The sequence below is a fragment of the uncultured Roseobacter sp. genome (assembly GCF_947496515.1).
In the GTDB taxonomy this organism is placed as follows: Bacteria; Pseudomonadota; Alphaproteobacteria; order Rhodobacterales; family Rhodobacteraceae; genus Roseobacter.
Genome location: NZ_CANMDB010000005.1, coordinates 147,943 through 260,113 on the forward strand (window position 1 = coordinate 147,943; position 112,171 = coordinate 260,113).

The following is a 112,171-nucleotide window of genomic DNA, read 5'->3' on the forward strand; positions in this document are numbered from 1 at the left end:
ATACCGGCGAGGGTGCCGCCCAGAGCCGCCATGGCAAATTTTTTCATTGTTCTATCCATTCTTGTCGGTTCGGAACCAGAGGCTCGGATCCTCGGGCGCATTCTTATGTCTGACCTCTATATAAAGCGTTTCCGACCGCCCGCTGCCAGTGCCATCACCAGCACGTGACAATTGGACCGCCTCCTGCGCTCCTCTCTCCCCCATAAGACCCAATGGAGCCCCTGCGTCAATGATCTCGCCTGCGGAGCCGTAAACAACGTCCAAACCTGCCAGAATGAAGAGAACATCCGCCTGCGGCTCCATGATCACCACCTGACCAAGGTCAAGCAGGGGTCCGGTATAGCGGATCGTGGCCGCCACGGGGCTGGTGACGATGGCCTGCGGGCGGGTCGCGAGCAACAGCCCGGGCCGGGTGATTCCGGCGGCATCGGGCTGGCCCGCGCGGCGCAGCACCACGCCTTGGGCAGGCAGCGGCAGCGTCCCTTTCCGGACGGTCACATCAGGCAGCGCGGCATCCGTGATGTCGGTAGGAACCCGGTCGAGCCCGCGGGCAAAGCTTTCCAGCGTGTCAGCGGAGGCCAGCAGGATCGCCTCGCGTACCGGATCCTGGGTAAAGCGCATGGGCAGGGGCGCCCGCTCCGCAATGGCGGTGTTGAGGGCCGAGCGCGCGGCCCGCAGATCGGTGAGCGCACCCTGCAGTTGCCCGCTCGCGTCATCCTGCACCGCGCGCAATGCGACCAGATCCTCCATATCGCGCCTCAACCCGACCGCGCGGGCACTCAGCGCCGGCGTGATCTCCGCCAGCAACATATTCGCCCGCGCCGCCCCCAGCAGCCCGCCGGGATGCAAGAGCGGCAGAGGCGCATCCCCCGCGCCGGTCCGCTGCAACACCGCCAGCAGGGCGGCAACCTCCGCATCGCGCGCCTGCAGCGCGGCGCTCAACTGCGCTTCGCGGATGGCCGCCTGCCGCAGTCCACCGCGCATGGCGGCCAATCCCTCTTCAAAGGCCTGGATCGTGCGGGTCAGCGCGCGCACCCGGTCCCGGGCGCTCTGCGCTGCGTCCAGCTGCATTCTCGCCTCATCCAGCATCCCGATCGCAGCACGGGCCTGCGCGGCGGCGGGATGCTGGGCGGTCGCGGGCAGCGGCAGCGCCAGCAGCAAACTCAGCAGCAGCGCCCTCATGTCAGTGAACTCTCATGTCAGCAGCGACCTGCCGGTCATCTCGGGCGGTGGGTCGAGCGCGATCAGCTGCAATACCGTGGGTGCCAGATCGGCCAGCCGTCCGTTCCGAACAGACGCGCCCGCCTCGGCGCCCACGACGATCACCGGCACGAGGTTGAGCGTATGGGCGGTATGGGCGCCCCCTGTCTCGGGGTCGATCATCATGTCGCAGTTGCCGTGATCCGCCGTGACGATCATCGCACCACCCGCCGCCTTGAGCGCACCGACCGCCCGGCCAAGCCCCGCATCCACCGCCTCGCAGGCGGCAATGGCCGCCTCCAGGTCGCCCGTGTGACCAACCATATCGGGGTTGGCATAGTTGACCACGATCAGGTCGTAGCCGTCCTCGATGGCACCCACCAGCGCGTCCGTCACCTCAGCGGCGGACATCTCGGGCTGCAGATCATAGGTGGCCACGTCCGGAGACTTCGGCATCTTGCGGTCTTCCCCAGCAAAGGACACCTCTTCGCCACCATTGAGAAAAAACGTCACATGCGGGTACTTCTCCGTCTCCGACAGCCGGAACTGCCGCAACCCGTGCTGCGCCACCCAGGCCCCCAGCGTGTTGTCGATCTGCGGTTTGGGATACATGACCGAAAGGTAGGCGTTATGCGCCTCCGAATAGGGCGCCATACCCATCAGCGCCGCCCAGTCGGGCCTGCCACTGGCATCGAAGGCATCGAAGTCCGGCGCCCCAATCGCCGCCATGATCTCGCGCGCGCGGTCGGCCCGGAAGTTGAGGCAAAAGAGCCCGTCGCCATCCGCCGCACCCGCGTAGTCACCGATGACTGTCGGCTCGATAAACTCGTCGGTCTTGTCCTGCGCCCGGCCCTTCTCGATGGCCTCTGCCGCCGTGTTAGCGGCAACGCCCTTCGCGAGGATGATGGTCGCAAAGGCTTTCTCCACGCGGTTCCAGCGATTGTCGCGGTCCATGGCAAAGTAGCGCCCCGTGACGGTCGCCACCCGCGCGCTATCGGGCAGCGCGGCCTCCAATGTCTCCATAAACCCTTCGGCCGAGGTCGGCGCCACGTCGCGACCGTCTGTCAGCGCGTGGATCAGCACCTCCAGCCCTGCGTCCACAAGCGCCCGTACCGCGGCGATCATATGCGAGATATGTCCATGCACCCCGCCATCGGACACCACACCCATCACATGCGCCCGCCCGCCGCTTTCCTTCAGCTTGGCGATGAAGTCCTGCAATTGGTCATTCCGGGCAAAGCTGCCCTCCTCGATGGCCAGATCGATCTGACCCAAATCCATCGCGACCACCCGGCCTGCTCCGATATTGGTGTGACCCACTTCGGAATTGCCCATCTGGCCTTGGGGCAGTCCCACGTCGGGGCCAAAGGTGGTCAGCGTCGCGTTGGGGCACTCGGCCATCAGCTGGTCCATCACAGGGGTGCGGGCCAGCAGCGGTGCATTGCCCTCGCGCAGGTCGCTCAGCCCCCAGCCGTCCAGAATACATAGTACGACCGGTTTCTTGGCGCTCATCACTTGGGCTCCTTGGTTGGGGTTCCGGGCTGGTCTAGCGCGATGTGCTGCCGAATTGAAGCATCCTCTGCGACGCCTTTGCAGCGCGGCAACAGGCGGGCCGCAAAGGCGCGCGCAATCTCTTGCTCCCCGGGGTTGCTTTGGCCATAAGGTGATGTCACAGCCAAAGGACCGCCGCCATGCAACAGCCCCCCGAGACCAAGATCGTCACAAGCTTTCGGATTGCCTGCGACGGGGGAGAGGGCGCCCTGGGGCATCCGCGTGTCTGGCTGCAGATCCCCAAAGACACAGGCTGGGTCGAATGCGGCTATTGCGACTGCAAATACATTCATCAGGACTACGCTGACAAGGCCGCCGGCTAACTAGCTGACCGGTATGACCTGATCGCCGCAGGTCAGCTTGCCGTCCACCGATCCTTCGCGGTCCATCAGGAACTGCCGGATGTTATGGCCTGACCAGATCTCCAGCAGCTTGCCATCCGCGGTATAGCCCCGGCCCGTGGCCGTCCCTGTCTGCATGTCCTGATACTGCATCGTCGCCACGCCGGCGGTCCCGTCATCGCATTCGAAGGCCGCGTGCCCCTCACCGGTCAGCGCGCTGATCTCCCAGCCGCCCACGCAGATTACCCCCGCCCGGGTCTGACCGTCGAGCGTGCCCTCGTTCCAGCCGAGCGCGCGCCCGGTGAAGTAATCGCCATCGTTCCCGATGCACCCCACCATCGGCACACAGCTGCTGGGCGACCCGGGCTCTGCTGCGCAGTCCATGTCCACCTTCGGCGTCGCCCATCCAGGACCTGCGCAAAGGGCGATTGCAGCCACGCTCACGATACGGGATAACATCGGCGAACTCCGTTCCAGCGACATCGAGGGGCAGCCTACCATGAGCACATCTTTCGGCAAAGGCCACCACCTGCATCTGATCGACGGATCGGCGTTTATTTTCCGAGCCTACCACGCGCTGCCACCGCTCACGCGCAAATCAGACGGTCTGCCGATCGGGGCGGTCTCGGGCTTTTGCAACATGCTGCAACGCTATGTGGAAACCAACACCGGCGACGATGCGCCTACCCATGTGGCAGTGATCTTCGACAAGGGCAGCCACACCTTTCGCAATGACATCTATGATCAGTACAAGGCCAACCGCGACGCGATGCCCGAGGATCTGCGCCCGCAGATCCCGCTCACACGCCGCGCGACGGAAGCCTTCAACATCGCGTGCAAGGAAAAGGAAGGCTTCGAGGCCGACGACATCATCGCAACCCTGGCCGTTCAGGCGCGCGCCGCCGGAGGCCGCTGCACGATTATCTCATCGGACAAGGACCTGATGCAGCTTGTGGGGGACGGTGTCGAGATGCTGGACGCCATGAAGAATAAGCGCATCGACCGCGACGGCGTCTTCGAGAAATTCGGCGTCTACCCGGACCGCGTTGTCGATGTGCAGGCGCTGGCGGGGGATTCCGTCGATAACGTCCCCGGCGCGCCCGGCATCGGGATCAAGACGGCGGCGCTGCTCATCAACGAATACGGCGATCTCGACGCGCTGCTGGAACGCGCCGAAGAGATCAAGCAACCCAAACGCCGCGAAACGCTGGTCACACACGCCGAGCAGATCCGCCTCAGCCGCCGCCTCGTGCTGCTCGATGAGAACACACCGCTCGACTTTACTCTCGACGATCTGGAGGTGCGCACGCCCGACCCCGATGCGCTCATGCCCTTCCTGGCGGAAATGGAATTCCGCACGCTGACCAAACGCATTGCCGACAAGCTCGACGTCGAGGCCCCCGAGATCGACGACACCCCCGCCGATGCGCCTGAGGCACCGGATATCGAGGACATCCCCTTTGACCGCGCAGGCTATACCGCGGTGGGCACGGCAGAGGATCTGCAAATCTGGATCGACCGGATCTATGAGCGCGGCTATGTGGCCGTCGATACGGAGACCACTGGCCTCAATGAGATGACCGCGGATCTCGTGGGCATCTCCCTCTGTGTGGAACCCGGACAGGCCTGCTACATCCCGCTCATTCACAAGAAAAGCGGCAGCGACGATCTCTTCGGCTCCGACGATCTGGCCGAAGGGCAGATGGCGCTGGATGAGGCGCTTGAGATGCTGAAACCGGTGCTTGAGGATGCCTCAATCCTCAAGATCGGGCAGAACATGAAATACGACCTGAAGATCTTTGCCCAGATCGGGATTGCCGTCGCGCCGCTAGATGACACCATGCTGATGTCCTACGCAATGCACGGCGGGCTGCACGGTCACGGGATGGATCAGCTTTCCGAGCGCTACCTCACTCACACCCCGATCCCCATCAAACCGCTGCTGGGCACCGGCAAATCCGCGATCACCTTCGACAAGGTACCGCTGGAAGACGCGGTGCCTTACGCCGCCGAGGATGCGGACATCACGCTGCGGCTATGGCAGCGGTTCAAACCGTCGCTGCACCGCACCCAGGTCACGCGCGTCTACGAGACGCTCGAACGCCCGCTGGTCCCCGTTCTGGCGCAGATGGAACGCACGGGGATCAAAGTGGACCGCGACACGCTCAGCCGCATGTCCAACGCCTTCAGCCAAAGCATGGCGGGGCTGGAGGCGGAGATCCACGAGCTTGCCGGGCGCAGCTTCAACGTCGGTAGCCCCAAGCAGCTTGGCGAAATCCTCTTTGACGAGATGTCCCTGCCCGGCGGCAAGAAGGGCAAGACCGGGGCCTATGCCACCGGTGCCGACGTGCTCGAAGACCTCGCGACGGAACACGAACTGCCTGCCCGCGTGCTCGACTGGCGACAACTCAGCAAGCTGAAATCCACCTACACTGACGCGCTGCAAGACCATATCAACGCCGACACAGGTCGTGTGCATACCTCCTACTCCATCGCGGGGGCGTCCACGGGGCGGCTCGCCTCGACCGACCCCAACCTGCAGAACATCCCCATCCGCACCGAGGAAGGCCGCCGCATCCGCGAGGCTTTCGTGGCCGAGGAAGGCAAGACGCTGGTCGCCCTCGACTACAGCCAGATCGAACTGCGGATCCTTGCGCATATCGCTGATATCCCGGCGCTGAAAGAAGCCTTCAAGCGCGGCGATGACATCCACGCCATGACCGCATCCGAGATGTTCGACGTACCGATGGAGGAGATGACACCCGAAATCCGCCGCCGGGCCAAGGCGATCAACTTCGGCGTGATCTACGGCATCTCGGGCTTCGGTCTCGCGCGCAACCTGCGCATCCCGCGGTCCGAGGCGCAGGGCTTCATCGACCGCTACTTCGAGCGCTTTCCCGGCATCAAGGACTACATGACCGAGACCAAGGCCTTCGCCAAGGAAAACGGCTATGTGCAGACGCTCTTTGGCAGACGGATCCACACACCAAACATCGGCGCCAAGGGCCCACAGGCGGGCTTCGCCGCGCGCGCGGCGATCAACGCCCCCATTCAGGGCACGGCGGCGGATGTGATCCGGCGGGCCATGGTGCGCATGCCCGCGGCGATCGAGGCTCTGCCCGCCAGGATGCTGCTGCAAGTTCATGACGAGCTGCTTTTCGAGGTGGAGACCGACGCGGAGCAGGATCTCATCGACGCCGCACGCCAGGTGATGGAAGCGGCCTGCGATCCGGTCGTGCACCTCGACGTGCAGCTCAGCGTCGACGCCGGTCAGGGTGCAAACTGGGCGGTGGCGCATTAGGCGACACATGGCCGGTCTCGCACAATCTGCGGACGGGCGGTTTTCCGAGTGCACGTCGCCCGGGCTCAAGAAGTCTGCCAGGACGACAGAGCACCCAAGGATCCCCTCGCGCGGCGGGTGCCACGGGCGAAAGGCCTTCGAAGGCCTTTGCGGCGCGGTTTCGCTCCGCTCGCCCTGTCGGAGATGCGTGGCAAACCTCTGCGCTAAAAGCCCGTTGAGCTCGTCCGCTGCACCGGGATACCGTCAATATCAGCGGAAAAGCCCCGAAAGACGCAAAGGGCCGCTGCAGGTGGCCAGGCGGATCAGCTGCGGTCGCTCGCACGGCGTTCCGGCCGCACCAGACGCCCAACGATCCGCCGTGTGACAGGCGCCACGACCAGCACCGCCGGAAAGGCCACGGCCCAGCTCGACAGCCAGTTGCTCAGCCAGAGGGCCGCAAACCCATCGATCCAGCCAACGGTACGCAGGGTCGTGATCCCCGATACGAGCAGTGACATCAGCCCCGACAGCACCAGGCCAAAGACAATCTGTTGGTAGCGGGCGGGAATCACCACGGTTCTCCTTGCGAGACCGGTGCAGATATACCGGAATGCCGGCTCAATGACAGCCTGCTCAGCCGCGCAGACGGTCCAGCAAAGCGCGGTGGTGATCCGGCGTTTCTGCCGGATCTGCCCCGATCCCGACCCAACCGTCATACCCCAAGCCCCGCAGCACGGCGATGATCTCCCCTGACCCGGAAGGGCGACCGAGATGTACATGCCGGACAAGCGACCCATGGCGGCTCAGAACCGCGTCCGCGGCGCCTGTCATCCCACCCGTCTCCACCAGCAGCCCCAGGTTCGGCGCCCCGATCTCCTGCAAGATCTCCGCAGCCATATCGTAGCTGTCCAGAAACGCATCGGGCCGCCGCACCCCATCGCCCGGGCAGAGCGTCAGCAACGTACGGGCGGGCGTCGTGGCCACCGCTACCCGCAGGTTCGCCACCAGCGTCGCGCGCGCCTCCGGCCCGTTTGCCGCGCCGGTCAGCAAATGAAGCACCGGCGTCCGCAACGCCTCACAATACCGCAACGACCGGCGCAGATCATAGCGAAAGCGGTCTTCCGCCCCCGGCACCGCCGCAAACCCCCGCGCGCCACCGGCGTAGTTGGGGGGCGGCGCCGCCATCCGCACCATACCGAGCCCGGTGCTCAGAAGCGCCCGCTGCGTGTCCTTCGCCGGTATCTCGTAGGGAAACAGCACCTCGACGCCCTCGAACCCCGCCTCCGCAGCAGCATCGAAGCGGTCAAGATAGGGAAGGTCCGGCCACAGCACGCTCAGATTGGCCGCAAATCGCATCGTCTCATCCGGTCATTCTCCCAAACGACCCCAAAAGGCGCCATCTCACCGCGAAAGCTCTTTCACTTTGCCAAGAAAACTCCCGCCGGAGGCTCCCTCAACTCTATCACACGCACCGTCCCCACCCCTTTCAGCGCCCTGAAACGTCACGGCAACTCGTCGCTGGCAATGATGCGAAAGAACACCCCCGCTGACCACACACCGAACCAGCCATCGTGATGCGCCCCAAGATCCACCAGCCGGTAAAAACTCTTGCGGTCGATCAGCGCCTCGAGATTGGCGCGCACCCGCACGTAGGGCGACGGCTCGCCCGTGCCCGCGTCGCGCGCCACCCGCAGAGGCAGATCGGCGCTGGCCACGGCGCGGTCGCCCACCTGCGTCTCAAAGGTCAAAACCTGATCCTCCCCCCTGCCCGACACCTCGAAATCCACCGCAACAAAAGGCGCGTCGTCCACGGTGATTCCCACTTTCTCCACTGGCGTGACAAGGAAATACCTGCCCTCCTCCTTCTTCAGGATCGACGAGAACAGCTTCACTAGTCCGGGCCGCCCGATGGGCGTGCCTTCGTAGAACCAGGTGCCATCCCGCCCGATCCGCATGTCGAGATCGCCGCAGAACGGTGGGTTCCACAGATGAACGGGCGGCAAACCGCGCGTTTTTGCGGCAGTGATCGAGGCCGCAAGGTTTTCCGCCGACGGTGTCACGGTTTTTTGTCCACTCATTGCTTTTGCCATTTCCCCCGAGCGCGATACACTTACATTCAACATATAATCCAACGGAGCAGGTTGTCATGAGTGATGCAGAAGACATGGTCGCCGAAATCGAAGCCCTCGGCGCCAGGCTCGATCAGGCGCGCGGCTCGATCACGCGGCGCTTTATCGGCCAGCCCCGGGTGGTGGAGCTGACGCTGACCGCACTGCTCTGTGGGGGACATGGCCTGCTCATAGGTCTGCCGGGTCTCGGCAAGACGCGGCTGGTGGAAACGCTGTCGACCGTGATGGGATTGCACGGCAACCGCGTGCAGTTCACGCCCGACCTGATGCCCGCCGACATCCTCGGCTCCGAGGTGCTCGATACCGCCGCCGATGGCTCGCGCGCCTTTCGGTTCATTCAGGGGCCGATCTTCTGCCAGCTGATGATGGCCGATGAGATCAACCGCGCCTCCCCGCGCACCCAATCCGCGCTGCTGCAGGCGATGCAGGAAAAGACCGTGACCGTTGCGGGCGAGGACCGCAGCCTCGGCGTGCCCTTCCACGTGCTGGCGACACAAAACCCCATCGAGCAGGAAGGCACCTACCCCCTGCCCGAAGCGCAGCTGGACCGTTTCCTCGTTCAGATCGATGTGAATTACCCCGACCGCGACACCGAACGCGACATCCTGCTGGCCACCACCGGCGATGAAGAAGCAGAAGCGACCGAAGTCTTCACCGCCGCGGATCTTCTGGCTGCCCAGCAACTTTTGCGCCGGATGCCCGTGGGTGACAGCGTGGTCGAGATGATCCTCGATCTGGTGCGCGCCTTCCGCCCCGAAGAGCCCGACGTGTCCGAACGGGTGCGCGAAACAGTGGCCTGGGGCCCCGGTCCTCGGGCGGCACAGGCGCTGATGCTGACCGTGCGGGCGCGGGCCCTGCTGCACGGGCGGCTTGCCCCTTCGGCGGAGGACGTGATCGACATGGCCCGCCCCGTGCTCAGCCACCGCATGGCGCTCAACTTCGCGGCACGCGCCCGCGGCGACAGCCTGGCTGATCTCATTGACACCACCGCCGCCGATCTGGCCGGGACGAAGGCCGCCGCGTGAACGCACCCGCAGCCTCCCAGCTTTCCGACCGGCCCGACGCCCTGCGCGCCGAGGCCGAGACGGAGGCGGCACGGCTTCCTGCCCTGCTGGCGCGTGCCGACCATCTGGCCGGTGCCGTATTGCTCGGGGATCACGGTCGCAGGCGAGCGGGTCTGGGCGATGACTTCTGGCAGTACCGCCCCGCCCAGATGGGCGATAGCCGCCGGTTGATTGATCACCGCCGCTCCGCCCGGGGCGATCAGGAATTCGTGCGCGAACGCGAGTGGCAGATCGCGCAATCGGTGATGCTCTGGGTCGATCAGGGGGCCTCCATGCGGTTTGCCAGCACGCCGGACCTGCCCACGAAGGCAGACCGCGCGCGCCTGCTGGGGCTGGCCTGCGCCATTCTTCTGGTGCGGGGCGGCGAGCGTGTGGGCCTCACCGGCACCAGCCTGCCGCCCCGGCGCGGCACGGCACAGATCCTGCGGCTGGCGGAGATGTTCACCACCGATACGCATACCGACTACGCCCCGCCCGAACACCGCGCGATGATCCCCTCGGCCCGCGCGGTCTTCATCTCTGATTTCATGGGCGATGTGGAGGAGGTCAAGCTGGCCCTCACCAAGGCGGCCGACCGCGGGGTGCGCGGCGTGCTCCTGCACCTGCTCGACCCGTCCGAGGAATCCTTTCCCTTCCGTGGCCGCACGATTTTCCAGAGCATGGGCGGCAGCCTGACCCACGAGACGCTCAAGGCCGGCGAGTTGAAGGGTCGCTACCTGTCGCGCCTCGCCGACCGCAAGGCGGAGCTTTCCGCGCTGTGTGCCCTGACGGGCTGGCAATACGGGATGCACCGCACCGATGCCTCTGCTCAGTCTGCCCTGCTCTGGCTCTACCGGGCGCTTGATACGGGATCGTTGAAATGACCGTGCTGGGCGGCATCGGCTTCACCGCGCCCTGGCTGTTGCTGGCCCTGCTGGCACTGCCGATCCTGTGGCTGATCCTGCGCGCCGTGCCGCCCGCACCCATCCGGCGGCGCTTCCCCGGCGTGGCGCTTCTGCTTGGCCTGCGCGATGATGAGGCGGTCTCGGACCGCACGCCGTGGTGGCTGCTGTTGCTGCGGGTGCTGGCGGTGGGGCTGATCATCCTAGGCCTGGCCGGTCCCGTGCTGAACCCCGATGCGGATCAGGCGCGTGGCGATGGCCCGCTGCTGATCGTGCTCGATGGCAGCTGGGCGGGTGCCACCCGCTGGCCCGAGCAGACCGATGCCATCGACGCCCAACTGAGCCGTGCCAGCCGCGCGGGCCGTACCGTGGCCTTCCTGTCGCTCACCCGGCCACAGGCGCCCGTGTTTCAGACCGCCGACAGCTGGCGCTCCCGCCTGCCCGGCCTGCAACCCGCCCCCTGGCAACCCGATGCGGCACGCATCGCGCAGATGCGCTCCTTCATTGCCGAGATAGACGGCTTTGACACCCTGTGGTTCAGCGACGGGCTAGACTATCCCGGTCGCGAAGCGCTCCTCGCCGGTTTTGAGGCGCGCGGCACGGTGGAGGTGTACCAGACCGCCGCCAACGTCCTGGCCATGCGCCCCGCCGGTTTCGAGGATGGCGAGGTCACGCTCACGGCCGTGCGCGCCACCGGTGGTCCCGAACGGGAGGTGACCGTGCAGGCGCTCGGTCTGGACCCCGCGGGCAACGCCGGTGTCCTTGGCAGCACCACGACCATTTTCGAACCGGGAGAGACGACCGCGGAGACATCGCTCGACCTACCCGCCGAATTGCGCGCGCGTGTCACCCGGTTTGAGCTTCAGGGCCAGCGTTCCGCCGGCGCGACAACGCTTGCCGACGATGCACTGCGGCGGCGCGAGGTTGCGCTGATCGCGGGCAGTGCCAACCGTGAGGGCTTGCCGCTGCTCTCGCCGATGCACTACGTCGAAAAGGCGCTGGTGCCGACCGCCGATCTCATCCGCGGCGATCTCGGGGATGTGCTGCCCGCCAATCCGGATGTGATCATCCTGGCCGATGTGGCGACGCTGTCGGACGCGGAGGCGGAGGGGCTCAGTACGTGGATCGACGCAGGTGGCCTGCTGGTACGCTTTGCCGGGCCCCGGGTCGCCGCCAGTGACGTCAGCCGCACCGACGAAGACCCGCTGATGCCCGTGCGCCTGCGCGCAGGCGGACGCACCGTCGGCGGGGCGATGAGCTGGGGCGAGCCGAAAGCGCTGGCTCCGTTCCGCGACGGCTCTCCTTTCTTCGGGCTCAGCATCCCGGAGGACGTGCAAGTGACAAGCCAGGTGATGGCACAGCCCGATCCCACGCTGGCCGACCGGGTCATCGCGGAGCTGACCGACGGCACACCGCTTGTCACCCGCAAGGCGCAGGAACAGGGTCAGATCATTCTCTTTCACGTGACAGCCACGGCGGAGTGGTCGACGCTACCGCTCTCGGGGCTTTTCGTACAGATGCTGGAACGGCTCGCCATTTCCAGCGCCACCACCCGGCCCGATGTGACCGCGCTGGAGGGTACCACCTGGACACCGCAGCAGGTCATGGATGGGTTCGGGCGGCTCCGCGATGCGGGCAATCTACCGGGGGTTCCGGGAGCCGATCTGCTGAGCGCTCCGCCCGGCCCTGACATGCAGCCCGGCATCTATGTCTCCGGCGACCGGCAACTGGCGCGCAACGTCATTACCGCCGAGGACGCGCTGACCCCGGTCAGCTGGCCGGAGCGCATCCCGGTGCGCGGCTTTGCCGTGCCGCCCGAACAACCCATCGCGGGGTGGCTTCTGAGCCTCTCCATCGCGCTTCTGCTGGTCGATGTGATCGCCTCTCTGGCGCTGTCGGGCAGGCTGGGCGGTGGCAAGGCGGCGCGCGCCGCCTTGGTCCTAGCTCTGATGGTGCCTTTGAATGTCCCATCGCCCGCTCAGGCTCAGGCCGATGATGCGGATCTTTTCGCGCTGGAAGCCACGGCGGAGCTGACCCTTGCCTATGTGATGACCGGCAACCGCGACATCGACGAGATGTCCCGCGCCGGGCTGCGGGGCCTGTCCAACACACTTATCTTTCGCACCTCTGTCGAACCTGCCGAGCCTATGGGCGTCGACCTTGAAATCGATGAACTGGCCTTCTTCCCGATTATCTACTGGCCCATCACGCCGGATCAGCCGCGCCCGTCATCGGAGGCCTACGCCAAGCTCAACGCCTACCTGCGCTCCGGCGGGCTGATCCTGTTTGACACCCGCGACGCGGATGTGGCCCGCTTCGGACAGGGCAGCCCCAACGGGCGCAAGCTGCAGGATCTGGCCGCCCCGCTGGATGTGCCACCGCTGGAACCGCTGCCAGCCGATCACGTGCTCACCCGCACCTTTTACCTGCTGCAGGACTTCCCCGGCAGGCACACCGGGCGCGACGTCTGGGTCGAGGCAGCCCCACCCGACGCCGAACAGATTGATGGCATGCCTTTCCGCAACCTCAACGACGGCGTCACCCCGGTGGTCATCGGCGGCAATGACTGGGCATCCGCCTGGGCAGTCAGCAACACCGGCGCCCCTATGGTGCCCGTGGGCCGCGGTTTCGCCGGTGAACGCCAGCGCGAGCTGGCTTTCCGTTTCGGCGTCAACCTGATCATGCACGTGCTCACCGGCAACTATAAATCCGACCAGGTCCATGTCCCCGCTCTGCTCGACAGGCTCGGCCAATGACCGGCACGGTGATCTTCGACCCGCTGATCCCGTGGCCCTTGCTGGCCGGTGTCGCGGGCATCGCCCTCGCCGCTCTGGTGCTCGCGGTCTGGCGCGGGCTCAAGGGCTGGCCGCTGCGGGGGCTGGCGGCTGCCGTCGTGCTCGCGGCGCTCACCGGCCCCTCCTACCAGCAGGAGGACCGCGCGCCGCTCACCGATATCGTGATCCTGGCGGAAGATGACAGCGCCAGCCAGCGCCTCTCCGACAGGCCCGATCAGACTGCCACCGCGGCAGAAGCGCTGGCACAACAGATCGCCGCACGCCCCAACACCGAGGTGCGCCGCATCACCGTGACCGACGGCGAAGGCGACGCAGGCACGCAGCTGATGACAGCACTCTCCACCACCCTCGCGGAAGAGCCCCGCGCGCGCATCGCGGGGATCCTCGCGCTGAGTGACGGCCGCGTCCACGACAGCACACTGCCGCTGGATCTGCCCGCGCCCATGCATCTGTTGATGACCGGCAAAGAAACCGACTGGGACCGCCGGTTGCAGATCCGAAACGCGCCCGCCTTCGCCATCATCGGCGAGCCGGTGACGCTGACCCTGCGGGTTGAGGATATGGGGGCCGCGCCTGCCGGGACCGGTCTCGCACCGCTGGAGATCTCCGTCGATGGCGCGCCGCCCCAGCAGTTCCAGGTGCCCTTGGGCGAGGATATCGAGCTGCCCGTGACCCTGCCCCACGGTGGGCGCAACGTGATCCAGTTCACCGTGCCCGGCGCACCGGGGGAGCTGACGGAACGCAACAACACCGTGCTGATACAGATGAACGGCGTGCGCGACCGGCTGCGCGTGCTGTTGATATCGGGTGAGCCGCATCCCGGCGGGCGCACCTGGCGCAACCTGCTGAAATCCGACAGCTCCGTCGATCTGGTGCATTTCACGATCCTCAGACCCCCCGAGAAACAGGACGGCGTCCCGGTGGGCGAGCTCAGCCTGATCGCCTTTCCCACCCGCGAGCTCTTTCTGGAAAAGATCAACGACTTCGATCTGATCATCTTTGATCGCTACAAGAAACGCGGCCTGCTGCCCTCGCTCTATCTGGAGAATGTGGCGAATTACATCCGCCAGGGTGGCGCGGTGCTGGTGGCGGCCGGGGCTGATTTCGCCGGCGCCGAAAGCATCTATCGCTCGCCACTGGGCAGCGTTCTGCCCGCCGCCCCCACCGCCCGTGTGCTCGATGAGGCCTACCGCCCCAAGGTGACCGATCTCGGGGCACGCCATCCCGTGACCACGGATCTGCCCGACAGCGGTGACTGGGGGCGCTGGCTGCGGCACGTGGATATCACCGGGACCGAAGGCGACACCGTGATGTCCGGCGTCGATGACCGCCCGCTTCTGGTGCTGAACCGCGTGGGCGAAGGGCGCGTGGCGCTGCTGGCCTCCGACCATGCCTGGCTCTGGAACCGCGGCTACGAGGGAGGCGGCCCGCAACTTGAACTTCTGCGCCGTCTCGCCCACTGGATGATGAAAGAGCCTGAGCTGGAGGAAGAGGCGCTGACCGCCGAGGCCACCGGCCAGAGCATGCGCATCGAACGCCGCACCCTTGGCGAAACCGTGCCGCCCGTGACCATCACCGATCCCGCGGGCGTCGTCACCACGCTCGATCTGACGGAGACCTCGCCGGGCGTGTTCTCGACCACCTTTGAAGGGCCTGAGATCGGGCTCTACCGGCTGGAGAACGGCGACCAATCCGCCGTGATCGGGCTGGGCCCCGCCGCCCCGCGCGAGTTCGAGCAGACCATCGCCACCGGTGATGTGCTCGGACCTGTCATCAGCCCGCTGCGCGGCGGCATCCTGCGGCTGGAGGATGGCATCCCCCGTCTGCGCGACGTGCGCGCGGGACGTCCCGCCGCTGGTCGTGGCTGGGTCGGGCTGACACCGCGGGATGCGTTTGAAACCCGGGACGTGCGCCAGACCAACCTCTTGCCGGGCTGGCTGGTGCTGCTGCTCTCGGCCGGTCTGATCACCGCCGCCTGGCTGCGGGAAGGCCGCCGCTGACCGCGGGCGGATTAAACAGATCTTCACCTTGAACGGCCAGAGTGATCGGGACGGGTACGAAGGATTCCGGTGATCCGATGACACTTGCCAGCAGACTGGCGGAGGAACGCCGTGGCCGCTTGGCCGCCGAACGCCTGCTTGAGCTCAAGCAGGCGGAGCTTTTTGCCGCAAACCGCAAATTGGGTGAACACGCCAAGGCGCTCTCCCACCAGATCGTGGAAACCCGGGCCGAGGTTGCCACCGTCCGGGACGAAAACCAGCGTGTCAAATCAGACCTGTCCGCCGCGCACGAAAAGATCGATCTGGTCGAACGCCGCCTGCTCTATGCGGTGGAGGCGATCAAGGACGGCTTTGCCCTCTTCAGCCCGGAGCTGGAGATGATCATGGCCAACAACGCCTATCTGGCCGCCTTCGACGGGCTGGAAGAGGTGCGCCCCGGGATCAACTACGTCACCATCCTGCAGTTGCTGACGGACGAAGGCATCGTCGACATCGGCGAGGATACCCCCGCCCACTGGCGCGAGCGGATGATCCAACGCATGCAAAGCCCGCAGCCTGAGCCGGTCGTGGTCCGGCTCTGGAACGGTGAATACGTGCGCATGATCGACCGCCGGGGGCCCGATGGCGACATCCTCTCGCTCGGGCTCAACATCACCGAAAGCGTCGTCTACGAGCAAAAGCTCAAAGAGGCGCGGCGCCGGGCCGAGGCCGCCAACCACGCCAAATCCGCCTTCCTTGCCAATATGAGCCACGAGATCCGCACACCCATGAACGGGGTCGTCGGCATGGCCGATGTGCTGGCCGATACCGAGCTCAGCGATGATCAGCGACTGTATGTGGAGACCATCAAGAACTCCGGCGAGGCATTGCTCGTTATCATCAACGACGTGCTCGACTACTCCAAGATCGAGGCAAAGCGCCTGCGGTTGCAGGCGCAACCCTTCGATCTGGAACAATCCATTCTGGAAGTGATGATGCTGCTGCAGTCCTCGGCGCAGGACAAGAGGCTCAGCCTCGTGCTGGACTATGACTTCTTCACAGCCCCAAGCTACATGGGCGATCCCGGGCGGATCCGCCAGATCCTCACCAATCTGCTGGGCAATGCGGTCAAATTCACGTCCCAGGGCCATGTGATGGTCCGGGTGCGCAGCAGCGTCGAGGTCGAAGGCGGCCCGGTCACCCTGCAGATCACGGTGGAGGACACCGGGATCGGCATCGCCGAGGATATGATCGACCATGTCTTTGGCGAATTCACGCAGGTGGAAAACGAACGCAACCGCCAGTTTGATGGCACGGGCCTTGGCCTCGCGATCACCCGGCAGCTCGTTCAGATGATGGACGGGCGCATCTGGCTGACCTCGCAGGAGGGGGAGGGGTCGTGCTTCGGGTTCGAGATCAAGCTGCCCACGGCCACGGCAGGCGGTCCTGACCCGGCCGAACTGCCGGAAGGTCTGCGCCACGTGATGGTGGTTGAACCGGTTCCCGCCGTCCGCGCAGTGCTGGCACGCCATCTTGAACGGCTGGGTCTGAAAGTCACCGGCTGCGCAGACGTGGGCGCCGCAAAAACGGCACTTGTCGAGACGGTGGATCTGGTCCTGCTCGCGCCTTCACTGGCCGATGCGGGCGAGCAGATCGCCAAGGCCGGGCAAATCAGCCACATGGGCGCGGGCACCCCCGGAACAGGCAGCGGCAGTCCGAAACCCTTTGCCCGGCAGGAGCTTCTGTCCTGGCTCTGTCGCTGGCACGCTCCCCAGCACGCCGGAAACACCGCTGCGCCCGATGCGCCGGACGCATCGGTGCCGGAGGCCGCAACCGATCAGCGGCTCATGCGGGTTCTGGCGGCGGAGGACAACAAGACCAACCAGCTGGTTTTTCGCAAGATGCTCAAAACGGCGCAGATCGACCTTCAATTCGCCGCTGACGGGGTCGAGGCCGTCGCCGCCTACGAAAGCTTTGCGCCCGATCTGATCTTTATGGACATCTCCATGCCGCGCATGGACGGTCGCGAAGCCACCCGCACGATCCGCGCGCTGGAGGCGGACAGCGGCACCCATGTTCCCATCATCGCCCTGACGGCCCACGCGATGGAGGGTGATGATGCAGAGATTCTGGCAGATGGGCTTGACCTCTACATGACCAAACCGGTGCGCAAAGGGGATCTGCACGCCCGCATCACCGAGCATTGCCCGGCGGGGGTGACAGCCCCCTTTCCCGTCGAAGATGATCAGGAGGCCGGGTAGTCCCGCACGAAAACGGGCGCATCAGGCTCCGACAGATCGGGCTGATACTGGTAGCCGCCTGTCTCGAACCCCTGCAGATCCGCCGGATCCGACAGCCGCTTCTGGATGATGAACCGCGCCATGGCGCCGCGCGCCTTCTTGGCAAAGAAGCTCACGATCCTGGGGCCCTTGCCGTCCCCCTTGTCTTCCATGAAGGCCGGGGTGATCACCCGCAGGCTGAGCGCCTTGAGGTCCACCGCGCCAAAGTATTCCTGGCTCGCACAGTTCACCAGAACGTCGCTGCCCGTGGCCTCCGCCTGCGCGTTCAGCGCTTTGGACAGGTCATCGCGCCAGTATTGGTAGAGCGTCTTGCCCCGCCGCGTCTTGAGCTTGCTGCCCATCTCCAACCGGTAGGGCTGGATCGCGTCGAGCGGGCGCAGCACACCGTAGAGGCCCGAGAGGATGCGCAGATGATCCTGCGCCCACCGCATCTCGTCATCGCTGAGGCTTTCGGCCTCCAGCCCCTGATATGTGTCGCCCGCAAAGGCCAGCGCCGCCGGGCGTGTCGCCTCACCATCAGGCGTGGCCTCAAAGGCCGCAAACCGGTGGCGGTTCAGCCGCGCCAGATCGTCCGACAGCCCCATCAGATCCTTGAGCGCACCCAGCGTGAGGTTGCGCGCGGTCTTGACCAACCGCACCGCGTCTTCCTGAAAGTCAGGCTCGGTCGTGGTGACCGCCCGCTCTGCCCAGTCCAGCCGCTTGGCTGGGGATACCACCACCAACATATATCTACCCCTTGTGGCCTGTACGCTCTACACCACTCGATGTAGAGCATCGCGCGGCCGATTCCCATCGTCGATTTCTCAAGCATCGCACGCGCAGCAGCACGCTGCTCCGCCGCAATCCCGTACCAGGCGATCTAGCCCGCCTCGCGCAGCACGTCCAGAAACGCAGGCCCGAATCGTTCTGCTCGGCGCGCACCCAGAATCCGCTCCAGGCTGGACGCATCGGCGCTTCGCAGCTGCGCTACCTTCGCCAGAAGCGAGGCAGAACAGCTCAGCGGTTTGCAGGTCCCGTCACCCCCCCGCGACAGATCCGCCTGCACTTCCAGCAGCCTGTCATAGACCGATCCCGACACGCGCCCCGCCAGCTTGCGCCGCGTCGGGTGCATCTGCTCGGCCTCGCCAACGATCACCTCCAGAAAGGCCGCGCCATAGCGTTCGAGCTTTTTGGCGCCCACACCGCTGATCTGTGCCATCTGGTCGAGGTTCCCAGGCCGGGTCTGCGCCATCTCGATCAGCGTCCGGTCGTTGAAAATCACGTAGGCGGGCACGCGCGCGGCCTCCGCAAATCCGCGCCGCCGGGCCTTGAGCGCGGACAGCAGCGGCGCGTCTTCCTCCGACACCATCTCGCGCACAGCGGGGCGGCGCGTGGCCGCCGCCTGTCGCAGCGTATCGCGGCGCAGATCAATCGTGGCCTCTGCCCGCAGGATCGGCAGGGCGGCATCGGTCATGCGCAACGCCCCGTGCCGCTCGGGATCCGGGCGCACCAGATCGTGCCCCATCATCTGCCGGAAAATCGCCTGCCAGACCCGCTTGTCGTGCTCCTTGCCCACGCCGTAGGTCGGCAGGGATTGATGGCCGCGGGCGCGGATCTTGTCGGTTTCGGTGCCGGTCAGAATGTCGATCAGATGCCCCGCCCCGAACCACTCATCGGTGCGCAGCATCGCCGACAGCGCCTTGCGCACCGATGTCGTCCCGTCGAATACCTCCGGCGGGCTGTCGCACAGATCACACGATCCGCACGCTTCCTTTGTCTCGCCGAAATACCCCAGCAACGTCGCGCGCCGGCACGTCAGGGCCTCCGCCAGCCCCAGCAGCGCGTTGAGCCGGGCGTGATCGGCCCCGCGCCGTTCGGGCGGCGCCAGCCCTTCGTCGATCTGCGTGCGGCGCAGGCGGATGTCATCGGGTCCAAACAGGGTGAGCGTCTCAGCGGGCGCCCCGTCGCGGCCCGCGCGCCCGATCTCCTGATAATAGGCTTCGATGGATTTGGGCAGATCCGCATGGGCGACCCAGCGGATGTCGGGCTTGTCGATGCCCATGCCAAACGCCACCGTCGCCACCACGATCAACCCGTCTTCGCGCTGGAACCGCGCCTCGGCGTCGCGGCGCGCATCGGCCTCCATCCCGCCGTGGTAGTGCAACGCCGTATGCCCGGCCTCGCGCAGCGCACGCGCCAGCCCTTCGGTCTTGGCCCGCGTGCCGCAGTAGACGATGCCCGACTGCCCCTTGCGCGCGGCGGCAAAGCTCAGGATCTGCTGGCGCGGGCTGTTCTTAGCGGCAAAGGCAAGGTGGATGTTGGGCCGGTCGAACCCGCCCAGAAACCGCCGCGGCGCCTCGCCGTCAAAGAGCTTCTGCTCGATCTCCGCGCGCGTTTCCGCATCTGCCGTGGCGGTAAAGGCGGCCAGCGGCACCCCCAGATCCCGGCGCAGCGCCCCGATCCGCAAATAGTCAGGCCGAAAGTCATGACCCCACTGGCTGACGCAATGCGCCTCATCCACGGCGATCAGCGACACGCCCGCGCGGCGCAACAGCCCCGCCGCCCCGGCGGAGGCCAGCCGTTCCGGCGCCATGTAGAGCAGTTTGAGCGAGCCCTCGCGCAGCGCGTCCATCACAGCGTCGGTTTCTTCGGGGGTGTTGCCCGATGTCAGCGCACCGGCGGCCACGCCCGCCTCCTGCAGGCCGCGCACCTGATCGCGCATCAGCGCAATCAGCGGTGAAATCACCACCGTCACCCCGTCCCGCATCAGCGCAGGCAGCTGGAAACACAGGGATTTGCCGCCGCCCGTGGGCATGATCGCCAGCACGTTTTCGCCAGCGGCCACAGCCTCCACAATCTCGCCCTGCCCGGGGCGAAACGCCTCAAACCCGAAAACCTGCTGCAACAGCCCGACCGCGCCCGTCATGGCCACCCTCATGTGATGATCCTGCTCGTTTCAGGCAGAATCCCACATGGCGCCAAACGGCACAAGAGCGCAGCCCGTCATTGTCCCGAAAATATGGGGGGTCGGTCGGGTCAGCCGATCGTTAGACGAACAGCGCGTAGTTGTTCACCAGCACGATGCGCAGGACCGCCACCCCCAGCAGCACGGCGAGGGGGGCCAGATCGATCCCGCCCATCTGGGGCAGCACCCGGCGGACAGGCCCGTAGATCGGCTCCAGGATGCGGTTGAGCATGTACCAGATCTGCGCGACCAGCTGCTGGCTCGTGTTCAGCACCTGGAAATTGATCAGCCAGCTCATGATCACATGCGCGATGATAAAGAACCACAGCACGTTGAGCAGCAGCATCAGGATTTCAAACAGCGATTGCATGGGCCGACCTTTCCTTGCGTCTGCCTGAATTAAGCCGCACGCGCGCCCTGCGCAAGCCCGCAGCGCGCTCTTGGTTGACCGCCCGCAGGCCGCGCTTGCCAGCACCGCGTGTGGCTGATCTACCGGCAGAGGGCGCAGCAAAAGGGGCAGCAGCATGGACAGCGCGCGAAAACGCATCTGGGGGTGGTACGCCTTTGACTGGGCGAGCCAGCCCTACAACACGCTCCTGATCACCTTTATCTTTGCGCCCTACATCGGCGAGCTTTTGGGCGACGGCGCGCGCGCGCAGGCCGCCTGGGGCTTTGGCATCGGGGCGGCGGGCGTCGTCATCGCCGTGCTCGCCCCGGTTCTGGGGGCCATCGCCGATACCAAGGGCCGACCGATGCCCTTCATCTGGGCCTTCTCGGCGCTCTACGTGCTGGGCAGTGCGGGTCTGTGGTTTGCCGATCCTGCGGGCTTTCACCTGCCGCTGATCCTGGGGTTCTTCGCACTCGGCCTCATCGGGATGGAGTTCGCGACGATCTTCACCAACGCCATGCTGCCGGGTCTCGGCCCGGCGCGCGACATCGGGCGCATTTCCGGCACCGGCTGGGCCATCGGCTATCTTGGTGGCTTCGTGGCACTCGTGATCATGCTGCTCTTCTTCGCGGAGAGTGCGGCGACCGGGCGGACGTTCATTGGCCTGGAACCGGCACTGGGGCTCAATGCCGAAGCCCGCGAAGGTACGCGTTTTGTCGGCCCGCTCACGGCGCTCTGGTACGCGCTTTTCATGATCCCCTTCTTTGTCTGGGTGCGTCCAGCACCACCACCCGCGGAGCCCGGCAGCGTCGGGCAGGCCCTGCGCGATCTGGGCCAGACGCTGCGCCGCCTGCCGCGTCGCCCGTCGCTGTTTTCCTACCTCGGAGCATCGATGTTCTACCGAGACGCGCTCAACGGGATCTACGCTTTCGGCGGCATCTATGCGCAGGGCGTGCTCGGCTGGTCGGTGGTGGACACCGGCATCTTTGGCATCATCGCCATAATCACCGGCGCGATCTTTGCCTGGGCGGGCGGGCACGCGGATGCGCGTTTCGGCCCGGCGATCGTGATCAGACTGTCGATCTGGGTTTTGCTGGCGGTGACCACCGCCATCGCCTTTGTCAGCCGCGACAGCCTCTTCGGCATCGCGCTAACGCCGGACAGCACGGCCCCCGACGTTGCCTTCTACACCATTGGCGCCTGTATCGGCGCGGCAGGCGGCACGCTGCAATCGGCAAGCCGGTCGATGATGGTCCGCCAGGCGGACCCCGCACGCATGACCGAAGGCTTCGGCCTCTATGCGCTGTCGGGCAAAGCGACCAGCTTTCTGGCGCCGGTGCTTGTCGGCGTGGCAACGGCGATCAGCGGATCTCAGCAAATCGGCGTCACCCCGATTATCGGACTGTTCATCATCGGGCTGATACTGTTAGCCTTCGTCAAGCCAAACGGAGACCGCCGCCCATGATCCGCCCTACGCTTGCCGCCGCCGCGGCGCTCGTGCTTGGTCTCGCGTCCTGTTCGGAGGCCCCCGCGCCGCAGCCCGAGACGCGCGTGCTGCCCACCATCGGCACCTCCGGCCATGCGCAAAGCGACAAACCTGCCAAGCAGCTTTTCGGAGCGAAGCAGGCGGCCTCGCGCGCCACCCCAGCTCCTTTCGGCAGCTACTCCAAGGGCTGCATGGCGGGCGGTGCGCAACTGGCCGAGACAGGGCCCACATGGCAGGCCATGCGCCTGTCGCGCAACCGCAATTGGGCGCATCCCGCCACCGTCGACTACGTGCAGGATCTCAGCCGTCAGGCCGCGCGCCAACCGGGATGGAACGGGCTTTATGTGGGCGATCTCAGCCAGCCGCGCGGCGGGCCGATGCTGTCGGGTCACGCCAGCCACCAGATCGGGCTCGATGCGGACATCTGGCTGCGCCCCGCGGACAACCTGTCGCTGTCAGTGGCGCAGCGGGAGAATATCTCGTCGATCTCCCTGCGCCGCAATCGCGGGGCTTTCGTCAACGATAACTGGACCCGCCAGCACCATGAGATCCTCAAGGCCGCCGCCTCGGATCCGCGGGTCGCACGGATCTTCATCTTCCCCGGCGCCAAGGTGCGCATGTGCCAGGACGCCACCGGCGACCGCAGCTGGCTCCGCAAGATCCGCCCCTGGTACGGGCATCACTACCATTTCCACGTGCGCCTTGCCTGTCCCGCGGGGGCGCGTGGCTGCGTTGATCAGAACCCGCCACCGCCCGGCGACGGCTGTGCCGATGCGCAGGCCTGGGTCAATACCATCCTGAACCCACCGCCGCCCGACCCTAACGCGCCCGCACCCTGGCCCCGGCGCGAGATCCGGCTCGCGGATCTGCCCCAGCAATGCGCCGACGTCTTGCAATAGGGTCGGTTGCGCTTCTTCTTCTGTTTTTCGGCGCCAAGACCCTACTCTCATATTACCCGATCCCGCCGCAGCCGCGCGTGCCCGCAGCACGGCAACCAGCGCAGCATCTTTCCACCTATATCTGGCGTCTGGATGAGGATTGGTTTGGCGGCCTGTCGGCCCTTGAGCTTTCCGCCGATGGCACTGGCTTTTTCGCGGTAGGCGACCGCGGCCGGATGATCGAGGGCCAGCTTGAACGCAGCGGAAACGGGATCACCGGCGCCCGGGTGACGCGGCAGAAACAGCTGGTGGATGCAGACGGCGCCGTGATGATCTGGCCTTTCACAGACGCCGAAGGCCTTGCCATCACCGAGGATGGCGGCCTGTTCATCTCCTTCGAACGCCAGATCCGTGTGCTCTACTACCCCGATTTCAACGCCCTGCCGCAGGAGCCAGGCTACACCCGCGCCTGGCGCGCGATCCACATTAAGCAGGGGCTGGAGGCGCTGGCCATCGCGCCCGACGGCACGCTCTACACCCTGCCGGAGACCGCCCCCTTTGGCGCGTCCGTGTCGCTGGTCTACCGCCGCAGCCCGGGCGGAGACTGGACCCAGCCTTTTACCCTGCCGCTCGATGACGTCTTTGTGCCGGTGGGCGCAGACTTCGGCCCGGACGGGCGCCTTTATCTGCTGGAAAGGGACTTCCGCTGGTTCGGCTTTCGCACCCGGATCCGCGCGATGACCGTGACACCCCGGGGTGTCGAGCAGATCGAGACGCTGCTGGAAACGCCGCTCTTTCAATACGGCAACCTCGAAGGGCTCTCCGTCTGGCGCGATGACGACGGGCGCATCCGCCTGACCATGATCGGCGATGACAACTTCCTGCCCGTGCTCAAGACCGAGATCGTCGAATACATCCTGCAGGAGTGACTTGCGCCCGCGTGGCCTTGGGCCTAAAGACGCCACGTCGGTCACACGGCCCGACCAAGTGCCGCACCCTTGCCAAAACGGATACATCAAATGACACGCGCTCACCTTCCCGGCATTCTTGCCATGGCCGCCATCGTGGTTGCCTCCAACATCCTCGTGCAATTCCTCTTCGGCCAGTGGCTGACCTGGGGGGCCTTTACCTATCCGCTGGCCTTTCTGGTCACCGATGTGATGAACCGGGTCTACGGTGCTGGCCCGGCGCGCCGCGTGGTCTTTGTGGGCTTTCTGGTGGGTGTGGGCTGTTCGCTGTTCGGCACCCAGATCATCGGGGAGTATGGCCCGCTGGTGACGCTGCGCATCGCCGTGGGTTCCGGCCTCGCGTTCCTGACCGCGCAACTGCTGGACGTGGCGATATTCTCGGCCCTGCGACAGGGCCGCTGGTGGCGCGCTCCGCTCGCCTCCACCCTGATCGGCAGCACCGTGGACACCGCGCTGTTCTTCACCATCGCCTTCTCCGCGAGCCTCGCGTTTCTGGAGCTCGGCAATGACGTCAGCTGGGCAGGTGAGATGCTGCCTTTGCTGGGGTTGGGGCCTGTCGCTCCGCTGTGGGTCTCTCTTGCCGTGGCTGACTGGATGGTCAAGCTGTCGCTGGCGCTTCTGGCGCTGGTCCCCTTCCGCATGATCACGGCGCGGCTGGTGCCTGTGAGCTGAGGTCCCGCACCCGCCGGGCCCTGGGGCAGCGCGCCGGGCGACCTCGCGCCCGGCGGGCACCGCAGCTGCATCCATCGCGAAAAGATCCGCAATCGCCGCGCCGGAACGCCCAATCTGATGCCCCCCTTGGCAGCCCTCCGGCCCCTCCGTGCCATCCCGCCAATGTTAACGAAAAAACACTTGGCGTTTTTTAAAACCTGTGCCACCGTCGGGACAGCAGAAACAGATAGGTAAAGGAGGTGATCCAGTGTCAAGAAAGGTATTGGAGCGAGGTGTCGGAACAGCTTTGGAGGTCGCCTGCTGAGGCAGCCCTTGACGGGCAGAACTCCTGAGTGGACATCGGTCTAACCGATCCCCCTCCTGAAACCATTCGATTGGGCCGCACGACCACCGTGCGGCCCTTTTACGTGAAATCCGCGCATCAGCCAGCGGCAACAGCGCCCACCGCAAAATGCGCGTCAGGCTGCAGGCACCGCTTCGGCGCCCAGCGAGCGCCACGCCGGCTCTTCGGTATCGTAGGTCTCCGTCTCTACCGGCATCAGTTTGCCAAAGGTTTCGATCATCTCCGCAGCATTCTCCGGCGCGCCCACGACCACGTAGCGGTCGACCTCACTGATCGACCGGATGCGGGATTTGATCGAATCCCAACTCAGGCTCGCACCCGTCTCGGCGCCGTCATAGTGATCGAAGATCAACAGCATATCGACCTTTTCGCGCGCATCGAAGACATCGTTCATATAGCGCGCCATCGCGGTCATATCCTCGCGCGAGACCTTGCCCGCGATGCGAAAGGCGAAAAGATCATCGCGGCTGGTCGCGATCTGCGTGATCGAAGATGTGGTCAACATTCCCGGTTCCTTTCTCTATCCTGTCATGGGAAGACGCGCGTCACGGGCCGGTTGTTCCGCGTCCACACGATTTGATGGGGGCGAAATGCTTCAGATCACCAAAGACATTGTCCTGCAGGACTGGGAACTGACAGAAAGCTTCGTGCGCGCTTCGGGCCCCGGCGGCCAGAACGTCAACAAGGTCGCCACGGCGGTCGAGTTGCGGTTCGAGGCCGCCCGCTCCCCCGCCCTCGCGCCGCCCGTCAAGACCCGTCTGAAGCGGCTCGCCGGACGCCGCTGGACCACCGAGGGCGCGCTGATCATCCAGTGTGACGAGACCCGCAGCCAGGCCCGCAACCGCGACATCGCCCGCGACCGTCTGGCAGAACTGATCCGCAAAGCGCTCGTTCGCCCCAAAAAACGGATCCCGACACGGCCCACACCCGGCTCCAAGAAACGCCGGTTGAAGGCCAAGAAAACCCGCGGCGAGGTCAAGGCGCTGCGCGGCAAGGTCGACCCGGAGAGCTGAAACGCCCGCACGAGCACCAGATCCGGCGGCGCCGAAACCAGTCAAAACCCCGCTCTGTCGTCCCGGCGCCCCGGACCCGAAGGGCCGGGCAGCGCCCGCCCCTCCTCGATGGAGGGAAGGGCGCTTCCCCCCGCATTCCGTCCGATATAACTCCCCACGCTTGAAATAAATATACTTATTTCCAGATGCTTATCAGAAATGAGGTACGCACCTCAAAAAATGACGTGACAGGCGCGACACCCTTCCCCTAGCGTAAGCCTATCCAAATACCGAATCGGCACGTACCGGTCGGAGAGGATCACTAGGGAGGAATCACATGAAACACGCACACCTGGCATCCGCCAGCGCACTCGGCCTGCTCGTCGCAGGCATGGGCGCATCCGCACAAGCCGACGAACTCACCCTCTGCTGGGCCGCCTGGGACCCCGCGAACGCGCTCGTCGAGCTCTCCAAGGAATTCGAGGAACAGTCCGGCCACACCATGAATTTCGAGTTTATCCCCTGGCCCAACTTCGCCGACCGGATGCTCAACGAACTGAACTCCCGCGGCGATCTCTGCGACCTGCTCATCGGCGACAGCCAGTGGATCGGCGGCGGCGCCGAGAACGGCCACTACGTCAAGCTGAACGACTTCTTCGACGCTGAAGGTATCTCCATGGGCGATTTCGCCGATGCCACCGTCTACGCCTATTCCACCTGGCCCAAAGGCACCGAAAACTACTACGCCCTGCCCGCCATGGGCGACGCCAACGGCTGGTTCTACCGCAAGGACTGGTTCGCCCGCGACGACATCCGTGCCGCCTTCCTCGAGGCCACGGGCCGCGAGCTGGCCGAACCCGCCAGTCAGAAAGAACTGCTCGAAATCGCGCAATTCTTCCAGGGCCGCGAGATCGACGGACAGACAGTCTATGGCGCGGCGATCTTCACCGAGCGTGGCTCGGAAGGGATCACCATGGGTGTCACCGGCGCGCTCTACCCCTGGGGGTTCAAATACGAAAACACCCCCGGCTCCTACGACATGGAAGGCGCCGTGAACTCGCCCGAAGCCGTCGAGGCACTGGAATTCTACAAGGAATTCTACGAAACCGCGACCCCGCCGGGCTATACCAACTCCTACATGGGCGAGAGCCTCGACGCCTTCAAATCAGGCCAGGTCGCCATGGCCATGAACTGGTTCGCCTTCTTCCCCGGTCTCTACGCCGACCCGAACACCGGCGGCGACAAGATCGACTTCTTCGTCAACCCACCGCAAAATCAGGCGGGTTCCACCCTCGGTGGCCAGGGCATCTCCGTTGTCTCCTACTCCGACAAACAGGATGCCGCGCTAGACTACATCAAGTGGTTCGCCGATCCGGAGGTTCAGCAGAAATGGTGGGATCTGGGCGGCTACTCGGCCCATAAGGCCGTACTCGAAAGCCCCGACTTCGTGGACAGCGCGCCCTTCGCCGGCGACTTTCTCGAGGCCATGGGCGCGGTGCAGGATTTCTGGCAGGAACCGGCCTACGCCGAGCTTCTGCTGGCCATGCAAAAACGCATCCACGACTATGTGGTGGCCGATCAGGGCACGGCTCAGGAAGCGCTCGACAAGCTGATCGAGGACTGGACCGAAACCTTCGAGGACGAAGGCAAGCTCTGATCGCTCCGGTATCCCGGGCCTGACCCGGGATCTCCCAACACCGAGAGCGGCGTACCATCGCCCCTCTCGTCCCCTCAACCCGTAAGGTGGATCCCCTCGCCTCACGCCGGGAAAGCTGTGCCAGATGACCGAAACGCCCCTCACTCACGCCGCCCGGGCGACACCGCCCAGCGTCGCGCGCAAGATCAAGGGCCTCAGCGACCGCGCCATCGCCTGGATCTTCGTGGGCCCAACGATCTTCCTGCTGCTGGCGATCAACATCTTCCCGCTGATCTGGACGATCAACCTCAGCTTCACCAACTTCCGCGCCAACCGCCCGGGCCGCGAGGTCGACTACGTGGGCCTGCGCAACTACGAACGCATCCTGAACGACAGCGACATCTGGCTGAACATGCAGGCCACCGCGCATTTCCTCTTCTGGACGATCCTGCTGCAGGTGCTCATCGGCTTCACGCTGGCCTACCTGATCAATAAGAAGTTCAAAGGCAACGACCTCTGGACCACGATCATCGTGTTGCCGATGATGCTCAGCCCGGCCGTGGTCGGCAACTTCTGGAAGTTCCTCTACCAACCACAAATCGGCCTCTTCAACTACATCGTCGCTTTCTTCACCGGCAAAGACCCCTCCAGCTTCGAGATGCTGGGCTCGGTACAGCTCGCCCCGTGGTCCATCGTCATCGTCGATACCTGGATGTGGACGCCCTTCGTCATGCTGATCTGCCTCGCGGGCCTGCGCTCCATCCCCGACTACATCTACGAGGCAGCCGAAATCGACCGCGCCTCCAAACTGCGCCAGTTCTTCACCATCACCATCCCCATGGTGCTCCCCTTCCTGATGCTGGCCGTCCTCTTCCGCGGCATCGAAAACTTCAAGATGTTCGATCTGGTGGTCCAGCTCACCGGCGGCGGCCCCGGCTCCACCACAGAACTCACCTCCATCAACCTCAAACGCGAAGCCTTCGAAAAATGGCGCACCGGCTACGCCAGCGCCTACGCCATCATCCTCTTCGTCACCGTCTTCGGCCTCGCCTCCATCTACGTCAAGGCGCTCAACAAGGTGAAAGAACGATGACCCGGCTCTCTCATCTTGCCAGAAAAACTCTCGGGGGGAGCGGGCATCGCCCGCGGGGGGCAGACAGCCCCCAACCCCGCCCAACCACAGGCGCACCGATATGAGCAGTTTCTCCGCCACCGCCCCAAGCGCCCGCTCCAAATGGTTTGCCGGCACACTCGTCATCCTCTACGCGCTGATCACCATGATCCCGCTGGCCTGGATCATGCTCACCGGCTTCAAATCCCCCGCCGACGCGATCAGCTACCCGCCCAAGGTCTTCTTCGAGCCCACGCTCGAAGGCTACGTAAACCTCTTCACCACCCGCACGCGGCAAACCGACGACTTCCTCGCCGCCAACCCGCCCCAAACCTGGTACGAGGAGATCGTGCGCCAGTACGACATGGTCATCGCAGGTCCGTCGAAATTCGGCGAAAGGTTCCTCAACTCGGTCATCATCGGCTTTGGCTCCACCTTCCTCAGCATCTTTCTGGGCACCCTCGCCGCCTACGCCTTTTCCCGCTTTAAGATACCGCTCGCCGACGATCTGCTCTTTTTCATCCTCAGCACCCGCATGATGCCGCCCATCGCCGTGGCGATCCCCATCTTCCTGATGTACCGACAACTGGGCCTCAGCGACACGCACCTCGGCATGATCCTGCTCTACACGGCGGTGAATATCTCCCTCGCGGTCTGGCTCCTGAAAGGCTTCATCGACGAGATCCCCCGCGAATACGAGGAGGCCGCCCTCATCGACGGCTACACCCGCTTCCAGGCGTTCTACAAGGTCGTGCTGCCCCAGGCCGCCACGGGTATCGCGTCCACGGCCATCTTCTGCCTGATCTTCGCCTGGAACGAATACGCCTTCGCCGTGCTGCTGACCTCGGGCACCGCGCAAACCGCCCCACCCTTCATCCCCACGATCATCGGTGTCGGCGGGCTGGACTGGCCCGCGGTCGCGGCCGGGGCGACAATCTTCCTGCTGCCGGTGATGATCTTCACCGTCGCCCTGCGCAAACATCTGTTGAGGGGGATTACTTTCGGAGCCGTCCGCAAATGAAGCCACCAACAAGATCACCGGGGCTCCGCCCGTTCGCGCCTGAAACGCGCCCCCGGCGCCTTTTCAGGACGGCGTTCACTCTTCGGAGCGGTCCGCACATGACCTTAACCATCCCCTGCCCGACCGCGCGGCGCGCACCGACGTTATACCGACGGCATACCGACACGGCACCGACGTCTCGCCGACGCCCATCGGAGGCCCCGATATGAGCCAGTTCATCCAGGGTCTTCTCCGCCTCAAACGCGGCCCGTGGGAGATGGTCGCGACCCTCCTCATCGCGCTCGGCGTCTTCATGCTGATGCAGCCTTTCGTGATGTGGGGCTTCACCTACTCCTTCATCACCACCCTCATCGGCACGGTGATGTTCATCATCGTCAGCCATTTCCGGGAGTAGGCGCATGGCGCAGATCATCATCAAGAACGTCCGCAAGGAGTTCGGTGATTTCACCGCCGTGAAGGAATCGAGCTTCACCATCGAGGACGGCGAATTCTTCATGCTGCTGGGGCCTTCGGGCTGCGGCAAGACGACGACCCTGCGGATGATCGCGGGGCTCGAACTCCCCACCTCTGGCGAGATCTACCTGGACGGCGAAGAGATCAGCCAGCGCCCGCCCAGCCAGCGGGACATCGCCTTTGTCTTCCAGATGTTCGCGCTCTACCCGCACATGAATGTCTACAAGAACCTCAGCTACCCGCTGGTGAGCCAGGGCATGGCCCGCGCCGCCGTCCGCGCCAAGGTCGATGAGGTCGCGCAGATCCTCGGCATTGAAAACATTCTGAAAAAGCCGGTGGGCGGCCTCTCGGGCGGCGACCGCCAGCGCGTCGCACTGGGCCGCGCCATCGTGCGCGACCCCAAGGCCTTCATGATGGACGAACCCTTGGGCGCGCTCGATGCGGAGTTTCGCGAACGCATGGCCGAAGAGCTGCGCGCGCTGCATGACCGCATGGGTGCGACGACCGTCTATGTCACCCACGACCAGCTGGAAGCCATGCAGATGGGCGACAAGATCGTGGTGATGAACAACGCCGTGGTCGAGCAGTTCGGCACCCCGCAGGAAATCTACGACAAGCCTGCAACCATGTTCGTGGCGGATTTCATCGGCTCGCCGTCGATGAACTTCCTGCCCTTCGAGGGCGCCGTCGCGGAGGGCGCGCAAACTGTTGATCTGACCGGCAATTCCCTCAGCGTCCCGCGCCAGAAACAAGGGGCGTCCGGCAAGCTTGTCTTCGGCGTCCGCCCCGAACACGTCAGCCTCAGCGACAGCGGCAATTACCGCGGCGAGGTGCTGGCCAGCGAGTACCTGGGCACCACCCAGATCATAACGCTCGACACAGCCAATGGCGAGCTCAAGGCCCGTGTTCCCGCATCCCAGACAGCCACCGTGGGCGAGACTGTGGGCCTTTCTTTTCAGGGCGATGTCGTTACCCTTTTCGACGCAGCCACCGGCCGCGCGCTGCGCTCGGAACTTAACGAAGGGATCGTTGCCCATGGCTGATGTCAAGCTCACGAACGTGTCGAAATCCTTCGGCGACACCGCAGCCGTCCACGCCATGGACATGACCATACCCGATGGTGCCTTTGTAGTGCTGCTGGGGCCGACGGGGGCTGGCAAGACCACCACGCTGCGCCTGATCGCGGGGCTGGAGACGCTGGATCAGGGCGAGATCAGCATCGGCGGGCGCGTCGTCAACACGGAAACCCCAGCCCAACGCGACATCGCCATGGTGTTCCAGCAGTACTCTCTTTATCCGCATCTGACGGTCCGGCAGAACCTTGAATTTCCTTTGAAATCTCCGATCCTCAACACACCGAAAGACGAGATCGCCCGCAAGGTGGAGGAAGTCGCAGAGGTGCTCCAGATCACCCGAAAGCTGGACAACAAAGCCACCGAACTCTCAGGCGGGGAGATGCAGCGGGTCTCTATCGGGCGGGCGCTGGTCCGCGAACCGCAGGTCTATCTGATGGACGAACCACTAAGCTCGCTCGACGCCAAGCTGCGCACCGATCTGCGGGTGGAGCTCAAACGCATCCAGATGACCCTTGGCGCCACGATCCTCTATGTCACCCACGACCAGATCGAGGCGATGACCATGGCCACCCATGTGGGCGTGCTCAACGACGGCAAACTGGTCCAATTCGGCACCCCGCGCGAGATCTACGAGAACCCCAACTCCGTCTATGTGGCCAGCCGCCTCGGTCAGCCGCGTATCAACATCCTGCCCGCTGACATCTTCGGCACGGCACCAAAGAACGCGCATCACATCGGTTTGCGCCCCGAGCATGTCCAGCAGGGCGAGGGGCGCGCCGCCCGCATCGACCGGGTCGAACGGCTGGGCGATCACACGCGGCTGCACCTGCATCTGGACGGGCACGACATCATCACGCTCGCCGATCCACACGCGGGCTATACCGCTGGTAATGAACTACAAATTGCCCCGCGCGACCCCCTGTGCTTCGACGCCCGAGGCGACCGCATCTACTAAAGAGGAGACCGCAATGGCGCAGTTTATCAACGACAAGGAGACACTGGTCACCGATGCGATCGACGGGCTTCTGGCGACCGCCCCCGTGCCGCTGACCCGGCTCGATGGCTACCCGCATATCAAGGTCGTCTGCCGCGGTGACTGGGACAAGTCAAAGGTGGCGTTGATCTCCGGTGGCGGCTCGGGGCACGAGCCCGCGCACGCCGGGTTCGTGGGTGAGGGCATGCTGACGGCCGCGGTTTGCGGCGAGGTCTTCGCCTCCCCGTCCGTCGATGCGGTGCTGGCGGGCATCCTCGCCGTCACCGGCGAGGCGGGATGTCTGCTCATCGTCAAGAACTACACCGGGGACCGGCTGAACTTCGGCCTCGCAGCGGAACGCGCGCGCGCCTTCGGTCTCAAGGTCGCCATGGTGATCGTGGATGACGACATCGCGCTGCCCGATCTGCCGCAGGCGCGCGGGGTGGCGGGCACGCTCTTTGTGCACAAGGTCGCAGGTGCAATGGCCGAGGACGGCGCGGACCTCGCCGCCATCGCCGCTACCGCAGAGACGCTGGTGGGCGACATGGCCTCCATCGGCAAATCGCTCGATACCTGCACGGTCCCGGGATCCGCCAAGGAAGACCGCATCGCCTTTGGCAAAGCCGAACTGGGCCTGGGCATCCACGGCGAGGCGGGCGTCGAGCAGGTGTCCTTCGAAGGTGCCGCGCGGGCCATGGATATGGTGCTCGACAAGCTGCTGCCGCACATGGGCGCGCCCGGCTATGTGGCCCTGCTGAACAATCTTGGCAGCACGACGCCGCTGGAAATGGCAGTGCTGGCGCAGGCGCTGACCAACTCGCCCAAGGCCGGGAAACTACGCGCGGTGATCGGGCCTGCACCGATGATGACCTCGCTGGATATGCACGGGTTTTCGGTTTCTGTCCTGCCGCTGACTGATGAGACAGAGGCGGCATTGGCGCGCCCGGTGCCGCTGCCTGCGTGGCCGGGGCTGGTCAAGGTGCAGACGCCTGAGGTCAAACCCCTGCCCGATGGGCTCAGCCCCATTCAACCTATCCCCTCGCCCAACCCCGAAACCCGCGAGGTGATTGAGGCCTGCTGCGATCTGCTCATCGCGGCGGAAAAAGACCTCAACACGCTCGATGCCAAGTCGGGTGATGGCGATACCGGCAGCACGCTGGCCACGGCCGCGCGCGCGTTGAAGGGGGCGCTCGACCGGCTTCCGCTGGCGGATCTGACCCAGCTCTTCCGCGCGGTCAGCAACGAATTGAGCCAGACCATGGGGGGATCCTCCGGCGTCATCCTCGCGATCTTTTTCGGGGCCGCCGGGGACGCCTGTGCCAGCGGCCATCCAACGGATCAGGCGCTGCGCGCAGGCCTCGCCCGGATCAGCGAAGTGGGCGGGGCGGCCCGTGGCGACCGCACCATGATTGACGCTCTGGAACCCGCCCTTGAGGCATTGCCCGACGGTCTGGCTGCTGCGGCACAGGCCGCCCGCGCCGGCGCCGACGCCACGGCTCAGATGGGCAGGGCCAAGGCGGGCCGCGCCTCCTACGTGCCGGAGGAAAACCTCATCGGGCATAATGATCCCGGTGCCGAAGCGGTCGCGCGGCTCTTTGAGGGTTTCGCGCCGGGCACGGCCTAGGGCGGTATGGGCACACCCGATGACCCTCCTGCGAACCCCACGGTGAATGACATCGCCCGGGTTGCCCGCGTCAGCCTCGCCACGGTGGACAGGGTTCTGAACGCGCGGCCCGGTGTGCGCCAGATCACGGTGGAGCGGGTGCATCAGGCCATCGCGGAGCTGGGGTACGTGCGCGATACTGCCGCGGCCAATCTGGCCCGCGGACGGACCTACCGGTTCTTGTTTCTGCTGCCTGCCGCGCGCAATGAGTTCATTGATCTGATCGAGCGAGAGGTCTCCGATCTGGCTGCCGGGCTCAAACGCGACCGGACCCAGATCACCTGTCAGCGGGTGCCCGCCTTTGACCCCATGGCACTGGCTGACGCGGTGGGCGCGCTGGATGCAACCGCGCTGGAGGGGGTGGCGATCTTTGGCCCCGAGACGCCATCGGTGCGTGACAGCATCGCGCGGCTGAATGCGCAGGGCGTTGCCGTGATTTCACTGATCTCAGACATCCCCAGTTCCGGGCGCACGGCCTATGTGGGCATCGACAATATCGCGGCAGGGCGCACAGCTGCTCAGCTGATGGGCCGGTTTCTCGGTCCGGCAGAAGGGGCCGTTCTGGTGATCACCGGTTCCATGCTGGCACGCGATCATCTGGAGCGGCGGCTGGGATTTGACGAGGTGATGGCCCGGGATTTTCCGCATCTGAAGGTGCGCGCCTCTGTGGAGGGGCGCGATGACCCTGATCTGATTGCACGGCTGCTGCCACATGCCATGGGGGCCGAAGGCGAGATCTGCGGCATCTACGCCTCTGCTGCCGGAAACGCCGGGCTGCTGCAGCATCTGGAGCGCAATCCGCCCCTGCGCGCGCCCGTCATCATCGCCCATGAGTTGACGCCGCTGTCACGCGCGGCGCTCACCGCCGGGGTGTTCGACGCGGTGATCAGTCAGGATGCGGGCCATCTGGTGCGCAGCGCCGTGCGCATCATGCGCGCGGACTGTGACCAAAGCCCGATCAACCTCGCTCAGGAACGCATTCGCACGGACATCTATCTGAAAGAAAACCTGCCGCCCGAAACAGGGCTTTTGAAAGGAGCATGAGATGAAAACGATGAAGGGACCGGCGCTGTTTCTGGCCCAGTTCGCGGGCGACGATGCGCCGTTCGACAGCTGGGACGGCATCACCAAATGGGCCGCCGCCTGTGGCTACAAGGGTGTTCAGGTCCCAAGCTGGGACGCGCGCCTGTTCGATCTGGCGACCGCTGCCCAGAGCAAGACCTATTGTGACGACTTCAAAGGGCAGGCGGCGGCCAATGGCGTGGAGGTGACCGAGCTTTCGACCCATCTGCAGGGCCAGCTGGTCGCAGTGCATCCGGCCTATGACACCGCCTTTGACGGCTTTGCCGCGCCTGAGGTGCATGGGGATCCCAAAGCGCGGCAGGCCTGGGCCGTGGAGCAGGTCAAGATGGCCATCAGCGCCTCTGCCAATCTGGGATTGAGCGATCACGCCTCCTTTTCCGGCGCGCTGGCCTGGCCTTATCTTTACCCCTGGCCGCAGCGGCCCGCGGGATTGGTGGAGACAGCCTTTGATGAGCTGGCCAAGCGCTGGCGGCCGATCCTGGATCATGCGGACGAGAAAGGTGTGAACATCTGCTACGAGATCCACCCCGGAGAGGACCTACACGACGGGGTGACCTTCGAGATGTTTCTGGAGCGCGTGGACAACCATCCGCGCTGCAACATGCTCTATGACCCGTCGCATTTCGTGCTGCAGTGCCTTGATTATCTCGATCACATCGACATCTACGGCGAGTGGATCAAGATGTTTCACGTCAAGGATGCGGAGTTCAATCCGACCGGTCGGCAGGGGGTCTACGGTGGGTATCAGCCGTGGGTTGACCGGGCCGGGCGCTTTCGCAGTCTGGGGGACGGGCAAGTAGACTTCGGCGCGGTCTTCTCCAAGCTGGCGGCGCTGGATTTTGACGGCTGGGCCGTGGTGGAGTGGGAGTGCTGTCTGAAACACCCCGAAGATGGGGCGCGCGAGGGAGCCGCCTTTGTGCGCGATCACATCATTCGGGTGACCGAACGGGCCTTTGATGATTTCGCAGATGGCGGCACGGATGACGCGGCCAACCGGCGGATGCTCGGGATCGACTGATCTGTCCGCAAGGCAGCGCGGGATGGCTGATCTGCGCCTCCGGCGGGAGTTTTTTTGGCAAGATGAAAGAGCGCGGTGGCGCAGGAGGAATGAGATGGCACAGAGGATCAGGCTGGGGATGGTGGGCGGCGGCAATGACGCCTTTATCGGGGCAGTACACCGGATTGCGGCGCGGCTCGATGACCGCTATGAGCTGGTGGCAGGGGCGTTATCCTCCACGCCGGAGCGGGCGCGGGCGTCGGGAGAAGCGCTTGGCTTGCCGCGCGTCTACGATGATTTCAAATCGATGGCTGTCCGCGAGGCGCGGCTGAAAGAGGGCATCGAAGCCGTGGCCATCGTCACGCCCAATCACATGCATTTTGCCGCAGCGCGGGAGTTCCTCAAGCGCGGTATTCACGTGATCTGCGACAAGCCGCTGACCTCGACCATGGCGGAGGCCCGCAAAATGGCCAAAGCGGTCGAGGCGAGTGCTGCAAAATTCTTTTTGACGCACAACTATACCGGCTACCCGATGGTCCGGCAGGCGCGCGAAATGGTGGCACAGGGCGAGCTGGGCGAGATCCGCGTGGTGCAGGTGGAGTATCCGCAGGACTGGCTGACGCGGCACGAGGACTTCAAGCAGGCCGAGTGGCGGACCGATCCTGCGCGATCGGGCGCAGGCGGCTCCACAGGGGACATTGGCACCCATGCGCATCATCTGGCCTGCTTCGTAAGCGGGTTGCGGGTCGAGAGCCTTGCGGCGGATCTGCAGTCCTTTGTTCCGGGGCGGGCACTGGATGACAATGCCCATGTGATGTTGCGGTTTGAGGGGGGTGCGCGCGGGATGCTCTGGTGCAGTCAGGTCGCACCCGGCAACGAGAACGCGCTGCGTCTGCGCATCTACGGCGAGGCAGGCGGTCTGGAATGGGCGCAGGAGCAACCCAACCATCTGTGGCATAAGCCTTACGGCGCGCCAAAGCGGTTGATCACGCGCAATGGTGCAGGCGCAGGCGAGGCTGCGGCACGGGTCAGCAGGGTACCGCCCGGGCATCCCGAGGGCTATCTGGAAGGCTTCGCCAACCTCTATACCGAAGCGGCGGAGAAGATCATCGCGCATCGCGACGGGGTGGATGCTGCGCCAGAGGTCACCTGCCCGGGGATCGAGGACGGCTTGCGCGGTATGGAGTTTGTTAATGCCTGTGTCCGGTCCTCGGCGCGCAACGCCGCATGGGTCACGCTGCCCGACTGACGCGCGGCCAGCGGGCCTTTGAGATTAAATGACAGCTTGCCTCTGTGCCAACGCTCTGGCGCGCGGTTCGTGCTGGAGCGCGTGGCTGGCGTACCGTGGTGCGGGTGCAGCGCTTTTCGCTGCAGCGCAACAGAGTGTTGATGGACTGTCACAAGCGGTAGCCGCGCCGGGAACGTCTCCCTTATTTTTCAACAGTATCAGATGGCTAGGCACTTTTCACATGCGGTGATCCAAGGGCGGGAACTGATCTCGGAACAATGTGAGACAAACCGAGGATGATCTGGAAAGGTTCGCGAAAGCTTTTGCCTGCATTTTGCCGGCAACGGTTTTTGAGAGGTAAAATGTTACAAGTCATCCCTGCGAACCAGCTTTCGGACCTGTTTGATCAGTTTTCCGTCCCCATGTTCGCGGTTGAAAGACCGAGTGCGGAGGCCGCGTTCAGGCTTGTCTGCATCAACCGCGCCCACGCCGAGGCAACGGGTCTCAACCCGGGTGGTCTTGGAAACAAGGCGTGTCATGATCTGCTCCCGCGGGGTGAGGCTAATGTCGTCGGCCGTCACATCCGCAGTTGCGCTGAAACAAGGCGTGAAGTGCGCTTTCGTGAAACGCTCAGCTGGCCAAAGGGTCCGCAGGTCTGGGACACGGTGCTTCAGCACGTCTTGCTGGACACCGGGGCGGACCGCGTTGTCGGCACCGGCCTGCAGATATCCGCACCTGACCGGCTGGGCAGCACTGCGACGCTTGAAGATGTGCGCTTTTATTCGGCGCTGGCGGACATGCAACTCCACAATCTGGTGGCACTTTTCGACGCTGCAAAAGATCAGGAGATCTTTCGTCGTGACAACGAAGACCGCACACAGCGGTTAAGCGGCGCCTGCCGGTCTGCCCTGCGATCGGTTGAAGACATTCGCAACGTCCTGGATCGAGATCAATCCGAGCAATCACCAAAGCAGATGACGGGTCATGGACGAGAACAGCATGTCAAGAGCGGTGTGGTACGCGCAATCTGCGATGTGGCTGCCCGCTGAAAGCGTTACAATATTAGGTAGCCTGATTACATATCGTAACGTTTCTATTGAAGCGTTTGGTTCTTTGCCGTAGAAAAGAAGATGGCAACGCACCTCCAATTGCGGGGTGTGTCTTGACCATCCGGTATCAAAAGGACTGCAGCGATGTACGCTCAGATGATCAAATCCACCGGCAAAGGTGTGAAAGCCCTTGAGGACATGGATCCTCAGGAGCGGGCCTTTCAGGAGCGCATTGACGCAGGCGGCAAGATCGAGCCGAAGGACTGGATGCCGGAAGGCTACCGAAAGACGCTGATCCGGCAAATCGGTCAGCATGCGCACTCCGAAATCGTGGGTCAGTTGCCCGAGGGCAACTGGATCACCCGGGCGCCCACGTTGCAGCGTAAGGCGATCCTGCTGGCAAAGGTACAGGACGAGGCGGGGCACGGGCTCTACCTCTATTGCGCGGCGGAGACGTTGGGGGTCAGCCGGGATCAGCTGACGCGGGATCTGCTGTCGGGCAAGATGAAGTACTCCTCGATCTTCAATTATCCGACACTGACCTGGGCGGATATGGGGGCTGTCGGCTGGCTGGTCGATGGGGCCGCGATCATGAACCAGGTGCCGCTGCAGCGAACCTCCTACGGTCCTTATGCCCGCGCCATGGTGCGGATCTGCAAGGAGGAGAGTTTCCACCAGCGCCAAGGCTTCGACATCATGATGAAGATGGCCCAGGGCACGAAGGCGCAGAGGCATATGGCGCAGGATGCGCTGAACCGTTTCTGGTACCCGTCGCTGATGATGTTCGGGCCATCGGACAAGGATTCGGTTCATTCCGCGCAGTCCATGGCCTGGAAGATCAAGATGAACACCAATGACGAGCTGCGCCAGAAATTCGTGGATCAGACCGTGCCGCAGGCCGAGCATCTGGGGCTGGCGATCCCGGATGAGGCGCTGCGTTGGAACGACGAGCGCGGGCATTACGACTTTTCCGAGCCCGACTGGTCGGAGTTTTACGAGGTGTTGAAGGGCAACGGCCCCTGCTCTGCCGAGCGTATGGCAGCGCGGAACAAGGCCTGGGATGATGGCGCGTGGGTGCGCGAGGGGCTACTGGCGCACGCGGAGAAGAAGCGCGCGCGCAAGTTGGCAGCGGAGTGAAAGGCAAGATGCGGCTGGACCACGTGGCCTTGACCGTCTCGGATCGTGAGGACTCCGCGGCGTTCTACGCGCGGTACTTCAAGCTCAACCAGCGGGTTCATGAGGATGACCATCTGCTGATCCTCGCAGGTGACGGCGGCTCACTGCTTGCGCTCAGCGAAGGTAAGGTGCCGTCCGATCTGCCACGCACCAATCATTTCGGCTTTCAGGCTTGCGATGTGCAAGAGGTGCAGAACCTACGTGCGCGCTTTGCCAAAGACGGGGTGGAGGAGGCGGAATTTCAGGCCCATGGGCCAACCCGCGTGCAAGTCTTCGACCCGGACGGCAACAGGGTCGAAGCCTATGCCTTTTAAGCGCGCATGGCGGCGGGAGCTGGAGCAATGAGTAGTGAATGGCCACTTTGGGAAGTCTTTGTCCGCGGACAGCACGGGTTGAGCCACCGGCATGTGGGCTCGCTCCACGCCGCAGATGCGGAGGCGGCCATCCGCAATGCCCGCGATGTCTACACCCGCCGCAACGAGGGCGTCAGCATCTGGGTGGTAGAGGCCAGCGCCATCGCCGCCTCCAGCCCGGAGGAGAAAGGCCCGCTCTACGAGCCTGCCAATGACAAGGTCTACCGCCACCCGACTTTCTACGACATCCCCGATGATGTGGGGGCGATGTGAGCGATCCGCTCTTTGAATTCCTCTGCCGGATGGGCGACAACGCGCTGGTGCTGGGTCACCGCGTCTCGGAATGGTGCGGCGTGGCACCCGCGCTGGAAGAGGACATCGCGCTGGCCAACACGGCGCTGGATCTAGTCGGCCAGGCGACGCTCTGGCTGGACCTTGCGGCCGAGGTCGAGGGGGCGGGCCGCGACGCCGACGCGCTCGCCTTTCGCCGCGATGTCTGGGACTTCCGCAACCTGCTGCTGGTCGAACAGCCCAACGGTGATTTCGGCCAGACGATGATGCGGCAGTTCCTCTTCGACGCCTGGCACCGGGCGTATCTGGCAGCGCTCACCGACAGCTCGGATACCCGGATCGCCGCGATTGCCGAAAAATCCCTCAAGGAGGTGACCTACCATCTCGACCGCAGCGCGGAGACGGTGATCGGCCTTGGCGACGGGACCGAAGAAAGCCATCGGCGCATGCAAACAGCACTGGACCGGCTCTTTCCCTTCGTCGGCGAGATGTTCGTCACGGATGAGGTTGACGCCGCGATGATCACCGCCTGCATCGCGCCGGACCCCCGCAGCCTCAGAGCGGGGTTCGACAGCTATCTGGCAGAGGTACTGGCCGAGGCCAAACTAATCCAGCCCAGCGGAGACTTCAGTCACAAAGGCGGCAAGTCAGGCGCGCGGCATTCGGAGCATCTGGGTCACATGCTGACGCAGATGCAATGGCTGCAGCGCGCCTACCCCGATGCCACATGGTGACCGACAAACCATCGCTGGACACGGTCTGGCAGTGGCTCGACGCGCTGCCTGACCCGGAGATCCCGGCGATCAGCCTGACCGATCTGGGCATCATCCGCGATCTGCGCTGGTCGGGCGACACGCTCGAAGTCACCGTCACACCCACCTACTCCGGCTGCCCGGCGACACAGGTCATCGCGATGGACATCGAGACCGCCCTGAACGATCGCGGCATCGAGACACTTGAGATCAAGACGCAGCTTTCTCCGGCCTGGACGACCGACTGGCTGACCGAGCGAGGCCGCGCGCGGCTGGCAGACTACGGGATCGCGCCCCCGCAACCTGCGGGCGGGCCGAGCGCATGCCCGCTCTGCAAGTCGTCCAATGTCGAGCGGATCAGTCAGTTCGGCTCCACCCCCTGCAAGGCGCAATGGCGGTGCACCGATTGCCTTGAGCCATTCGACTATTTCAAATGTATCTGACCCGGTCCTTCTTTCGGCGGCGTCACGACGGACCGAACCAAACCCGATGAGCCGATTTCACTCTCTCACCGTCACGGGCATTCACCGCACGATCCGGGACGCGGTCGTCCTGACCCTCGAAGCGGAAGATCCTGCGGCCTTCGCCTTCGTGCCCGGGCAGTATCTGACCTTCCGCAAGACGTTGGCAGGGACGGAACTGCGCCGCAACTACTCCATCTGCGCAGGATCGGATGAGGGTCTTTTGCAGGTCGGGATCAAACGGGTGGAGGGCGGTGCGTTTTCCAGCTTTGCCAATACGGATCTGAAGGTGGGCGACCGGCTGGAGGCGATGCCGCCGCAGGGCAGATTTACACCGCAGATCGATCCAGACAGCACCCGGAATTTCCTCGGCTTTGCCGGCGGGTCGGGCATCACGCCGATCCTGTCGATCCTGAAAACGGTACTGACCCGCGCGCCCGGCGCCACGTTCACGCTGGTCTATGCCAACCGCGCGGTGAACACGATCATGTTCCGCGAAGAGCTCGAAGACCTCAAGAACCGCTATATGGGCCGCCTGCGCGTCGTCCACATGCTGGAATCCGGTCAGGACATGGAGCTGTTCACCGGACGGATCGACGCGGCGAAATGCGTAGCGCTCTTCCGGCACTGGATCGATATCTCCGCGATTGACACCGCACTGATTTGCGGGCCCGAACCGATGATGCTGGCCATAGCGGATAGCCTGAGGACGCATGGGCTCAGCGACGACCGGATCCTCTTTGAGCTTTTCACCGAAAGCCAGAAGGGCCGTCTGGCGCGCGCGGCCATCGCCGAACGTGCGACAGATCAGGCGGCCACACAGGTCGAGATCACGGTCGAGGGAGTCACCCGGCATTTCGCCATGCCCAAGGATCAGTCAGTGCTGGAGGCCGCGCTTAACAACGGGCTCGATGCGCCCTTTGCCTGCAAGGCGGGGGTCTGTTCCACCTGCAAGGCGCGAGTGCTGGAGGGGGACTGCGAAATGCTGAGCAACCACGCGCTGGAGGATGACGAGGTCGCGCGCGGCATGGTGCTGACCTGTCAGTGCTACCCGCTGAGTGACCGGATCGTCGTGGAATACGACACCCATTGAGGACCCCATATGCCCACACTCCGTGATGTCGAGAGCTTTGCCGCAGGTCAGTGGATCCTGCCCGACAGCGGCGCGCGGCTGATCGCGAGCGCCATCACCGGGCAGCACATTGCGCGGGCGGGCAATGATGCGCTCGACGTCCAGAGCATGCTGGCCTACGCCCGCGAGCGGGGTGGCCCGGCGCTGCGCAAGCTCACCTTTCACGACCGTGCGCGGCTGATCAAGGCGCTGGCGCTGCACCTGCGCCAGCATCGTCAGACGCTCTATGATCTGAGCTATGACACCGGTGCCACGGCATCGGATCACTTGATCGACGTGGACGGTGGCATCGGGACCATGTTGGTCTTCGCCTCCAAGGGCCGCCGTGAGATGCCCGACGCGCATGTCTATCTCGACGGCCCCGTGGAGCAGCTCAGCCGGGAAGGTAGCTTTCTGGGACAGCACATCGCCGTCCCACTGCAGGGGGTCGCGCTGCAGATCAATGCCTACAACTTTCCGGTCTGGGGCATGCTGGAGAAACTGGCGCCCGCCTTGCTGGCGGGGATGCCGGTAATCGTGAAACCCGCGACCGCCACCTGCTACGTGACAGAGGCCTGCGTCCGGCTGCTGCTGGACAGCGGCCTTCTGCCGCCCGGGGCGCTGCAGCTGGTCTCGGGCGGGTTGGGCGACATGCTGGATCATCTGGACTGTCAGGACACCGTCGCCTTTACCGGCTCCGCCACCACGGCGCGGCACCTGCGCCAGACCCCGCAATTGATCGCCGAAAGCGTCCGCTTCACCGCCGAGCAGGACAGCCTGAACGCCTCGCTGCTGGGTCCCGATGCTGGCCCCGGCACGCTTGAGTTCGATCTTTTCCTTGATGAAGTCCAGCGCGAGATCACCACCAAGGCCGGTCAGAAGTGTACGGCGATCCGGCGCATCATGGTCCCGGATGGCGCGGTGGACGCGGTTCTGGCGACGCTGTCCCAGCGTCTGTCGCAGGTGCGTGTCGGCGATCCGAGGGAGAAGACGACCGAGATGGGCGCGCTCGTCTCTGCGGCGCAAAAAGCCGATGTGCTGGAGAAAGCCGCGCAATTGAGCACCGAAGCCGAGCGGGTCTGCGGCGATTCCAACGGCTTCACCCCAGCAGGTGCGGAAACGGCCGAAGGTGCCTTCCTGCCGCCCATGCTCTTTCACTGTGGCAACCCAGATGCGGCGCAACATGTCCACGACACCGAAGCCTTCGGCCCTGTCTCCACCGTGATGGGCTACCGCGATCTTGACCATGCGGTGCGCCTGCTGAACCGCGGCAAGGGCTCATTGGTGGCCTCGCTGATCACCCATGATCCAGCGGTCGCCCGGCAGGTCACGCTGGGGACCGCGGCATTCCACGGGCGGCTCTACATCAACGATCGCCGCTCCATGGGAGAGGCAACGGGCCACGGCGCGCCGCTGCCACATATGGTCCACGGTGGGCCGGGCCGAGCGGGAGGCGGCGAGGAGCTGGGCGGCATCCGAGGGGTGCTGCACCATATGCAGCGCACGGCGATTCAAGGCAGCCCCGACATGCTGAGCGCCATCACTGGTCAGTGGGTGCCGGGTGCCACCACGACAGAGACATCCACGCATCCTTTCACGCGACCCTTTTGCAGCTTGCATCCGGGAGAGACGCTCGCCGCCGGGCCGCGCACGGTCACGCTGGAAGATATCGAGACCTTTGCGCATTTCACCGGCGATACCTTCTACGCCCATATGGATGATACGGCGGCAGCGGCGAACCCCTTCTTTCCGGGCCGCGTCGCGCACGGCTATCTGCTCTTGAGCTTTGCCGCCGGGCTTTTTGTCGAACCCGCACCCGGCCCGGTGCTGGCAAATACCGGGCTCGACAATCTGCGCTTTCTGACACCGGTCTCGCCGGGCGACAGCCTGTCAGTGCAGCTGACGGTCAAGGCCAAGACCCCACGGAACGCGCAGTACGGCGAGGTCCGCTGGCACGTGCGTCTGAGCAATCAGGACGGAGCGGCGGTGGCGGAATACGACCTGCTGACCATGAATGCCCACTGAGCTGCCCGAAGATCTGACCCGCGCGCTGATGGCGCAGGGTGGCCAGCGGGTCTGGTCGCTGCTGGTCAGTGTCTTTGGCGATCTGGCGGCAGAGGACGGGTCCGCCTTGGGCGGGCCGGTGCTCTCGGCGATCATGGGCCGCATGGGCATCCGGTCCGAGGCGACGCGTGTCGCCCTGCACCGGCTGCGCAAGGATGGCTGGATCACATCCGAGCGCGCGGGCCGCACCAGCCGGCACAGCCTGACACGCCACGGGCGTACCGAAACCCTCGCTGCCAGCCGTCGCATCTATGCCAGCACGGCGGATCGACCGCAAAGCTGGCGTGTCATCATCACCGAGGCCGCCACCGCCGAAAGCCGGGATGCACTCTCCACCGCGGATTTCACGCCCATCGCGAACCGCATCTTTCTGGCAAGCGGAGACGCGACCGCCCCCAAGGACGCACTGGTGCTCAGTGCCAAAGCCGTGCCGGAGTGGTTACGCCGTCAGGTCACCCTCGCTGGCACGCTTGCAGACTACGCCGCCCTTTGTGCAATTCTACAGCGGATTGATGACGTGCTGCCTGAGGGAACGCAGCTTGATCCGTTCGACCGTGCTGTCCTGCGGTGCCTCATGGTCCACAACTGGCGGCGCCTCGTGCTGAAGCAGCCCGACCTGCCGGATGGGCTCTTTACCGCGGATTGGCAGGGGCCGCGGTGCCGGGATCTTGTCACCCGGCTGCTGGACCGGTTCCCCCGTCCGGATCTCACAGAGCTTTCAACGTAACGGATCCTTTTACCGGACACCAAGGCAGGCTATATCGAGCCCATGACACATCACGTATACCAAAACGATCTGCCCTCCGATCTGGACCTTGGTCCGGCCGTCGCCATCGATTGCGAGACCATGGGCCTGCACCCGCACCGCGACCGCCTTTGCGTCGTGCAACTGTCCGGCGGGGACGGCACGGCGCATCTGGTGCAGATCGCCAAAGGACAGACCGAGGCGCCCAACCTGTGCCGCCTGCTTGCCGATGAAAACGTGCTCAAGCTGTTTCACTTCGGTCGGTTCGATATCGCCGCGATGCACCACGCCTTCGGCACGCTTGCAGCGCCCGTCTACTGCACCAAGATCGCCAGCCGTCTGGTGCGCACCTATACGGACCGCCACGGGCTGGCCAAACTGCTGCAGGAGCTGCTGAACATCGATATTTCCAAACAGCAGCAGTCCAGCGACTGGGGCGCGGCAGAGCTGACGCAGGCACAGGTCGAATACGCGGCCTCCGATGTGCTCTATCTGCACCAGCTGCGCGATGCGCTGAACGAGATGTTGGAGCGTGAGGGCCGGATGGATCTGGCGCAGCGCTGTTTCGACTTCCTGCCGACCCGGGCGCAGCTCGATCTGGATGGCTGGCCAGATACGGACATCTTCGCACATTCATGAGCCACCCGTTCCTTGATACAGCGCGGCGGGTCATCACAGCGGAGGCCGCGGCGCTCACGACGCTGGCCGGTCATCTGGATGCGCGGTTTGACGCGGCGCTGACAGTCCTGCGCGACACCCGTGGGCGGGTGATCGTGACCGGCATCGGCAAATCAGGCCATATCGCCCGCAAGATCGCGGCCACGCTGGCCAGCACCGGGACGCCCGCGCAATTCGTCCACCCGGCGGAGGCCAGCCACGGCGATCTGGGCATGATCACGCAAGCGGATGTGGTTCTGGCCATCTCCAATTCCGGCGAAGCACCGGAACTGGCAAACCTCGTGGCCTACACACGCCGATTTGCCATTCCGCTGCTGGGCATCACCAGCGTGGAGGGCTCGGCGCTCGGGCGGCAATGCGACGTGGTCCTGCTGCTGCCCCGGCTGGGCGAGGCCTGTGGCACCGGTGTTGTGCCATCCATCTCGACCACCATGACGCTGGCGCTCGGCGATGCGCTGGCCATCGCCCTGATGGAGCATCGCGCCTTTACGCCCGAGAACTTCCGCGACTTTCACCCGGGCGGCAAACTGGGGGCAGAGCTGAGCCGGGTTTCGGACCTGATGCACGTGGGCGACGCACTGCCCGTGGTGCAAGGGGATGTCCCCATGGCCCAGGCGCTGAAGGAAATCGGCAGCAAGGGCTTTGGCGTGGTCGCCGTGGTGGATGAGGATCGGCGGCTCTGCGGTATCATCACCAACGGTGATATCGGACGACATATGGCGCGGCTCGAGGGCGCACGGGCAAGCGACGTAATGACACCGAAGCCACGGACCATCGCCCCGGACGCGCTCGCTGAGAAAGCCCTGGGCGAGATGAATGCCAACAAGATCACCTGCCTTTTCGTGGTTGACCCCGGCGCCCCCGACCAGCTTGCCGGGCTGATCCACATCCACGACTGCCTGCGCGTCGGTCTGGGTTAAGCGGTGATGAAAACGGATCGGTATTCGCGCCTCGTCGGCCTGCTCAAGGTTCTCTTTCCGCTCACCGCCCTTGCGCTGCTTTCAACCCTCTTTCTGCTGTCGCGGGTGATCGACCCGACGGATGCGATCCCCTTTGCGGAAAGCGACGTGCAGGAGCGCTTGCTCAATCAACAGGTGTCGGGCCCTTATTACGCAGGCACCTCCTCCAACGGCGATCAGATCGCCTTTACCGCGGATAAGGTGACCTCGCCGCAGGGTCTGGGCAAACGCAGCCTCAGCGAGGATGTGCATGTGGAAATCAAGCTGGTCAGCGGTACGGTGATCGACGTGACCTCCGACTGGGCGACAGTGGATATTGCCGAGGATCTGGTGGATCTGACCGACGATGTGGTGATTACGACATCACATGGGTACGTGGTGACCAGCGACGCGATGGCCGCCCGCGTCAGCGTTCTGGACGTCACCTCGCCCGATACGGTGCGGGCCACGACACCCGGCGGTGGCGATCTGGAAGCAGGCAGCATGCGGCTGATGTCACCCGAACCCGACGCACCGGCCCAAATGCTTTTCACAAATGGTGTAAAGCTGATATATCAGCCGAAAAAAGTGGATGACTAACCCGTGACATTGTTCAGAATGCTTGCCGCGCTCATGGCACTGTTCCTCAGCGCGCCCATCCTCACCGCCCAAGGCACCCAAGTGGCCTTCGGCGCCCTGCAACAGGATACCGGGCTGCCGGTAGAGGTAACATCAGAGAACCTCGCCGTCGATCAGGCCACGGGCGAGGCCGTCTTTACCGGCGATGTCGTCGTCACCCAAGGTGAGATGCAGCTGGCCGCTCCCAAGGTTCTGGTAATCTACAGCGAGGACCGCGGTGCAATCGAACGGATGGAGGCCACGGGTGGTGTCACGCTGGTATCCGGCCCCGATGCCGCGGAATCGCAACGCGCCGACTACAGCATCGACACCGGCGTGATCGTCATGACCGGTGACGTGCTGCTGACGCAGGGATCGTCCGCACTGAGTGCCGATAAGATGACGGTGCAGCTGGAAACAGGCACCGCGCAGATGTCCGGCTCCGTCCGCACCCTGTTGCAGACCCAGGATCGCTGAACGCCCATGCCTCAGCTGACCGTCTCCGAGGGCTCTGCCGGGCTGCGCATCAGCCACCTGCGCAAAGCCTACCGCAAGAAAACCGTGATCCGCGATTTTTCCATGTATCTGGAGCGGGGCGAGGTCGTGGCGCTGCTGGGGCCCAACGGCTCGGGCAAGACGACGACCTTTTACGCGGTGGCCGGGCTGGTCACCCCCGAAGGCGGCACCGTGCTGATCGACGGGCAGGATGTGACCAACCTGCCGATGTACCGCCGCGCGCGGCTGGGCATCGGATATCTGCCGCAGGAGATGAGCATTTTCCGAGGCCTTTCGGTACAGGACAACATCAGTGCCATTCTGGATATCGCCGAGCCGGATCACCACAAACGCCGCGAACGGCTGGAGGAATTGCTGAGCGAATTTTCCATCGAGCATCTGCGCCGTGCCTCCGCCATGGCGCTGTCCGGTGGAGAGCGGCGCCGGGTGGAGATTGCCCGCTGTCTGGCGGCAAGTCCCAAATACCTGCTGCTCGATGAGCCCTTTGCGGGCGTCGATCCGATCTCTGTCGGAGATATCCGGCATCTGGTGGCGGATCTCAAAAAACGGGGCATCGGGGTGCTGATCACCGATCATAATGTACGCGAAACGCTCGAAATCGTGGACCGTGCCTATATCCTGCACGAGGGCCGCGTGCTGATGTCCGGCACCCCCGAAGAGGTCGTTGAAAACGAGAACGTACGCCGGGTCTACCTGGGCGACAACTTCCGGATTTCCTGAGCGCTTGTTCCGGGAAGCTACCGGCGCGAAAACACTTTTTACGCGAACCTCCGCCGCTTTTATTTGACCCTTAGCCGGTTTTCAGGCTCAATAGCCGGATGGAATCCATGCGTCATCGCCGGTCTGCGCCTCGCCCCTTTCGGTTGGGCAGCACACCCGATAATGCAGCGGAACGCCTTTTACCGTGACCCGCATCCGTAACCTGCCAGCGCTCCGGCGCGCGGCTTTGCCATGCCAGGTCCGACATACCAAGGAGAGACTATGCGGTATCAAATCAGCGGCAAACAGATCGACATCGGCGACGCGTTGCAAACACACGTCAAAGAGGAGCTGGGCGAGGCTGTCAAGAAATACGCTGAACGCCCGACAGAGGCCGTCGTGGTCTTCTCCAAGTCGGCGCATGAGTTTGTCTGCGAGGCGACCGTGCACCTGTCGACCGGCCTGACCGCACAGGCCAAAGCGCATCAGACCGAGATCTATGCAGCCTTTGACAGCTGTTGCGACAAGATGGAAAAGCAGCTGCGTCGCTACAAGCGCAGGTTGAAAGATCACCACAAAGATCGGGCGGAACCGGTTGAAATCTACGGCGCCTCTGCCTATATCCTCGCTTCAGAAGCTGATTCTGATTTGCAGGAGCCGGAAACGCTGCAGCCCATTATCGTCGCGGAGATGGAAACGAAAATTCCCTCTCTGTCCGTAGGGGAAGCAGTGATGCAGATGGAGCTTGCTGGCGCACCGGTTCTGGTGTTCAGGAACGAAAGCAAAGAGGGTCTGAATGTGGTGTATCGCCGGGATGACGGCAACATCGGCTGGATAGACCCGCAGTAGGATACCGTTGAGGCGACACAGCCTCCCTAAAGTGCGAGCAACATGGATCTCAACAAACTCCTCAAACCTGAGGCCGTGAAAGTATTGACATCGGCTTCCAGCAAAAAGCGTCTGATGCAGGATCTGGGAGATCTGGCGGAGCAGGCCTACGGGCTGCGGTCCGGCGACGTTCTGGATGCGCTGATCGCGCGTGAGGCGCTTGGCCCGACGGGTGTCGGCCACGGTGTCGCCCTGCCCCACGCCCGGCTTGATGGCCTCGATACGGTGGTCGGGGCCTTTGTTCTGCTGGACAAGCCCATTGATTTTACCGCGGTGGACCGACAGCCTGTGGACATTGCCTTTGCCCTTTTCGCGCCTGAGGATGCGGGCGTCGAGCATCTCAAGGCTCTGGCATTGGTATCCCGGACGCTGCGCGATCAAACCATCTGTGCCAAATTGCGGGCCAACCAGGATGCCGCGACGCTGCACACAATCCTCACGTCTGGTCAGTCCGAACAGGCCGCCTGAGCAGAGCAGCTCTGCCGATCATGGATCACGGGGCCCGTTTCTGCCCGGCGAAAGGTTTTTGGGTCTTTGCTGGTGACAGATGATCCCCAACAGATTTGCGTGCCGTCGAAATCCGCTTGTCCGGTATTGCGGTAATTGCCCCAGACATCGCCGTTGAGACGGTCGAATTCCTACCCCAAGTGTTGATCTTGCAGCGGCAGTCTTCCTTGCCACAGCAGCCATCGGCGGATGGGTGATCCGTACTCACTTGCCACCACATCATCGCCGCCAAGACCGCATCTGTGAAAGCAGACACAGAGTGATCAGGGAGCTTTTCGCCTTCAGAGGTCCCAGACGCGTCCCCCGAACGCGCCGGACATCTAAGACTGCTCTGGCGCAAGGATCTCCCGTTTGCCCACGTGGTTCGCAGCCGACACCAACCCCTGATCTTCCATCTGCTCCACCAAGCGCGCGGCCTTGTTGTATCCGATGGCGAGTTTGCGCTGGATGTAGCTGGTGGAGCACTTCCTGTCATTGATCACCACCTGCACAGCCTGATCGTACAGCGCGTCCTCGCCGTCGGTATTGCCGCCGAGACCCAGCACCAGGTCGATGTCGCTCTCCTTGTCATCGGACGGCCCATCGACCACCCCGCCGACATAGTCGGGCTCACCGTAGGCTTTGAGGTGGTTGACGATCTCCTCGACCTCTTCATCCGACACAAACGGCCCGTGGCAGCGGGTGATCTTGGCGCCGCCCGCCATGTAGAGCATGTCGCCCATGCCGAGCAGTTGCTCCGCCCCCATCTCGCCCAGAATGGTGCGGCTGTCGATCTTGGAGGTGACCTGAAAGCTGATCCGCGTCGGAAAGTTGGCCTTGATCGTCCCGGTAATCACATCGACCGAGGGGCGCTGTGTCGCCATGATCAGGTGAATGCCCGACGCACGCGCCATCTGCGCCAGCCGCTGGATGCAGGCCTCGATCTCCTTGCCCGCAACCATCATCAGATCGGCCATCTCATCAACGATCACCACGATGTAGGGAAGTGCCTCGGGCGTGTTTTCTTCGGTCTCGAACACCGGCTCGCCCGTCTCATCGTCAAAGCCTGTCTGCACCGTGCGGGTAAACATCTCTCCCTTGGATAGCGCTTCGCGGACCCGACCGTTGAAGCCTTCGATGTTGCGTACGCCCATCTTGGACATCTTGCGGTAGCGTTCCTCCATCTCGCCCACGACCCATTTGAGCGCCACCACGGCCTTCTTGGGATCGGTCACAACGGGGCTGAGCAAATGCGGAATGCCGTCATAGACGCTCAGTTCCAGCATCTTGGGGTCGATCATGATCATCCGGCATTCTTCGGGCGTCAGCTTGTAGAGCAGGCTGAGGATCATCGTGTTGATCGCCACCGATTTACCCGAGCCCGTCGTCCCCGCGATCAGCAGGTGGGGCATTTTGGCCAGGTTAGCCACCACAGGATCCCCGCCGATGTCCTTGCCAAGCGCCAGCGGCAGGCGCTGGTTGCTGTCGCCGAAATCACGCGCCGAGAGGATCTCGCGCAGGACCACCTTTTCGCGGCTGTCGTTGGGCAGTTCGATGCCGATCACCGACCGCCCCGGCACGGTGGAAACCCGCGCCGAGAGCGCCGCCATGGACCGCGCGATGTCATCCGCCAGCCCGATCACGCGCGAGGCTTTGAGGCCCGGTGCCGGTTCCAGCTCATACATGGTCACCACCGGGCCGGGGCGGACGGCAACGATCTCGCCTTTCACGCCGTAGTCATCCAGCACGGATTCCAGCATCCGCGCGTTTTCCTCAAGCGCCGCATCGCTGAGCTGCAGACGCGGTACATTGACCGGGTTCTCCAGCAGGCTGAGCGGTGGCAGTTCGAAACCGGGATGCGTGTCGTCAAAGGACAGCTTCGGCTGCGCTTCGGCCTGAGCGCGGCTGGAAGGTTGCGCAGGCTTGCGGCTGGGCTGCTGGATGACGCGGCGCGGCTCCGCCACTGCCCGGATCTCAGATGCGAGCGCCACAGATTCTATGACCTCCGGGGCCTCCGGCACCGGGGACGTCAGACGCTGCGTACCGGTCAGCGGCGGTTCGGCCCGTGCGACACCGGGCTCAAGGACCAACGGGTCGGGCCCGCGCCCAAGGCCCTTTGTCAACGGGGCCGTGACGGGCGTGTTCAGCGGTTTGCTGCTGCGCACCCGCGATTTGATCACGTCGGCGATACGGGCCTTGATCCGGTCGGGGGCTGGGCCTTCGTTGATGTCCAGCGCGATGTCGGTCTCGATCAGCTCCGGTTCCGGCATCTCATCGGGACGGTTCACCAGCCCGGGTCTCTTTGCAAACAACCCGACCTTGGGCACACCACCGGCAGTCTGAAAGGCAGGCGCCCCTTTTGCCGGCGCCACCTCTGTCAGCACAGCTTCGGCCTCCACCGCCGCAGCACGCGCCGCGCGAGCCTCAGCCCGGCGCTCCGCATGGCGGGAGGAGATCTGCTGCGCAGTGGTCAACGCGCCGCTCGCGCCCCGGCCCAACAGCGTCATCAGCCCCGCGTAGAGCATCACCAGCCCCACCAGCAGGAACCGGCCAACGCGCAGCAACTCACCCCGTGTGAACCCCGTCACAAAGGCCCCGAGCGCGAGGATCCCGAACGCCATGAGCACCGACATCAGCTTGACCGTAAACACCGACCCGATGGGCAAAAGCTCCAGCAGGATGGCCATCACCGTATCCCCGAAAAGCCCGCCCAGGCCAAAGCTATGGGTATCGAGCCAGTTGCCATCGGGCGTCAGCGTCGCCGCATAAATAGACCCGAGCGCCACGGCGATGGGCGCAAAGATCAACCGCCCCACGGCCCGGTCCGCGCCTTGATGCAAGGTGAACCGCAGCCCCCAGGCCACCAGCACGAGGCCCAACCCCCACGAACCCCAGCCCACGATCATGAATAGCGGTGCCGCCAGCGCAGCCCCAGGGCGGCCCAGCCAATTCTGCACCGGTGCCTCAGTTGAGACCATCCAGTTGGGATCATCGGGCGTGTAGGATGCGATCATCGCGCAAGCCATGCAGCCAAGCACGATCAGCGCCAGACCCAGCAGCTCCTTGCCCCGTTTCTCAACGGCTTGCGCCATGGAGCTGTCCAGCAGCGGATCGCGTCCTCGTGTCTGATATGCCATGCTCTGATCCCTCGTACCTATTCACACATAAAGACAGTCGCGGATCAGCCTCAGCCCGCGCGTTGTCTTTTGCAGTGGGGCCACCATGGCGACCCTGATGTATCCCTTGCCCGGGTTCTCTCCCGCGCCGTCCTGCGCCAGATAACTGCCGGGCAGCACCCGCACACCTGTCTCGCGCCACAGCTTGATGGCCGCAGCCTCATCGTCTTCGACCGGCAGCCACAGAAAGAAGCCCGCCTCTGGCGGCGCATAGCCCGGCACATTGCCAAAAATCCGGTCGGCCACGTCATATTTCTGCCGGTAGAGCGCCCGGTTCTCGATCACATGCGCATCATCGTCCCACAGGGCAGCGGCAGCGGCCTGCAAGGGCAACGGCAGTGGTGCGCCTGCGTAGTTCCGCAATTGCTTGATCTCGGCCATGCTGCGCGCGCCCGTCGCCACAAAGCCCGACCTCAGCCCGGGCAGGTTCGAGCGTTTGGACAGCGAATGAAAGACCACGATGCGGTTACGATCGGCGCTCAGCTCATCTGCGACCTGCAACGCGCCGACAGGCGGTGTGTCGCGGTAGATCTCGGCATAGCATTCGTCCGCAAAGATCTTGAAATCATGTTGTTCCGCCAGCCCGATCAGCGTCCGCCAGTACGCGGCATCTGCCACCGCGCCCTGAGGGTTCGCCGGCGAACAGATATAGACGGCCGTCGTGCGTCTCAGCGTATCTTCCGGCAGGGCCGCGACATCCGGCAGGTGACCCGTTTCGACAGTAGCGGGGACAAAGACGGGCTCCGCCGCGACCGACAGCGCCGCGATGGCATAGACCTGATAGAAGGGGTTCGGCATGAGTATCGCGGGCCACGCGCCGTTCTTACGCTCAGGGCACAGCGCCATGGCGGCGTTATAGAGCCCCTCGCGCGTGCCATTGAGCGCCATCACCTCGGTCGCCTCGTCCAGCGCAACTCCATACCGCCGCTGCATGAAACCGCAAATCGCCGCCCGCAGCTCGGGCGAGGCGTCATTCGGCGGGTAGCTGTTAAATCCGGCGGCGTTCTTCGAAATCACCTCCGTCACCCAGGGCGGAAAGGCGTGTTTCGGCTCACCGATGGTCATGTGGATGGGTGCACCGCCACCCTCGTGCACGTCCAGAAGCCCGCGCAAACGCGGCCATACATGCGCCTGAAGGTTCGAAAACCGCTCGGGATACATCATCAACACTGCCTCAGATCGGGATCATTCACGTCCCGTTTCGGTCAGGATACCCGGGCCGAGCCGCTGCGTCCAGAAAAACGCCCCGCTTTGTCGGCAGTTGTGGCTTTTAGGGCGTTTCAGTCTGATCCGAACAAAGCGTCTAACTCAGCGCGCGCTCGACCGCCGCACCGGTGCGCAGCAACGCCTCCTCACGCCCCGGCCCCGCCATCAGCATCATTCCGCAGCTGGGCACCCCTGTCGGCAGGCTCAGGGCGCAAAGGCCCATCAGGTTGCCGATGCGCGTGTTGCGCAGCGCCAGCAGATTTTCTGTCACGTAATAGTCGTGGTCGGTGGTGAGCCGCGCGAGGTTCGGCGGCAGAATCGGCGCAGTCGGCAGCAGCACCGCGTCATAAGCAGACGCGGCCGCAGCATAGGCCGCCCGTGCGCGGTCGATCACCTGCCAGGCCGCAACGTAATCGGGCCCGCTGTGGTTTCGCCCAAGGCGAAACCGCTCGCAGATTTCATGGTACATCGCATCGGGGTTCGCCTCTATCACATCACGCCATAGCCCGTAGGCCTCGGAGGTATACAAACACGTGGTCTGCGCCATCGCCTCCTCGACCTCGGGCACGGAAATCCGGTCAATCCGCGCACCTGCGTCCTGCAACTTGCGCCGCGCGCCTTCAAAGGCTGTCATGGGGTCCTCCCGCACATCGCTCAGCGCGACCGTCTCCAGCACCGCAAAACGCTGATACGCAAGACTGGCCCCCGTCAGATCCGCGGCTTTCCCGCCTTCGAGGGCGGCGAGCAGCAGCCCTGCGTCCTCCACCGACCGGCAGAGCGGCCCGACCGTGTCAAACCGCAGCGCCAGCGGCACCACACCATCCAGACTGAGCCTGCCGGAGGTTGTCTTGAGCCCTACCAGATCATTCCACGCAGAGGGAATGCGAACCGAACCGCCCGTGTCAGACCCGATCCCCGCTGGTGCCAGACCAAAGGCCACCGACGCCGCAGCCCCCGAGGACGACCCCCCCGGCACCGCGCCAGCGTCGTTCACGCAGGGAGGGGTGCTGGTACTGGGATTATGGCCCAGACCGGAGAACGCCAATTCCGACATATGTGTTTTCCCAAGGCATATCAGGCCCATGGCCGTCGCATTGGCCAGCACACGGGCATCGCGCTCCGGCACCCGCCCTGCGAGCAGCTTTGAACCCGCCTCGGTCCCGACCCAAGCGGTATCGAACAGATCCTTCCAGCTGACGGGCACCCCATCGAGCGGCCCGCGCCGTTGCCCGTTTCGCGCCCGCTGTGCGGCGGCCAGCGCCTCGGCCCGCGCCCGTGCCGCCGTGCTGCGCGCATAGATCCGGTCGCGCAGCGCGTGCCCGCCGATCGCATCCAGATAGGTCTCTGTCAGCGCGACGGGGTCAATCTCGCCCGATCCGATGCCGCGCCCCAGATCCGCCGCCGTCCAGCTCAACCACTCCTGCATATGCGCCCCCTTCTGCGTCGCGCGACGGTAGCGACGCAAACGCGCATGGACAATCCCCTGCCCCGCGCCCTATGTCAGCCTCATGTCAGAGGCATGCGATATCATCATTGTGGGCGGCGGGTTGAACGGGCCCACGCTGGCGCTTGCACTGGCGAGCGCCGGACAGCGGGTGACGCTGATCGACGCGCTGCCGCTCGGTACCCGCACCGACGCAGGGTTTGACGGACGATCCTACGCCCTCGCGCTGACCTCGGCCCGGCTGATGGAGGCGCTCGGGCTATGGGAGACGCTGTCGGAGACGGCCCAGCCCATGCTCGACATCAAGGTAAGCGATGGTCGCGCGGGCGAGGGTCCCGCACCCTTCTTCATGCATTTTGACCACGCGGAGATCGAAGAAGGCCCGATGGGCTACATGGTCGAGGATCGCCACATCCGCCCCACCCTGCTGGCTGCCCTGAACGACACCCCCGAGATCCACCAGATCCACGGTGATGCGGTTGTCGCACAACAGGTAGATGCCGGTGGCGTCGAGGTCACGCTGGCGTCGGGCAAGACGCTTCAGGGGCAGCTGCTCGTCGGGTGCGACGGACGCGGATCGGGCACAGCCGAACGTGCCGGGATCCACCGTATCGGCTGGACCTATGCGCAAACGGCGCTGGTTTGCGCCGTCGGTCACGAACACCACCACAACGGCGTTGCGCATCAGTTCTTCATGCCGCCGGGGCCGCTGGCCATCCTGCCGCTGACGGGCAACCGCGCCTCCATCGTATGGAGCGAGACAACGGAAAACGCCCGCGCAATCAACGCCTTGCCGGACGCTGAGTACATCGATGTTCTCCGGCCCCGCTTTGGCAGCTTTCTGGGTGAGATCGAATTGCTCGGCGCGCGCTACACCTACCCGCTGTCGCTGTCGCTGGCGAGCGCGCTGGTCGCGCCGCGCGTGGCGTTGGTGGGCGATGCAGCCCACGGGATCCACCCCATCGCGGGGCAGGGTCTGAACGCCGGGCTGCGGGATGTGGCCGCCTTGGCCGAGGTCGTGGCCGATGCCGCGCGGCGTGGCGAGGCGATTGGTGCTGCCCCTGTGCTGAGCCGCTACCAGACCTGGCGCCGTTTTGACAACACGGCACTGGCGCTCGCCACTGACAGCTTCAACAGGCTCTTTTCAAACGACAATTCCGTTCTGCGTGGGCTCCGCGATGTCGGGATGGGGCTGATCAATCACTGGCCCGGCGCGCGCCGCAGCTTTATCCGGGAGGCCGCGGGGCTGAACGGTGATCTGCCGCGGCTGCTGCGGGGGCTGCCAGTCTGAGCGGCGTCAGTCCAGAACGCGGGCCTCGTCCACCAGCATGATCGGGATCCCGTTTCGGATCGCATAAGCCAGACCGGCGCTATCGGACACCAACTCCTGCCGCTCGGCGTCATAGCGTAAAGTATTGTGGCTACGCGGGCAGATCAGCGCCTCCAGCATCCGGCGATCAAAAGCCGCAAGTTCTTCGGGGGCAGAGGGATCATCGCTCATTGTATCATCTCGCTCTCGCTGCCGCCCCTCAGCTGATATTCGATCAGAGTCACGAGCGTCTCGCGCCGCGTGGGCAGCGACGGCGCTTCCAGTAGAGCCTGCTTATCCTCGGGATCGAACTCCAGCATCATCGACAACGAGTTGATCAGCAATTCGTCATCCGCCTCTTTCAGGGTATCCCAATCAGCCGACAGCTGACGCGCGTCGAAATAGCGCCCGAGCAGGTCCATGAAGACATGACGATCAAAGGTCTTGTCCGTCTCATCCGGCCCCAGATCACGGTCGAACCCGTCCCATTTCACCTCGCACCGGCGGTAGGGGGTGAAACCCTCGACCTCCTTTACCACGCGAAATCGCGACACGCCGCCCAGCGTGATCAGGTATCGCCCATCCTCTGTTTCGGAAAATTGCGTGACCCGGCCCGCGCATCCGATGGTGTGCAGCCCGTTGCCATTGCGACCGGGCACCTCATTGGGCTGGATCATCCCGATGAGCCGCGCCGGCGTCTTGAGAGCGTCTTCGAGCATCTGCAGATAGCGGGGTTCAAAGATGTGCAGCGGCAATCGCGAGCGCGGCAAAAGCAGTGCTCCGGCCAAAGGAAAGATCGCAATCGTATCGGGGAGCTCGGCGGCTTTTATCATGCCTTGCGACGTAGCCCGGCGGCCCCGTCAGGCAAATATCATCGAGCTTAGTTTACGGCGTCCGTTCAGCATCACCGGATCATTTGGCTTCAGCGCATCGAAGATCGTGAAAAGCTGGGTTTTGGCGGCCCCGTCGTTCCAGTCCCGGTCACGACCGAAAAGGATGAGCAGCTCGTCCACCGCCCCTTCCACATCGCCGTTGGCATGCAGCGCCAGTGCCAGGTCAAATCGGGACTGGTGATCGTCAGGGTTGGCCGTCACCGCGGCCTTCAGCTCTCCCACCGGGCCCGCATCCTGAGCCTGCCGCGCCAGTTCCAGCTGTGCGTGCGCGGCTTCAAGCTCGGGTGCGGCAGAAATCTCCGCGGGGGCACCGTTCAGGATCGCTTCGGCCTGATCGAGATCGCCCAGGGCAATATGGGCGCGCACCATGCCACCGTAGGCGGCCGCATGATTGGGATCCTCTCCCAGCACAGCAGCAAAGGTCTGCGCCGCGTCCGTGACGGCCCCTTCGGCCAGCATCTCTTCGGCGGCAGCGACGGCATCGGCCAGCCCGTCACCGGGGGCTTCACCGCCGGCAGCCTTGACCACCCGGTCGATGAACGCCTTGATTTCGGACTGCGGTACCGCGCCCTGAAATCCGTCGATCGGTTGCCCCTTGTGAAAGGCGTAGACGGTCGGGATCGACTGGATCTGCAACTGACCCGCGATCATCTGTGCCTCGTCCACGTTGATCTTGACCATCTTCACCGCCCCCTTGGCGCCGCGCACGGCGTCCTCAAGCTGGGGCCCGAGTGTCTTGCAGGGGCCGCACCACGGCGCCCAGAAATCAACGATGACCGGTGTGGTCTGCGACACCTCCACGACGTCGGCCATGAAACTCGCCTCGGTCGTGTCCTTGATCAGATCATCCGCAGGGGCAGTGCTCAGGTTAAGATCCATCATGTCATCGTCCCTTCAGGTTGCGTCCGCTCTTATATGGGAGAGCGGGGGCTGATTCAAAGGTCAAAACACGCAAAGACCGGTGCATGATCGCTGGGCTTTTCCCAACCGCGCGCGGCGCGCAGGATCCGGCTGGAATGGGCAGCGGCGCCGATGTCGGCACTGGCCCAGATATGATCCAGCCGTCGCCCCTTGTCTGCGGCATCCCAGTCGCGCGCGCGGTAGGACCACCAACTGTAAAGCTGCCCTTCGGGGATATCGCGCCGCGTGACATCCTGCCATCCGCCCGCCTCCTGCACCTGACCCAGATGCTCGACTTCGATAGGCGTGTGGCTGACCACCTTGAGCAGCTTCTTGTGATCCCACACGTCATCCTCGCGCGGCGCGATGTTGAGATCGCCCACGAGGATGGATTTTTCGGGCTGGTTCCCGCCGAACCAGTCCCGCATTTCGGTCAGGTAATCGAGCTTCTGGCCGAATTTCTCGTTGACCGTACGGTCTGCCACATCGCCCCCCGCGGGCACGTAGAAATTATGCACCGTCACGCCATTCTCCATTTGCCCTGCGATATGGCGTGCGTGGCCGAGGCTGGCAAAGTCGTGCGCGCCGACTTCGGTCATCGGCAGTTTCGACAGGATCGCGACACCGTTATACCCCTTTTGGCCGCGGGCGATCATGTGGCTGTAGCCTGCCGCGGCAAAAGCCTCCGCAGGGATCTTGTCCACCGGGCTCTTGCACTCCTGAAGGCAGAGCACGTCCGGGGTTTCCTCGGCCAGTAGCTTCAGCACAAGCTCCGCGCGGAGCCGTACTGAGTTGATGTTCCAGGTTGCCAGAGTAAAGGCCATATGCGTGCTCCCGATCCACTCGGGCGCACCCTAGCGCGAGCGGATGCGGGCCGCCATGCGCAAACCGATGAAAGCGGAAGTATCCAGTCGGGAAAGCCACCACCTCCGATCTTGAAGGTGAGCGTCCAACAGTATTGCTAGAGCGCCGCCCGTTTTTGCGACAAGCAAACCGTTGGTTTGACCGGGGAGGAAGGATGCTGTGCAACAGTGCCTGTTGCGCAGGTGCTTTGAGCGGGGCGGTGTGCCTCACGTGAAAGATCAGAAGCGGTAGCTGGTGCTGAGCTGTCATCCGCCCCGCAAAAAAAGACCGGGCACAAGGCCCGGCCAAGTCCAACAGGGAGGTGCATGCCATAACCCGGGCATACGCGGGATCTTTGATCTAGAAGGGCTACCAACGACCCTACCGCCATATTAGCGCCCAAATGGTTAACAAAAACCCAACGTTTTACGACATAAGACGATATCCGCCAGATTCGGTCACCAAAAGCCGCGCATTCGAGGGATCAGGCTCGATTTTTTGCCGCAAACGGTAAATATGTGTCTCCAGCGTGTGGGTCGTCACCCCGGCATTGTAGCCCCATACCTCGTGCAGCAGCACGTCGCGCGGCACCACACCATCATTGGAGCGGTAGAGAAATTTCAGGATGTTGGTCTCTTTTTCGGTCAGCCGGACCTTCTTGTCGTCTTCGGTCACCAGCATCTTCATCGAGGGCTTGAAGGTGTAGTGGCCCAGCTGGAAGACCGCGTCCTCCGATTGTTCATGCTGACGCAGCTGTGCGCGGATCCGCGCCAGCAGGACCGGAAACTTGAAGGGCTTGCTGACGTAGTCATTGGCGCCCGCATCCAGCCCCAGGATCGTATCGGCGTCGCTGTCATGTCCGGTGAGCATCAGGATCGGGCTCTTCACCCCCTGCTTGCGCATCAGACGACACAGCTCGCGCCCGTCGGTATCCGGCAACCCGACATCGAGTATGACCAGATCATACAGCGCCTCTTTCGCGCGGGTCATCGCCTCGGACCCGTTTGCGGCCTCGAAAACGTCGAAATCCTCGGTCATGATCAACTGTTCGCTCAACGCTTCGCGCAGGTCGTCGTCGTCGTCGACTAAGAGTATTTTCTTTAACTGTGCCATCGGCTTTCTCCGCTTCGTTCCAACAGAAATGTGATGTGCACCCCTGTCGTGCAAGCGCTGCGCGATATCTTTCACGCGCTCGTGTGCGAGGGACGGTCAATTGTTTCAAATCCCGCTGAATTAGCCTAGATCAGGCTGGGAACAGACAGGATTTGTAACAAGATGTGCATCGGCCCCGATATCACAGAGCTTTTGGCCCGCGCGCGTGCAGATCTGCGGATGGGCGTGCCCGTGGTCCTTGACGGGCCCGCACCGGTGTTGGTGGCTGCTGCGGAGACCTTGGGACAGGCGCAGTTCGACGCCCTGGCCAGGTTGCCCGGTGGCATGGTCATGGCTATCACGGCCCGCCGGGCGGAGACCCTGAAAGCCCGCGCCTACGACGGTGATCTTGCCCGGATCATCCTGCCGGATGGCGCGGATCTGGCCTGGCTCCAGAGCATTGCCGATCCTGCGGATGATCTGATGCAGCCCATGAAAGGACCGCTCGCCTGTGCCCGCGATGGAGACGCCGGCGCCCACCGCGCGGCTCTGACCCTCGTGAAATCGGCGCGATTGCTTCCCGCAGCCCTGGTCGCCAGCTTGGACGATGGCGCAGACACGGCGGCGCGCAACCAGTTGACCTGCCTGCCACTGGCAGAGGCGCGTACCCATCTGGATCAGCGCAGCCCCTTGCATTCCGTGGTCAGCGGGCGCCTGCCCATGACCGTATCCGAGGCCGGGCGCCTGCATGTATTTCGCCCAAAGGATGGCGGCGAAGAGCATTACGCGGTCGAGGTAGGCCGCCCGGACCGGGCACAGCCCGTGCTGGCCCGGCTGCATTCAGCCTGCTTCACCGGCGATCTGCTCGGTTCGCTCAAATGCGATTGCGGTCCTCAGCTGCGTGCCGCTCTGGCACAAATGGGCGCGGAGGGATCTGGCGTGCTGCTTTACCTCAATCAGGAAGGGCGCGGCATTGGCCTCGCCAACAAGATGCGCGCCTACTCCCTGCAGGATCAGGGCTTTGACACGGTCGAGGCCAATCACCGGCTAGGGTTCGAGGATGACGAGCGTGACTTTCGGCTGGGCGCAGACATCCTGACCTCTCTGGGGTTTTCCAAGGTGCGGCTGCTGACGAACAACCCGCGCAAGGTCGAGATGATGCAGAGCTGCGGCATCGAGGTGGCGGAGCGTGTGCCGCTTGCTGTCGGTGAGAACCGCCACAACGCAGCATATCTGGCAACGAAGGCGGCCAAATCGGGGCATCTGCTGTGAACCACGATGATATGGTGCTGACGCCGCGCGGGCTGCGGTTTCAGGGTCGGATCTACCCCTGCACCATCGGCAAGGGTGGGGTCAGCGCCCGTAAGGTCGAAGGCGACGGGGCGACACCGGTCGGCATCCACAGGATCGTTGGCATGCTCTACCGGCCAGACCGCATGGCGCGGCCCGCGGATTGGGCGCTGCCGCTCCGGCCCGGCGATCTGTGGTCGGATGATCCGGATGATCCGGATTACAATATGATGGTGCGCGCGCCCTATACCGCCAGCCACGAGAGGCTGCGGCGGGCCGATCCGCTCTATGATCTGATCTTGCTGACCGACTGGAACTGGCCCTATGCGGTCAAGGGGCGCGGCTCCGCGATCTTCATCCACCAATACCGCCGTCCCGGTTATCCCACGGAGGGGTGCATCGGGCTGGCCCGGGATCATCTGAGGCAAGTCGCAGCCCGGATCCGCTTTTCCACCCGGCTCGTCGTTCCCGAGACGGGCTGATCCGCCTCTATCCCGTTGTCCGCGCCCCGAAAATAGCGGAGCCGACGCGCACATGGGTTGCACCAAGCGCGATCGCCTTTTCGAAGTCACCGCTCATCCCCATGCTGAGCCCTTCCAGACCGTTGCGCGCGGCGATCTTGGCGAGCAGCGCGAAATGCAGCGAGGCTTCTTCCTCCACCGGCGGAATGCACATCAGACCGGCGACCGGCAGATCCATGGACCGGCAGTCCTTGACGAAATCGTCTGCGTCCGTGGGGAGCACCCCTGCCTTCTGCGGCTCCTCGCCGGTGTTCACCTGGACAAACAGCGCCGGACAATGGCCCAGCTCCTGCGCCAGCCGCGCGAAGCTCTTGGCCAGCTTGGGCCGGTCGAGCGAATGGATTGCCTGAAAGAGCTCAAACGACTGCCGCGCCTTGTTGCTTTGCAGCGGGCCGATCAGATGCAGATCAACGTTTGGGTAGGTTTCGCGGAACGCGGGCCATTTCCCCGCGGCCTCCTGCACGCGGTTCTCACCAAAGGTGCGGTGCCCTTCGGCCAAGACCGCCTCGACCCGTTCATTCGGCTGCACTTTGGAGACCGCGATCAGATTGACCGATCCCGGCGCGCGCCCAGCCGAGGTCTCTGCCGCCGCGATCCGGTCCGCTATCTCACCAAGTGCCATGTCGCCCCCGCTTCTGTACCTTCCACAAGATAAATGCTCGTTGAAAAAGAAAAGGGGCAGACCCGAAGGTCCGCCCCAATCTTGTCGTATGTCGTTCGACTTAGAAGTCGAAACGCACACCCAGGTCGCCGCGAGCGTCGCCCGCGCTGTCTTCACCAACACCACCGCGCAGGGTCACACCACCGCCGAGGTTGTGACGGAAACCAACCGAGTAAGCCGTGTCGTTGTCGTCTTCGCCGTTATCGCTGACAACAAAACGCAAATCTGTCGCTGCGCTAAGGTCGTAGCCGAGACCAATACCAAACGCTGTGTCAAAGTTGTCGCGATCAGTGTCTGCGATCAACAGATCGTATGTGATTGCGCCGGCCGAACCGTGCAAACCAATTGCGGCAAACTCTTCGTCTTCAGCACCGTCAATCTCCAGCTCACCATAAGCAGCACCGATTTTCAGGTTGCTGTTGATCTGGTAACCGACACCGATCTGCCACTCTTCATCCGCATCGTCTTCTGCGTTTGTTGTGTAAGAGGCCGCAAATGTGAAAGCATCAACCGCGTAACGCGCTTTGATTGTCGGAGCAACGCTCTCGTCACCTGTGCCGAAGCCGGAAACTGGCAAGCCGAAGCCGCTCGAAATCTCACCAAAGTCGGTCAAGCCAACGCCGGTGTTACCGAAATAGTCGATCACGTCACCGGAGTCGAGAACATCGGATGTGTTACCGACGTCCAGACGGAAGCCTCCGGACTCAACGTTGAATTCTGCCGCGCTGTTTTCAGCAACGCCGCCATTACCAACTTCATCGTCGTCGCCGCTGTCGTCAGACTGGAAACGGATCCGCGCACCGAACTGAACGCCGCCATCGGTTGTGTTGAGAACGCTTACGTTCAGACGGAATCGCTGCTCGATCCGTGTGCTGCTGCTATCTGTGCTGTCTGTATCTTGATACACCAGACCAAAGCGGCCGTACCCGTCGAATGTCACTTCGGCAGAGTCGTTGCCGTTCACAACGTCAGCGCCTACTACGCTCGCGGTCGCGATCAGCGCCGTCGATGCGATAAGGAGTTTTTTCATATTCTGACCCTCAGGTTAAAAGATTGCCAAGACCGGCGTTTCCAGCCTCGGAATGATCAGAGCTATAGTCGCTTCCGCTCCGAGATCTCAAGAGCGCGGCAAGGAGTGTAAACGCTTTCGGACTAGCTGATGCTTGATTGCCACACCCTGCATGCGGGCCTGCATCACACCCCGGGCAAGGTCGGTTTTCGACCGCTTGCCGGGCCTATTCTTTTTAAGTATCGTCGCGCCGAAACGAAAAGGGAAATGGCAGGCATGAGCAAGTATAAGGTGACGCGGTTTGCGGGGGTCTTGCTGCTCGCCATCACCATGGGGGCCTGCAGCCAGGAACCCCTGACAGAGGCCGAACAACAACAGCTCGATGAGCGGTTTGACCCGCGGTTTCGGGGACGCGAAGGCGACGAGCGCGATACGACGACCATTTGGGAAGCCTTCAGCCGTCGCGACGCGGAAACCAGTGTCGCCGTCAACAAATACATCTGGTCCGCCTCGCTGGAGGTGCTGGACTTCCTCCCTGTACAGTCCGTCGATCCGTTCACCGGCGTGATCATCACCGGGTTCGGCACCCCGCCGGGCGGCGGGCGCTCCTACCGCGCGACGGTGCTGATCAACGATCCCGCGCTTGACGCCCGCTCGCTCAATCTGGCGCTGCAGACCCAGGGTGGCCCGGCCAGTGCAGCCACCGTGCGCGCGGTCGAAGACGCGATTCTCAGCCGGGCACGGCAACTGCGCATCGCGGACGGCAGGCTCTGACGCGCAACCGCCCCACAACCGACCCCCTTTTTTCGCGCCGGGCACCGTGACGACAAACGGCTCCCGGCGCGGTCATGTTAAAGAGGATGCAGACATGACCCGCTACACTCCCGCCGAGATCGAGGCCCGCTGGCAAGAGGTCTGGTCCCGCGACGCGGTCTTTGAGGCCGTGCGCAGCGCGGATAAGCCGAAATACTATGTGCTGGAGATGTTTCCCTACCCCTCGGGCCGCATCCATATGGGGCACGTGCGAAACTACACCATGGGCGACGTGATCGCGCGCTACAAGATCGCGACCGGTCACAGCGTCTTGCACCCCATGGGATGGGACGCCTTTGGAATGCCCGCTGAGAACGCCGCGATGGCCATCGGCGGCCACCCCAAGGACTGGACCTACGGCAACATCGCCGACATGCGCGATCAGATGAAGCCTCTAGGCCTCTCAATCGACTGGTCACGCGAATTCGCCACCTGCGATGTCGACTATTACGGCCAGCAACAATCGCTGTTTCTGGATTTCCTCGAGGCAGGCCTCGTTTATCGCAAGAACGCTGTGGTGAACTGGGATCCGGTGGATATGACCGTGCTGGCCAACGAGCAGGTGGAGCAGGGGCGCGGCTGGCGCTCCGGCGCCTTGGTGGAACGGCGGGAACTGACGCAGTGGTTCTTCAAGATTTCCGATTACTCGGAAGACCTGCTGGAGGCGCTGGATCGCCTTGAGAACTGGCCCGCCAAGGTGCGGCTGATGCAGGAGAACTGGATCGGGCGCTCGCGCGGACTGCAATTCGCCTTCTCCACCATCGACGCGCCCGACGGCCACGACAGGATCGACGTCTATACCACCCGTCCCGATACGTTGCTGGGAGCGTCCTTCGTCGGGATCTCGCCGGATCACCCGCTCGCCAAAGTGCTGGAGCGCGACAATCCGGAGGTCGCGGCCTTCTGCGCGGAATGCCGCCAGATCGGCACCACGGAAGAGGCCATCGAGACCGCCGAAAAGCGGGGGCTCGATACCGGCATCCGGGTGCGCCATCCCTTTGATACTGCACATGAACTGCCCGTCTATATCGCCAACTTCATCCTGATGGACTACGGCACGGGCGCGATCTTTGGCTGTCCGGCGCACGACCAACGGGATTTCGAGTTTGCGACCAAATACGATCTGCCGATCATCTCGACCTACCTGCCCTCCGAAGACAGTGACGAGACGTTGAGCGAAGCCTACGTCCCTGCCAAAACGGAGCCGGTCTTTTACAATCGCGGCTTTGCGGGCGAGGCGCATCAGACCGGGCTGGAGGCCATCGACGCAGCCATTGAGTTCTGCGAGCAGAACGGGATCGGGCAGGGGGTGACCAAGTACCGCCTGCGGGACTGGGGGTTGTCGCGGCAGCGCTACTGGGGCTGCCCTATTCCGGTGGTGCATTGCACGGTCTGTGGCGTGGTGCCCGAAAAGAAAGAGAACCTGCCGATCGAGCTGCCTTATGACGTCAGCTTTGACCAGCCCGGCAATCCGCTCGACCGGCACCCGACCTGGCGCGACTGCGACTGCCCGTCCTGCGGCAGACCAGCAAAGCGCGAGACCGACACGATGGACACCTTCGTGGACAGCTCGTGGTATTTCGCGCGGTTCACCGCGCCGGGTGCCGACACACCGACTGTCATGGAAGACGCGGCCTACTGGATGAACGTCGATCAATACATCGGCGGCGTCGAGCACGCGATTCTCCACCTGCTCTATTCGCGGTTCTTCGCGCGGGCCATGCAGATCACCGGACATCTGCCCCAGAGCGCCATCGAGCCCTTCGATGCGCTCTTTACCCAGGGGATGGTGACCCATGAGATCTACCAGACCCGCGATGACAAGGGCCGACCGGTCTATCACCTGCCCGAGGACGTCACCGACGGCAAGCTGGCGGATGGCTCGGACGTCGAGATCATCCCCTCCGCCAAGATGTCCAAGTCCAAGAAAAATGTGGTGGACCCGATCAACATCATCTCCGCCTATGGCGCCGATACCGCGCGCTGGTTCGTGCTGTCCGACAGCCCGCCCGAACGGGATGTGGAGTGGACGGCGAGCGGCGCGGAGGCGGCCTTCAAGCATCTTTCCCGCGTCTGGAACCTCTGTGACCGCATCGGTGCGATGGACAAGGGGTCGGGCGGTCAGGGCGACGCAGAGCTGCTTCGCGCCATGCATCTGTGCATCCACGATGTGACCATGGGGATTGAGAGCTTTGGCTTCAACGCGGCGATTGCCAAGCTCTATGCGTTCACCGCCACGCTGCAAAAGTCCAAAGCCAGCCACGCTGCCCAACGCGAGGCGGTGATGACACTGGCGCAGCTGATGTCGCCCATGACCCCGCATCTGGCCGAAGACATCTGGGCGCATCAGGGCGGCGAGGGATTGATTACCACCGCTCCCTGGCCCGTGGCCGACGCGGCGATGCTGGTCTCCGACACGGTGACGCTGCCCATTCAGGTCAACGGCAAGCGCCGAGCCGAGATCACCGTGCCAGCGGATCTGCCCAAGGAAGAGGTTGAAAAAGCCGCGCTTGCCGATCAGGCTGTGCTCAGAACGCTTGATGGGGCAGTGCCGAAAAAGGTGATCGTGGTGCCGGGACGGATCGTGAATGTCGTCGTCTGAAACAAACCCGCTTTTGCGGCGCATCAGCCGTCGCGGCGTCCTCGTGATGTTGCCACTGGCCCTGGGGGCCTGCGGCTTTACCGCTGTCTACGCGCCGGGCGGTACTGGCTCGACGCTGCGCGGCAACGTGACGGTGAACGAGCCCGGCAGCCGGAGCGCCTTTTTGCTGACCAGACGGCTGGAGGAAACGCTGGGCAGGTCCGTCCAGCCGGCCTACCGGCTGAATGTCTCCGTGAGTTCGCGCACCGAAGGGCTGGCCTTCAGCCGTGCGGGGAGCATCACCCGGTACAATCTGATCGGAACCGCTGATTACGCATTGGTAGAGGTCGCCACTGGTCAGGTGATGATGTCCGGCGATGTCGAGAATTTCACCGGCTACTCGGCCACCGGCACCAACGTGGCGACCCTGGCCGCGCGGCGCGATGCGGAACAGCGGGTCATGGTGTTGCTGGCCGATCAGATCACCACCCGTCTGCTGGCCTCAGATCTGTCATGAAGCTGTCCACGCGGGACGCGAACGCGTATTTCGCCAAACCGGACCGCGACAGGCTTGGCCTGCTGATCTACGGCAGCGATGCCATGCGGGTCGCTCTCAAACGGCAGGAAGTGCTGGCCAATCTGCTGGGCGCGGGCGCCGAGGAGGAGATGCGGCTCGCCCGGATGACCGGCGCGGATATCCGCAAGGACCCCGCCCGGCTGCTCGATGCGGTAAAGGCCGTGGGGTTCTTTCCCGGCGCCCGCGCGGTCTTTGTCGAAGACGCCAATGAGTTAGCGGCACCGGCGATCCTCGCAGCGCTCGAGGACTGGCAGCCCGGGGATGCGCAGATCATCGTCAGCGCGGGCGCGCTCAAGCCTACCTCCAAGCTGCGCAAGGCTTTCGAGGCGCATCGCGAAACATATGCAGTGGGCATCTACGACAACCCGCCCACCCGCGATGAGATCGAGGCCCAGCTGCGCGCAGCGGGTCTGGCATCGGTGCCGGGCGATGCGATGGCCGCTCTCACCGATCTGGCGCAGGCGCTGGACCCCGGAGATTTCCGGCAGATGGTGGAGAAGCTGGCGCTTTACAAGCTGGGGGACGAGACCGCGCTTGATCCCGCGGATATCGCTGCCTGCGCGCCGACCTCCACGGAAGCGGATGTGGACGATGTTCTGATGGTCGTGGCCGATGCCCGCGCGGCAGAGATCGGACCGGTGATGCAGCGGGTGGTGGCCCAGGGCGCGACGCCGGTGGGTCTGTGCATCGGCGCGATGCGGCACTTTCGGGCGTTGCACAGGGCCGCCAGCGATACCAGCGGTCGGCCCCAGATATTCGGCCCCAACCGTGAGCGGATGCTGGCGCAATCGCGTCGTTGGGGGGCCGCGCGACTGGAGACCGCCATTCAGTTGCTGACCGATACGGATCTGACCTTGCGCTCTGCCGGGCAGAATGCGCCTGGCATGGCTCTGGTAGAGCGGACATTTATCCGGCTGGCGATGCTGGGCGCGCGCTAGGGCCTCTTCGCCGCGCGGGGCTTTTCGGGAAAGGTTGATGGGTCGGGGCATTGCCCCGTCGCCGCACCGGCGGCACGCGTCGCGTCTTGAGTTTATTTGGCAAGATGAAAGAGCTGGCGCGTGGCGCGCCGGATCCTTTCGCGGCACATGGTGGCTAGTCGGACGGTGCGAACATCGCCATCACTTCGTCGGTGGTCATCTGGTGGGTATCCTCGGCGAAGCTGTAGCCCCGGGGCTTGTTGTCGATAAAAAGCTCACCGGTCAGTTGGGCGTCCCCGGTATCGTCGAGGGTACCGACGCCCATGTGGAAGGTTCCCTGATGCGGGCCGGGGGCGGTCACCCGGTAGTAGAGGCTGCTGCCGCAGGTCGAGCAAAAGGCCCGTTCGGCCCAGGGGGACGAGGTATAGGTCGTCAGGTTTTCGCCGCCTTTCAGGGTGATGGCATCGGGCTTGACCTCGAGGCCGAGATAGATGCCGCCGCTCCATTTGCGGCACATGGTGCAATGACAGGCGCCCAATTCCGCCGGTGGTTCGCTCAGTTCATAGCTCACAGCGCCACAGAGGCAGCTTCCGGTTTTCGACATGGGTTCACTCCTTTGTTCCCGGTCCCTATGTGGTGAGACGCTATCGGCACCCCTTGTCAGTTTCTGTCATCATTGTCAGGAGCGGCTGTCTGTGAAACCGTCTCGGGTGATCGCCCCGCAGGAGCTTGCGACGCATATGTACAAAGTTATCGGTACGACGAAATCCCGCACCTTTCGCGTGCTCTGGACACTGGCGGAGATTGGCGCGCCTTTTGAGCAGATCGCGGTCGCGCCGCGCTCGGAAGAGGCGCTGCGGTACAATGCCTCCGGCAAGGTACCCGCATTGGTCGACGGTGACGCTGTCTTGACCGATTCAGTGGCGATCATGACCTATCTGGCGGATAAGCACGGCCAGTTGACCGCCCCTGCGGGCACGATCGCCCGCGCGGAGCAGGATGCGCTGACGCTGTGGCTGATCGATGAGTTTGATGCAATCCTGTGGTCGGCGGCCAAACACAGCTTTGTCTTGCCAGAAGAACGGCGGGTGCCTGCGGTCAAAGAAACGCTCAAATGGGAGTTCGAACGGGCGGCGGCGCAGCTGTCCGCGCGGTTGCAGGGGCCGTTTCTTATGGACGATGCGCTGAGCCTGCCGGACATCCTCGCCTGTCATTGCCTGAACTGGGCGATTGGGGCGAAGTTCCCGCGGGTCGATGCAAAGCTCTTCGCCTATGGCAAAGCGTTGCGGGCGTGACCGGCGTTTCAGGCGGTTTCTGCCGCGTAAGCGGCGGCGGCCCGGCCCGCCCACCGCCCGGTGGCCAGGCACGCGGTGATGAGATAGCCGCCCGTGGGCGCCTCCCAGTCCAGCATCTCGCCCGCGCAGAAGACCCCCGGCAGGGCGCGCAACATCAGACCCGGGGTCAGCGCGTCCCACGCGACCCCACCCGCAACGGAGATCGCACCGTCCAGCGCCCCCAGCCCCGCGTGGCGGATGGGCAGCGTCTTGAGCAGGTTGGCCAGCTGTGCCGGATGGGCTGGCAGCGGGCGCGCCATCTCCTGCGCCAGGGCAATCTTTATCGGTGGTAGCCGCAGGGTCTTGCGCAGATGGGTGGCAAGGCTCGCCTTGCCGCGCGGACGCGACAGTCTAGCCGTGACCGCCTCCAAATCCAGATCCGGCAACAGATCGACGATCAGCGGTGCACCCTGTCGGACCGCCCGGCTGATGCTGTAGATACCGCCACCCTCCAGCCCCGTCTGGCTGATCACCGCCTCGCCGCGGGTCTCGAGATCCCCGGCGCGCCAGTGGACCCCTTTCAGCGCGGTGCCGTAATGCCGTGCCATATGCTGCGACCAATCCACCCTCAGACCGACATTTGCCGCGAGAAAGGGCGTGACCGGCACGCCCTTGGCGGCCAGCTGCACCGTCCACGCACCGTCAGAGCCCAGTCGCGACCAGCTCGCCCCGCCAAGCGCCATCACGGTGACGTCCGCACGGACCAATTCCGCGCCACCGGGACCGTCAAAGGCAAGGGCGGCGCCCTGCCAGCCCTGCCAGCGCAGCCCCTTCCGCAGCGTGACACCCGCCGCTCCCAGCCGAGCCAACCACGCCCTCAGCAGCGGTGAGGCCTTCATCGCGGTTGGGAAGACGCGGCCCGAGGAGCCGGTAAAGACCTCCTGTCCCAGACCGCGGGCCCAGCTCTGAACCGCCTGTGCATCGAAGTCTGTCAGCATGGGGCGCAAGGGGGCGGCGGCCTCGAAATACTGCGGCAGCTGCTCGGTCAAGGGCGTGTCCATCGCAAGATTGAGACCCGATTTCCCGGCCATGAGGAACTTGCGCCCGGCGGAGGGCTTGGCCTCATAGACCGTCACCCGCAGACCTGCCTCGGCCATTGCCTCTGCGGCCATCAGCCCCGCCGGACCCGACCCGATCACCGCTGCCTCTTGCATGTGTTCCCGCTCCGATCCGGCCGCAGCCTCTTTCCAAACGCCGGGCTGCGGCTACGTCGCACCCTGCCCGCCGCTGACAGAGCACGCCCCATGTCCGACCCCATTTGCCCCCTCTGCATGCGCCCGATCCCGGGGGACGTCAAACAGAGCGTGCATCATCTTGTCCCCAAGCTGAAGGGCGGCAAGAGCGGGCCGACCGTGCTGCTGCATCACATTTGCCACCGCGAGATCCACGCCACCCTGACAGAGGCGGAACTGGCCCGCGACTATGCCAGCGTCGAGGCGCTGCGGGCTCATCCGAGGCTGGAAAAATTCATCGTCTGGGTGCGCAAACGTCCGCCCGGGTTCTTGTCAAAAGTGCCCGGCGGGCGGCGCAAGCGGTAAGGACCGTGAGCACATTTCCTTGATCTGGCGCGCGTGCTCGGGGCTGGCCGCGACCGCGTCGGCGGCCAGGGCGCGGGCCTCGCTCAGCAGCGCGTCCGCCTCGACGATCCGCTCGATCAGCCCCGCTTGCAACGCCTCCTCTGCCCCCAGTCGCTGCCCTGCCATCAGCATCAGCTTGGCACGGGCCGGACCGATCAATGCGGCCAGCCGATGGGGATCGCTGGGTTGCGGCAGAAATCCCAGTTTCATCACCGGGTAGAAGAACGTCGCCCGTGGCACCGCGATGCGCAGATCGCAGGCCAGCGCCATGCCCATGGCGCCCCCCGCCAGCGTGCCATTGAGCGCGGCAATGCTCAGCCCCGGCAGGGCAGAGACGGCGGCCGACAGCTCCTCCCACTGGGGCGACACCGCCAGCCCGCCGCGCACGGCGTCGAGATCCGCACCGGCGCTGAAAACCTTGCCCGCGCCGGTCAGGATCACCGCCCGGGCGGCCTGTGCCTCGCGCATGGTCTGCGCCAGATCCCGCAACATATGAGCGGTCAGCGCATTTGCCTTGTCGGGTCGGTTCAGCGTGACGGTCCAGATGCCATCCGCCTGGGCGACGTCGATCATATGAGCCCGGCCTTGCGGCGGATGTCCTCATCGCGCAGGGAAATTTCCTGACCGCACCAGTCATCCGCCGCCTCACTGCACATCCACAAGAGCGCCCGCGCCGGCCAATCCGCCGGAATATGATCCTCCCAGTCGAGCTGGCTGACCGGGTTCACACCGCTGGCCTTGATCTCGCGCTGCATCTGCGTGGCGACCGTGCCCGGTGACAGACCCATGGCGCGGATACCATGGGCCGCCTCTTCCTTGTCGAGACAGCGCGTCAGCATGTTCACCGCCGCCTTGGAGGCGCAATAGTGGCTCCACGCCTCGACGGGTCCATGGGCCGCACCCGAGCTGATGGTCAGCACCGAGCCGCCGCCCGCGGCCTTCATCACCGGGACGGCGGCGCGCATCCCGTAAAAGACGCCCTTGAGGTTGATGTCGATCACATCCCCCCAGGCCGTCACATCCGCGCGGGTCAGATGCGAGATCGGCTCGATCACACCTGCGTTATTGATCAGCACGTCCAGCCCGCCAAAAGCGTCGACCGTCGTCTCCACCGCCGAGGATACTTCCCGGCTGTTGGCCACATTGCAGGGGATCGCAATCGCCCGCTGGCCGATCTCGCCCGCCAGATCCGCAATCTCGGTCTGCCCGCGGGCCACCAGCGCCACATTGGCCCCCGCCTTTGCAAAGATCCGCGCCGTTTCCGCGCCGATCCCGCGGCTCGCACCTGTGATCAGCACTGTCTTTCCCGTCATGTCCATCTGCACCGCTCCCATGGTTCAGCGCGCAGGGTAAGCGTGCACCTCTCCGCGGTCCAGCCCCCCGCGCCCACAGGTCCTCTTGACCATCGGCAGACCTTCGCAGACCATGCGCGCTGACAGATTTAACAAGGACTTCAGGTATGATCTTCTCCCGTCTCACACCGGCGACGCTCGGCGTCGCGCTGGCGATGGCGCCCGCGGCGCAGGCCGACATCACCGCCCAGGACGTCTGGCGCGACTGGCAGGCCTATTTCGTTGGTCTGGGCCAGACACTTGAGGCGACGGAGGTCGATGAAGGCGACGCACTGGTGCTGACGGATCTGACCTTCAGCAGCACGAACCCCGGTAACGACGGCGAGACGGTCATTCGGCTGGGGCAGATCACCTTTCAGGAAACCGATGACGGCAGTGTCGACATCCTGGTGCCCGAAGTCATGTCCGCGACCATCGAGACGCTGCTGCCCGAGGCCGAACCCGTTGTCATGCGGTTCGATCTGCGCCTGCAGGATATGGCAGCCAACGTCACGGGTGTCCCCACCGAGATGGTCACCACCTACAGCGCCCGCGAAATCACCGCAGAGCTGGCGGATCCGACCATCGAAGGTGACGCGGAACCGATGGATATCGACGGGCTTTTCACCCTGACGGACCTGTCGGGCACAACGGAGACGACGGTGGGCGGTACCCGCTCCTACGTTCAGGATCTCGATGCCGGTGCCATGCTTTACAATTTGGAGATCGACGATCCCGACAGTGACGGTCGCATGAGCATCGCGGGCACGCTCAATACCCTCGCCTCCGACAGCCGCAGCACCGTCCCGCTCGCCGTGGTCGGGGCAGAGGGCATGGCCGACCTTCTGGACGCTGGCATGAATGTGGACGGCAGCTTCACCTATCAGGATGGCAGCACCGCCTTTTCGCTGGTGGATGGCAATGACGGGACGCAGCAGATGTCGGCCCAGACCTCAACCGAGGGCGGCACATTGGGCGTCAGCATGGCGGAGGATGGGCTTACCTACGACATCGCGGGTCAGGGGCTCGCCGCGGTGCTCAGCCTGCCGGATTTTCCCGTGCCCATCACCCTCGATATGGAAGAGGCGCGCTTCAACCTGACCATGCCCGTTCGGCAAAGCGAGACAGCCGAAGAGGTGGCCCTCGGGCTGACCCTGGACGCATTCACCCTGTCGGACGCGCTCTGGGCGCTCTTTGATCCGCAAGGCACGCTGCCGCGTGATCCCGGAACCATCGCGCTCGATCTGACCGGGACGGCCCGGCTGCTTCTGGATATCCTCGATCCGACCGCTGCCGAGGCGATGGCGGTTCCCGGCGCGACCGTGGCGGAAATCGAGACGCTCGACATCAACACTTTGGAAATAGCGCTTGCCGGTGCAGCGCTTACCGGTACCGGCGCTTTTACTTTCGACAACAGCGACCCGACCGCCCCGGCGCGACCGTCGGGCGCGGCGGATCTGATGCTCAAGGGCGGCAACGCGCTGCTGGACGGCCTGGTGGCCATCGGGCTGCTGCCGGAGGATAACGCCATCGGTGCGCGCATGATGATGGGCATGCTGGCAGTGCCCGGCGATGCACCGGACACACTCAACTCCCGCATCGAAGTGACCGAAGAAGGGCACATCATCGCCAACGGTCAGCGCATCCGCTGATCCCCGCCCCTTCGGCAGATCATGGCAAGGGCGCCACGGGTGGCGCCCTTTTTTGGTGCCGTCCCTTGCGGGACCCCGCCCTTGGGACTACCTCACGCCCATCCTGCAGAAAGTCCGTTCATGACCCACTCGCCCGAGCGTCTCGCCGCGCAGCTTCTCGACACCGCCCGCGATGCCGGTGCCGATGCGGCAGATGCCATCGTGATGCGCGGCACCTCGCTGAGCATCGACGTGCGCGAAGGCACGCTGGAGCATGCCGAACGGGCCGAGGCCATTGATCTGGGCCTGCGGGTCTTTCTGGGCACCCGCAGCGCCATCGTCTCTGCCTCCGACGCGCGGCCGGAAACCCTGTCGGAGATGGCGGCGCGCGCGGTCACCATGGCCCGCGAGGCACCCGAGGACCCGCATGCGGGCATCGCCACCGCGGATCAGCTGGTGCAGGACTGGGACGCGGAGGCGCTGGAACTCTTTGACCCCACGCCGGAACCCGCGCCCGCCGATCTGCAGGCCGACGCCGAAGCCGCCGAGGCCGCGGCGCGCACCAATCCCGGCATCAGTCAGGTACAATCCACCTCCGCAGGCTATTCCGCACGCCACATTCATCTGGCCGCCAGCAACGGCTTTTCAGGCGGCTACCGGCGTAGCAGCCGGGGTCTGTCCTGTGCTGCCATCGCTGGCACCGGTACGGGGATGGAACGGGACTACGACGGCGACAGCCGCATCTTTCAGGCGGATCTGCGCAGCGCCGAAGAGATCGGCAAACGCGCTGCCGAACGGGCCGTGGCCCGCGTGGGCGCACGCAAACCGCCCACCGGCAGCTATCCTGTGCTTTTTGACGAGCGCGTCGCCAGCTCGCTGATCGGCCATCTGCTGGTCGCGGCGAACGGCAGCTCCGTCGCGCGCGGCGCCTCCTGGTTGCGCGAGGCCCTCGGGTCAGCGGTGCTGCCCGAGGGCATGTCGCTCATAGAGGATCCGCACCGCCCCCGTGCGACCTCCTCCCGGCCCTTTGATGCCGAAGGTCTGCCCACCGCGCGCCGGGCGATTGTCGAGGACGGTGTGCTGACGGGCTGGACGCTGGATCTGGCAACCGGGCGCAAACTGGGGCTGCCGTCTACCGGCAACGCAGGGCGCGGCACCTCCTCGGCGCCGACGCCTTCCACCTGGAACGTCACGCTGTCGCCGGGCAGCGCCAGCCGCGCGGATCTGATCCGCGACATGGGCACCGGGCTTCTGGTCACCTCCATGATCGGAGCGACGATCAACCCCAACACCGGCGATTATTCCCGCGGCGCCGCAGGCCATTGGGTGGAGAACGGCGAGATTACCCACGCCGTCAACGAATGCACCATCGCGGGCAACCTGCGCGACATGCTCCGCAGCATCGTGCCCGCCAATGACGCGCGCGCGCATCTCAGCCGCGTGGTGCCCTCGCTGCTGGTGCCCGGAATGACCCTTGCCGGCAGCTGATCTCGACCTTATCACCGATGCCGTCCGCCGCGCGGGAGAGATCGCCACCGGCTTCTCCGGCAAGGACACCCGCACCTGGGACAAGGCAGATGGCGCCGGTCCGGTGACCGAGGCCGATCTGGCCGTGAACGCAGCACTCGAAGAGAGCCTGCGCGGCGCGCGCCCGGGCTACGGATGGCTGTCGGAGGAAAGCGAGGATGACCCCGCACGGCTGAGCTGTGAGAGCGTCTTTGTTATCGACCCCATCGACGGCACCCGCAGCTTCATCGAAGGCTCGCGCACCTGGGCGCACTCCGTTGCCGTCGTGGACCGCGGCCGCGTCACAGCGGGTGCGATCTACCTGCCCCTGCGCGACAAGCTCTATACCGCAGCCCTGGGGCAAGGCGCCTTTTGCAATGGCGACCCTCTGCGGGTCTCGGCCCAGGGAGATCTGGCGCTGGCGGAAATCCTGGCCACGAAACCGGTGATGGATCCCAAACACTGGCACGCTCCGCCCGCCTTTCAGCGCGCGCACCGCCCCTCGCTCGCCTACCGGCTGGGGCTGGTGGCCGAAGCACGGTTCGACGCGATGCTCACCCTGCGCCCCAGCTGGGAATGGGACATCGCCGCTGGCGCGCTCATCGTCACGGAGGCAGGCGGGCTCTGCACCGACCGGCGCGGCGCGCCTTTGCTCTTCAACAACGCGCACCCCAGCCTCGACGGTGTGATCGCCGCAGGGCAGGCCCTGCACACAGCACTCGGCGATGCGCTGACCCCGCCCGCTTGACCCCGCCCTTCAGATACGCAATTTTCCGCGCACCCTCCGCCACCGCAAAAGGATAGATCACATGACGCAACGGCTGCATCTCGTCTTTGGGGGCGAACTCGTCAACCCAAGCCAGAACACCTTCAAGAACGTGGACGACATCCACATCGTGGGCATCTTTCCCAGCTATGAAAAGGCCTTCAACGCCTGGAAATCCGAAGCGCAGCGCACCGTGGACAACGCCCATATGCGGTATTTCATCGCGCATCTGCACCGTCTGCGCGACGAGGAAACCGCCGCCTCTCCCACCGAAGAACTGGGCTAGCCGCCCATGGGCCGCTCGCTCGCCATGGCGGCCTACCGGGCATTGTCGGGGCGCACGGCAGCGCGGGGGTTCGTGCCCGCCGGGCCCCGCCCAAAGGGAGAGCTTGTCTGGCTTCATGCCGCCGAGAAGAGCAACCTTCTGGCGCTGCAGGATCTCGCCCAGCGTCTGGCGGTGGCGCGCGACGGGCTCAACACGCTGATCACCCTGTCCGACGGCGACAGCCTCGAGACCGCACGGGCGGACACGCCGCGCCCCGGGCCGGTCTGTCTGGACGTGCTGCCGTCCGAGCATCCCGCGGCCGTTGCGCGCTTTCTCGATCATTGGTCACCCGATATGTGCATCTGGGCCTGGGGCAATCTGCATCCGACGCTGATGGCCGAAGCCCACGCGCGCGGCTGCCCGACAGCGCTAGTCGACGCGGACGCGGGCGGGTTCGACGGGCGGCGCGACCGCTGGCTGCCCGACCTCACCCGAGAGCTGCTGTCGGATTGCGTGGCGGTGATGGCGCGCTCCTCCTCCGCTGCGGACCGGCTGGCAAACCTCGGGGTGCGGCGCCGCGACATCAGGATCACGCCACCGTTGCAGGCGGGCGGTCAGGCACTGCCCTGCGATGACACAGATCTGGCGGAGACCTCGGCCCTGCTCGCCGCGCGGCCCGTCTGGCTGGCCACCGGCGTGCAGGAGGAGGAGGTGCAGCTGATCCTCGCCGCACACCGCCACGCGCTGCGCTATTCCCACCGGCTGCTGCTGATCCTGCACCCCGCCCGGACCGAAGCAAGCGACATCATGGCAGGGCAGGCGCAAGAGGCAGGCTTTCGTGTCAGCACCTGGGGCGGGCCGGGCGAGCCGGGCGAGAACAGCCAGGTCATGATCGCGGAGGATGGCGAGGATCTGGGCCTGTTCTTTCGATTGGCGCCGGTGTCCTTTCTGGGCAGCTCGCTGGTCTCCGGCTATGGCGGTCGCAACCCCTTTGAGGCCGCGGCACTCGGCTCTGCCGTGCTTTATGGCCCGAACGTGCGGCGCTACCTGCCCTTCTACTCGCGTCTGGCCAACGCCGGGGCCGCGCGCATCGTCAAGGACAGTGACACCCTCGGTGCTGCTGTGACCCGGCTCATCGCCCCCGATCAGGCGGCGGCCATGGCGCATGCAGGCTGGGACGTGATCAGCCGCGGGGCAGAACTGGCCGACACAGTCACAGAACTGGTCGAAGAGACGCTGGACACCCGGACAGCACACCGACATGCGCCCGCCTGACTTCTGGTACCGCCCGCCGGAGGCACCGGGCCTGCGCGCGCGCCTGCTCGGCCCGCTGGGCGCGCTCTACGCCCGCGGGACCGCGCGGCGGCTCGCCTCGGGCAACCCGCAGCGGCTGGGCATCCCGGTGATCTGCGTCGGCAACATCAACGTAGGAGGCACGGGCAAGACGCCGACGGTGATTGCGTTGCTGGAGCGGCTGACCGCCCGGCTGCAGCGGCCTCATGTGGTCACCCGCGGTTACGGCGGCCGGCTGCAAGGTCCGGTGCAGGTTGATCCTGCCCGGCACAGCGCGGCGGATGTGGGCGACGAGCCCTTGTTGCTCGCGGCCTTCGCCGAGGTCTGGGTGGCACAGGACCGTGCCGCCGGGGGCCGTGCCGCGGAGGCCGCAGGCGCCAGCGTCGTCGTGCTGGACGACGGGTTGCAAAACCCGGCTCTGGCCAAGGATCTCAGCATCGTGGTGGTGGATGCCGCCCGTGGCTTTGGCAATGAACGCTGCCTGCCCGCGGGACCTTTACGCGAACCCGTGGCGACCGGATTGGCCCGGGCGGACGTGCTGCTCAGCCTCGGTGACGGTGCGGCACAGGGGCCGTTTGTCCCGCCCCCCGGCGCCCCGCCACGGGTAGAGGCGATGCTGCGCCCCCTGCCCACCGGCATGGACTGGTCTGACGCCCGCGTGGTGGCCTTTGCGGGCATCGGCACGCCGGAGAAATTCTTTGCCACGCTGCGCGATCTCGGGGCTGACGTGGCCCATGCCGAACCGCTCGATGATCACCAGCCCCTGACACCTGCCCTGATGGCGCGGCTGGAGGCGGATGCCGCGGCCCGCGGTGCGCAGCTGGTCACCACCGAGAAAGACGCCGTGCGCCTGCCGGATGGCTTCCGGACAAAGGTAATCACCCTGCCCGTGCGGCTGGCCTTTGCGGAGGCGGAGAATGCGCTTTTCGCGGCAGTGGATGCGTTGCCGGTGCCGTGAGCCGTATCGCAAAATGCTGCTTGTGATCATAAAATCTGGGGCAGGCGGTCGGGGGCTGCCCGGCCTTTCGGCCGGATGGAGCGGTTACACCAAGAGAACCTACCTCGACCCGTCATCCTCGCCCAGCTTCGGTGCAGGCCGGTCCAGCGCCAGCTCCGCATCCGAGAAGGTGAAGGGCGAGCGGACCCCCGGCACACCGCCCAGCTCCAGCTGCATCCCCCGCGCCTGTACCTGAGGGTCGGCCATCACTTCGGCCATGTTATTGATCGGCCCCGCGGGCACGCCTTGGGCCTCACAGGCCGCCAGCAGATCCGCCCGCGTGCGGGTTTTGGTGACCGCCGTCAGCCGCGCATCCATCTCCGCGCGATTGGCAATGCGGTCCACGTTCTTCAAAAACGCGGGCGCTTCGGCCATCTCCGTCAGGCCCAAGAGCTGGCACAATCGCCGGTACTGGCCGTCATTGCCCGTCGCGATGATGATATGCCCGTCGAGACAATCGAATACCTGATAGGGCGCGAGGTTGAGATGCGCGTTGCCCATCCGGCGCGGCGGCACGCCGGTTGTGAGGTAGTTCATCGCCTGATTGGAGGTGATCGCCACCGCCACATCCATAAGGGCCATGTCGATATGCTGCCCGCGCCCCGTGCTCTCGCGCTGATGCACTGCCGCGAGAATCGCCGTCGTGGCATACACGCCCGTCAGGATATCCGTGATCGCGATGCCGTATTTCTGCGGCTGACCGTCCGGATCGCCGGTGACCGACATCAGCCCCGACATGCCCTGAATGATGAAATCATACCCCGCGCGGGCCGCATAAGGACCGCTGTGCCCAAAACCGGTGATCGAGCAATAGATCAGCCGCGGGAATTCCGCCGCGAGGCTATCGTAGTCCAGACCGTATTTCGCCAGCCCCCCGGTCTTGAAGTTCTCGATCAGGATATCGGCATCACCCAGCAGCGCGCGTACCTTGGCGCGCCCTTCTTGCGTCCGGAAATCCGCCGTTACGGAGGATTTGCCCCGGTTGGTGGAGTGGAAATACGCCGCCGAATTGTCCCCCTCGCGCTCGACGAAAGGCGGGCCCCACTGCCGCGTGTCATCGCCCGCAGGGCTTTCGACCTTGGTCACCGTGCAGCCCAGATCAGCCAGCGTCTGCCCGGCCCAGGGCCCGGCAAGCACCCGGGCCAGTTCCACGACCTTCAGCCCGGCCAGCGGGGCAGACATCACTCCGCCGCCGCGTCGATCAGCTCTGCCATTTCGCCGTAGCTCATGTTGGAGTATTTCCGGCCGTCGATCACAAAGCTCGGGGTGCTGTCGATCCCGTCGGCTTCGGCGTTTTCCTGATACCAGGCGACCAGCGTGCGGGCCTTTTCACCGTCTTGCAGGCAGGCCTCCATGGTCTCCGCATCCAGTCCCGCCAACAGCCCGATCTTGCGCAGCTCGTCCACGATGGCCGCCGGATCCCCGGCGCGTGCCCATTCGGACTGCTTTTCGTAAAGGATGCCGGAGATGCCAAAGAAGCTCTGCGGGGTCCCGGCACAGCGCGCGATCATCGACCCCCACAGCCCGTAGCGATCAAAGAACACCTCGCGGTAGACAAAGTTGATCTTGCCGCTGTCGATGTAATCCGCCTTCAGCTGCTTGAACGGCCCCTGATGAAAGGTCGCGCAATGCGGGCAGGTGTAGCTGGCGTATTCGATCACCGTCACCGGCGCATCGGGATTGCCCAGGCTCATCTCCACGATGCTGGAGGTATCGAGATCTTCGGCCTCCTGCGCATTGGCCGCACCAAAGGGATCGGCAACCGGCGTCTGCCCGCCGGGCGATGTCAGAAACCACGCCCCCACACCAACGGCAGCCACGGCGGCAGAAATCATCATCATTCGCGACATCGGTACTTCCTTTTTTCAGCTGTCTGTCTTTTTCAGGATATTCGCGCCCAGACGGGCCAGCGCGGCGCGCAGATCATCGTCCTGCACGGGGCGCACGGTCTCTGCCGCGCGCTGCTGCTGTGCCGCATCGGGGCCGGACCGTGCCGCAGGTGCTGCGGGCGCAAAGGCCACCTGCCCTTCGGCAAATCCGGTGGGCGCCGTCTGTGTCACCCGCACCCGGGCAATGGCGTTGTAGCCGTAGACCGCATTGACACGCGCGCGCAGCTTTTCCTTCTGCATCTCCAGCATGGGCGCCTGCGCCCCGGTGGTCAGCAGCGTGAGCGTCGCGCCCATGCCCCCGCGGCCATAGCTTACCTCCACCGGCCGGGCGATGGCGGCCACATCCGGCCCCGCGATCTCCGACCAATGGGTCAGCACGCGGCTCTGCGCAAAGCCCCGCGTCTCGGAAGCAGCGCGGATCCGGCCCGTCAGCAGGCTGGCGGTGCGGGTAAAGCCTTTTGTTGTGGCGCGGCGCGGCGGCATTGCTATGGTCCCGGACGAAACTCTTCGCGCGCAGCATACCCTGTCCCGCGCGCGGCAACCAGTCAAAGCCAGCGGAGCGCCATAAAGATTGCGTGACATGACCCCCGACCCTTATGCGCTGAGCGACAGCCTGCTGGCGTGGTACGATATGCACGCCCGGGTGATGCCCTGGCGTGTGGCACCCGCCGACCGCAAGGCGGGCCAGCGCCCCGATCCCTACCGGGTGTGGCTCTCCGAGGTGATGCTGCAGCAGACCACCGTGGCCACCGTGCGCGACTACTTCCGCGCCTTCACGGAGCGGTGGCCGAGGGTCGAAGATCTCGCCGCGGCGCAGGATGCGGATGTCATGGGCGCCTGGGCGGGCCTGGGCTACTACGCCCGCGCGCGCAACCTGCTGAAATGCGCGCGGCAGGTGGTGGCCGAACACGGTGGCCGGTTCCCCGCCGATCACGCCGCCCTGCTCAAACTGCCGGGGATCGGGCCCTATACCGCGTCGGCCATCGCCTCCATCGCCTTTGATCTGCCGCACGCCGTGCTTGACGGCAATGTGGAGCGGGTGATGGCGCGGCTCCATGACATTCACACGCCGTTGCCCGCCGCCAAGCCAGAGCTGATGGCCCGTGCCGAAGCCCTCACCCCGCAGCAGCGCCCCGGCGACTATGCTCAGGCGGTCATGGATCTGGGTGCCACCATCTGCACGCCCACCTCGCCTGCCTGCGGCATCTGCCCCTGGCGCGACCCCTGTGTCGCGCGCATCCAGGGCACCGCCCCGGATCTGCCGCGCAAGACGCCCAAGAAACCTAAACCGACCCGCCGCGGCACCGTTTTCGTCGCGCGGCGCGCGGATGGTGCCTGGCTGCTGGAGACGCGGCCCGACAAGGGCCTGCTGGGCGGCATGCTCGGCTGGCCCGGTTCCGACTGGGCCGAAACGCCGCCAGAGGCACCGCCGCCCCTGCCTGCTGACTGGACCGCGCTCGCCGGTGAGGTGCGCCACACCTTCACCCATTTCCACCTGATCCTGGATGTACAGATCGCACGGGCCCCGCAGGCGGCGACACCCACCCGCGGCAGCTTTCGCGCGGCATCGGAGTTTCGGCCCTCAGACCTGCCCACGGTCATGCGCAAGGTCTTCGATCTGGCGCAGGGCGATCCGCGCCTGAAACCCTAGCGGCGCAGCAACGGACATGTTTGGCCAAAACGGCGGATCCAGCGAAATGCGCCGCCCCGCGTCACTTTGAACACCACGTCGCGGTTGGCCAAACTGGCGCGGGCGGCTAAACTAGCCGCGCTCAAGAGGCAATGCCATGACATCCCAAAGCCGCTACATCCCGCTCGCCGACCTCACGCGCCCGGCCCGTGCCGCTCCCTTCTGGGTGTCGCTGCTGCTGGTGCCGCTGGCCTGCTGGACGGCGACGCAAGGCGGCTGGACCCTGGCGCTGCTGCCGCTGCTCACCTGGTATCTTTCCGCCGCGCTCGACGCGGCACTGGGACGAGAGAGCGCCAACGCAGACCCGGACACCGACCCCGCAGACCTGTTCTGGTACCGCGCCATCACGCTCATCTGGACACCGGTGCAATTCTGCCTTCTCTTCGGCCTGCTGTGGTACGCACCGCGGGCCGACCACCTCGGCGGCGGCGAACTGACAGCGCTGTTTTTCGGGGTGGGCGTCGTCACCGGTACCGTGGGCATCAATTACAGCCACGAGCTCATGCACCGGCGCAGCCGCACCGAACGCTGGCTCGCCGATATCCTGCTCTCCATGGTGCTCTATTCCCACTTCCGGTCCGAGCATATGCTGGTCCACCACCGCCACGTGGGCACCCCCGCCGATGCTGTGACCGCGCGCTACAACGAAGGGTTTCACCGCTACTACCCGCGGGTACTGTGGCAATCCCTACGCTCTGCCTTCCGGGCCGAGGCGGCCATGCGCGCGCGCCGCGGCCAGCCGTGGTATCACCTGTCGAACCCGTTCTTTCGCTACTGGGCCTTGCAGGCGGGGATGCTGGCGCTGGCCTTTGGCCTGGGCGGCTGGACCGGGCTTGCGCTCTTTGCCGTGCAGGCGGGCACCGCAATCTGGCAGCTGGAGCTGGTGAACTACATCGAACACTACGGGCTGACCCGCGCGCATCTGGGCGGCGGCAAATACGAACCCGTCGGCCCGCATCATTCCTGGAACGCAGAGCAGCGCATGTCCAACTGGCTGCTCATCAACCTGCAGCGCCACTCCGATCATCACGCCAAGCCCGACCGCAGCTTTCCGGTGCTGCAGACCTATTCCGAGGACGACGCGCCACAGCTGCCCTATGGCTACCCGGTCATGACGACACTGGCGATGATCCCCCCGCTCTGGCGTCGGGTGATGAACCCGCGCGTGCGCCGCTGGCGCCAACGTCACTATCCCCGGATCACCGACTGGTCGGCCTATAACGCGGCCACGAACCCCCTGCCCGGCTCACACCGACTCATCAGATCTTAAACTTTCTGGCGTAATTATGGCCCGTGTGTGATTTTTGCGGGATGTAACGATGCAGCGCCAACTTGCCCTATCACGAAGGCCCAAGACCCAGACCTGCCTGATCGTGGAAGACAGCACCTTTGATCAGGAGCGTATCAAGCGCATCATCGATCGCAGTTTCAAGACGCTTGAGGTCGCGGTGGCCGCCACCATTGGCGAGGCATGGGCTCATGTGCTGCGCTATCCGACCGGGTTCATCCTGCTCGACAACAATCTGCCCGACGGGACAGGGGCCAATTTCGCGACCGAACTCGCGGCCCAACCGCATTTTGCGCATATCCCGATCGTGATCGTCAGCGACTGGCCCACCCCTTTCATGTTCGACAAGGCGCAGGCGGCCGGCGTCATCCATGTCGTCAGCAAATCCGACTTCGGCGCGCGCTACATCCACGCAGCCATGCACCACAGGCCATCGCCCAGACCGCTGGCCTGACCCGGCCTCGCGACAAAAAGGCCCCGCCACAAACGGGCGGGGCTCAGGTGAGTGCCCTCAGGCGCAGCCCTTGATCAGGCCGCAGGCACCGGCGGTGTTCCAATTGTCCGGGTGTGTGAGACCCGGCTGAGCTTGCAGCATCGGCGGGATTATCGCTGTGCCATCAGGCGGGCCAGCGTATCCGACGCCGTCTCGGGTCGGTTGTCTTTCATTAAATCAGTTGCGCATCTCCGCCCGGATCTGCTGTCGCAAAACGTCGATGGGCACCTGCTCGCCGTCGCGGCGAAAGGTCCAGTAGGTCCAGCCATTGCAGCTTGGTGCCCCTTCCAGATGCGCGCCCACCTGATGGATGGACCCCTTCACCTCGCCCCCGATCAGCGTGCCATCGGCCCGCACCTTCGCCACATGTCCCCGCGGCGAATAGAGCGCCTCGCCGGGGCGCAGCATGCCACGCTCCACCAACTGCCCGAACGGCACCCGCGGCTCCGCACGTTTAGAGGTCGAGACCTGCAGCGCCTCGCGCTCGAACCGCCGCACCTTGGCGATCCGCGTCTCGGCCACCGCGCGATAGGCCGCCTCACGCTCGATCCCGATGAACTCCCGCCCCAGCATCTTCGCCACAGCCCCCGTCGTGCCCGTCCCGAAAAACGGATCCAGCACCACATCGCCCGGGTTGCTTGAGCCCACCAGGATCCGGTGCAGCAGGCTTTCGGGTTTCTGGGTGGGATGCGCCTTGTCGCCAGCCGCATCCTTCAGCCGCTCGTGCCCGGTACAAATCGGCAGCACCCAGTCAGAGCGCATCTGGATCCCTTCGTTCAGCGCCTTCAGCGCCTCGTAGTTGAACGTATACTTGCTGTCCTCGGATTTTCCCGCCCAGATCATCGTCTCATGGGCGTTGGTGAACCGCTTGCCGCGAAAATTCGGCATCGGGTTCGACTTGCGCCAGACCACGTCGTTCAGGATCCAGAACCCCGCGTCCTGCAGCGCGGATCCCACGCGAAAGATGTTGTGATAGCTGCCAATGACCCAGATCGCCCCGTGCGGCTTGAGCAATCGACGGGCCGCCTTCAACCAGGCCCGGGTGAACTCATCATAGGCGTTGAAGCTCGCAAACTGGTCCCAGTCGTCGTCAACCGCGTCCACCTCGCTGTTGTCGGGCCGGTGCAACGTGCCTTTCAGCTGCAGATTATAGGGAGGATCCGCAAAGATCAGGTCCACCGACTCCGCGGGCAAACGGTTCATCTCGGCAATGCAATCGCCCGCCAGAATCGTATTGAGTGGAAGCGCAGCCGCGCCTTTCGTCTGTGTCATCGTTTTTGCCTCTGCCCCGGTGCGTGATCACACCTTGTTGCAGACAACCATGAGTCAAAGGCGATTCGCGGTCAATTTCTTTATTGAATCAAGGTCTTAGCTTTTTTCTTGATACAAGATGTTGTGGACGGGGCGAAACGTTCGTCTATGGTGTGGGGTGACCCCGAGATCTTGAAGCGCCGATATGTGGCTTTTCGATCCATATCCCATGTTGGTCTCCCAGCCGTAGCCGGGGTGCTGTTGCGCCAAATCCACCATCAGCCGGTCGCGCGTCACCTTGGCAATGATGGAGGCCGCCGCAATCGACAAACACCGCGTATCTCCCTTGACGATGCCTTGGGCCGGCGCGCCCATCCCTTTGGGGAGCATGCTTCCGTCAATCAGCAGGTGATCGGGCGCCATGGCCAGCCCTGCCACCGCGCGCCGCATCGCACGGTGGCTGGCTTGCAGGATGTTCAGCGTTTCGATCTCCGCCACGGAGGCATGCGCCACCGACACTTGCGCCATTTCCGCCAGCGCTTCCGCCAGCGCGACCCGCTTTTTCGCCGGGATCTGTTTGGAATCGTTCAATCCCTCGGGGATCCGCGCGGGGTCAAGAACCACGGCAGCGGCGGTCACAGGCCCGGCCAAAGGCCCGCGCCCGACCTCGTCCAGCCCCGCCACCCGCAGGGCCCCCGCCGCATAGGCCGCGGCCTCGAATTCAAAATCCGGCATCATCCGCCTGTGATCCCCCGATCCGGGCCCCGGCACAAGCCCCCACGTCCGGGCAAAGGAAAAGCGCGCCCCCGGGGGCCGGAGGGCGCGCGTTACTGGTTAAAAAGGGGAAGAAACACCCGAATGCTCCTTCCCCAGGTCAGGGTCGGCTCATACATCACCGCCCTGCATCGACCCGTCCTCAGCGGCGGGCCAATTGGTATCCCCGGTCGGCCAGACAGCGCGCCTCGTACCCGCGCCGCGTGCCACGATCCGCCCGAAACCGGACCGCACAGGCTTCCGGCAGATGGTCAAACCGGGCGTAATTCTGTTGAAGGCACCCGCGGCCGAAATACCTCACCCGCCCGTCCCGTGTCTCCGCCGAGCGCAGGCAGTCGCCGGGCAGAAGGCGCCGCTGCGCGCGCTCCGGCAACGGACGGGGCTTCAGATCGTAGGTGCGGGTTGACGCGTTGTAGCGCCCGGGTGTCACGACCCGCTTCTCCGCTCGCTTGGGCGTCACGACCTTCTTGTCCGCGCGCCTCGGTGTCACGACCTTTTTGTCTGCGCGTCGCGGTGTCACGACCTTTTTGTCCGCGCGCGTCTGCTGGTCATAGATGATCTTGCCGACGATCGCGATCCCGGCAATTGCCGCCAGCGCGCGCAGTACATCCTCATCGGCCCGTGCCGGGGCCGACCCCAAGGCGGTTACGGCCATGGCGGTCGCGACGATCATTGCGATGAATTTCCGGTGCATGACGGCCCTCTCATATGGTTTGCGCCGCGCCGAGGGATCGATGGAAAGCCGATCCCGCCGCGGTTGCTGTCATCTGGGTCATGGCGGTGCGGCAAGGCAATATCAGCGCCGCGTTATCAGATAACAGCTGCCCCAAGTGCCTTTTGTCATTGAATATCTTCTCGTCCGCGCGCAGTCTTGCGGCATGAGACTCCGCCTCACGTGCCTGGGCCTTGCCACCGCCCTCAGCCTATCCATCCCCGCTCATGCGGCGGGCTGCTACGCTGATTACAAGGCCAAGCAGGACGACCCGCTGCGCCTGCACTACGGTGTTGCCGAGGTGTCCGGTTGCTCTCAACAGGCCGCCGAGGCAGAACTCACCGCCCGACTGGCCGCGCAGGGCTGGACGCTTCTCAACGTCGTCTCGGTCTTCGACGAAGCAGGCCTTGCAGAAAGGAAAGACAGTGCAGGCGCCTACTTCCTCCGCTTCTGAGATGCGCCGCGCCGGGGGGCGCCTCGTGACCGTGGGCATCGCCAGCATCGTGGCCATTCTGCTGCTGGCGGCGGGGGTGCTGTTCTGGGCCCTGCCGGATGCAAACGCCTTCAACGCGCGGGTCGAACGGCTCTTTGTCGAGAACAACGATCTGACCGAACAGGCTGAGATCAAGTTGCTGGAGATCCTGGCCCAGTCCGGCACGGCCTTTTCCGATACGCTGATGAGCTACCGGATGGTGATCTTCGTGCTTTTGGTCTTTGCCACGGCGATGCTGGTCGCCGCACTGGTGTTTCTGGTCATGCTGGTCAGCGTCAACCGCCGGGTCGCCCAGATCGAACGCGCGGGCATCCAGGTCAATTCGCTGCTGATCAGCCGCGAGGAGAACACCGTCTATCTCAACAATCTGGGTTTCCGGCTGACGGATGCGGCGATGGAGACGATGTCGGTGCTGGCAGAAGCCCGCATGGACGATGACATCCTGTCGGGCGCGCAGATCGAAGGGGTGATCTCGGGCCGCAGCGCCTCGGACTGCGACGAGGCCGCCGGTGCCACCCGGATCAAGCGGCTGCGCGATACGCTGGGCAACCAGATCGTGGCAGAGCTGCTGGTCAAGAACATCGCCCGGCGCGGCTACATGCTGTCCATCGACAAGGATGTGATCAAGGTCATCTGACCCTCGGGGCGATCCCGGGATGCGGGACGGTGGGCGGGGCGAGGGCGCAGCCCAGCGCCGTCGCCGTCTGAATCGTTAAGACCGCCGCGTTAACCGGCACCAATACCGATGCGTGCACCGACAGAATACCGACGTGATACCGACACAATACCGATGTGGAATCTTGCCCCAAAATCAACCGTTAACGAGCGAATGGCAGTGCGGGCAGGTAACCCGCCGCGCGGCGGGTTCACACCGCCTCGCCCGCATCGAGCCGCTTGAGGAACCCCTCCGCTTCCCGCAGCACCGTCTCGCGCCGGTCGTCGTCCATCCTGTCCCAGGTACGGTACATATTCCCCATGCGCGCGTTTTTCGAAAAACGCGTCCGGTGCCGGTCGAGAAAATGCCAATAAAGAAGGTTGAACGGACATGCCCCTTCCCCCGTCTTCCTGCTGACCGAATATGTGCACCCCTTGCAGTAATCCGACATTCGGTTGATGTAGGCGCCGCTCGATACATAGGGCTTTGAGGCGATGATCCCGCCGTCGGCAAACTGGCTCATCCCGATGACATTGGGCGCCTCAACCCATTCGAACGCATCCATGTAAACCGCCAGATACCACTCATGCACCTGATGCGGGTCGAGTCCCGCAAGCAGCGCAAAATTCCCCGTGATCATAAGACGTTGGATGTGGTGAGCGTAGGCCTCATCCCGGGTCTGGCCTACCGCTTTCTCCAGGCACAGCATATCTGTCTTGCCGCCCCAGAACAGCTCCGGCAGATCCCTCTTGTGCCCCAACCCGTTGCGCCCGGTATAGTCCGGCCCTTCCAGAAAGTAGATGCCCCGCATGTACTCTCGCCAGCCGATGATCTGCCGGATGAACCCTTCGGCCGCATTGATCGGGACATCCCCCGCGGCATGGGCCTCTGCGACCTTCTCGCAGACCTCCAGCGGGTCGAGCAGCCCGATGTTGATATAGGCAGAGATCACCGCGTGATAGAGAAACCGGTTCTCGGTCAGCATCGCGTCCTGGTAATCGCCGAATTTCGGCAAAGCCTTTGAAATAAAATGACGTAGCGCCCGCCGCGCCTCTCCTTCGGTGGTCGCAAACCAGAAAGGACGAAGCGCGCCGAAGTGGTTGCCAAAGCGCGCCTCGACCAGCGCCAGCACCTCTTCCACCGTATCATCCGGCGTGAATTGCATCGGCCCATTGAAATCGACTTCCCCGGGCGCGGGCTTGCGGTTTTCATGGTCGAAATTCCACTTGCCCCCGCTGGGTTTATCTCCCTCCATCAACAGCCCTGTCTTGCGCCGCATCTCGCGGTAGAAATACTCCATCCGCAAGGCTTTACGCCCCTCGGCCCATGCCTCAAACTCCTGATGTGACGCGATAAACCTCTCATCGGACAGGATTTGAACCTTGACAGGTGCCTCCCGCAAAGCCTCGATCAGCCGCCATTCTCCGGGCTCGGTGGCCAGCACCTCCGACGCGCCCGTCTCCTCCGCCCGGCGCAGCAGCTCACCGACGATGGAGCCTGCGTTTTCCGTGTCATCCAGCTGGCTGTAGCGGACATCCCAGCCCTCCGCGCGCAGCCTGGCTGCAAACTTGCGCATGGCGGCAAAGATCAGCGCGATCTTCTTGGGATGATGCCGGACGTAATCCGTCTCATCCGCGACCTCGGCCATCACCACCACGTCATGATCGCGATCAGCCTCACGCAAGGCGCTCAACCCCGGGCTCAGCTGGTCTCCCAGAACCAGGATCAGGCGGCTCACCACGGCACCGCCTTGCCTGCCCAGTCAAAAAACTGCCCCGTCTGCTCAGGCGTCAAGCTATCAATAACATTCAACAAATTCTCTGCGGCTTGCTCGGGCGCGACCGACGGATGGCGGCCCAGATATTTCTGCGTAAAAGGCGTCGCGACTGTGCCGGGATGCAGGCTGACACAGATCGCTTCCTTGTGGCTCCGCGCCAGCTCGATCGCCGAGGTGTGCACGATCTGGTTCACCGCGGCCTTGGCGCTGCGGTAGCTGATCCAGCCGCCGATCCAATTGTCCCCGATGGAGCCAACGCGAGCCGACAGCACCGCAAACACGGCCCGCCGGTCGCGCGGCAGCAGATCATGGGCATGACGCAGGACAAGGGCGGGACCAAGGGCGTTCACCGCGAACTGATCCATGAGCGCGTGTTTCGTAACGCCCTTGACCGTCTTCTCGGGTGCCGCACCGTCGATTTCAAGGGCACCGGTTGCGACAACCACCAGGTCGAAAGGGTCGGCCTGATTGCCGACGTGCTCGGCAACGCTTTCCTCCTCGGTGATCTCCAACCCGTCGACCGAGCGAGACAGCCCCGTCACCTCATCGCCGCGCGCCCGGCAGGCCGCAACGAGTGCAGCACCGATCCCGCCGGAAGCCCCTATGATCAAAGCTCTTTTCATCGCCAGCCGTCTATCCTGTTGCAGACCCGCCACCTAGCGGCACCGCCTTCCGCTTCAAGCCCGTGACCTGCGGCACCCGGCAAACTGCGACGATTTTCGTCGAAAACCACCTTCCCATTTTCGCTCGTGCAGGTATAACGCCGTCCATGGTTCAGGCTCAGACATACCCTTGCGCGCAGCTCTTCCCCGCGCCCGCCGCCGCCCGACTGCTGCTAACACGCCTCTGAGCGTGCCCTCCGGCGCGCCCGCTCAGAGGGACCCGTGCCGCGCGCCACCGACATCAGCAGACAACGAAAGACCAATCCCATGACAGACAAGAGCCAACAGGACCGGGTCCTGATTTTCGACACCACTTTGCGCGACGGCGAACAGAGCCCGGGCGCCACCATGACCTATGCCGAAAAGCTGGAGATCGCGGCCCTGCTCGACGAGATGGGTGTGGACATTATCGAGGCGGGTTTTCCCATCGCCTCGGACGGTGACTTCGCCGCCGTCTCCGAAATCGCCAGGCAGAGCAAGAACGCCGTGATCTGCGGTCTGGCCCGCGCCCAGATCGGCGATATCGACCGCTGTTGGGAGGCCGTGAAACACGCGAAATCCCCGCGTATTCATACCTTTATCGGCACTTCGCCTCTGCACCGCGCCATCCCCAACCTGGACATGGACCAGATGGCGGAGCGAATTGAGCAGACTGTGACCCATGCCCGCAACCTCTGCGACAACGTGCAGTGGTCGCCCATGGATGCGACCCGAACAGAGGAGGACTACCTCTGCCGCGTGGTGGAAATCGCGATCAAATGCGGGGCGACGACGATCAACATCCCCGACACCGTCGGCTATACCGCCCCGCGCGAATCCGCAGCGCTCATCGCCATGCTGCTCGACCGTGTGCCCGGCGCCGACGAGATCACATTTGCCACCCACTGCCATAACGATCTCGGCATGGCGACGGCCAATTCTCTGGCGGCAGTCGAGGCAGGCGCGCGGCAGATCGAATGCACCATCAATGGTCTGGGCGAGCGGGCGGGGAATACCGCACTGGAAGAGGTCGTGATGGCCATGAAGGTGCGCAACGACATCATGCCCTATCAGACCCGCATCGACGCCACCAAGCTGATGAACATCTCCCGCCGGGTCGCGACGGTCTCGGGCTTTCCGGTGCAGTTCAACAAGGCCATCGTCGGCAAGAACGCCTTTGCCCACGAAAGCGGAATCCACCAGGACGGCATGCTCAAGAACGCCGAGACCTTCGAGATCATGCGCCCTGAGGACGTGGGCCTGAGCGAGACGAACCTCGTGATGGGCAAGCATTCGGGCCGCGCCGCGTTACGCTCCAAGCTTGAGGATCTGGGGTTCGAGCTGGGTGACAATCAGCTCAAGGATGTCTTCGTCCGGTTCAAGGAACTCGCTGATCGCAAAAAGGAAATCTACGACGATGATCTGATCGCGCTCATGCGCACCTCCTCAGATCCCGAGAACGATCGGCTGAAACTGACCTCGCTCAAGGTCGTCTGCGGCACCGACGGTCCACAACAGGCCGATCTGGTGATGGAGGTCGACGGTCAGGAGAAATCCACCACCCAAACCGGCGACGGGCCGGTGGACGCCTCCTTCAACGCGATCAAGGCGCTGGTGCCCCACGCAGCCCGGCTGCAGCTCTACCAGGTGCACGCTGTCACGGAAGGCACCGATGCGCAGGCGACCGTCTCCGTCCGGATGGAGGAAGAGGGCCGCATCGTAACGGGGCAATCGGCCAACACCGATACGGTCGTCGCCTCGGCGCTGGCCTATATCCACGCGCTCAATCGCCTGCTCGTGCGGCGCGAAAAGGGTGGCAAGGACCGGCCCGAGATCAGCTACAAGGATGTCAGCTAGATCAGCGATCCCTTCGACGTCGGCAGCCACCCTGCCGATGTCATCCGCGCATTCCCAGCGGGCAGGCAAGGCACCCTTGGCGCGGCCGGAATTGGGGCGTCCGCGACAATGGTACAGTCGGTGATGGCCGGAACGACGCTGCGCTCGGACACGGCTTCTCCTTTTCTTTCACAGGATCGCGTCTTCCACATAAAGGTCGGCAGATCCGGGATCGCCGAGACGGGTGCGCGCGCAAGGGCAGCACCCTCCTCCCGGGGCGCAGGCAGCAACGGCACAAAACGCCAGAGCCATCGTTGCTTTGCGGGTGATGATCGTATTTTCCGGCCCTTTTTCGCGATGCATTTTAAGCGTTCAGGGGATCGTGACAGGCACGGTGACGCCCTGCGCGCGCTGGCTTATCGACAATTTCGTTAAAAGCAACATGCTGCCTACATCTTTGTTAACGTCTCTTTCACCTTAACGGGGCTAAGCCTATAAGTGCATAACGGTCGACCTTCAGAAGGAGGCGGCCCAAAACACATTCGAGCAAGGTTGAAACCCAATGTTTGACAAATTCCGCGGTCTGTTTTCATCGGACATGGCCATTGATCTCGGCACCGCAAACACGCTGGTCTACGTGAAGGGGCGCGGCGTGATCCTGTCAGAACCTTCGGTGGTCGCCTACCATGTCAAGGATGGGGTCAAAAAAGTGCTGGCCGTGGGCGAGGATGCCAAGCTGATGCTAGGCCGCACGCCCGGCAGCATCGAGGCCATCCGCCCCATGCGCGAGGGGGTGATCGCGGATTTCGACACTGCCGAAGAGATGATCAAACATTTCATCCGCAAGGTGCACAAACGTTCCACCTTTTCCAAGCCCAAGATCATCGTCTGCGTTCCCCACGGGGCGACGCCGGTGGAGAAACGCGCGATCCGCCAGTCGGTGTTGAGCGCGGGGGCCCGGCGGGCAGGCCTGATCGCGGAACCCATTGCGGCCGCCATCGGCGCCGGCATGCCCATCACCGACCCAACCGGCAACATGGTCGTGGACATCGGCGGCGGCACGACCGAGGTCGCGGTGCTGTCATTGGGCGACATCGTCTACGCGCGCTCGGTGCGGGTCGGTGGCGACCGAATGGACGAGGCGATCATCAGCTACCTGCGGCGTCAGCAAAACCTGCTCGTGGGCGAGACGACGGCGGAGCGGGTCAAGACCTCCATCGGCACGGCGCGGATGCCCGATGACGGGCGCGGCACGTCCATGCAGATCCGCGGACGCGATCTGCTCAATGGCGTGCCCAAGGAAATCGAAGTGACCCAGGCCCAGATCGCAGAGGCGCTGGCCGAACCGGTGCAGCAGATCTGCGAAGCGGTGATGACGGCGCTTGAGACCACGCCACCGGATCTGGCCGCCGACATCGTGGACCGCGGCGTGATGCTGACGGGCGGCGGCGCGCTGCTGGGCGATCTGGATCTTGCGCTGCGGGAGCAGACGGGCCTCGCCGTGTCGATCGCGGATGAGTCGCTCAATTGCGTGGCGCTCGGCACCGGCAAGGCGCTGGAGTTCGAAAAGCAATTGCGTCACGCCATCGACTACGACAGTTGATCCATGGCGGGACACAATCACCCGACAGCGGCAGGAGCGCCCTGCCCGCACCCGGGGTAGGAGACGCGGACCATGGCCAAGGAACGGCCCAACAGCAGTGACTACACCGGCCCGCTGAGCCGGTTGTTGCTGAGCGTCATGGCGCTCTGCCTGCTGGCCGTGTTTCTGGTCTGGCGCATCGACAGCCCGCGCGTGGAACGGTTCCGCGCGCAAGTGACCGATCAGTTCGTGCCCAACCTCGACTGGGCGATGGCCCCGGTGACGGGCCTGATCAACCTGCTGCAGGATTTCCAGAGCTACCAGCGGCTGGCGGAGCAGAACAGCGAGTTGCGCTCGGAACTGCGCCGGATGCAGGCCTGGAAAGAGGCCGCACTGCAACTGGAGCAGGAAAACGCCCGGCTGCTGGATCTCAACAACGTGCGGCTCGATCCGCGGCTGACCTACATCACTGGCGTGGTGCTGGCCGACAGCGGCTCACCCTTCCGGCAGTCGGTACTGCTGAATGTGGGCGGTCGGGACGGTGTCGTTGACGGCTGGGCCACCATGGACGGGATCGGTGTCGTGGGCCGCATCTCCGGTGTGGGGGAGAATACCTCTCGTGTGATACTGCTCACCGACGCGTCGAGCCGGATCCCGGCGGTCATCCAACCCTCGGGCCAGCGCGTGATCGTCTCGGGTGACAACTCCGCAGCACCGCCTATCGAGTTTCTCGAAGACAGCGATCTGGTCAATCCCGGCCAGCGGGTCATCAGCACCGGTGACGGCGGCGTCTTCCCCGCCGGGCTGCTGATCGGTCAGGTCGCACTCGATCCCGCTGGGCGCCTGCGCGTCCGGCTTGCGGCGGATTACGAGCGGTTGGAGTTCCTGCGCGTGTTGCGCCACCACGGGATCGAGCCGGTCTCGGAGACCGCGCAGATCATCGGCCCGCAACTGCCCGAACCACAGGGTCCCGCGCCAGAGGACACAGACTCATGAGCGAGCTGCCTCTGGCCCGACTGTGGAGCATGCGACTGGCCTTTGCGCTGCTGGTCTGCGCGATCCTTTTCTTCCACCTTCTGCCGCTTGAGACCACACCGCAACGCTGGGTCGGACCGGATCTGCTGCTCGGTTTTGCCTGCGCATGGAGCCTGCGTCGGCCTGAGTACGTACCGATCCTGGCCTTGGCGGGGCTCTTTTTGCTGGCCGACTTGCTGCTGCAGCGACCGCCCGGACTCTGGGCAGCTCTTGCGCTGCTGGGCTGCGAAAGCCTCAAGGCCCGGGCGCGCGGGCTGCGTGACACAGGGTTTACCGGTGAATGGCTGAGCGTTTGCATCGTGCTGGCCGCCGTGACGATCGGCTACCGGGCCGGTTTGATGGTGACACTGGTGGATCTGCCCTCTTTCGGCTTGACGGCCATCGAACTGGTCATGACAATTCTGTTCTACCCGCTGGTCGTTGCCGTTACCCACGGGCTGATGCGCGTTCGCAAACCCGTCCCCGGTGATCTGGACGGAAGCGGGGCCCGACTATGAACCGCCTGACCTTCTGCACACGAGGGGCCGCATGAAAAAAACCCGCGCAGAGACGGATTTCAGCCACCGGCGTATTTCCCGCCGGGCGGCGCTTCTGGGTGGCGCACAGCTGTTGTTCATCGGCGGGCTTGCCGCGCGCATGCGGTATCTTCAGGTGGATCAGGCGGACCAGTTCCGCCTGCTCGCCGAGGAAAACCGGATCAATGTCCGGCTCATCCCGCCCGCCCGCGGCGAGGTTTTCGACCGCAATGGCATGCGACTGGCACAGAACGCTCCCTCCTACCGGATCGTCATCGTGCGCGAAGATGCAGGTGATGTGGATGCCGTGCTGGACCGGCTGGCCACCATCATCGAACTTGCCCCCGAAGAGCTCGACCGGACGCGGGAAGAGCTGCGCCGTTCACCGTCTTTCCTACCGGTGACCATCGCTGAAGATGTCAGTTGGAAAGACATCAGCCGCGTGTCAGTCAACGCGCCAGCCCTGCCCGGCGTGACGCCGGAAGTGGGCCTGAGCCGCATTTACCCACAGGGATCCGATTTTGCGCATGTGCTGGGCTATGTAGGTCCTGTGTCGGATTACGACCTCAGCAAGATAACCGACCCTGAACCCGTGTTGCGGATACCGCGGTTCCAGATCGGCAAAGTGGGGGTGGAGACCAAGCTGGAACCCCTGTTGCGCGGCAAGGCAGGCGCCAAGCGGGTGGAGGTCAACGCCGCCGGTCGTGTGATGCGCGAGCTCAGCCGCAAGGAGGGCACGCCCGGCGCCGATGTCCAACTGACCGTGGATGCGAAACTGCAAGGCTACGTTCAGGCCCGCTTGGCGTCCGAGAGCGCCAGCGCCGTGATCATGGACTGCGACAACGGTGATGTTCTGGCGTGCGCCTCGGCGCCGACGTTTGATCCCAACCTTTTCGTGCGGGGAATTTCTGTCAGGGATTACAGCAGCCTGACGGAAAACAAGTACCGTCCGCTGGCCAGCAAGACGGTGCAGGGGCTCTACCCCCCCGGCTCCACCTTCAAAATGATCACGGCCATGGCCGCGCTCGAGGCCGGGCTGATCGGACCCGACGATACTGTCTATTGCCCCGGTCATCTGGAGGTCTCGGGCCGCCGGTTCCATTGCTGGAAACGCGCGGGGCACGGCTGGGTCGACCTGCAGACTTCGCTGAAACGGTCCTGCGATGTGTACTACTACGATCTGGCGATCAAGGTCGGGATCGAGAAGATCTCGGACATGGCGCGCCGTTTCGGTCTTGGCGTGAAACACGATGTGCCGATGTCCGCTGTGGCCCAGGGGCTCGCGCCCAATATGGAATGGAAACAGCAGACCTACGGGCAAAGCTGGCGCGTCGGCGATACGGTCAACGTGTCCATCGGGCAGGGATTCATGCTCAGCTCGCCCATGCAGCTGGCGGTGATGACCGCGCGTCTCGCCACCGGACGGGCAGTAGAGCCGCGGTTGATCAAATCCGTCGATGGGGTGGAGCAGCCCCCCCGCGGTGGAGAGAGCCTCGGGATGAACGAAAACAACCTGCGCAAGATGCGCCGTGCGATGAATGCAGTGGTCAACGACCGGCGCGGAACAGCCTATGGATCCCGCATCATCGAGGATGCGATGCGCATGGCTGGCAAGACGGGCACCAGTCAGGTCCGCAACATCACCGCAGCGGAGCGTCGGGCGGGGGTCATCCGAAACGAAGATCTGCCGTGGGAACGCCGCGATCACGCGCTGTTCGTCAATTTCGCTCCGATTGACCGGCCCAAATACGCGGTCGCGGTGGTCGTGGAACACGGCGGCGGAGGCTCCAAGGCAGCCGCCCCCATCGCACGGGACATCACGCTGCAGGCGCTCTACGGCGGCCCGCCCCCCCTCGAAGCCTACCCAACCAAGGACCGCGAGCGTATCGAGGCTCAGCAGCAGGAGCTTCAGCGCATGCAACCGCAGGCCTCCTTTGTCGGGCGCGATCAGGCATGAGCTATCTTGAGTACAACGTTAAATCCGCGCCCACTGGGCTGCGCAAGATCCTCTATCTGAACTGGCCGGTCGCACTCTTGCTGGCCTCGGTCTCGGGCGCGGGATTTCTGATGCTCTATTCGGTGGCGGGCGGATCGTTTTCCCCCTGGGCGGAACCACAGATGAAACGGTTCGCGCTCGGCTTTGTGCTGATGCTGGGCGTCGCAATGGTACCCATCTGGTTCTGGCGGTCGCTCGCCGGGCTGGGATATCTGATGACGGTCGCGCTGCTGGTGGGGGTCGAGCTCTTCGGGACCGTCGGAATGGGCGCGCAACGCTGGATTGATCTCGGGTTCATGCGCCTGCAACCTTCTGAATTGATGAAGATCACGCTCGTCATGTTTCTGGCGGCCTATTACGATTGGCTCCCCGCAAAACGCACGTCACACCCCTTCTGGGTGCTGCTGCCGGTGATCGCCATCCTGATCCCCACAGCGCTGGTCCTGCGCCAACCCGATCTCGGCACGTCCATCCTGCTGCTCGCAGCGGGGGGCGGGTTGATGTTTCTCGCAGGGGTGCATTGGGCCTATTTTGCTGTGGTTCTGACCAGTGCAATCGGTCTGGTAACGGCCGTTTTCAGATCGCGCGGCACCTCCTGGCAGCTGATCCAGGATTATCAGTTCCGCCGGATCGATACCTTTCTGGACCCCAGTACGGACCCGCTGGGCGCGGGATACCATATTACCCAGTCCAAGATCGCTCTGGGGTCCGGCGGATGGACGGGGCGCGGTTTCATGCAAGGCACACAGAGCCGGCTGAACTTCCTGCCCGAAAAGCACACCGATTTCATCTTCACCACCTTGGCGGAGGAGTTCGGCTTTCTGGGCGGCATTTCCCTGCTGGGGCTCTATGCGCTCATCATCGTCTTCTGCATCTGGTCAGCACTGACCAACAAGGACCGCTTCTCCTCGCTGCTGACCCTGGGGATTGCGCTTAACTTCTTCTTGTTCTTCGCGGTCAACATGTCGATGGTGATGGGGCTCGCGCCGGTCGTCGGGGTGCCGCTGCCACTGGTCAGCTACGGCGGTTCGGCCATGCTGGTCCTGCTGCTGGCCTTCGGCCTGATGCAAAGCGCCCATGTCCACCGTCTGAGATAAAAGCAATGTCCATCAATGTCCTTTTCGCCGCTCGCCCGGATCGGTGGAGCAGTTACGAGCCTTCCTTGCGCGCAGCTTTCGCCGAGCGGGATCTGCCGGTGACCCTGTCTCAGGAGATGCCGCCCGAGACGGTGGACTACATCATCTACGCACCCAATTCGCCGCTGCAGGATTTCACGCCCTATGCGCGCGCCAAGGCGGTGCTGAACCTCTGGGCGGGGGTCGAGCAAATCGTCGGTAACCCCACGCTCAAAATCCCGCTCGCGCGGATGGTCGATCCCGGCATGACGCAATCGATGACCGAATGGGTAACCGGCCACGTCATGCGTTATCACCTCGGCATGGACCGCCACATCGTAAACCCGGGCCACGTCTGGCAAGCGCACACGCCGCCACTGGCATCTGAGCGCCGCGTCTGTATCCTCGGGATGGGCGCTCTTGGCAGCGCTGTGGCAGAGAAACTGATCACGATCGGGTTCGAGGTCCATGGCTGGAGCCGCCGCAAGAAAGATATCGCCGGTGTGACCACCCACCACGGCGAGGCAGGTCTGGAACAAGCGTTGCGCGTGGCACAGATCCTCGTGCTGCTGCTGCCCGATACGCCCGCAACCGAAGATATCCTGAACGCGCGCACCATCGGTCATCTGCCGCAGGGCGCTTTTGTCATCAATCCCGGCCGGGGCCCTCTCATTGACGATACGGCCCTGATGGCGGCGCTCGACAACGGCAAACTGGCGGGTGCAACACTCGATGTCTTTCGGGTGGAACCGCTCCCCGAGGCGCACCCGTTCTGGGCCCATCCCAAGGTGACCGTCACGCCCCACATCGCTGCAGAAACCCGACCCAGTACTGCCGCGCGCGTCATCGCGGAGAACATTCAGCGCGGCGAGACCGGTGCGCCGCTTCTGAACCTGGTGGACCGGGATAGCGGATATTAGAGCATCCCACCTTCAACCAGAGACACACAGATTCGATCAGAACGCCCGCGCAACAGGCATTGTCGCGCCGTCCCGCCCTGTCAAGCCGGAGGTTTGCCTTTGGCAAAACGGGCGGCGCTTCCATACCGACATCGGGCGTCTCAGGTTTGAGGCCGGACACTGTAGCCGCAAGCCACGGAGCCCGTGCTTTCATGATTGAACGAATCCGCGTCAGAAACGGATCAATCGCCGGTCAAGGATGCCGCAGACCTGAACGCCGCTCATGGCAGCAGCACAGTTTTCAACGTCGGGCTCTGCCAGTGCTTACCCGCGGGTCGAAGCGTCCCCCCTTTGCTAGGCCGCCAACCCACGTCCTTTGAGCAACGCCTCGACGCCGGGCAGACGCCCGCGAAAGGCGGTGTAGAGCGCCGCGGCATCACGGCTGCCGCCGGTGGACAGGATATGCTTTTCCAGCGCTGCGGCCTGAGCGGGATCGAAGGCATCGCCCGCTTCTTCAAAAGCTGCGAAAGCATCCGCATCCATAACCTCCGACCACATATAGCTGTAATACCCGCTGGAATACCCGTCACCGGCAAAGACATGGGCGAACTGCGGTGTGGCGTGCCGCATGGTGATGGCATCGGGCATGCCGATCTCCTCCAGCACCTCGCGCTGACGCAGCATCGGATCGGCGGGCGCCGGACCATCGTGAAAGGCCAGATCCACCAGCGCAGAAGCCACGTACTCCACCGTCTGAAATCCCATGTCATAGGTCGCCGCAGCCAAGAGCTTATCAAGCAACTCCGGCGGCATTGGCTGGCCCGTCTCGGCATGGGTCGCAAACTCAGCCAGTACCTCCGGCACCTCCAGCCAGTGTTCATAAAGCTGGCTGGGCAGTTCCACGAAATCGCGTGCAACTGAGGTTCCCGAAACACTCTCATAGGTGACATCCGACAGGATCTGGTGCAGCGCGTGGCCGAATTCGTGAAACAGCGTCCGCGCATCGTCATAGGACAGCAGCGCGGGATCCCCCTTGGCAAAGTTGCACACGTTGATCACCACCGGCGTCTGAGTTTGCGGGAACCGCGCCTGCCCACGCATGGCCGAGCACCACGCCCCCGAACGCTTGCCACCACGCGCAAAGTAATCCCCGATGAACACGGCCAGATGCTGGCCATCGCGCGTGACCTCCCACGCGCGGCAGTCGGGATGATAGAGCGGCACGTCAAGCGGTTTGAACGCCAGCCCGAAGAGCCGGGTCGCACAGGAAAACGCCGCCGCGATCATCTGCTCCAACTGGAAGTACGGCTTCAGCGTCGCCTCATCCAGATCGTGCTCGGCGACGCGCCGTTTCTCGGCGTAGTAACGCCAGTCCCAGGGTTCGAGCGGGCCGTTCACCCCATCGGCCTGCATCATCCGGGTCAGCACCGCCGCGTCCGCTTCGGCCTGCGCGCGGGCGGGTGACCAGACGGCCATCAACAGGTCCCGCACGGCGGCGGGCGTCTTGGCCATCTCGGTCTCCAGCTTGTAATCGGCAAAGCTGTCGTATCCCAGCAGCCGCGCGCGCTCTTGGCGCAGTTGCAGGATCTCTGCCGCGATGGCGCGATTGTCAGTCTCCCCACCCCCTGCCCCCCGCGCAGCCCAGGCCTCGAACGCCGTCTTGCGCAGGTCGCGCCGGGGTGAAAACTGCAGGAATGGCACGATCAGGGATCGTGACAGTGTGACAACAGGCTGACCTGCTTCGCGCTCTGCTCCGGCGGACCGCGCGGCGGTGACAACGAAGTCAGGCAGTCCTTCGAGATCTTCTTCCACCAATGGCATGAACCAGCTGCGCTCATCGGCGAGCAGATTTTGCGTGAACTGGGTGCCAAGCGTCGCGAGCCGACCCTTGATCTCCTTCATCCGAGCATCATCCGCACCTTCCAACGCAGCGCCAGCCCGGACGAAATTGCGATGGGTAAGCATCAGGACGCGCGCCTGCTCCGGGCTCAGATCGAGAGCATCGCGCCTCTCCCAAACTGCCGCGATCCGTGAAAAGAGCGCCTTGTTGCCGGAAATTTCTGCCGAATGGGCGGCCAGGCGGGGCGAAAAATCTCGCTGCAACGCCTCGCGCGCGGGCGTGCTGTCAGCTCCGGCGATGGTGAAAAAGACGCTGAGCACCTTGTCCAGCGCGCGGCCTGCCGCCTCCAGAGCCTCGACCGTATTGGCAAAGGTAGGCTCGGCATCACTGCCTGCGATAGCGTCGATCTCTGCTCGGTGCGCGGTCAGTGCCTGCTCCAGCGCAGGGGCAAAGTCTTCGTCGGAAAGCCGGTCAAAAGGGGCGATCCCGAAGGGGGTTGCCCAGTCCTGCAACAAGGGGTTTGTCATGGCGGTCTCCTTTGGTTGTCAGGCTAGGGGCGCGCGCGCCGCCCCGCAAGCGCACGCGGTATCAGCGCGGAAGTTTGCCACAAACCGGGCAATCGGCCCGGGACGCGGCTGCGATTGTCCGGCTTTCGCCGTGGAGCGCATCGTAGATCACCATCTGGCCACGCAAGGTCGTGCCCGCGCCAGTGATGATCTTGAGCGCTTCGGTGGCCATCATCGCGCCGATCACACCCGGCAAAGGCGCGAAAACACCCGCCTCGGCGCATGAGGGGGCCAGATCTGCGGCGGGTGCCTCGGGAAAGACGCATTGATAACAGGGGCCGGACCACGCGGGATCGAACACGCTCAACTGCCCTTCCCATTGGCTCAGCGCGCCTGAGATCAGCGGGATCCCTTGCGCCACCGCAATCCGGTTGACCAGATAGCGGGTGTCGAAATTATCGGTGCCGTCCAGCACCACGTCGTAATCGGCAAAAAGCTCGGCGGCGATCTCTTCGGTCAGGCGGCGCTGGTAGGGGCGGACGGTGATATGGGGGTTTTGCGCCAGCATCTCTTCCTGCGCGGAAAAGACCTTGGGCACGCCGATGGTCCGATCCTTGTGGATCACCTGCCGTTGCAGATTGGCGTTCTCGACCTTATCGTCATCGATCACCCCAATGGTGCCCACCCCGGCGGCAGCCAGATACTGCAACGCGGGCGCGCCGAGACCACCCGCGCCGATCACCAGCACCTTGGCGTCCTTCAGTCGCTTCTGCCCGGCACCGCCGACCTCGCGCAAGACGATGTGGCGCGCGTAACGGTTAAGCTCAGTCTCGCTAAAGCCCGGACGCGGTTCGCGGGCGCGGGCCGCCTCCTGAACTTCCTCCGCCCTGCCGCGCAAACGGCGCAGCCCGTAGCGGTAGGCCAGAAAAAGCCCCACAAGACCGCCCAGGATCAGCCATGGCGCTGCACTCTCGCCGGTGGCGATCCGCAAAGGGTTGCCCGCAGGCAAGATCAGCTGGATGATCAGCACGCCGAGATACAGCATTCCGATCATCTTGGCGCGGGTCTGACGCGGTGCGCCGACAACAGACCCCAGGCCCCAAAACGCCCCCGCCATGATCAAAACCAACAGCATCAGGTCCCTCCTGTTGAGCCGAAACCACCCGTGGCGCGCGCCGTGGTGCCGAGATCAGAAACGCCGGTAAAGCGCGCCCGTATCACCGGGGCCAGCACCATTTGTGCGATGCGCATGCCGTGAGTGATTTCAAAAGAGGCCTCTCCGGCGTTCAAGACGATCACCCCAACGTCACCGCGGTAGTCACTGTCGATCGTGCCGGGGCTGTTGACCAGCATCAGCCCGTGGCGCAGTGCCAGACCCGACCTGGGACGGATCTGCACCTCAAAGCTATCAGGTACTTCCATGCGCAATCCGGTGGGGATCAGCGCGCGGGCACCGGGCGCCAGTGTCAGCGGCCCGTCCGGCAGGTTGGCGCGCAGATCAGCACCAGCGGCGCCCGCGGTCTGATACACCGGCAGACCGAGGCTGGTATCGGCGCCTTCCGCCCAGACGATACGAATTTCAATGGCCCCAGTCATACCGCCGTCATGCCTTGCTCAACGCAGCCGCGATACGTGCCGCCAGCCGCGTGGCCACGTCAGTCTTGGACAGCGTCGGCCAATCCTCCGCGCCCGCATCATCGATCAGCGTGACGGTATTATCCGTACCGCCCATGACACCGCTGGCTTCCGAGACATCATTGGCCACAATCCAATCGCAGCCCTTGCGCACCCGCTTGGCGGTCGCGTGCGCCACCACATCATCCGTTTCCGCCGCGAAGCCGACGACCAGATCGGGCCTGTTCTCCGACAGATTCGCGACGTCTCTGAGGATGTCCGGGTTCTCCGCAAGATCCAGCTTCGGCAGACCCTCTTTCGATTTCTTCAGCTTCCGACCGGATGCTTCTTTCAGCCGCCAGTCGGCCACCGCAGCCGCAAAGATCGCCGCATCCACGGGAAGCGCGGCCATGACAGCGCACCGCATTTCCTCGGCGGTTGTCACGCGGACGACCTTGGCCTGTGCAGGCGGGGGGACGTCGGCGGGCCCGGTGATGAACACAACATCCGCCCCCAGAGCCGCCAGTGCCGTGCCGATCGCCGTTCCCTGCGCGCCGGAGGATCGGTTGGCAATGTAGCGGACAGGATCAATCGGTTCATGGGTCGGGCCAGAGGTCACAAGCACCCGTTTGCCGTTCAACGGGCCTGTGCTCAGGTGGCGCTCGATCGCCGCGACAATCTCCAGCGGTTCGGCCATGCGCCCCGGACCGTACTCGCCACATGCCATGTCACCCTCGCCCGGCCCGACGCTGGTCACGCCATCCTGCGCAAGCGTCGCCCGATTTCGCTGGGTCGCGGGATGCTGCCACATGCGGACGTTCATCGCGGGCGCGATCAGGACCGGCGTATCCGTGGCCAGCAACAGCGTGCTCGCCAGATCATTGGCGTGCCCCTGTGCCATCTTGGCCATCAGATCGGCGGTCGCAGGTGCGACGACGATCAGATCGGCGACACGGCTGAGCTGAATGTGACCCATCTCCGCTTCATCCGTGAGATCGAAGAGATCGCCGTAGACCTTGGTTCCCGCCAGGGCGGAGACCGACAGCGGCGTGACAAAGGCCTCGCCCGCCTTTGTCAGCACCGGTGTGACGACCGCGCCCCGTTCGCGCAACCGCCGGATCAGGTCGAGCGATTTGAACGCGGCGATGCCACCACCGATGATGAGCAGAACGTGTTTTCCCGTCAGCATGAGGCATCCTTTGATCCCACCGTCCGCGCGCGACCATAGGGTGGGAGTTTGGGGACCACCAGCCCCGGACCCTCAGTTGAATGCATCGCAGGGATTGCCCCGATCGACGCTTTCACCGTCAACGACCGTGTCGAACCCGCCTGCAGGCGCCTGTCCCGCTTCGCCCTGACCAAGCGCAAAGACCACCAGATCGGGTGCCGCAGCCTGCAAGAGCGCGGGCGCCCCCCAGTCGCTGCGCGCGTGACCATTGCCGGTAATCACCACCACCGTTCCGCCCGTCTCGGACCGGGCCTCCAGCGCGGCGCGCGCCAGCGCCGCATCGCGCAACCGCTGAACCGACACCATCAGTGGCAACATCTCTTCGGGCAATGCGTCACAATGAGCGTCCGCTTGCAATGCTTCACGGGCTTGTTGCTCATCCTCCGGCAAAGGCTGATCCAACCCGAAACGTGCTGCATCCTCCGCGCCGAAGACTGCCGTCAGATGTTGCCCCATCAGGCCGCGTACCTGATCACGCGGGACACCCGCGCCGTAGATCGCCGCTGTCTCTGCTGCGGCAAAGATGGGAAAATACATCGCGAAATCGGGCCAACCTGCCGCTTCCCATTCCAAAACGACCGCGAGATCAGACTGTGAACGTCGGTTTTCAGGTGTGATCCGGGCTGCTTGCTCTGGCGTCAGCATCTCAAAGACGAGGGCGGCGGGCGATATCTCAGCCGTCCACTCTGCCTGAACCCTGTGGTGAGCCGGGTTGTCGTGCTGCTCGCCGAGAAAAACAACATCAGCAGAGAATGCTGGAGGGGGGACGGCGCTATCCGCAAAGACGGACGAAGCCGCGATTGCCGCGGCTCCGAAACTCATCATGACGGCGGTGGTGCGCATCACCTACAGGAGGAAGTGATGCACTTCACGCGACTGGTTTTCGAGAGATTTACGCATCTTACCAAAGGCTGCTGCCTCCAGTTGGCGCACCCGCTCTTTGCTGAGGCTCAACTCCTGGCCCAGGCTTTCCAGCGTGCGGGGTTGTTCGCGCAGCTTTCGTTCACGGACGATGAAACGCTCCCGCTCGTTCAGATCGCACATCGCCTGCAGCAACCAGGCACGCAACTGCTCGGTGTCATGTTGATGCTCAACGTTTTCCGCAGCCTGAGCGCTGTCGTCTTCCAGAACGTCGATCCACTCGCGCCCTTCATCTTCGGTCGATTGGGTGGCGTTGAGAGAATAGTCAGACCCCGACAGCCTGCCCTCCATCATTTCCACATCATGCAGTGGCACGCCGATCTCCGTTGAAATCATCTGCCGCAGCTGGTGCCGGTCCAATACGCCGCCCGCGGCAGCGCTTTCCCTTTCCAACCGGGCTTGCACCCGGCGCATGTTGAAAAACAGAGACTTTTGCGACGAGGTCGAACCGGTGCGCACCATCGACCAATTCCGCATGACATAATCCTGAATGGACGCTTTGATCCACCAGACCGCATAGGTTGAGAAACGAACGCCGCGGTCGGGGTCAAACTTGTCCGCCGCTTTCATGAGGCCCAGCCCGGCCTCTTGGATAAGGTCGTTCATCGGCGCGCCGTACCGCTTGAACTTTGAAGCCATCGAAATGGCCAGGCGCATGTACGCAGTGATCAACCGATGCAGGGATTTTTCACATCGTTCGTCGCGCCAGGCGTAGGCCAGTCTCAACTCCGTTTCCGCGTCCAGCAACTCCGCTTTCATTGCGGTGCGCGAAAGTGACATATCTCTTGCCGAATCCAGTGCCATAGCGACATCTCCCAGTCAGATGAAGCACACCTTGCCGTGCACAATTGATATAGATACGCACCATATACGCGATTGGTTCACCGCAAAGGTTTATAAAATGTTGCCAGAGTTGACTTTCGTTCTAGGCGGAGCGGCTTCGGGAAAGTCACTTTGGGCGGAAAATCTCATACTGGCCAGCGGCTTAGCGCCCGTCTACGTTGCCACATCCCGCTCCTTCGATGACGAAATAAAAATGCGTATCGAGGTTCATAAATCGCGCAGAAGTGACCGATGGATCAATTTTGAGGCAGCTTTTGACCTGCATACAACACTCGCGGAGCGAGAATCTACCCAAGCTGTCCTCATTGACTGTGCAACCATGTGGCTGACCAATCACCTGCTCGAAGGACACGACATCGACGCAGCGCAGGGCGCGCTGATGTCCGCCATCGATGTCTGCCCGGCCCCCCTTGTCATCGTCTCGAATGAGGTGGGTCAGGGGATCGTGCCCGACAACGCGCTGGCCCGCGATTTCCGCGAACGGCAAGGCCGCCTCAACATCGCGCTGGCCGCGAAAGCCGATTTGGCGGTGCAGGTGGTCGCCGGGCTGCCGCAGGTGCTGAAGGGAACATTGCCATGACAGTCTGGCACTGGGTTCGGCACGGGCCCACGCACGCCAAGACGCTGCTGGGCTGGAAAGACCTGCCTGCCGATCTGTCCGACACTGCGCAGATTGCCCGACTGCGCGCTCATCTGCCGGACCGCAGCCTGCTGATCGCGTCCGACCTGATCCGGGCCTCTGCAACAGCTGACGCGGTGCAGGGTCCGGATCACGACAGGCTGCCAGACACAGAGCAGCTGCGGGAGTTCGATTTCGGCGATTGGGACGGTCGGCATTTCTCTGATGTCGCAGCAACAGACCCGGAGCTGAGCCGCGCCTACTGGGAGCAGCCCGGTGATACAGCCCCCCCCGGCGGGGAAAGCTGGAACGCCGCCGCGGCCCGCATCAATGCACAAGTGGACCGGATCAACGCCGATTATCCCACGGCAGAGGTCATCGCAGTAGCGCACATCGGCGTCATTCTTACCCAGGTGCAACGCGCCCGGGCGATCACTGCCTACGATGCCCTCGCCCAAAGCATCGACAACCTGTCCTGCACTCGGATCGTCTGGACGGACGGGGTCCCACGGCTGGAGCAGGTCAATCACTGTCCGTGATCCGCCACCACACAAGGCTTCATTTGATCGCGCAGGACGACAGCGGATAGCATGCGCGCCATGACATATGATCTTTTCATCGGCGACCGCACATTCTCAAGCTGGTCCTTGCGGGGCTGGCTGATGCTGGAGAAATTCGGCCTGCCGTACCGGACACGGATGGTGGGCCTCTACAGTGGGACAATGGCACAGGATCTGGCACCGCTGGCGCCCGCCCGTCTGGTGCCTGCACTGCGCACCGCCGAGGGCGATGTGATCGGGGAGAGCATCGCGATGGCCGAAACCCTGGCCGAGCGGCACCCAGACGCCGGCCTCTGGCCTTCTGATCCCGCACTGCGCGCCCGGGCCCGGTGGCTCTGTGCCGAGATGACCAGTGGTTTTGCTGCCCTGCGCGACGCCTGCCCGATGCAACTGCAACACGTCAACGCAGGCTTCGTACCTTCGGATGCCGTCCGCTCGGATCTCGACCGGCTGGAGCAGATCTGGACATCAGCGCGCGATCTCGCCGGCACGCAGGATGGCTGGCTCCTGGGCCGATATTCCCTGGCGGATGTCTTTTTCGCACCGGTCGCGGCACGGATCATCGGCTACGCCTTGCCCGTGTCGGACAGCGCACGCTCCTATTGCGAGCGGACCATTCAGGACCCCGCATTCCGGCGCTGGCGCAGCGAAGGTCTGACCCAGACCTACGAACCCTTTCCCTATCCCGTTTACGCGCCCTGTACCGACTGGCCAGCATGACAGCGGTACCGACGCCGCTGCGCCATTAACCCTTCGTCAACCAAGGTGACGTACCCGTTTACCATCATCGGGGAGAGATCACGTGGTTGCAGTCGCACAATCCGTTGCCTTTCGCGGGGTCGAAGCCTGCCTCGTCGCCGTGCAGTGCTCGCTCTCGCCCGGACTGCCCGGTTTCAGTATCGTGGGCTTGCCCGACAAGGCCGTGTCCGAGGCCAAGGAACGGGTGCGCGCGGCATTGTCCTGCATGTCGATCGCCTTTCCGTCCAAGAAGGTCACGATCAACCTCAGCCCGGCTGACTTGCCAAAGGAAGGCAGCCATCTGGACTTGCCCATCGCGATTGCGTTGCTCGCCGCGCTGGAAATCATCCCAAAAGACGCCGCACAGCCGGTCATCGCCCTCGGCGAGCTATCGTTGGACGGACACCTGATCCCGGTTACCGGCGCTCTCCCCGCGGCGATGACAGCCGCCGCCGAAGGGTTGGGCCTCATCTGCCCCGAAGCCTGCGGAAAGGAGGCTGCCTGGGTCAGTGACGCGGACGTGACCGCCGCAAGAACGCTGGGCGATGTGATCCGCCATATGACCGGGCAGGTGCCGATCCCGCCCGCGCGGCCCGGCGAGGCACCGCCTGCGCGCTCTGTTCAGGACCTGCGCGAGGTCAAGGGCCAGGAGCGCGCCAAACGCGCGATGGAGATCGCAGCGGCCGGACGCCACCATATGATCCTCATCGGTGCGCCCGGCTCCGGCAAGTCGATGCTGGCCCAGAGGCTACCCGGTATCCTGCCGCCCATGACCGCGACCGAAGCGCTCGAGACCTCGATGATCCATTCGGTCGCGGGTCTGCTGAAAGACGGTGGCATCAGCCGCGACAGACCCTTCTGCGACCCGCATCATACCTCTTCCATGGCCGCGATCATCGGCGGTGGGCGACAGGCCAAACCGGGCCAGGCGTCGCTTGCGCACAACGGCGTCCTGTTCATGGACGAGCTGCCGGAATTTCAGCGCAACGTGCTGGAAACGCTCCGCCAGCCCATCGAGACAGGCGAGGTGATGATTTCCCGCGCCAATGCCCATGTGCGCTACCCCTGCCGGTTCATGCTGATGGCCGCGGCCAACCCCTGTCGGTGCGGCTACCTGTCGGACCCGGCCCGCGCCTGCGCACGAGTGCCCAAATGCGGCGAGGATTACCTCGGCAAGATCTCCGGTCCCTTGATGGACCGCTTCGATCTGAGGGTCGATGTGCCGCCCGTTGGCTACCGCGATCTCGACCTGCCCGCGAATGGCGAGACCTCTGCGACGGTCGCAGCCCGTGTTGCAACGGCCCAGGCGGTACAACACCGCCGTTTCGAGAACAGGCCAGACATGCGGTCGAATGCCGATGCCGCAGGCGAGGCCCTCGAAGAAGTCGCCACACCGGACGCAGAGGGTCGCACGCTCCTGATGCGGGCCGCAGAACGCTTTGCGCTCACGGCCCGCGGGTATCACCGGGTGATGCGCGTGGCCCGGACCATCGCCGATCTCGACGGGTCGGAGGGCGTGCGCCGCCCCCACATCGCCGAGGCCGTCAGTTTCCGCCTCGCCAGCGCCACCGATACCTGATCCCAATCACGCTGAGGGACCCGGCAACCTCTCCAGCGTGGAACGGATCTTGCGGTTTTCTTGGTATTCCAGAAAGCACGAGACTGCAGTGGTGCTGGCGGATGGCATCCCCCCATCGATCAGCCGCTGTCGATACACGCCTGTCCATTTTTAGACGCCTTCAATCCCTCGTAGCCCGCTCGCCCCCAACTACGCTTCAGGTCCCAAGTCGCGCGTCAATCGCATCCCAGATCAGGCCCGCTACATTCACACCGTCAAAGCGCTCCAGTTCCTGAATACCGGTGGGAGAGGTCACGTTGATCTCGGTCAGATAGTCCCCGATGACGTCGATCCCGACGAAAACCTGCCCCTTCTCTTTCAGCAATGGCCCGATGGCCGAGCAGATCTCACGGTCGCGCGCGCTTAGCCCGATTTTCTCGGGCCGCCCGCCGACGTGCAAGTTAGAGCGTGTCTCCCCCGCTGCTGGCACCCTGTTGATCGCGCCGACAGGCTCCCCATCCACCAGGATCACCCGTTTATCACCCGCCGAGACATCCGGCAGGAACTTCTGCACAATCAGCGGCTCGCGCGAAAAGCCCGTGAACAGCTCATGCAGCGACGTCAGGTTGCGGTCGTTCTCATCGAGCCGAAACACACCCGCACCCCCATTGCCGTAAAGCGGTTTGAGGATCACGTCGCGGTGTTTTTCCTTGAAAGCCTTGATGGTATTCAGATCACGGGCGATGGTTGTCGGCGGCGTCAGATCCGGGAAATCAAGCACCAGGAGCTTTTCGGGGTAGTTCCGCACCCAGAAAGGATCATTCACCACGAGCGTCCCCGGTGCCAACCTGTCCAGCAGGTGGGTCGAGGTGATGTAATGCATGTCAAAGGGAGGATCCTGACGGAGCCAGACG

At 64.2% G+C, this 112,171-nt stretch carries 109 protein-coding genes (2 of these 109 running past the window's edge); 69 read left to right on the top strand and 40 right to left on the bottom strand.

Going from position 1 to position 112,171, the window contains the following annotated elements; translation table 11 throughout:
* The 3 genes in view from Q1A53_RS11265 to gpmI are tightly spaced (at most 12 nt apart) and all read right to left on the bottom strand, a layout consistent with a single transcriptional unit that may run on beyond the window.
* Positions 1-47: the 5' end (the start) of a S41 family peptidase gene (locus tag Q1A53_RS11265; RefSeq protein ID WP_299966437.1), read on the bottom strand. Its footprint begins 1,291 nt before the window's first position; the window shows 47 of its 1,338 coding nt (coding positions 1-47); its start codon is at positions 45-47; its stop codon lies beyond the left edge, outside the window.
* A 4-nt stretch (positions 48-51) separates the two neighbouring features.
* A complete protein-coding gene (locus tag Q1A53_RS11270; RefSeq protein WP_299966439.1) occupies positions 52-1,182 on the bottom strand; it encodes a peptidase M23 in 1,131 nt (376 codons plus the stop codon).
* A 12-nt stretch (positions 1,183-1,194) separates the two neighbouring features.
* Positions 1,195-2,712, bottom strand: coding sequence for a 2,3-bisphosphoglycerate-independent phosphoglycerate mutase (gene gpmI / locus Q1A53_RS11275; RefSeq protein WP_299966441.1), 1,518 nt, complete (start codon positions 2,710-2,712; stop codon positions 1,195-1,197).
* Between the two features lie 179 nt (positions 2,713-2,891).
* Between gpmI and Q1A53_RS11280 the strand changes: the two genes are divergently transcribed.
* Positions 2,892-3,074, top strand: coding sequence for a zinc-finger domain-containing protein (locus Q1A53_RS11280; protein WP_299966444.1), 183 nt, complete (start codon positions 2,892-2,894; stop codon positions 3,072-3,074).
* On the opposite strand, the gene Q1A53_RS11285 is transcribed toward Q1A53_RS11280, so the two are convergent.
* A complete protein-coding gene (locus Q1A53_RS11285) occupies positions 3,075-3,551 on the bottom strand; it encodes a hypothetical protein (RefSeq protein WP_299966446.1) in 477 nt (158 codons plus the stop codon). It lies immediately after the preceding gene.
* Positions 3,552-3,591: 40 nt separating this feature from the next.
* Here Q1A53_RS11285 and polA point away from each other — a divergent pair, with 40 nt between their 5' ends.
* Positions 3,592-6,393 (top strand): DNA polymerase I, encoded by a 2,802-nt coding sequence (polA, locus tag Q1A53_RS11290; RefSeq protein WP_299966448.1) that lies wholly within the window; start codon positions 3,592-3,594, stop codon positions 6,391-6,393.
* Between the two features lie 302 nt (positions 6,394-6,695).
* Here the strand turns inward: polA and Q1A53_RS11295 are convergent, their stop codons facing one another.
* From Q1A53_RS11295 to Q1A53_RS11305, 3 genes are all read right to left on the bottom strand, one after another.
* The gene (locus Q1A53_RS11295) at positions 6,696-6,944 is read right to left on the bottom strand and encodes a DUF2798 domain-containing protein (RefSeq protein ID WP_299966450.1); all 249 of its coding nucleotides are present in this window, start codon (positions 6,942-6,944) and stop codon (positions 6,696-6,698) included.
* Between the two features lie 61 nt (positions 6,945-7,005).
* Positions 7,006-7,728 (bottom strand): TIM barrel protein, encoded by a 723-nt coding sequence (locus Q1A53_RS11300; RefSeq protein WP_299966451.1) that lies wholly within the window; start codon positions 7,726-7,728, stop codon positions 7,006-7,008.
* 146 nt (positions 7,729-7,874) lie between these two features.
* The gene (locus Q1A53_RS11305) at positions 7,875-8,450 is read right to left on the bottom strand and encodes a DUF1285 domain-containing protein (protein WP_299966453.1); all 576 of its coding nucleotides are present in this window, start codon (positions 8,448-8,450) and stop codon (positions 7,875-7,877) included.
* Between the two features lie 68 nt (positions 8,451-8,518).
* Between Q1A53_RS11305 and Q1A53_RS11310 the strand changes: the two genes are divergently transcribed.
* The 5 genes from Q1A53_RS11310 to Q1A53_RS11330 all read left to right on the top strand — a co-directional run bounded on the left by Q1A53_RS11310 (position 8,519) and on the right by Q1A53_RS11330 (position 17,481).
* A complete protein-coding gene (locus Q1A53_RS11310; protein ID WP_299966455.1) occupies positions 8,519-9,526 on the top strand; it encodes a MoxR family ATPase in 1,008 nt (335 codons plus the stop codon).
* On the top strand, positions 9,523-10,428 hold the full coding sequence (locus Q1A53_RS11315; RefSeq protein ID WP_299966457.1) for a DUF58 domain-containing protein: 906 nt from the start codon (positions 9,523-9,525) through the stop codon (positions 10,426-10,428). Before Q1A53_RS11310 ends, Q1A53_RS11315 begins: the two co-directional genes overlap by 4 nt.
* Entirely contained in the window at positions 10,425-13,202 is a 2,778-nt protein-coding gene (locus Q1A53_RS11320; RefSeq protein ID WP_299966459.1) for a DUF4159 domain-containing protein, read from the top strand. The genes Q1A53_RS11315 and Q1A53_RS11320 overlap by 4 nt, the downstream gene beginning before the upstream one ends.
* Entirely contained in the window at positions 13,199-15,241 is a 2,043-nt protein-coding gene (locus tag Q1A53_RS11325) for a hypothetical protein (RefSeq protein ID WP_299966461.1), read from the top strand. The genes Q1A53_RS11320 and Q1A53_RS11325 overlap by 4 nt, the downstream gene beginning before the upstream one ends.
* A 77-nt stretch (positions 15,242-15,318) precedes the next feature.
* Positions 15,319-17,481, top strand: coding sequence for an ATP-binding protein (locus tag Q1A53_RS11330; RefSeq protein WP_299966463.1), 2,163 nt, complete (start codon positions 15,319-15,321; stop codon positions 17,479-17,481).
* Here the strand turns inward: Q1A53_RS11330 and yaaA are convergent.
* The 3 genes from yaaA to Q1A53_RS11345 form a co-directional block, all read right to left on the bottom strand.
* Positions 17,466-18,245 (bottom strand): peroxide stress protein YaaA, encoded by a 780-nt coding sequence (yaaA, locus tag Q1A53_RS11335; protein WP_299966465.1) that lies wholly within the window; start codon positions 18,243-18,245, stop codon positions 17,466-17,468. The two genes, Q1A53_RS11330 and yaaA, sit on opposite strands and share 16 nt — an antisense overlap.
* Before the next feature lie 134 nt (positions 18,246-18,379).
* Positions 18,380-20,425 carry a DNA helicase RecQ gene (gene recQ / locus Q1A53_RS11340; protein ID WP_299966791.1) on the bottom strand — a complete coding sequence of 682 codons (2,046 nt, stop codon included), beginning with the start codon at positions 20,423-20,425 and terminating at the stop codon, positions 18,380-18,382.
* A 121-nt stretch (positions 20,426-20,546) separates the two neighbouring features.
* Positions 20,547-20,834, bottom strand: coding sequence for a YggT family protein (locus tag Q1A53_RS11345; protein WP_299966467.1), 288 nt, complete (start codon positions 20,832-20,834; stop codon positions 20,547-20,549).
* Positions 20,835-20,988: 154 nt separating this feature from the next.
* On the opposite strand from Q1A53_RS11345, the gene Q1A53_RS11350 reads away from it, so the two are divergent.
* The 4 genes from Q1A53_RS11350 to Q1A53_RS11365 all read left to right on the top strand — a co-directional run bounded on the left by Q1A53_RS11350 (position 20,989) and on the right by Q1A53_RS11365 (position 24,856).
* Positions 20,989-22,317 carry an MFS transporter gene (locus Q1A53_RS11350; RefSeq protein WP_299966470.1) on the top strand — a complete coding sequence of 443 codons (1,329 nt, stop codon included), beginning with the start codon at positions 20,989-20,991 and terminating at the stop codon, positions 22,315-22,317.
* Positions 22,314-23,237, top strand: a complete 924-nt coding sequence (gene mepA, locus Q1A53_RS11355; RefSeq protein ID WP_299966472.1) for a penicillin-insensitive murein endopeptidase — start codon at positions 22,314-22,316, stop codon at positions 23,235-23,237. The genes Q1A53_RS11350 and mepA overlap by 4 nt, the downstream gene beginning before the upstream one ends.
* Positions 23,216-24,145: an esterase-like activity of phytase family protein gene (locus Q1A53_RS11360; protein ID WP_299966475.1), complete on the top strand. Its 930-nt coding sequence runs from the start codon at positions 23,216-23,218 to the stop codon at positions 24,143-24,145. The genes mepA and Q1A53_RS11360 overlap by 22 nt, the downstream gene beginning before the upstream one ends.
* Before the next feature lie 90 nt (positions 24,146-24,235).
* Entirely contained in the window at positions 24,236-24,856 is a 621-nt protein-coding gene (locus Q1A53_RS11365; protein ID WP_299966478.1) for a queuosine precursor transporter, read from the top strand.
* A 458-nt stretch (positions 24,857-25,314) separates the two neighbouring features.
* Here Q1A53_RS11365 and Q1A53_RS11370 read toward each other — a convergent pair whose 3' ends face one another.
* Positions 25,315-25,704, bottom strand: a complete 390-nt coding sequence (locus Q1A53_RS11370; protein WP_299966481.1) for an STAS/SEC14 domain-containing protein — start codon at positions 25,702-25,704, stop codon at positions 25,315-25,317.
* A gap of 85 nt (positions 25,705-25,789) precedes the next feature.
* Between Q1A53_RS11370 and arfB the strand changes: the two genes are divergently transcribed.
* From arfB to Q1A53_RS11505, 27 genes are all read left to right on the top strand, one after another.
* The gene (gene arfB, locus Q1A53_RS11375; protein WP_299966484.1) at positions 25,790-26,212 is read left to right on the top strand and encodes an alternative ribosome rescue aminoacyl-tRNA hydrolase ArfB; all 423 of its coding nucleotides are present in this window, start codon (positions 25,790-25,792) and stop codon (positions 26,210-26,212) included.
* 316 nt (positions 26,213-26,528) lie between these two features.
* Positions 26,529-27,848 (top strand): extracellular solute-binding protein, encoded by a 1,320-nt coding sequence (locus Q1A53_RS11380; RefSeq protein WP_299966486.1) that lies wholly within the window; start codon positions 26,529-26,531, stop codon positions 27,846-27,848.
* Positions 27,849-27,972: 124 nt separating this feature from the next.
* Positions 27,973-28,920, top strand: coding sequence for a sugar ABC transporter permease (locus Q1A53_RS11385; RefSeq protein WP_299966489.1), 948 nt, complete (start codon positions 27,973-27,975; stop codon positions 28,918-28,920).
* A 100-nt stretch (positions 28,921-29,020) separates the two neighbouring features.
* Complete coding sequence (locus tag Q1A53_RS11390; protein WP_299966492.1) at positions 29,021-29,959, top strand: carbohydrate ABC transporter permease; 939 nt, start codon at positions 29,021-29,023, stop codon at positions 29,957-29,959.
* 205 nt (positions 29,960-30,164) lie between these two features.
* Positions 30,165-30,353 carry a hypothetical protein gene (locus Q1A53_RS11395; RefSeq protein WP_299966495.1) on the top strand — a complete coding sequence of 63 codons (189 nt, stop codon included), beginning with the start codon at positions 30,165-30,167 and terminating at the stop codon, positions 30,351-30,353.
* Between the two features lie 4 nt (positions 30,354-30,357).
* On the top strand, positions 30,358-31,455 hold the full coding sequence (locus tag Q1A53_RS11400; protein WP_299966497.1) for an ABC transporter ATP-binding protein: 1,098 nt from the start codon (positions 30,358-30,360) through the stop codon (positions 31,453-31,455).
* On the top strand, positions 31,448-32,443 hold the full coding sequence (locus Q1A53_RS11405) for an ABC transporter ATP-binding protein (protein ID WP_299966499.1): 996 nt from the start codon (positions 31,448-31,450) through the stop codon (positions 32,441-32,443). Before Q1A53_RS11400 ends, Q1A53_RS11405 begins: the two co-directional genes overlap by 8 nt.
* 13 nt (positions 32,444-32,456) lie before the next feature.
* Entirely contained in the window at positions 32,457-34,085 is a 1,629-nt protein-coding gene (locus tag Q1A53_RS11410) for a dihydroxyacetone kinase subunit DhaK (protein WP_299966501.1), read from the top strand.
* 6 nt (positions 34,086-34,091) lie between these two features.
* On the top strand, positions 34,092-35,168 hold the full coding sequence (locus tag Q1A53_RS11415) for a LacI family DNA-binding transcriptional regulator (protein ID WP_299966503.1): 1,077 nt from the start codon (positions 34,092-34,094) through the stop codon (positions 35,166-35,168).
* A 1-nt stretch (position 35,169) separates the two neighbouring features.
* Positions 35,170-36,225, top strand: coding sequence for a sugar phosphate isomerase/epimerase family protein (locus tag Q1A53_RS11420; protein ID WP_299966504.1), 1,056 nt, complete (start codon positions 35,170-35,172; stop codon positions 36,223-36,225).
* Between the two features lie 94 nt (positions 36,226-36,319).
* Positions 36,320-37,453, top strand: coding sequence for a Gfo/Idh/MocA family oxidoreductase (locus Q1A53_RS11425; protein WP_299966507.1), 1,134 nt, complete (start codon positions 36,320-36,322; stop codon positions 37,451-37,453).
* Between the two features lie 275 nt (positions 37,454-37,728).
* On the top strand, positions 37,729-38,481 hold the full coding sequence (locus tag Q1A53_RS11430; RefSeq protein WP_299966509.1) for a hypothetical protein: 753 nt from the start codon (positions 37,729-37,731) through the stop codon (positions 38,479-38,481).
* A 144-nt stretch (positions 38,482-38,625) separates the two neighbouring features.
* Positions 38,626-39,618, top strand: coding sequence for a 1,2-phenylacetyl-CoA epoxidase subunit PaaA (gene paaA, locus Q1A53_RS11435; protein ID WP_299966511.1), 993 nt, complete (start codon positions 38,626-38,628; stop codon positions 39,616-39,618).
* A gap of 8 nt (positions 39,619-39,626) precedes the next feature.
* The gene (locus tag Q1A53_RS11440; RefSeq protein WP_299966513.1) at positions 39,627-39,971 is read left to right on the top strand and encodes a VOC family protein; all 345 of its coding nucleotides are present in this window, start codon (positions 39,627-39,629) and stop codon (positions 39,969-39,971) included.
* Between the two features lie 27 nt (positions 39,972-39,998).
* The gene (gene paaB / locus Q1A53_RS11445) at positions 39,999-40,283 is read left to right on the top strand and encodes a 1,2-phenylacetyl-CoA epoxidase subunit PaaB (protein WP_299966515.1); all 285 of its coding nucleotides are present in this window, start codon (positions 39,999-40,001) and stop codon (positions 40,281-40,283) included.
* A 29-nt stretch (positions 40,284-40,312) separates the two neighbouring features.
* Complete coding sequence (gene paaC / locus Q1A53_RS11450; RefSeq protein WP_299966793.1) at positions 40,313-41,035, top strand: 1,2-phenylacetyl-CoA epoxidase subunit PaaC; 723 nt, start codon at positions 40,313-40,315, stop codon at positions 41,033-41,035.
* A complete protein-coding gene (gene paaD / locus Q1A53_RS11455; RefSeq protein WP_299966518.1) occupies positions 41,029-41,496 on the top strand; it encodes a 1,2-phenylacetyl-CoA epoxidase subunit PaaD in 468 nt (155 codons plus the stop codon). Before paaC ends, paaD begins: the two co-directional genes overlap by 7 nt.
* Before the next feature lie 46 nt (positions 41,497-41,542).
* Positions 41,543-42,607, top strand: coding sequence for a 2Fe-2S iron-sulfur cluster-binding protein (locus tag Q1A53_RS11460; RefSeq protein ID WP_299966520.1), 1,065 nt, complete (start codon positions 41,543-41,545; stop codon positions 42,605-42,607).
* Between the two features lie 9 nt (positions 42,608-42,616).
* Positions 42,617-44,650, top strand: a complete 2,034-nt coding sequence (paaZ, locus tag Q1A53_RS11465; protein ID WP_299966522.1) for a phenylacetic acid degradation bifunctional protein PaaZ — start codon at positions 42,617-42,619, stop codon at positions 44,648-44,650.
* Positions 44,640-45,416: a PaaX family transcriptional regulator C-terminal domain-containing protein gene (locus Q1A53_RS11470; RefSeq protein WP_299966524.1), complete on the top strand. Its 777-nt coding sequence runs from the start codon at positions 44,640-44,642 to the stop codon at positions 45,414-45,416. Before paaZ ends, Q1A53_RS11470 begins: the two co-directional genes overlap by 11 nt.
* Before the next feature lie 42 nt (positions 45,417-45,458).
* A complete protein-coding gene (locus Q1A53_RS11475; RefSeq protein ID WP_299966527.1) occupies positions 45,459-46,073 on the top strand; it encodes a ribonuclease D in 615 nt (204 codons plus the stop codon).
* Positions 46,070-47,032 carry a KpsF/GutQ family sugar-phosphate isomerase gene (locus tag Q1A53_RS11480; protein WP_299966529.1) on the top strand — a complete coding sequence of 321 codons (963 nt, stop codon included), beginning with the start codon at positions 46,070-46,072 and terminating at the stop codon, positions 47,030-47,032. The genes Q1A53_RS11475 and Q1A53_RS11480 overlap by 4 nt, the downstream gene beginning before the upstream one ends.
* 6 nt (positions 47,033-47,038) lie before the next feature.
* Positions 47,039-47,650, top strand: coding sequence for a hypothetical protein (locus tag Q1A53_RS11485; protein ID WP_299966532.1), 612 nt, complete (start codon positions 47,039-47,041; stop codon positions 47,648-47,650).
* 18 nt (positions 47,651-47,668) lie between these two features.
* Positions 47,669-48,145 carry an LptA/OstA family protein gene (locus Q1A53_RS11490; RefSeq protein WP_299966794.1) on the top strand — a complete coding sequence of 159 codons (477 nt, stop codon included), beginning with the start codon at positions 47,669-47,671 and terminating at the stop codon, positions 48,143-48,145.
* 6 nt (positions 48,146-48,151) lie between these two features.
* Positions 48,152-48,904, top strand: a complete 753-nt coding sequence (gene lptB / locus Q1A53_RS11495) for an LPS export ABC transporter ATP-binding protein (protein WP_299966535.1) — start codon at positions 48,152-48,154, stop codon at positions 48,902-48,904.
* 261 nt (positions 48,905-49,165) lie between these two features.
* Positions 49,166-49,732 (top strand): ribosome-associated translation inhibitor RaiA, encoded by a 567-nt coding sequence (gene raiA / locus Q1A53_RS11500; protein WP_299966537.1) that lies wholly within the window; start codon positions 49,166-49,168, stop codon positions 49,730-49,732.
* A gap of 42 nt (positions 49,733-49,774) precedes the next feature.
* Positions 49,775-50,239 carry a PTS sugar transporter subunit IIA gene (locus Q1A53_RS11505; protein WP_299966538.1) on the top strand — a complete coding sequence of 155 codons (465 nt, stop codon included), beginning with the start codon at positions 49,775-49,777 and terminating at the stop codon, positions 50,237-50,239.
* 359 nt (positions 50,240-50,598) lie between these two features.
* On the opposite strand, the gene Q1A53_RS11510 is transcribed toward Q1A53_RS11505, so the two are convergent.
* The 3 genes from Q1A53_RS11510 to Q1A53_RS11520 all read right to left on the bottom strand — a co-directional run bounded on the left by Q1A53_RS11510 (position 50,599) and on the right by Q1A53_RS11520 (position 56,065).
* Positions 50,599-53,394 carry a DNA translocase FtsK gene (locus Q1A53_RS11510; protein WP_299966540.1) on the bottom strand — a complete coding sequence of 932 codons (2,796 nt, stop codon included), beginning with the start codon at positions 53,392-53,394 and terminating at the stop codon, positions 50,599-50,601.
* 21 nt (positions 53,395-53,415) lie between these two features.
* Positions 53,416-54,594, bottom strand: coding sequence for an aminotransferase class I/II-fold pyridoxal phosphate-dependent enzyme (locus Q1A53_RS11515; protein ID WP_299966796.1), 1,179 nt, complete (start codon positions 54,592-54,594; stop codon positions 53,416-53,418).
* Positions 54,595-54,736: 142 nt separating this feature from the next.
* Positions 54,737-56,065 (bottom strand): amidase family protein, encoded by a 1,329-nt coding sequence (locus Q1A53_RS11520; RefSeq protein WP_299966542.1) that lies wholly within the window; start codon positions 56,063-56,065, stop codon positions 54,737-54,739.
* A gap of 82 nt (positions 56,066-56,147) precedes the next feature.
* Here Q1A53_RS11520 and Q1A53_RS11525 point away from each other — a divergent pair, with 82 nt between their 5' ends.
* The gene (locus Q1A53_RS11525) at positions 56,148-57,374 is read left to right on the top strand and encodes an FAD-dependent monooxygenase (protein ID WP_299966544.1); all 1,227 of its coding nucleotides are present in this window, start codon (positions 56,148-56,150) and stop codon (positions 57,372-57,374) included.
* A 6-nt stretch (positions 57,375-57,380) separates the two neighbouring features.
* Here Q1A53_RS11525 and Q1A53_RS11530 read toward each other — a convergent pair whose 3' ends face one another.
* The 5 genes from Q1A53_RS11530 to Q1A53_RS11550 all read right to left on the bottom strand — a co-directional run bounded on the left by Q1A53_RS11530 (position 57,381) and on the right by Q1A53_RS11550 (position 61,141).
* Entirely contained in the window at positions 57,381-57,584 is a 204-nt protein-coding gene (locus Q1A53_RS11530) for a Trm112 family protein (RefSeq protein ID WP_299966546.1), read from the bottom strand.
* Positions 57,581-58,225, bottom strand: a complete 645-nt coding sequence (locus Q1A53_RS11535; RefSeq protein ID WP_299966548.1) for an LON peptidase substrate-binding domain-containing protein — start codon at positions 58,223-58,225, stop codon at positions 57,581-57,583. Before Q1A53_RS11535 ends, Q1A53_RS11530 begins: the two co-directional genes overlap by 4 nt.
* Before the next feature lie 27 nt (positions 58,226-58,252).
* Positions 58,253-59,167, bottom strand: a complete 915-nt coding sequence (gene trxA, locus Q1A53_RS11540; protein ID WP_299966551.1) for a thioredoxin — start codon at positions 59,165-59,167, stop codon at positions 58,253-58,255.
* A gap of 53 nt (positions 59,168-59,220) precedes the next feature.
* The gene (locus Q1A53_RS11545) at positions 59,221-60,009 is read right to left on the bottom strand and encodes an exodeoxyribonuclease III (protein ID WP_299966553.1); all 789 of its coding nucleotides are present in this window, start codon (positions 60,007-60,009) and stop codon (positions 59,221-59,223) included.
* Positions 60,010-60,454: 445 nt separating this feature from the next.
* Positions 60,455-61,141 (bottom strand): response regulator transcription factor, encoded by a 687-nt coding sequence (locus Q1A53_RS11550; protein WP_299966799.1) that lies wholly within the window; start codon positions 61,139-61,141, stop codon positions 60,455-60,457.
* A gap of 162 nt (positions 61,142-61,303) precedes the next feature.
* Between Q1A53_RS11550 and ribA the strand changes: the two genes are divergently transcribed.
* Both ribA and Q1A53_RS11560 read left to right on the top strand, forming a co-directional pair.
* Positions 61,304-62,392, top strand: coding sequence for a GTP cyclohydrolase II (ribA, locus tag Q1A53_RS11555; RefSeq protein ID WP_299966555.1), 1,089 nt, complete (start codon positions 61,304-61,306; stop codon positions 62,390-62,392).
* Positions 62,389-62,892, top strand: coding sequence for a L,D-transpeptidase family protein (locus Q1A53_RS11560; protein ID WP_299966557.1), 504 nt, complete (start codon positions 62,389-62,391; stop codon positions 62,890-62,892). Before ribA ends, Q1A53_RS11560 begins: the two co-directional genes overlap by 4 nt.
* Positions 62,893-62,899: 7 nt before the next feature.
* Here Q1A53_RS11560 and Q1A53_RS11565 read toward each other — a convergent pair whose 3' ends face one another.
* Entirely contained in the window at positions 62,900-63,553 is a 654-nt protein-coding gene (locus Q1A53_RS11565; RefSeq protein WP_299966559.1) for a YggS family pyridoxal phosphate-dependent enzyme, read from the bottom strand.
* A gap of 100 nt (positions 63,554-63,653) precedes the next feature.
* Positions 63,654-64,622 (bottom strand): porin, encoded by a 969-nt coding sequence (locus Q1A53_RS11570; RefSeq protein WP_299966561.1) that lies wholly within the window; start codon positions 64,620-64,622, stop codon positions 63,654-63,656.
* Positions 64,623-64,877: 255 nt separating this feature from the next.
* On the opposite strand from Q1A53_RS11570, the gene Q1A53_RS11575 reads away from it, so the two are divergent.
* The 4 genes from Q1A53_RS11575 (at position 64,878) to holA (ending at position 69,510) form a co-directional block, all read left to right on the top strand.
* Positions 64,878-65,375 carry a DUF3576 domain-containing protein gene (locus Q1A53_RS11575; protein ID WP_299966563.1) on the top strand — a complete coding sequence of 166 codons (498 nt, stop codon included), beginning with the start codon at positions 64,878-64,880 and terminating at the stop codon, positions 65,373-65,375.
* Between the two features lie 94 nt (positions 65,376-65,469).
* Entirely contained in the window at positions 65,470-68,016 is a 2,547-nt protein-coding gene (gene leuS, locus Q1A53_RS11580) for a leucine--tRNA ligase (RefSeq protein ID WP_299966565.1), read from the top strand.
* Entirely contained in the window at positions 68,003-68,512 is a 510-nt protein-coding gene (gene lptE / locus Q1A53_RS11585; RefSeq protein ID WP_299966567.1) for an LPS assembly lipoprotein LptE, read from the top strand. Before leuS ends, lptE begins: the two co-directional genes overlap by 14 nt.
* On the top strand, positions 68,509-69,510 hold the full coding sequence (gene holA, locus Q1A53_RS11590) for a DNA polymerase III subunit delta (protein ID WP_299966569.1): 1,002 nt from the start codon (positions 68,509-68,511) through the stop codon (positions 69,508-69,510). The genes lptE and holA overlap by 4 nt, the downstream gene beginning before the upstream one ends.
* Positions 69,511-69,664: 154 nt before the next feature.
* Here the strand turns inward: holA and Q1A53_RS11595 are convergent, their stop codons facing one another.
* Complete coding sequence (locus tag Q1A53_RS11595; protein ID WP_299966571.1) at positions 69,665-70,093, bottom strand: GFA family protein; 429 nt, start codon at positions 70,091-70,093, stop codon at positions 69,665-69,667.
* A 136-nt stretch (positions 70,094-70,229) separates the two neighbouring features.
* Here Q1A53_RS11595 and Q1A53_RS11600 point away from each other — a divergent pair, with 136 nt between their 5' ends.
* On the top strand, positions 70,230-70,784 hold the full coding sequence (locus Q1A53_RS11600) for a glutathione S-transferase family protein (RefSeq protein ID WP_299966801.1): 555 nt from the start codon (positions 70,230-70,232) through the stop codon (positions 70,782-70,784).
* A gap of 8 nt (positions 70,785-70,792) precedes the next feature.
* Here the strand turns inward: Q1A53_RS11600 and Q1A53_RS11605 are convergent, their stop codons facing one another.
* Positions 70,793-71,977: a TIGR03862 family flavoprotein gene (locus Q1A53_RS11605; protein ID WP_299966573.1), complete on the bottom strand. Its 1,185-nt coding sequence runs from the start codon at positions 71,975-71,977 to the stop codon at positions 70,793-70,795.
* A gap of 90 nt (positions 71,978-72,067) precedes the next feature.
* Here Q1A53_RS11605 and Q1A53_RS11610 point away from each other — a divergent pair, with 90 nt between their 5' ends.
* A complete protein-coding gene (locus tag Q1A53_RS11610; RefSeq protein ID WP_299966575.1) occupies positions 72,068-72,361 on the top strand; it encodes an HNH endonuclease in 294 nt (97 codons plus the stop codon).
* Here the strand turns inward: Q1A53_RS11610 and Q1A53_RS11615 are convergent.
* Positions 72,329-72,973 (bottom strand): enoyl-CoA hydratase/isomerase family protein, encoded by a 645-nt coding sequence (locus Q1A53_RS11615; RefSeq protein ID WP_299966577.1) that lies wholly within the window; start codon positions 72,971-72,973, stop codon positions 72,329-72,331. The two genes, Q1A53_RS11610 and Q1A53_RS11615, sit on opposite strands and share 33 nt — an antisense overlap.
* Positions 72,970-73,719, bottom strand: coding sequence for an SDR family oxidoreductase (locus tag Q1A53_RS11620; protein ID WP_299966579.1), 750 nt, complete (start codon positions 73,717-73,719; stop codon positions 72,970-72,972). The genes Q1A53_RS11615 and Q1A53_RS11620 overlap by 4 nt, the downstream gene beginning before the upstream one ends.
* A 140-nt stretch (positions 73,720-73,859) precedes the next feature.
* On the opposite strand from Q1A53_RS11620, the gene Q1A53_RS11625 reads away from it, so the two are divergent.
* From Q1A53_RS11625 to lpxK, 6 genes are all read left to right on the top strand, one after another.
* Positions 73,860-75,383, top strand: a complete 1,524-nt coding sequence (locus Q1A53_RS11625; protein ID WP_299966581.1) for a DUF2125 domain-containing protein — start codon at positions 73,860-73,862, stop codon at positions 75,381-75,383.
* A gap of 120 nt (positions 75,384-75,503) precedes the next feature.
* Positions 75,504-76,850 (top strand): TldD/PmbA family protein, encoded by a 1,347-nt coding sequence (locus tag Q1A53_RS11630; protein WP_299966584.1) that lies wholly within the window; start codon positions 75,504-75,506, stop codon positions 76,848-76,850.
* Complete coding sequence (locus tag Q1A53_RS11635) at positions 76,837-77,616, top strand: 3'(2'),5'-bisphosphate nucleotidase CysQ (RefSeq protein WP_299966586.1); 780 nt, start codon at positions 76,837-76,839, stop codon at positions 77,614-77,616. Before Q1A53_RS11630 ends, Q1A53_RS11635 begins: the two co-directional genes overlap by 14 nt.
* 61 nt (positions 77,617-77,677) lie before the next feature.
* Positions 77,678-77,920 (top strand): DUF4170 domain-containing protein, encoded by a 243-nt coding sequence (locus tag Q1A53_RS11640; protein ID WP_299966588.1) that lies wholly within the window; start codon positions 77,678-77,680, stop codon positions 77,918-77,920.
* A 6-nt stretch (positions 77,921-77,926) separates the two neighbouring features.
* Positions 77,927-79,174, top strand: coding sequence for a glycosyltransferase N-terminal domain-containing protein (locus Q1A53_RS11645; RefSeq protein WP_299966591.1), 1,248 nt, complete (start codon positions 77,927-77,929; stop codon positions 79,172-79,174).
* Positions 79,161-80,150, top strand: coding sequence for a tetraacyldisaccharide 4'-kinase (gene lpxK / locus Q1A53_RS11650; protein WP_299966593.1), 990 nt, complete (start codon positions 79,161-79,163; stop codon positions 80,148-80,150). Before Q1A53_RS11645 ends, lpxK begins: the two co-directional genes overlap by 14 nt.
* Positions 80,151-80,249: 99 nt before the next feature.
* Here lpxK and Q1A53_RS11655 read toward each other — a convergent pair whose 3' ends face one another.
* The 3 genes from Q1A53_RS11655 to Q1A53_RS11665 are packed head-to-tail and all read right to left on the bottom strand — an operon-like array spanning position 80,250 to position 82,561.
* On the bottom strand, positions 80,250-81,371 hold the full coding sequence (locus tag Q1A53_RS11655; protein ID WP_299966595.1) for a CaiB/BaiF CoA-transferase family protein: 1,122 nt from the start codon (positions 81,369-81,371) through the stop codon (positions 80,250-80,252).
* A complete protein-coding gene (locus Q1A53_RS11660; RefSeq protein ID WP_299966598.1) occupies positions 81,371-82,039 on the bottom strand; it encodes a DsbA family protein in 669 nt (222 codons plus the stop codon). Before Q1A53_RS11660 ends, Q1A53_RS11655 begins: the two co-directional genes overlap by 1 nt.
* A gap of 15 nt (positions 82,040-82,054) precedes the next feature.
* The gene (locus Q1A53_RS11665) at positions 82,055-82,561 is read right to left on the bottom strand and encodes a DciA family protein (protein WP_299966600.1); all 507 of its coding nucleotides are present in this window, start codon (positions 82,559-82,561) and stop codon (positions 82,055-82,057) included.
* 97 nt (positions 82,562-82,658) lie between these two features.
* On the opposite strand from Q1A53_RS11665, the gene mutY reads away from it, so the two are divergent.
* The 3 genes from mutY (at position 82,659) to Q1A53_RS11680 (ending at position 85,510) form a co-directional block, all read left to right on the top strand.
* Entirely contained in the window at positions 82,659-83,729 is a 1,071-nt protein-coding gene (gene mutY, locus Q1A53_RS11670; protein WP_299966602.1) for an A/G-specific adenine glycosylase, read from the top strand.
* Between the two features lie 136 nt (positions 83,730-83,865).
* Positions 83,866-85,038 carry an alkane 1-monooxygenase gene (locus Q1A53_RS11675; RefSeq protein ID WP_299966604.1) on the top strand — a complete coding sequence of 391 codons (1,173 nt, stop codon included), beginning with the start codon at positions 83,866-83,868 and terminating at the stop codon, positions 85,036-85,038.
* Positions 85,039-85,087: 49 nt separating this feature from the next.
* A complete protein-coding gene (locus tag Q1A53_RS11680; RefSeq protein ID WP_299966607.1) occupies positions 85,088-85,510 on the top strand; it encodes a response regulator in 423 nt (140 codons plus the stop codon).
* 216 nt (positions 85,511-85,726) lie between these two features.
* Here Q1A53_RS11680 and Q1A53_RS11685 read toward each other — a convergent pair whose 3' ends face one another.
* The 3 genes from Q1A53_RS11685 to Q1A53_RS11695 form a co-directional block, all read right to left on the bottom strand.
* Positions 85,727-86,821 carry a site-specific DNA-methyltransferase gene (locus Q1A53_RS11685; RefSeq protein WP_299966609.1) on the bottom strand — a complete coding sequence of 365 codons (1,095 nt, stop codon included), beginning with the start codon at positions 86,819-86,821 and terminating at the stop codon, positions 85,727-85,729.
* 96 nt (positions 86,822-86,917) lie between these two features.
* On the bottom strand, positions 86,918-87,538 hold the full coding sequence (locus Q1A53_RS11690; protein WP_299966612.1) for a ribonuclease HII: 621 nt from the start codon (positions 87,536-87,538) through the stop codon (positions 86,918-86,920).
* A gap of 178 nt (positions 87,539-87,716) precedes the next feature.
* Positions 87,717-88,247 carry a hypothetical protein gene (locus Q1A53_RS11695; RefSeq protein WP_299966614.1) on the bottom strand — a complete coding sequence of 177 codons (531 nt, stop codon included), beginning with the start codon at positions 88,245-88,247 and terminating at the stop codon, positions 87,717-87,719.
* 205 nt (positions 88,248-88,452) lie between these two features.
* Here Q1A53_RS11695 and Q1A53_RS11700 point away from each other — a divergent pair, with 205 nt between their 5' ends.
* Together Q1A53_RS11700 and Q1A53_RS11705 are read left to right on the top strand one after the other, a co-directional pair.
* Complete coding sequence (locus Q1A53_RS11700; protein ID WP_299966617.1) at positions 88,453-88,740, top strand: hypothetical protein; 288 nt, start codon at positions 88,453-88,455, stop codon at positions 88,738-88,740.
* Entirely contained in the window at positions 88,712-89,416 is a 705-nt protein-coding gene (locus tag Q1A53_RS11705) for a hypothetical protein (protein ID WP_299966620.1), read from the top strand. The genes Q1A53_RS11700 and Q1A53_RS11705 overlap by 29 nt, the downstream gene beginning before the upstream one ends.
* 229 nt (positions 89,417-89,645) lie before the next feature.
* Here Q1A53_RS11705 and Q1A53_RS11710 read toward each other — a convergent pair whose 3' ends face one another.
* Positions 89,646-91,172: a cryptochrome/photolyase family protein gene (locus Q1A53_RS11710; RefSeq protein ID WP_299966623.1), complete on the bottom strand. Its 1,527-nt coding sequence runs from the start codon at positions 91,170-91,172 to the stop codon at positions 89,646-89,648.
* Positions 91,169-91,834, bottom strand: coding sequence for an SDR family NAD(P)-dependent oxidoreductase (locus Q1A53_RS11715; RefSeq protein WP_299966626.1), 666 nt, complete (start codon positions 91,832-91,834; stop codon positions 91,169-91,171). The genes Q1A53_RS11710 and Q1A53_RS11715 overlap by 4 nt, the downstream gene beginning before the upstream one ends.
* Before the next feature lie 306 nt (positions 91,835-92,140).
* Here Q1A53_RS11715 and Q1A53_RS11720 point away from each other — a divergent pair, with 306 nt between their 5' ends.
* The 7 genes from Q1A53_RS11720 (at position 92,141) to Q1A53_RS11750 (ending at position 100,851) form a co-directional block, all read left to right on the top strand.
* Positions 92,141-93,709 carry a 2-isopropylmalate synthase gene (locus Q1A53_RS11720; protein WP_299966629.1) on the top strand — a complete coding sequence of 523 codons (1,569 nt, stop codon included), beginning with the start codon at positions 92,141-92,143 and terminating at the stop codon, positions 93,707-93,709.
* 541 nt (positions 93,710-94,250) lie between these two features.
* Positions 94,251-95,291, top strand: coding sequence for a rod shape-determining protein (locus Q1A53_RS11725; RefSeq protein WP_299966632.1), 1,041 nt, complete (start codon positions 94,251-94,253; stop codon positions 95,289-95,291).
* Positions 95,292-95,363: 72 nt separating this feature from the next.
* Entirely contained in the window at positions 95,364-96,266 is a 903-nt protein-coding gene (gene mreC / locus Q1A53_RS11730; protein ID WP_299966635.1) for a rod shape-determining protein MreC, read from the top strand.
* Entirely contained in the window at positions 96,263-96,802 is a 540-nt protein-coding gene (locus tag Q1A53_RS11735) for a rod shape-determining protein MreD (protein ID WP_299966638.1), read from the top strand. Before mreC ends, Q1A53_RS11735 begins: the two co-directional genes overlap by 4 nt.
* Positions 96,803-96,833: 31 nt before the next feature.
* Complete coding sequence (gene mrdA / locus Q1A53_RS11740; RefSeq protein ID WP_299966639.1) at positions 96,834-98,777, top strand: penicillin-binding protein 2; 1,944 nt, start codon at positions 96,834-96,836, stop codon at positions 98,775-98,777.
* Complete coding sequence (gene rodA / locus Q1A53_RS11745; protein WP_299966642.1) at positions 98,774-99,913, top strand: rod shape-determining protein RodA; 1,140 nt, start codon at positions 98,774-98,776, stop codon at positions 99,911-99,913. The genes mrdA and rodA overlap by 4 nt, the downstream gene beginning before the upstream one ends.
* Positions 99,914-99,918: 5 nt before the next feature.
* Positions 99,919-100,851, top strand: a complete 933-nt coding sequence (locus Q1A53_RS11750) for a glyoxylate/hydroxypyruvate reductase A (protein ID WP_299966644.1) — start codon at positions 99,919-99,921, stop codon at positions 100,849-100,851.
* Between the two features lie 333 nt (positions 100,852-101,184).
* Here the strand turns inward: Q1A53_RS11750 and Q1A53_RS11755 are convergent, their stop codons facing one another.
* The 6 genes from Q1A53_RS11755 to Q1A53_RS11780 all read right to left on the bottom strand — a co-directional run bounded on the left by Q1A53_RS11755 (position 101,185) and on the right by Q1A53_RS11780 (position 107,743).
* Positions 101,185-103,197: a M3 family metallopeptidase gene (locus tag Q1A53_RS11755; protein WP_299966646.1), complete on the bottom strand. Its 2,013-nt coding sequence runs from the start codon at positions 103,195-103,197 to the stop codon at positions 101,185-101,187.
* A 61-nt stretch (positions 103,198-103,258) separates the two neighbouring features.
* Complete coding sequence (locus tag Q1A53_RS11760; protein WP_299966648.1) at positions 103,259-104,311, bottom strand: HesA/MoeB/ThiF family protein; 1,053 nt, start codon at positions 104,309-104,311, stop codon at positions 103,259-103,261.
* The gene (gene dut / locus Q1A53_RS11765; protein ID WP_299966650.1) at positions 104,311-104,772 is read right to left on the bottom strand and encodes a dUTP diphosphatase; all 462 of its coding nucleotides are present in this window, start codon (positions 104,770-104,772) and stop codon (positions 104,311-104,313) included. The genes Q1A53_RS11760 and dut overlap by 1 nt, the downstream gene beginning before the upstream one ends.
* 7 nt (positions 104,773-104,779) lie before the next feature.
* A complete protein-coding gene (gene coaBC, locus Q1A53_RS11770; protein ID WP_299966652.1) occupies positions 104,780-105,979 on the bottom strand; it encodes a bifunctional phosphopantothenoylcysteine decarboxylase/phosphopantothenate--cysteine ligase CoaBC in 1,200 nt (399 codons plus the stop codon).
* Positions 105,980-106,051: 72 nt separating this feature from the next.
* Positions 106,052-106,861: a ChaN family lipoprotein gene (locus Q1A53_RS11775; protein ID WP_299966655.1), complete on the bottom strand. Its 810-nt coding sequence runs from the start codon at positions 106,859-106,861 to the stop codon at positions 106,052-106,054.
* Between the two features lie 3 nt (positions 106,862-106,864).
* A complete protein-coding gene (locus tag Q1A53_RS11780; RefSeq protein WP_299966657.1) occupies positions 106,865-107,743 on the bottom strand; it encodes an RNA polymerase factor sigma-32 in 879 nt (292 codons plus the stop codon).
* A 19-nt stretch (positions 107,744-107,762) separates the two neighbouring features.
* Between Q1A53_RS11780 and cobU the strand changes: the two genes are divergently transcribed.
* From cobU to Q1A53_RS11800, 4 genes are all read left to right on the top strand, one after another.
* Positions 107,763-108,362, top strand: coding sequence for a bifunctional adenosylcobinamide kinase/adenosylcobinamide-phosphate guanylyltransferase (gene cobU / locus Q1A53_RS11785; protein ID WP_366872640.1), 600 nt, complete (start codon positions 107,763-107,765; stop codon positions 108,360-108,362).
* Positions 108,359-108,940: a histidine phosphatase family protein gene (locus Q1A53_RS11790; RefSeq protein ID WP_299966659.1), complete on the top strand. Its 582-nt coding sequence runs from the start codon at positions 108,359-108,361 to the stop codon at positions 108,938-108,940. Before cobU ends, Q1A53_RS11790 begins: the two co-directional genes overlap by 4 nt.
* Positions 108,941-109,000: 60 nt before the next feature.
* A complete protein-coding gene (locus tag Q1A53_RS11795; protein ID WP_299966661.1) occupies positions 109,001-109,681 on the top strand; it encodes a glutathione S-transferase in 681 nt (226 codons plus the stop codon).
* An 82-nt stretch (positions 109,682-109,763) separates the two neighbouring features.
* Entirely contained in the window at positions 109,764-111,278 is a 1,515-nt protein-coding gene (locus Q1A53_RS11800) for a YifB family Mg chelatase-like AAA ATPase (protein WP_299966663.1), read from the top strand.
* Positions 111,279-111,474: 196 nt separating this feature from the next.
* On the opposite strand, the gene gshB is transcribed toward Q1A53_RS11800, so the two are convergent.
* Positions 111,475-112,171, bottom strand: the 3' portion of a protein-coding gene (gene gshB / locus Q1A53_RS11805) for a glutathione synthase (RefSeq protein WP_299966666.1). Its footprint extends 242 nt past the window's final position; the window shows 697 of its 939 coding nt (coding positions 243-939); the start codon falls outside the window, past its right edge; it ends in the stop codon at positions 111,475-111,477.

Excerpts from the sequence above, each read along its gene's own strand:
- Q1A53_RS11515 (WP_299966796.1), bottom strand. The coding sequence starts at position 54,594 with ATGTATCCCGAGCGGTTTTCGAACCTTCAGGCGCATGTATGGCCGCGT.
- Q1A53_RS11605 (WP_299966573.1), bottom strand. The coding sequence starts at position 71,977 with ATGCAAGAGGCAGCGGTGATCGGGTCGGGTCCGGCGGGGCTGATGGCC.
- Q1A53_RS11365 (WP_299966478.1), top strand. The coding sequence starts at position 24,236 with ATGACACGCGCTCACCTTCCCGGCATTCTTGCCATGGCCGCCATCGTG.
- Q1A53_RS11695 (WP_299966614.1), bottom strand. The coding sequence starts at position 88,247 with ATGATCGTCGCGACCGCCATGGCCGTAACCGCCTTGGGGTCGGCCCCG.
- mrdA (WP_299966639.1), top strand. The coding sequence starts at position 96,834 with ATGAAAAAAACCCGCGCAGAGACGGATTTCAGCCACCGGCGTATTTCC.
- Q1A53_RS11675 (WP_299966604.1), top strand. The coding sequence starts at position 83,866 with ATGACATCCCAAAGCCGCTACATCCCGCTCGCCGACCTCACGCGCCCG.
- Q1A53_RS11600 (WP_299966801.1), top strand. The coding sequence starts at position 70,230 with ATGTACAAAGTTATCGGTACGACGAAATCCCGCACCTTTCGCGTGCTC.
- Q1A53_RS11395 (WP_299966495.1), top strand. The coding sequence starts at position 30,165 with ATGAGCCAGTTCATCCAGGGTCTTCTCCGCCTCAAACGCGGCCCGTGG.
- Q1A53_RS11680 (WP_299966607.1), top strand. The coding sequence starts at position 85,088 with ATGCAGCGCCAACTTGCCCTATCACGAAGGCCCAAGACCCAGACCTGC.
- leuS (WP_299966565.1), top strand. The coding sequence starts at position 65,470 with ATGACCCGCTACACTCCCGCCGAGATCGAGGCCCGCTGGCAAGAGGTC.
- Q1A53_RS11420 (WP_299966504.1), top strand. The coding sequence starts at position 35,170 with ATGAAAACGATGAAGGGACCGGCGCTGTTTCTGGCCCAGTTCGCGGGC.
- lpxK (WP_299966593.1), top strand. The coding sequence starts at position 79,161 with ATGCGCCCGCCTGACTTCTGGTACCGCCCGCCGGAGGCACCGGGCCTG.
- Q1A53_RS11530 (WP_299966546.1), bottom strand. The coding sequence starts at position 57,584 with ATGAGCGATGATCCCTCTGCCCCCGAAGAACTTGCGGCTTTTGATCGC.
- Q1A53_RS11715 (WP_299966626.1), bottom strand. The coding sequence starts at position 91,834 with ATGAAAAGAGCTTTGATCATAGGGGCTTCCGGCGGGATCGGTGCTGCA.
- Q1A53_RS11425 (WP_299966507.1), top strand. The coding sequence starts at position 36,320 with ATGGCACAGAGGATCAGGCTGGGGATGGTGGGCGGCGGCAATGACGCC.
- ribA (WP_299966555.1), top strand. The coding sequence starts at position 61,304 with ATGTGCATCGGCCCCGATATCACAGAGCTTTTGGCCCGCGCGCGTGCA.
- Q1A53_RS11640 (WP_299966588.1), top strand. The coding sequence starts at position 77,678 with ATGACGCAACGGCTGCATCTCGTCTTTGGGGGCGAACTCGTCAACCCA.
- paaB (WP_299966515.1), top strand. The coding sequence starts at position 39,999 with ATGAGTAGTGAATGGCCACTTTGGGAAGTCTTTGTCCGCGGACAGCAC.
- Q1A53_RS11575 (WP_299966563.1), top strand. The coding sequence starts at position 64,878 with ATGAGCAAGTATAAGGTGACGCGGTTTGCGGGGGTCTTGCTGCTCGCC.
- Q1A53_RS11525 (WP_299966544.1), top strand. The coding sequence starts at position 56,148 with ATGTCAGAGGCATGCGATATCATCATTGTGGGCGGCGGGTTGAACGGG.
- Q1A53_RS11285 (WP_299966446.1), bottom strand. The coding sequence starts at position 3,551 with ATGTTATCCCGTATCGTGAGCGTGGCTGCAATCGCCCTTTGCGCAGGT.
- rodA (WP_299966642.1), top strand. The coding sequence starts at position 98,774 with ATGAGCTATCTTGAGTACAACGTTAAATCCGCGCCCACTGGGCTGCGC.
- Q1A53_RS11310 (WP_299966455.1), top strand. The coding sequence starts at position 8,519 with ATGAGTGATGCAGAAGACATGGTCGCCGAAATCGAAGCCCTCGGCGCC.
- paaA (WP_299966511.1), top strand. The coding sequence starts at position 38,626 with ATGTACGCTCAGATGATCAAATCCACCGGCAAAGGTGTGAAAGCCCTT.
- Q1A53_RS11665 (WP_299966600.1), bottom strand. The coding sequence starts at position 82,561 with ATGCCGCCGCGCCGCGCCACAACAAAAGGCTTTACCCGCACCGCCAGC.
- paaZ (WP_299966522.1), top strand. The coding sequence starts at position 42,617 with ATGCCCACACTCCGTGATGTCGAGAGCTTTGCCGCAGGTCAGTGGATC.
- Q1A53_RS11345 (WP_299966467.1), bottom strand. The coding sequence starts at position 20,834 with ATGCAATCGCTGTTTGAAATCCTGATGCTGCTGCTCAACGTGCTGTGG.
- Q1A53_RS11660 (WP_299966598.1), bottom strand. The coding sequence starts at position 82,039 with ATGTCGCGAATGATGATGATTTCTGCCGCCGTGGCTGCCGTTGGTGTG.
- Q1A53_RS11520 (WP_299966542.1), bottom strand. The coding sequence starts at position 56,065 with ATGCAGGAGTGGTTGAGCTGGACGGCGGCGGATCTGGGGCGCGGCATC.
- Q1A53_RS11550 (WP_299966799.1), bottom strand. The coding sequence starts at position 61,141 with ATGGCACAGTTAAAGAAAATACTCTTAGTCGACGACGACGACGACCTG.
- Q1A53_RS11360 (WP_299966475.1), top strand. The coding sequence starts at position 23,216 with ATGCGCCGACGTCTTGCAATAGGGTCGGTTGCGCTTCTTCTTCTGTTT.
- Q1A53_RS11725 (WP_299966632.1), top strand. The coding sequence starts at position 94,251 with ATGTTTGACAAATTCCGCGGTCTGTTTTCATCGGACATGGCCATTGAT.
- Q1A53_RS11535 (WP_299966548.1), bottom strand. The coding sequence starts at position 58,225 with ATGATAAAAGCCGCCGAGCTCCCCGATACGATTGCGATCTTTCCTTTG.
- Q1A53_RS11780 (WP_299966657.1), bottom strand. The coding sequence starts at position 107,743 with ATGGCACTGGATTCGGCAAGAGATATGTCACTTTCGCGCACCGCAATG.
- Q1A53_RS11390 (WP_299966492.1), top strand. The coding sequence starts at position 29,021 with ATGAGCAGTTTCTCCGCCACCGCCCCAAGCGCCCGCTCCAAATGGTTT.
- Q1A53_RS11490 (WP_299966794.1), top strand. The coding sequence starts at position 47,669 with ATGCTTGCCGCGCTCATGGCACTGTTCCTCAGCGCGCCCATCCTCACC.
- paaC (WP_299966793.1), top strand. The coding sequence starts at position 40,313 with ATGGGCGACAACGCGCTGGTGCTGGGTCACCGCGTCTCGGAATGGTGC.
- paaD (WP_299966518.1), top strand. The coding sequence starts at position 41,029 with ATGGTGACCGACAAACCATCGCTGGACACGGTCTGGCAGTGGCTCGAC.
- Q1A53_RS11685 (WP_299966609.1), bottom strand. The coding sequence starts at position 86,821 with ATGACACAGACGAAAGGCGCGGCTGCGCTTCCACTCAATACGATTCTG.
- Q1A53_RS11305 (WP_299966453.1), bottom strand. The coding sequence starts at position 8,450 with ATGAGTGGACAAAAAACCGTGACACCGTCGGCGGAAAACCTTGCGGCC.
- Q1A53_RS11370 (WP_299966481.1), bottom strand. The coding sequence starts at position 25,704 with ATGTTGACCACATCTTCGATCACGCAGATCGCGACCAGCCGCGATGAT.
- yaaA (WP_299966465.1), bottom strand. The coding sequence starts at position 18,245 with ATGTTGGTGGTGGTATCCCCAGCCAAGCGGCTGGACTGGGCAGAGCGG.
- Q1A53_RS11570 (WP_299966561.1), bottom strand. The coding sequence starts at position 64,622 with ATGAAAAAACTCCTTATCGCATCGACGGCGCTGATCGCGACCGCGAGC.
- gpmI (WP_299966441.1), bottom strand. The coding sequence starts at position 2,712 with ATGAGCGCCAAGAAACCGGTCGTACTATGTATTCTGGACGGCTGGGGG.
- Q1A53_RS11300 (WP_299966451.1), bottom strand. The coding sequence starts at position 7,728 with ATGCGATTTGCGGCCAATCTGAGCGTGCTGTGGCCGGACCTTCCCTAT.
- trxA (WP_299966551.1), bottom strand. The coding sequence starts at position 59,167 with ATGATGGATCTTAACCTGAGCACTGCCCCTGCGGATGATCTGATCAAG.
- polA (WP_299966448.1), top strand. The coding sequence starts at position 3,592 with ATGAGCACATCTTTCGGCAAAGGCCACCACCTGCATCTGATCGACGGA.
- Q1A53_RS11545 (WP_299966553.1), bottom strand. The coding sequence starts at position 60,009 with ATGGCCTTTACTCTGGCAACCTGGAACATCAACTCAGTACGGCTCCGC.
- Q1A53_RS11735 (WP_299966638.1), top strand. The coding sequence starts at position 96,263 with ATGAGCGAGCTGCCTCTGGCCCGACTGTGGAGCATGCGACTGGCCTTT.
- arfB (WP_299966484.1), top strand. The coding sequence starts at position 25,790 with ATGCTTCAGATCACCAAAGACATTGTCCTGCAGGACTGGGAACTGACA.
- Q1A53_RS11485 (WP_299966532.1), top strand. The coding sequence starts at position 47,039 with ATGAAAACGGATCGGTATTCGCGCCTCGTCGGCCTGCTCAAGGTTCTC.
- Q1A53_RS11510 (WP_299966540.1), bottom strand. The coding sequence starts at position 53,394 with ATGGCATATCAGACACGAGGACGCGATCCGCTGCTGGACAGCTCCATG.
- Q1A53_RS11595 (WP_299966571.1), bottom strand. The coding sequence starts at position 70,093 with ATGTCGAAAACCGGAAGCTGCCTCTGTGGCGCTGTGAGCTATGAACTG.
- Q1A53_RS11790 (WP_299966659.1), top strand. The coding sequence starts at position 108,359 with ATGACAGTCTGGCACTGGGTTCGGCACGGGCCCACGCACGCCAAGACG.
- Q1A53_RS11405 (WP_299966499.1), top strand. The coding sequence starts at position 31,448 with ATGGCTGATGTCAAGCTCACGAACGTGTCGAAATCCTTCGGCGACACC.
- Q1A53_RS11615 (WP_299966577.1), bottom strand. The coding sequence starts at position 72,973 with ATGATCGACGTCGCCCAGGCGGATGGCATCTGGACCGTCACGCTGAAC.
- Q1A53_RS11565 (WP_299966559.1), bottom strand. The coding sequence starts at position 63,553 with ATGGCACTTGGTGAGATAGCGGACCGGATCGCGGCGGCAGAGACCTCG.
- Q1A53_RS11330 (WP_299966463.1), top strand. The coding sequence starts at position 15,319 with ATGACACTTGCCAGCAGACTGGCGGAGGAACGCCGTGGCCGCTTGGCC.
- raiA (WP_299966537.1), top strand. The coding sequence starts at position 49,166 with ATGCGGTATCAAATCAGCGGCAAACAGATCGACATCGGCGACGCGTTG.
- Q1A53_RS11280 (WP_299966444.1), top strand. The coding sequence starts at position 2,892 with ATGCAACAGCCCCCCGAGACCAAGATCGTCACAAGCTTTCGGATTGCC.
- Q1A53_RS11430 (WP_299966509.1), top strand. The coding sequence starts at position 37,729 with ATGATCTGGAAAGGTTCGCGAAAGCTTTTGCCTGCATTTTGCCGGCAA.
- Q1A53_RS11645 (WP_299966591.1), top strand. The coding sequence starts at position 77,927 with ATGGGCCGCTCGCTCGCCATGGCGGCCTACCGGGCATTGTCGGGGCGC.
- Q1A53_RS11795 (WP_299966661.1), top strand. The coding sequence starts at position 109,001 with ATGACATATGATCTTTTCATCGGCGACCGCACATTCTCAAGCTGGTCC.
- Q1A53_RS11625 (WP_299966581.1), top strand. The coding sequence starts at position 73,860 with ATGATCTTCTCCCGTCTCACACCGGCGACGCTCGGCGTCGCGCTGGCG.
- Q1A53_RS11750 (WP_299966644.1), top strand. The coding sequence starts at position 99,919 with ATGTCCATCAATGTCCTTTTCGCCGCTCGCCCGGATCGGTGGAGCAGT.
- Q1A53_RS11400 (WP_299966497.1), top strand. The coding sequence starts at position 30,358 with ATGGCGCAGATCATCATCAAGAACGTCCGCAAGGAGTTCGGTGATTTC.
- cobU (WP_366872640.1), top strand. The coding sequence starts at position 107,763 with ATGAAGCACACCTTGCCGTGCACAATTGATATAGATACGCACCATATA.
- mutY (WP_299966602.1), top strand. The coding sequence starts at position 82,659 with ATGACCCCCGACCCTTATGCGCTGAGCGACAGCCTGCTGGCGTGGTAC.
- Q1A53_RS11470 (WP_299966524.1), top strand. The coding sequence starts at position 44,640 with ATGCCCACTGAGCTGCCCGAAGATCTGACCCGCGCGCTGATGGCGCAG.
- coaBC (WP_299966652.1), bottom strand. The coding sequence starts at position 105,979 with ATGCTGACGGGAAAACACGTTCTGCTCATCATCGGTGGTGGCATCGCC.
- Q1A53_RS11775 (WP_299966655.1), bottom strand. The coding sequence starts at position 106,861 with ATGCGCACCACCGCCGTCATGATGAGTTTCGGAGCCGCGGCAATCGCG.
- Q1A53_RS11630 (WP_299966584.1), top strand. The coding sequence starts at position 75,504 with ATGACCCACTCGCCCGAGCGTCTCGCCGCGCAGCTTCTCGACACCGCC.
- Q1A53_RS11755 (WP_299966646.1), bottom strand. The coding sequence starts at position 103,197 with ATGACAAACCCCTTGTTGCAGGACTGGGCAACCCCCTTCGGGATCGCC.
- Q1A53_RS11415 (WP_299966503.1), top strand. The coding sequence starts at position 34,092 with ATGGGCACACCCGATGACCCTCCTGCGAACCCCACGGTGAATGACATC.
- lptB (WP_299966535.1), top strand. The coding sequence starts at position 48,152 with ATGCCTCAGCTGACCGTCTCCGAGGGCTCTGCCGGGCTGCGCATCAGC.
- recQ (WP_299966791.1), bottom strand. The coding sequence starts at position 20,425 with ATGACGGGCGCGGTCGGGCTGTTGCAGCAGGTTTTCGGGTTTGAGGCG.
- dut (WP_299966650.1), bottom strand. The coding sequence starts at position 104,772 with ATGACTGGGGCCATTGAAATTCGTATCGTCTGGGCGGAAGGCGCCGAT.
- Q1A53_RS11460 (WP_299966520.1), top strand. The coding sequence starts at position 41,543 with ATGAGCCGATTTCACTCTCTCACCGTCACGGGCATTCACCGCACGATC.
- Q1A53_RS11700 (WP_299966617.1), top strand. The coding sequence starts at position 88,453 with ATGAGACTCCGCCTCACGTGCCTGGGCCTTGCCACCGCCCTCAGCCTA.
- Q1A53_RS11325 (WP_299966461.1), top strand. The coding sequence starts at position 13,199 with ATGACCGGCACGGTGATCTTCGACCCGCTGATCCCGTGGCCCTTGCTG.
- Q1A53_RS11380 (WP_299966486.1), top strand. The coding sequence starts at position 26,529 with ATGAAACACGCACACCTGGCATCCGCCAGCGCACTCGGCCTGCTCGTC.
- Q1A53_RS11270 (WP_299966439.1), bottom strand. The coding sequence starts at position 1,182 with ATGAGGGCGCTGCTGCTGAGTTTGCTGCTGGCGCTGCCGCTGCCCGCG.
- Q1A53_RS11620 (WP_299966579.1), bottom strand. The coding sequence starts at position 73,719 with ATGGACATGACGGGAAAGACAGTGCTGATCACAGGTGCGAGCCGCGGG.
- Q1A53_RS11385 (WP_299966489.1), top strand. The coding sequence starts at position 27,973 with ATGACCGAAACGCCCCTCACTCACGCCGCCCGGGCGACACCGCCCAGC.
- Q1A53_RS11410 (WP_299966501.1), top strand. The coding sequence starts at position 32,457 with ATGGCGCAGTTTATCAACGACAAGGAGACACTGGTCACCGATGCGATC.
- Q1A53_RS11690 (WP_299966612.1), bottom strand. The coding sequence starts at position 87,538 with ATGATGCCGGATTTTGAATTCGAGGCCGCGGCCTATGCGGCGGGGGCC.
- lptE (WP_299966567.1), top strand. The coding sequence starts at position 68,003 with ATGTCGTCGTCTGAAACAAACCCGCTTTTGCGGCGCATCAGCCGTCGC.
- Q1A53_RS11320 (WP_299966459.1), top strand. The coding sequence starts at position 10,425 with ATGACCGTGCTGGGCGGCATCGGCTTCACCGCGCCCTGGCTGTTGCTG.
- Q1A53_RS11475 (WP_299966527.1), top strand. The coding sequence starts at position 45,459 with ATGACACATCACGTATACCAAAACGATCTGCCCTCCGATCTGGACCTT.
- Q1A53_RS11610 (WP_299966575.1), top strand. The coding sequence starts at position 72,068 with ATGTCCGACCCCATTTGCCCCCTCTGCATGCGCCCGATCCCGGGGGAC.
- Q1A53_RS11480 (WP_299966529.1), top strand. The coding sequence starts at position 46,070 with ATGAGCCACCCGTTCCTTGATACAGCGCGGCGGGTCATCACAGCGGAG.
- holA (WP_299966569.1), top strand. The coding sequence starts at position 68,509 with ATGAAGCTGTCCACGCGGGACGCGAACGCGTATTTCGCCAAACCGGAC.
- Q1A53_RS11655 (WP_299966595.1), bottom strand. The coding sequence starts at position 81,371 with ATGTCTGCCCCGCTGGCCGGGCTGAAGGTCGTGGAACTGGCCCGGGTG.
- Q1A53_RS11720 (WP_299966629.1), top strand. The coding sequence starts at position 92,141 with ATGACAGACAAGAGCCAACAGGACCGGGTCCTGATTTTCGACACCACT.
- Q1A53_RS11350 (WP_299966470.1), top strand. The coding sequence starts at position 20,989 with ATGGACAGCGCGCGAAAACGCATCTGGGGGTGGTACGCCTTTGACTGG.
- Q1A53_RS11760 (WP_299966648.1), bottom strand. The coding sequence starts at position 104,311 with ATGCTGTTGGTTTTGATCATGGCGGGGGCGTTTTGGGGCCTGGGGTCT.
- Q1A53_RS11505 (WP_299966538.1), top strand. The coding sequence starts at position 49,775 with ATGGATCTCAACAAACTCCTCAAACCTGAGGCCGTGAAAGTATTGACA.
- mepA (WP_299966472.1), top strand. The coding sequence starts at position 22,314 with ATGATCCGCCCTACGCTTGCCGCCGCCGCGGCGCTCGTGCTTGGTCTC.
- mreC (WP_299966635.1), top strand. The coding sequence starts at position 95,364 with ATGGCCAAGGAACGGCCCAACAGCAGTGACTACACCGGCCCGCTGAGC.
- Q1A53_RS11440 (WP_299966513.1), top strand. The coding sequence starts at position 39,627 with ATGCGGCTGGACCACGTGGCCTTGACCGTCTCGGATCGTGAGGACTCC.